At 48.9% G+C, this 115,343-nt stretch carries 102 protein-coding genes, 4 tRNA genes and 2 pseudogenes (1 of these 108 running past the window's edge); 71 read left to right on the top strand and 37 right to left on the bottom strand.

The features are described from left to right. Positions 1-39 precede the first annotated feature (39 nt). The 12 genes from ssuC (at position 40) to ACXX82_RS03075 (ending at position 10,179) form a co-directional block, all read left to right on the top strand. Entirely contained in the window at positions 40-891 is an 852-nt protein-coding gene (gene ssuC / locus ACXX82_RS03130; RefSeq protein WP_458562403.1) for an aliphatic sulfonate ABC transporter permease SsuC, read from the top strand. A gap of 84 nt (positions 892-975) precedes the next feature. Then, a complete protein-coding gene (locus ACXX82_RS03125) occupies positions 976-1,833 on the top strand; it encodes an ATP-binding cassette domain-containing protein (protein ID WP_458562402.1) in 858 nt (285 codons plus the stop codon). A gap of 57 nt (positions 1,834-1,890) precedes the next feature. Continuing rightward, on the top strand, positions 1,891-2,109 hold the full coding sequence (locus tag ACXX82_RS03120) for a TOBE domain-containing protein (protein ID WP_322239940.1): 219 nt from the start codon (positions 1,891-1,893) through the stop codon (positions 2,107-2,109). Positions 2,110-2,611: 502 nt separating this feature from the next. After that, positions 2,612-2,827 carry a TOBE domain-containing protein gene (locus ACXX82_RS03115; RefSeq protein ID WP_108442330.1) on the top strand — a complete coding sequence of 72 codons (216 nt, stop codon included), beginning with the start codon at positions 2,612-2,614 and terminating at the stop codon, positions 2,825-2,827. A gap of 28 nt (positions 2,828-2,855) precedes the next feature. Then, positions 2,856-3,848 (top strand): EAL domain-containing protein, encoded by a 993-nt coding sequence (locus ACXX82_RS03110; protein WP_458562401.1) that lies wholly within the window; start codon positions 2,856-2,858, stop codon positions 3,846-3,848. 19 nt (positions 3,849-3,867) lie between these two features. Continuing rightward, positions 3,868-4,452: an RBBP9/YdeN family alpha/beta hydrolase gene (locus tag ACXX82_RS03105; RefSeq protein WP_458562400.1), complete on the top strand. Its 585-nt coding sequence runs from the start codon at positions 3,868-3,870 to the stop codon at positions 4,450-4,452. Positions 4,453-4,808: 356 nt separating this feature from the next. Continuing rightward, positions 4,809-5,684 (top strand): sulfate ABC transporter permease subunit CysT, encoded by an 876-nt coding sequence (gene cysT, locus ACXX82_RS03100; RefSeq protein ID WP_458562399.1) that lies wholly within the window; start codon positions 4,809-4,811, stop codon positions 5,682-5,684. An 18-nt stretch (positions 5,685-5,702) separates the two neighbouring features. Beyond that, a complete protein-coding gene (gene cysW, locus ACXX82_RS03095) occupies positions 5,703-6,692 on the top strand; it encodes a sulfate ABC transporter permease subunit CysW (protein ID WP_458562398.1) in 990 nt (329 codons plus the stop codon). Positions 6,693-6,731: 39 nt separating this feature from the next. Further along, the gene (locus tag ACXX82_RS03090; RefSeq protein WP_458562397.1) at positions 6,732-7,820 is read left to right on the top strand and encodes a sulfate/molybdate ABC transporter ATP-binding protein; all 1,089 of its coding nucleotides are present in this window, start codon (positions 6,732-6,734) and stop codon (positions 7,818-7,820) included. Next, positions 7,817-8,749, top strand: coding sequence for a CysB family HTH-type transcriptional regulator (locus tag ACXX82_RS03085; RefSeq protein WP_323506415.1), 933 nt, complete (start codon positions 7,817-7,819; stop codon positions 8,747-8,749). The genes ACXX82_RS03090 and ACXX82_RS03085 overlap by 4 nt, the downstream gene beginning before the upstream one ends. A gap of 234 nt (positions 8,750-8,983) precedes the next feature. Then, the gene (locus ACXX82_RS03080) at positions 8,984-9,622 is read left to right on the top strand and encodes a 3'-5' exonuclease (RefSeq protein ID WP_458562396.1); all 639 of its coding nucleotides are present in this window, start codon (positions 8,984-8,986) and stop codon (positions 9,620-9,622) included. Between the two features lie 74 nt (positions 9,623-9,696). Further along, entirely contained in the window at positions 9,697-10,179 is a 483-nt protein-coding gene (locus ACXX82_RS03075; RefSeq protein WP_458562395.1) for a ProQ/FINO family protein, read from the top strand. A 154-nt stretch (positions 10,180-10,333) separates the two neighbouring features. Here ACXX82_RS03075 and ACXX82_RS03070 read toward each other — a convergent pair whose 3' ends face one another. From ACXX82_RS03070 to ACXX82_RS03055, 4 genes are all read right to left on the bottom strand, one after another. Further along, positions 10,334-10,981 (bottom strand): DsbA family oxidoreductase, encoded by a 648-nt coding sequence (locus ACXX82_RS03070; RefSeq protein WP_458562394.1) that lies wholly within the window; start codon positions 10,979-10,981, stop codon positions 10,334-10,336. A gap of 304 nt (positions 10,982-11,285) precedes the next feature. Then, on the bottom strand, positions 11,286-11,615 hold the full coding sequence (locus ACXX82_RS03065) for a type II toxin-antitoxin system RelE/ParE family toxin (RefSeq protein ID WP_458562393.1): 330 nt from the start codon (positions 11,613-11,615) through the stop codon (positions 11,286-11,288). A 6-nt stretch (positions 11,616-11,621) separates the two neighbouring features. Continuing rightward, on the bottom strand, positions 11,622-11,819 hold the full coding sequence (locus tag ACXX82_RS03060; RefSeq protein ID WP_458562392.1) for a hypothetical protein: 198 nt from the start codon (positions 11,817-11,819) through the stop codon (positions 11,622-11,624). A gap of 344 nt (positions 11,820-12,163) precedes the next feature. Next, complete coding sequence (locus ACXX82_RS03055; RefSeq protein WP_458562391.1) at positions 12,164-12,832, bottom strand: DUF1439 domain-containing protein; 669 nt, start codon at positions 12,830-12,832, stop codon at positions 12,164-12,166. A gap of 328 nt (positions 12,833-13,160) precedes the next feature. Between ACXX82_RS03055 and mnmH the strand changes: the two genes are divergently transcribed. The 6 genes from mnmH (at position 13,161) to phnE (ending at position 19,081) form a co-directional block, all read left to right on the top strand. After that, positions 13,161-14,222 (top strand): tRNA 2-selenouridine(34) synthase MnmH, encoded by a 1,062-nt coding sequence (mnmH, locus tag ACXX82_RS03050; protein WP_458562390.1) that lies wholly within the window; start codon positions 13,161-13,163, stop codon positions 14,220-14,222. Positions 14,223-14,390: 168 nt separating this feature from the next. Beyond that, positions 14,391-15,437: a selenide, water dikinase SelD gene (selD, locus tag ACXX82_RS03045; RefSeq protein ID WP_458563953.1), complete on the top strand. Its 1,047-nt coding sequence runs from the start codon at positions 14,391-14,393 to the stop codon at positions 15,435-15,437. Between the two features lie 117 nt (positions 15,438-15,554). After that, complete coding sequence (locus ACXX82_RS03040) at positions 15,555-16,433, top strand: putative selenate ABC transporter substrate-binding protein (protein ID WP_458562389.1); 879 nt, start codon at positions 15,555-15,557, stop codon at positions 16,431-16,433. A 58-nt stretch (positions 16,434-16,491) separates the two neighbouring features. Then, a complete protein-coding gene (locus tag ACXX82_RS03035; RefSeq protein ID WP_458562388.1) occupies positions 16,492-17,376 on the top strand; it encodes a phosphonate ABC transporter ATP-binding protein in 885 nt (294 codons plus the stop codon). Positions 17,377-17,384: 8 nt separating this feature from the next. After that, positions 17,385-18,251: a PhnE/PtxC family ABC transporter permease gene (locus ACXX82_RS03030; RefSeq protein WP_458562387.1), complete on the top strand. Its 867-nt coding sequence runs from the start codon at positions 17,385-17,387 to the stop codon at positions 18,249-18,251. Between the two features lie 8 nt (positions 18,252-18,259). Further along, positions 18,260-19,081, top strand: a complete 822-nt coding sequence (gene phnE / locus ACXX82_RS03025; RefSeq protein WP_458562386.1) for a phosphonate ABC transporter, permease protein PhnE — start codon at positions 18,260-18,262, stop codon at positions 19,079-19,081. Positions 19,082-19,199: 118 nt separating this feature from the next. Here phnE and ACXX82_RS03020 read toward each other — a convergent pair whose 3' ends face one another. The 3 genes from ACXX82_RS03020 to aat form a co-directional block, all read right to left on the bottom strand. Further along, positions 19,200-20,249, bottom strand: coding sequence for a quinone-dependent dihydroorotate dehydrogenase (locus tag ACXX82_RS03020; protein ID WP_458562385.1), 1,050 nt, complete (start codon positions 20,247-20,249; stop codon positions 19,200-19,202). Positions 20,250-20,346: 97 nt separating this feature from the next. Then, on the bottom strand, positions 20,347-21,072 hold the full coding sequence (locus tag ACXX82_RS03015; protein ID WP_322239892.1) for an arginyltransferase: 726 nt from the start codon (positions 21,070-21,072) through the stop codon (positions 20,347-20,349). A gap of 278 nt (positions 21,073-21,350) precedes the next feature. Then, a complete protein-coding gene (gene aat / locus ACXX82_RS03010) occupies positions 21,351-22,073 on the bottom strand; it encodes a leucyl/phenylalanyl-tRNA--protein transferase (RefSeq protein ID WP_322239890.1) in 723 nt (240 codons plus the stop codon). Positions 22,074-22,566: 493 nt separating this feature from the next. On the opposite strand from aat, the gene ACXX82_RS03005 reads away from it, so the two are divergent. Continuing rightward, positions 22,567-24,894: a putative bifunctional diguanylate cyclase/phosphodiesterase gene (locus ACXX82_RS03005; protein WP_323506408.1), complete on the top strand. Its 2,328-nt coding sequence runs from the start codon at positions 22,567-22,569 to the stop codon at positions 24,892-24,894. Positions 24,895-24,991: 97 nt separating this feature from the next. Here ACXX82_RS03005 and ACXX82_RS03000 read toward each other — a convergent pair whose 3' ends face one another. Continuing rightward, positions 24,992-25,564 carry an NUDIX hydrolase gene (locus ACXX82_RS03000; RefSeq protein WP_458562384.1) on the bottom strand — a complete coding sequence of 191 codons (573 nt, stop codon included), beginning with the start codon at positions 25,562-25,564 and terminating at the stop codon, positions 24,992-24,994. 208 nt (positions 25,565-25,772) lie between these two features. Between ACXX82_RS03000 and ACXX82_RS02995 the strand changes: the two genes are divergently transcribed. The 4 genes from ACXX82_RS02995 to ACXX82_RS02980 all read left to right on the top strand — a co-directional run bounded on the left by ACXX82_RS02995 (position 25,773) and on the right by ACXX82_RS02980 (position 27,118). Continuing rightward, positions 25,773-25,849 (top strand) — tRNA-Met (locus ACXX82_RS02995). A 47-nt stretch (positions 25,850-25,896) separates the two neighbouring features. Then, positions 25,897-25,973: transfer RNA gene (locus ACXX82_RS02990), tRNA-Met, on the top strand. Between the two features lie 46 nt (positions 25,974-26,019). Then, a tRNA-Met gene (locus ACXX82_RS02985) sits at positions 26,020-26,096 on the top strand. A gap of 209 nt (positions 26,097-26,305) precedes the next feature. Then, the gene (locus tag ACXX82_RS02980; RefSeq protein ID WP_458562383.1) at positions 26,306-27,118 is read left to right on the top strand and encodes a DUF72 domain-containing protein; all 813 of its coding nucleotides are present in this window, start codon (positions 26,306-26,308) and stop codon (positions 27,116-27,118) included. Positions 27,119-27,235: 117 nt separating this feature from the next. On the opposite strand, the gene ACXX82_RS02975 is transcribed toward ACXX82_RS02980, so the two are convergent. Beyond that, positions 27,236-27,859, bottom strand: coding sequence for a trimeric intracellular cation channel family protein (locus tag ACXX82_RS02975; RefSeq protein WP_458562382.1), 624 nt, complete (start codon positions 27,857-27,859; stop codon positions 27,236-27,238). A gap of 668 nt (positions 27,860-28,527) precedes the next feature. Between ACXX82_RS02975 and ACXX82_RS02970 the strand changes: the two genes are divergently transcribed. Beyond that, on the top strand, positions 28,528-30,423 hold the full coding sequence (locus ACXX82_RS02970) for a M12 family metallo-peptidase (protein WP_458562381.1): 1,896 nt from the start codon (positions 28,528-28,530) through the stop codon (positions 30,421-30,423). Between the two features lie 234 nt (positions 30,424-30,657). Here the strand turns inward: ACXX82_RS02970 and ACXX82_RS02965 are convergent, their stop codons facing one another. Next, positions 30,658-31,107 carry a YXWGXW repeat-containing protein gene (locus ACXX82_RS02965; RefSeq protein ID WP_322239878.1) on the bottom strand — a complete coding sequence of 150 codons (450 nt, stop codon included), beginning with the start codon at positions 31,105-31,107 and terminating at the stop codon, positions 30,658-30,660. A gap of 331 nt (positions 31,108-31,438) precedes the next feature. On the opposite strand from ACXX82_RS02965, the gene ACXX82_RS02960 reads away from it, so the two are divergent. The 3 genes from ACXX82_RS02960 (at position 31,439) to ACXX82_RS02950 (ending at position 33,529) form a co-directional block, all read left to right on the top strand. Beyond that, positions 31,439-31,747 carry a 4a-hydroxytetrahydrobiopterin dehydratase gene (locus ACXX82_RS02960; RefSeq protein ID WP_322239876.1) on the top strand — a complete coding sequence of 103 codons (309 nt, stop codon included), beginning with the start codon at positions 31,439-31,441 and terminating at the stop codon, positions 31,745-31,747. 13 nt (positions 31,748-31,760) lie between these two features. Continuing rightward, positions 31,761-32,540, top strand: coding sequence for an SDR family oxidoreductase (locus ACXX82_RS02955; RefSeq protein ID WP_322239874.1), 780 nt, complete (start codon positions 31,761-31,763; stop codon positions 32,538-32,540). Positions 32,541-32,686: 146 nt separating this feature from the next. Then, on the top strand, positions 32,687-33,529 hold the full coding sequence (locus tag ACXX82_RS02950; protein WP_458562380.1) for a DUF1223 domain-containing protein: 843 nt from the start codon (positions 32,687-32,689) through the stop codon (positions 33,527-33,529). A 140-nt stretch (positions 33,530-33,669) separates the two neighbouring features. Here the strand turns inward: ACXX82_RS02950 and ACXX82_RS02945 are convergent, their stop codons facing one another. Continuing rightward, entirely contained in the window at positions 33,670-34,710 is a 1,041-nt protein-coding gene (locus tag ACXX82_RS02945) for a flavin reductase (protein WP_458562379.1), read from the bottom strand. A gap of 345 nt (positions 34,711-35,055) precedes the next feature. Here ACXX82_RS02945 and ACXX82_RS02940 point away from each other — a divergent pair, with 345 nt between their 5' ends. From ACXX82_RS02940 to ACXX82_RS02925, 4 genes are all read left to right on the top strand, one after another. Then, the gene (locus ACXX82_RS02940) at positions 35,056-35,853 is read left to right on the top strand and encodes a TatD family hydrolase (RefSeq protein ID WP_322239868.1); all 798 of its coding nucleotides are present in this window, start codon (positions 35,056-35,058) and stop codon (positions 35,851-35,853) included. Between the two features lie 6 nt (positions 35,854-35,859). Next, complete coding sequence (locus tag ACXX82_RS02935) at positions 35,860-38,421, top strand: DNA internalization-related competence protein ComEC/Rec2 (protein WP_458562378.1); 2,562 nt, start codon at positions 35,860-35,862, stop codon at positions 38,419-38,421. 163 nt (positions 38,422-38,584) lie between these two features. Next, positions 38,585-39,400 (top strand): alpha/beta fold hydrolase, encoded by an 816-nt coding sequence (locus ACXX82_RS02930; protein ID WP_458562377.1) that lies wholly within the window; start codon positions 38,585-38,587, stop codon positions 39,398-39,400. A 321-nt stretch (positions 39,401-39,721) separates the two neighbouring features. Beyond that, positions 39,722-42,040: a penicillin-binding protein 1A gene (locus tag ACXX82_RS02925; RefSeq protein ID WP_458563952.1), complete on the top strand. Its 2,319-nt coding sequence runs from the start codon at positions 39,722-39,724 to the stop codon at positions 42,038-42,040. Between the two features lie 352 nt (positions 42,041-42,392). Here the strand turns inward: ACXX82_RS02925 and ACXX82_RS02920 are convergent, their stop codons facing one another. Then, positions 42,393-42,560, bottom strand: a complete 168-nt coding sequence (locus ACXX82_RS02920; RefSeq protein ID WP_322239862.1) for a hypothetical protein — start codon at positions 42,558-42,560, stop codon at positions 42,393-42,395. Positions 42,561-43,286: 726 nt separating this feature from the next. On the opposite strand from ACXX82_RS02920, the gene ACXX82_RS02915 reads away from it, so the two are divergent. Then, positions 43,287-45,479 (top strand): TetR/AcrR family transcriptional regulator, encoded by a 2,193-nt coding sequence (locus ACXX82_RS02915; protein ID WP_458562376.1) that lies wholly within the window; start codon positions 43,287-43,289, stop codon positions 45,477-45,479. A gap of 224 nt (positions 45,480-45,703) precedes the next feature. On the opposite strand, the gene ACXX82_RS02910 is transcribed toward ACXX82_RS02915, so the two are convergent. Further along, a complete protein-coding gene (locus tag ACXX82_RS02910) occupies positions 45,704-45,943 on the bottom strand; it encodes a hypothetical protein (RefSeq protein WP_458562375.1) in 240 nt (79 codons plus the stop codon). Positions 45,944-46,362: 419 nt separating this feature from the next. On the opposite strand from ACXX82_RS02910, the gene ACXX82_RS02905 reads away from it, so the two are divergent. From ACXX82_RS02905 to ACXX82_RS02880, 6 genes and pseudogenes are all read left to right on the top strand, one after another. Next, positions 46,363-47,121, top strand: coding sequence for an amidohydrolase family protein (locus ACXX82_RS02905; RefSeq protein WP_458562374.1), 759 nt, complete (start codon positions 46,363-46,365; stop codon positions 47,119-47,121). 5 nt (positions 47,122-47,126) lie between these two features. Continuing rightward, positions 47,127-47,441 (top strand): amidohydrolase family protein, encoded by a 315-nt coding sequence (locus ACXX82_RS02900; RefSeq protein ID WP_323506398.1) that lies wholly within the window; start codon positions 47,127-47,129, stop codon positions 47,439-47,441. Continuing rightward, on the top strand, positions 47,438-48,142 hold the full coding sequence (locus ACXX82_RS02895) for a fumarylacetoacetate hydrolase family protein (protein WP_322239852.1): 705 nt from the start codon (positions 47,438-47,440) through the stop codon (positions 48,140-48,142). The genes ACXX82_RS02900 and ACXX82_RS02895 overlap by 4 nt, the downstream gene beginning before the upstream one ends. A 29-nt stretch (positions 48,143-48,171) precedes the next feature. Beyond that, positions 48,172-48,663 (top strand): annotated as a pseudogene (locus tag ACXX82_RS02890) (thiolase family protein); the annotation flags it as partial. Positions 48,664-48,679: 16 nt separating this feature from the next. After that, on the top strand, positions 48,680-49,210 hold the full coding sequence (locus ACXX82_RS02885) for a carboxymuconolactone decarboxylase family protein (RefSeq protein WP_322239848.1): 531 nt from the start codon (positions 48,680-48,682) through the stop codon (positions 49,208-49,210). A 174-nt stretch (positions 49,211-49,384) separates the two neighbouring features. After that, the gene (locus ACXX82_RS02880) at positions 49,385-49,939 is read left to right on the top strand and encodes a glutathione peroxidase (RefSeq protein ID WP_322239846.1); all 555 of its coding nucleotides are present in this window, start codon (positions 49,385-49,387) and stop codon (positions 49,937-49,939) included. Between the two features lie 206 nt (positions 49,940-50,145). Here ACXX82_RS02880 and ACXX82_RS02875 read toward each other — a convergent pair whose 3' ends face one another. The 9 genes from ACXX82_RS02875 to ACXX82_RS02835 form a co-directional block, all read right to left on the bottom strand. Beyond that, positions 50,146-51,057 (bottom strand): SPFH domain-containing protein, encoded by a 912-nt coding sequence (locus ACXX82_RS02875; protein WP_458562373.1) that lies wholly within the window; start codon positions 51,055-51,057, stop codon positions 50,146-50,148. 11 nt (positions 51,058-51,068) lie between these two features. Then, positions 51,069-51,914, bottom strand: coding sequence for an SPFH domain-containing protein (locus ACXX82_RS02870; protein ID WP_322239842.1), 846 nt, complete (start codon positions 51,912-51,914; stop codon positions 51,069-51,071). Between the two features lie 10 nt (positions 51,915-51,924). Next, positions 51,925-54,003: a SulP family inorganic anion transporter gene (locus ACXX82_RS02865; RefSeq protein WP_458562372.1), complete on the bottom strand. Its 2,079-nt coding sequence runs from the start codon at positions 54,001-54,003 to the stop codon at positions 51,925-51,927. Positions 54,004-54,823: 820 nt separating this feature from the next. Further along, complete coding sequence (locus ACXX82_RS02860; RefSeq protein WP_458562371.1) at positions 54,824-55,039, bottom strand: acyl-CoA dehydrogenase family protein; 216 nt, start codon at positions 55,037-55,039, stop codon at positions 54,824-54,826. 2 nt (positions 55,040-55,041) lie between these two features. Then, positions 55,042-55,428, bottom strand: a complete 387-nt coding sequence (locus ACXX82_RS02855) for an acyl-CoA dehydrogenase family protein (protein ID WP_458563951.1) — start codon at positions 55,426-55,428, stop codon at positions 55,042-55,044. Positions 55,429-55,706: 278 nt separating this feature from the next. Further along, positions 55,707-56,024 carry a hypothetical protein gene (locus ACXX82_RS02850; protein ID WP_323507564.1) on the bottom strand — a complete coding sequence of 106 codons (318 nt, stop codon included), beginning with the start codon at positions 56,022-56,024 and terminating at the stop codon, positions 55,707-55,709. Between the two features lie 258 nt (positions 56,025-56,282). After that, positions 56,283-56,420 (bottom strand): hypothetical protein, encoded by a 138-nt coding sequence (locus tag ACXX82_RS02845; protein WP_458562370.1) that lies wholly within the window; start codon positions 56,418-56,420, stop codon positions 56,283-56,285. 214 nt (positions 56,421-56,634) lie between these two features. Continuing rightward, positions 56,635-57,108, bottom strand: coding sequence for a GNAT family N-acetyltransferase (locus ACXX82_RS02840; protein ID WP_323507566.1), 474 nt, complete (start codon positions 57,106-57,108; stop codon positions 56,635-56,637). A gap of 72 nt (positions 57,109-57,180) precedes the next feature. Next, positions 57,181-58,086, bottom strand: a complete 906-nt coding sequence (locus tag ACXX82_RS02835; RefSeq protein ID WP_322239834.1) for a LysR substrate-binding domain-containing protein — start codon at positions 58,084-58,086, stop codon at positions 57,181-57,183. A 97-nt stretch (positions 58,087-58,183) separates the two neighbouring features. Here ACXX82_RS02835 and ACXX82_RS02830 point away from each other — a divergent pair, with 97 nt between their 5' ends. From ACXX82_RS02830 to ACXX82_RS02820, 3 genes and pseudogenes are all read left to right on the top strand, one after another. Beyond that, positions 58,184-61,807 carry an indolepyruvate ferredoxin oxidoreductase family protein gene (locus ACXX82_RS02830; RefSeq protein WP_458562369.1) on the top strand — a complete coding sequence of 1,208 codons (3,624 nt, stop codon included), beginning with the start codon at positions 58,184-58,186 and terminating at the stop codon, positions 61,805-61,807. Positions 61,808-61,827: 20 nt separating this feature from the next. After that, positions 61,828-63,449, top strand: a pseudogene (locus ACXX82_RS02825) (carboxyl transferase domain-containing protein). 75 nt (positions 63,450-63,524) lie between these two features. Continuing rightward, positions 63,525-65,579: an acetyl-CoA carboxylase biotin carboxylase subunit gene (locus tag ACXX82_RS02820; protein ID WP_323507569.1), complete on the top strand. Its 2,055-nt coding sequence runs from the start codon at positions 63,525-63,527 to the stop codon at positions 65,577-65,579. A 130-nt stretch (positions 65,580-65,709) separates the two neighbouring features. On the opposite strand, the gene ACXX82_RS02815 is transcribed toward ACXX82_RS02820, so the two are convergent. Then, entirely contained in the window at positions 65,710-67,017 is a 1,308-nt protein-coding gene (locus ACXX82_RS02815; RefSeq protein WP_322239826.1) for an MFS transporter, read from the bottom strand. A gap of 8 nt (positions 67,018-67,025) precedes the next feature. Beyond that, positions 67,026-67,412, bottom strand: a complete 387-nt coding sequence (locus tag ACXX82_RS02810) for a MarR family winged helix-turn-helix transcriptional regulator (protein ID WP_323519024.1) — start codon at positions 67,410-67,412, stop codon at positions 67,026-67,028. A 1,342-nt stretch (positions 67,413-68,754) separates the two neighbouring features. On the opposite strand from ACXX82_RS02810, the gene epsL reads away from it, so the two are divergent. The 24 genes from epsL (at position 68,755) to ACXX82_RS02690 (ending at position 98,132) form a co-directional block, all read left to right on the top strand. Then, positions 68,755-70,041: an XrtB/PEP-CTERM-associated polysaccharide biosynthesis outer membrane protein EpsL gene (gene epsL / locus ACXX82_RS02805; protein WP_458562368.1), complete on the top strand. Its 1,287-nt coding sequence runs from the start codon at positions 68,755-68,757 to the stop codon at positions 70,039-70,041. 11 nt (positions 70,042-70,052) lie between these two features. Continuing rightward, positions 70,053-71,435 carry an undecaprenyl-phosphate glucose phosphotransferase gene (locus ACXX82_RS02800; RefSeq protein WP_322239820.1) on the top strand — a complete coding sequence of 461 codons (1,383 nt, stop codon included), beginning with the start codon at positions 70,053-70,055 and terminating at the stop codon, positions 71,433-71,435. A gap of 144 nt (positions 71,436-71,579) precedes the next feature. Then, positions 71,580-72,128, top strand: coding sequence for a hypothetical protein (locus ACXX82_RS02795; RefSeq protein ID WP_323507141.1), 549 nt, complete (start codon positions 71,580-71,582; stop codon positions 72,126-72,128). Between the two features lie 164 nt (positions 72,129-72,292). Beyond that, positions 72,293-73,162 (top strand): EpsD family peptidyl-prolyl cis-trans isomerase, encoded by an 870-nt coding sequence (locus ACXX82_RS02790; protein WP_458562367.1) that lies wholly within the window; start codon positions 72,293-72,295, stop codon positions 73,160-73,162. Positions 73,163-73,298: 136 nt separating this feature from the next. Further along, the gene (gene epsE / locus ACXX82_RS02785; RefSeq protein WP_458563950.1) at positions 73,299-74,108 is read left to right on the top strand and encodes a polysaccharide export protein EpsE; all 810 of its coding nucleotides are present in this window, start codon (positions 73,299-73,301) and stop codon (positions 74,106-74,108) included. A gap of 73 nt (positions 74,109-74,181) precedes the next feature. After that, positions 74,182-75,600, top strand: a complete 1,419-nt coding sequence (gene epsF / locus ACXX82_RS02780; RefSeq protein ID WP_322239814.1) for a chain length determinant protein EpsF — start codon at positions 74,182-74,184, stop codon at positions 75,598-75,600. Positions 75,601-75,605: 5 nt separating this feature from the next. After that, entirely contained in the window at positions 75,606-76,481 is an 876-nt protein-coding gene (locus ACXX82_RS02775) for a cyclic di-GMP-binding domain-containing protein, MshE-related (protein WP_322239812.1), read from the top strand. Positions 76,482-76,752: 271 nt separating this feature from the next. Continuing rightward, complete coding sequence (locus ACXX82_RS02770; protein ID WP_458562366.1) at positions 76,753-77,937, top strand: polysaccharide polymerase; 1,185 nt, start codon at positions 76,753-76,755, stop codon at positions 77,935-77,937. A 12-nt stretch (positions 77,938-77,949) separates the two neighbouring features. Continuing rightward, positions 77,950-79,074 (top strand): glycosyltransferase family 4 protein, encoded by a 1,125-nt coding sequence (locus ACXX82_RS02765; protein ID WP_458562365.1) that lies wholly within the window; start codon positions 77,950-77,952, stop codon positions 79,072-79,074. Positions 79,075-79,139: 65 nt separating this feature from the next. Beyond that, positions 79,140-80,243 (top strand): acyltransferase family protein, encoded by a 1,104-nt coding sequence (locus ACXX82_RS02760; protein WP_458562364.1) that lies wholly within the window; start codon positions 79,140-79,142, stop codon positions 80,241-80,243. Positions 80,244-80,356: 113 nt separating this feature from the next. Further along, positions 80,357-81,319, top strand: a complete 963-nt coding sequence (locus ACXX82_RS02755; RefSeq protein ID WP_458562363.1) for a glycoside hydrolase family 5 protein — start codon at positions 80,357-80,359, stop codon at positions 81,317-81,319. Positions 81,320-81,363: 44 nt separating this feature from the next. Further along, a complete protein-coding gene (locus ACXX82_RS02750) occupies positions 81,364-82,911 on the top strand; it encodes a lipopolysaccharide biosynthesis protein (protein ID WP_458562362.1) in 1,548 nt (515 codons plus the stop codon). Between the two features lie 69 nt (positions 82,912-82,980). Continuing rightward, positions 82,981-83,757: a WecB/TagA/CpsF family glycosyltransferase gene (locus ACXX82_RS02745; RefSeq protein ID WP_322239801.1), complete on the top strand. Its 777-nt coding sequence runs from the start codon at positions 82,981-82,983 to the stop codon at positions 83,755-83,757. An 89-nt stretch (positions 83,758-83,846) separates the two neighbouring features. Beyond that, the gene (locus ACXX82_RS02740) at positions 83,847-85,079 is read left to right on the top strand and encodes a nucleotidyltransferase family protein (RefSeq protein WP_322239799.1); all 1,233 of its coding nucleotides are present in this window, start codon (positions 83,847-83,849) and stop codon (positions 85,077-85,079) included. After that, a complete protein-coding gene (locus ACXX82_RS02735) occupies positions 85,076-86,494 on the top strand; it encodes a mannose-1-phosphate guanylyltransferase/mannose-6-phosphate isomerase (RefSeq protein WP_458562361.1) in 1,419 nt (472 codons plus the stop codon). Before ACXX82_RS02740 ends, ACXX82_RS02735 begins: the two co-directional genes overlap by 4 nt. Positions 86,495-86,576: 82 nt before the next feature. Then, positions 86,577-87,971 carry a phosphomannomutase/phosphoglucomutase gene (locus tag ACXX82_RS02730; protein ID WP_322239795.1) on the top strand — a complete coding sequence of 465 codons (1,395 nt, stop codon included), beginning with the start codon at positions 86,577-86,579 and terminating at the stop codon, positions 87,969-87,971. Between the two features lie 163 nt (positions 87,972-88,134). Next, positions 88,135-89,301, top strand: coding sequence for a GumK N-terminal domain-containing glycosyltransferase (locus ACXX82_RS02725; protein WP_458562360.1), 1,167 nt, complete (start codon positions 88,135-88,137; stop codon positions 89,299-89,301). A gap of 20 nt (positions 89,302-89,321) precedes the next feature. Further along, positions 89,322-90,380: an acyltransferase family protein gene (locus ACXX82_RS02720; protein WP_458562359.1), complete on the top strand. Its 1,059-nt coding sequence runs from the start codon at positions 89,322-89,324 to the stop codon at positions 90,378-90,380. A 380-nt stretch (positions 90,381-90,760) separates the two neighbouring features. Further along, positions 90,761-92,749, top strand: coding sequence for a collagen-like triple helix repeat-containing protein (locus tag ACXX82_RS02715; protein WP_458562358.1), 1,989 nt, complete (start codon positions 90,761-90,763; stop codon positions 92,747-92,749). Between the two features lie 156 nt (positions 92,750-92,905). Beyond that, positions 92,906-93,331 (top strand): response regulator, encoded by a 426-nt coding sequence (locus ACXX82_RS02710; RefSeq protein ID WP_458562357.1) that lies wholly within the window; start codon positions 92,906-92,908, stop codon positions 93,329-93,331. A 22-nt stretch (positions 93,332-93,353) separates the two neighbouring features. Then, positions 93,354-94,646 (top strand): EAL domain-containing response regulator, encoded by a 1,293-nt coding sequence (locus ACXX82_RS02705; RefSeq protein ID WP_458562356.1) that lies wholly within the window; start codon positions 93,354-93,356, stop codon positions 94,644-94,646. Positions 94,647-94,865: 219 nt separating this feature from the next. Next, entirely contained in the window at positions 94,866-96,026 is a 1,161-nt protein-coding gene (locus ACXX82_RS02700) for an MraY family glycosyltransferase (RefSeq protein WP_322239784.1), read from the top strand. Between the two features lie 239 nt (positions 96,027-96,265). Then, positions 96,266-97,588: an Nramp family divalent metal transporter gene (locus tag ACXX82_RS02695; RefSeq protein ID WP_458562355.1), complete on the top strand. Its 1,323-nt coding sequence runs from the start codon at positions 96,266-96,268 to the stop codon at positions 97,586-97,588. Positions 97,589-98,056: 468 nt separating this feature from the next. Then, positions 98,057-98,132: transfer RNA gene (locus ACXX82_RS02690), tRNA-Gly, on the top strand. Positions 98,133-98,319: 187 nt separating this feature from the next. Here the strand turns inward: ACXX82_RS02690 and ACXX82_RS02685 are convergent. From ACXX82_RS02685 to ACXX82_RS02655, 7 genes are all read right to left on the bottom strand, one after another. Then, positions 98,320-99,651 (bottom strand): MSMEG_0569 family flavin-dependent oxidoreductase, encoded by a 1,332-nt coding sequence (locus tag ACXX82_RS02685; RefSeq protein ID WP_458562354.1) that lies wholly within the window; start codon positions 99,649-99,651, stop codon positions 98,320-98,322. A gap of 85 nt (positions 99,652-99,736) precedes the next feature. After that, the gene (locus ACXX82_RS02680) at positions 99,737-100,024 is read right to left on the bottom strand and encodes an MSMEG_0570 family nitrogen starvation response protein (RefSeq protein WP_458562353.1); all 288 of its coding nucleotides are present in this window, start codon (positions 100,022-100,024) and stop codon (positions 99,737-99,739) included. Between the two features lie 82 nt (positions 100,025-100,106). Continuing rightward, positions 100,107-101,159, bottom strand: a complete 1,053-nt coding sequence (locus ACXX82_RS02675) for a sll0787 family AIR synthase-like protein (protein WP_458562352.1) — start codon at positions 101,157-101,159, stop codon at positions 100,107-100,109. Then, the gene (locus ACXX82_RS02670) at positions 101,156-101,716 is read right to left on the bottom strand and encodes an MSMEG_0567/Sll0786 family nitrogen starvation N-acetyltransferase (protein ID WP_458562351.1); all 561 of its coding nucleotides are present in this window, start codon (positions 101,714-101,716) and stop codon (positions 101,156-101,158) included. The genes ACXX82_RS02675 and ACXX82_RS02670 overlap by 4 nt, the downstream gene beginning before the upstream one ends. Beyond that, positions 101,713-102,825, bottom strand: a complete 1,113-nt coding sequence (locus ACXX82_RS02665; protein ID WP_458562350.1) for an MSMEG_0568 family radical SAM protein — start codon at positions 102,823-102,825, stop codon at positions 101,713-101,715. Before ACXX82_RS02665 ends, ACXX82_RS02670 begins: the two co-directional genes overlap by 4 nt. Beyond that, positions 102,785-103,846: a Nit6803 family nitrilase gene (locus ACXX82_RS02660; RefSeq protein WP_458562349.1), complete on the bottom strand. Its 1,062-nt coding sequence runs from the start codon at positions 103,844-103,846 to the stop codon at positions 102,785-102,787. The genes ACXX82_RS02665 and ACXX82_RS02660 overlap by 41 nt, the downstream gene beginning before the upstream one ends. A gap of 37 nt (positions 103,847-103,883) precedes the next feature. Then, entirely contained in the window at positions 103,884-104,366 is a 483-nt protein-coding gene (locus ACXX82_RS02655) for an MSMEG_0572/Sll0783 family nitrogen starvation response protein (RefSeq protein WP_322239767.1), read from the bottom strand. A gap of 470 nt (positions 104,367-104,836) precedes the next feature. On the opposite strand from ACXX82_RS02655, the gene ACXX82_RS02650 reads away from it, so the two are divergent. From ACXX82_RS02650 to ACXX82_RS02625, 6 genes are all read left to right on the top strand, one after another. Then, complete coding sequence (locus ACXX82_RS02650) at positions 104,837-106,231, top strand: aminotransferase-like domain-containing protein (protein ID WP_322239765.1); 1,395 nt, start codon at positions 104,837-104,839, stop codon at positions 106,229-106,231. A gap of 684 nt (positions 106,232-106,915) precedes the next feature. Continuing rightward, positions 106,916-107,050 carry a hypothetical protein gene (locus tag ACXX82_RS02645; RefSeq protein ID WP_458562348.1) on the top strand — a complete coding sequence of 45 codons (135 nt, stop codon included), beginning with the start codon at positions 106,916-106,918 and terminating at the stop codon, positions 107,048-107,050. Positions 107,051-107,206: 156 nt separating this feature from the next. After that, the gene (locus ACXX82_RS02640; RefSeq protein ID WP_458562347.1) at positions 107,207-108,346 is read left to right on the top strand and encodes a porin; all 1,140 of its coding nucleotides are present in this window, start codon (positions 107,207-107,209) and stop codon (positions 108,344-108,346) included. Between the two features lie 217 nt (positions 108,347-108,563). Continuing rightward, the gene (locus tag ACXX82_RS02635) at positions 108,564-109,682 is read left to right on the top strand and encodes a branched-chain amino acid ABC transporter substrate-binding protein (protein ID WP_322239759.1); all 1,119 of its coding nucleotides are present in this window, start codon (positions 108,564-108,566) and stop codon (positions 109,680-109,682) included. A gap of 67 nt (positions 109,683-109,749) precedes the next feature. Then, on the top strand, positions 109,750-110,502 hold the full coding sequence (locus tag ACXX82_RS02630; RefSeq protein WP_322239757.1) for a class I SAM-dependent methyltransferase: 753 nt from the start codon (positions 109,750-109,752) through the stop codon (positions 110,500-110,502). A gap of 33 nt (positions 110,503-110,535) precedes the next feature. Continuing rightward, entirely contained in the window at positions 110,536-111,441 is a 906-nt protein-coding gene (locus tag ACXX82_RS02625; protein WP_322239755.1) for a LysR substrate-binding domain-containing protein, read from the top strand. On the opposite strand, the gene ACXX82_RS02620 is transcribed toward ACXX82_RS02625, so the two are convergent. The 6 genes in view from ACXX82_RS02620 to ACXX82_RS02595 are tightly spaced (at most 9 nt apart) and all read right to left on the bottom strand, a layout consistent with a single transcriptional unit that may run on beyond the window. Then, a complete protein-coding gene (locus ACXX82_RS02620) occupies positions 111,434-111,751 on the bottom strand; it encodes a YciI family protein (RefSeq protein ID WP_322239753.1) in 318 nt (105 codons plus the stop codon). The genes ACXX82_RS02625 and ACXX82_RS02620 overlap by 8 nt on opposite strands. After that, entirely contained in the window at positions 111,748-112,413 is a 666-nt protein-coding gene (locus ACXX82_RS02615; RefSeq protein WP_322239751.1) for a polysaccharide deacetylase family protein, read from the bottom strand. The genes ACXX82_RS02620 and ACXX82_RS02615 overlap by 4 nt, the downstream gene beginning before the upstream one ends. 2 nt (positions 112,414-112,415) lie before the next feature. Then, on the bottom strand, positions 112,416-113,366 hold the full coding sequence (locus ACXX82_RS02610) for a carbon-nitrogen hydrolase family protein (protein ID WP_322239749.1): 951 nt from the start codon (positions 113,364-113,366) through the stop codon (positions 112,416-112,418). 9 nt (positions 113,367-113,375) lie between these two features. Further along, positions 113,376-114,392, bottom strand: coding sequence for an FAD-binding oxidoreductase (locus ACXX82_RS02605; RefSeq protein WP_458562346.1), 1,017 nt, complete (start codon positions 114,390-114,392; stop codon positions 113,376-113,378). Further along, positions 114,389-115,066 carry an RraA family protein gene (locus tag ACXX82_RS02600; protein WP_322239745.1) on the bottom strand — a complete coding sequence of 226 codons (678 nt, stop codon included), beginning with the start codon at positions 115,064-115,066 and terminating at the stop codon, positions 114,389-114,391. The genes ACXX82_RS02605 and ACXX82_RS02600 overlap by 4 nt, the downstream gene beginning before the upstream one ends. A 3-nt stretch (positions 115,067-115,069) precedes the next feature. Next, positions 115,070-115,343, bottom strand: partial view of a pyridoxamine 5'-phosphate oxidase family protein gene (locus tag ACXX82_RS02595; protein WP_322239743.1) — the 3' end only. 275 nt of this gene lie beyond the right edge of the window; only the last 274 of its 549 coding nucleotides appear in the window; its start codon lies off the right edge, out of view — the gene reads right to left on this strand; the stop codon is at positions 115,070-115,072.

The following is a 115,343-nucleotide window of genomic DNA, read 5'->3' as shown; positions in this document are numbered from 1 at the left end:
AAGCAGCACCCCACATCCGTTGGATGGAAGGATATCACTATGAGTACCGTTGTTGGCCCATCAGCCGCACCAAGATTCACCGCTTCTCCCATCAGTCCAAAGCAGAAGAGAGCTGTTCCGAGCGCCCGCTCGACTGCGTGGCGTGCGGGACTTCTACCTTGGTTAGTCCCTTTGCTACTTATCGCCGGCTGGGAATTGGCAGCTCGGGTTGGCTGGCTTTCGAGTCGTATCTTGCCGGAGCCTTTTGCAGTAGGCCGTGCGGCATGGTCGCTGACGTTGTCAGGTGAACTTTGGAAGCACGTATCGGTGAGTGCATGGCGAGCGATTTCTGGCTTTGTCGTGGGTGGTGGTTGTGGGTTGTTGCTGGGTTTGCTAACCGGAACGTTCAACACTGCTGAAACACTGTTGGATACGACGATTCAGATGATTCGTAATATTCCTGCTCTGGCGCTGATTCCATTGGTCATCTTATGGTTTGGGATTGATGAATCGTCGAAATTGTTTTTGGTATCAATTGGCGTATTTTTTCCTATCTATTTGAATACTTTTCATGGTATTCGCTCGGTCGATAAAGGATTGATCGAGATGGCTAAAAGTTATGGCCTATCCGGCTGGCCGTTATATCGGGATGTGATCTTACCGGGGGCATTACCCTCGATTTTGGTCGGCGTACGATTTTCTCTAGGCTTGGTGTGGGTGCTGTTGATTGTCGCAGAAACGATTTCTGCACAAGCGGGAATCGGTTACATGACGATGAATGCACGTGAATTTTTACAGACCGATGTCGTATTGGTAGGGATTCTTTTGTACGCGTTACTAGGCAAATTGGCTGACATGCTGGCACGTGGCTTAGAACGCTATTGGTTGCGGTGGCATCCGGGCTATCAGTGAAATGTCAAACCTGATTTCTGATGCCACTTAACCGCTGCGTTGAAATAATACTGGCAAAACATTCACCAAAAAACGGATATGAATATGCAAATTGACTCTGTTGAAAACGCTCACGTCAAAGCCGTGGTGGACCATTCCATCACGCCACGCCGTGGCATTAGCATCGCCATTCAGTCGGTGTCTAAATCCTACGCGGGACGCGATGTGTTGAAATCACTGGATGTTGAGATCGGTGCTGGCGAATTCGTGGCAATTGTAGGTCGTAGCGGTTGCGGAAAAAGTACGTTATTACGATTGATAGCGGGACTTGAAACCGAGAGTGCTGGCGAGATTCAGTTTGGAGTGGAAGCCGATCTTAAACAAGCGCCCGAAATTCGGATTATGTTCCAGGACTCGCGCCTGCTTCCCTGGAAAAAAGTACTAAACAACGTCGCATTAGGTTTGCCATCCAGATCATCTGCCGTGATAGCGGGTAAAGCATTACGTCAGGTCGGATTAGAAGATCGCGCCAACGAATGGCCGGCAGTATTATCCGGCGGTCAGCGTCAGCGCGTGGCCCTCGCAAGAGCGTTGGTGCATAACCCAGCGCTGTTATTGCTGGATGAACCGTTAGGCGCGCTCGATGCCTTAACCAGAATTGAAATGCAGCAACTGATCGAATCACTATGGCAGACCAGCGGCTTCACTGCAGTATTAGTCACGCATGATGTGCAAGAGGCCATTGCGCTTGCAGACCGCGTGCTCCTAATTGAAGAGGGCGAAATAACACTAGACGAACGCATCGATTTACCCCGCCCAAGGACACGCGGGAATCTGATATTTGCACAACTGGAAGAAAAAATTCTAGCGCGCGTATTAAAACATCCCGCACCAGAAATCGACAAGACACTGGGCGATATTTCCTTCCATCGCACGGTAAGTCAGGTGAGCTGGGCAATTTAGATTAATGCCTATTCTCACGCAGCATTCCATCCGTATTTTTAAAATTCAGGAGAAGTCATGAGTATTCAAGCAATCAATGTCCGCAATCAATTCAGAGGAAAAATTATCAGCATCGTTGAAGACGAGGTCCTCTCGGGCCTAGATATAGAAACCCCCATAGGCATCGTATCGTCCGTCATCACAACCCGCTCAGTAAAAGACCTCGGACTAGTAATCGGGTCAGAAGTCGTAGCACTCATCAAAGCCACGGAAGTATCCATTGGAAAATTATCCTAGTTGTTACTAATCTGTAGAAATATAGACCTATATAGTCCAATGCTAAGAATTTCCAGCCAGAATCAAACGGTAGTTTGTAGTTTGTAGTTTGTAGTTTGTAGTTTGTAGTTTGTAGTTTGTAGTTGCAGTTGCAGTTGCAGTTGCAGTTGCAGTTGCCTTTGTCCTTGACCTACCCCGTCATTGGCGCTGCCAAGTATTTCAGCTGTCAGTCGAGAATTATTGGAAGACATGTTTGAGCGTAGCGAGTTGGTCTTTCAATCCGACTGGCGGCTGAAATGCTTGGGAACCCGTAGGGCAGCGGCTCTGCGGTCGCCTTTTCTTTGGTTACTTTCTTTTGATGGGGGGGGGCCTAGCCAAGCAAAAGAAAGTAACTAGCTGTCGGGCTACCCCCCGACTAGCGTCCACGAAGCAGTAGCCGTACTGGTTAGCAAAGAACGAAGAACGAAGAACGAAGAAACCAATTGCATCACTTAATCAAACGAAATTAATCTAAGGAAACATCATGTCCATCCAAGCCATCAACGTCCGCAATCAATTTAAAGGCCGCATCAAAGCCATCATTGAAGGCACAGTGGTCTCCGAAATCGATGTCGAAACACCCGCTGGCATAGTCACCTCAGTCATCACCACAAGGTCGGTAAAAGATCTCGGACTAGTCATTGGAACCGAAGTAGTCGCACTGGTGAAGGCCACAGAAGTATCCATCGCCAAGATTTAATATTTTAAGATTTCAACCTGGGTAATCCATGTTATTTCCTACTTTGGACAAATACCTGGCTCGCCTGCATGACAATTCGCCCCACACCGGGCGAGCTTCAGTGCAGTCAGGCCAGTCTCCATCAATAAGCGCAAACCGGACACATCGCGTCTGGCTTGATGCTGACGGTCGCGTGCAGGGAAGTTATTTCAACACCGCCCTCACCAGTGTATTTCAGCCGATACGTCAGATAGCAGTTGGCCCGGAGGTTGAAGACACCCTCTCAGACAAGCACGTCAATCGGATTGTCGGCTATGAAGGTTTTGCACACAGCTATTCTCCGAATGACAACGGATTGTACCTATGGAAACTACTCGATCATGCTGCCAGTGACGACGAATCGATCGAACTTGATCGTCTATGCCGAATGCTGCATTCCATCAACTTTTACCGGCAATCTCCAAAAGGCGACCCGAGTGTTCACCTGACGCAAAATACCGCTCTCTATCTCAGTGTGCATGCACGCCTGTTAGCGGCAGTGGATAGTAATCATGGAATGGCGTTTCGTCGAATTTTGAAATTGTTGGGATTGCCGCATGAAAATATTGTTCTGCAATTGCCTAAGATAACATCCACGCAAAGCTGGCTATTAAACTATGTCATAGATAATTATCGCCGTAATCAATTCCGTCTGGCGATCAATGCCGATACCGTAGCGGAGGCGCATAGTCTGCTTGAGCGCGTGCGACCGGACGTCCTTAAGATTGATGGGCGCGGAGTAACGAACGACGATGCGACCCGACGTTTGCTGGATCTTACTCATCAACACGGGATTCATATTATTTTTAAGCGTCTCGAAAAATTACGTGATTTTGAAAGTGTACAAAAACTGGCGCAACAGGCATTTGTTGCAAATGGCGCGCGCATTTCGGCACAAGGGTTCTTCTGGGATCTGCCGCAGGCTTCATTGGATGCATTTTCAACGACTCAGCGCGCGGACAAATTCGCCACAGCATCAACGTTGAATGGTGTCCCCCATTAAAAGGGCTCCCTCCTTAACTATGCCTAACTTATCGTTGAAGCGCTCACTGTCTGATTTTTGGGTGTTGATCGTGCCTGGATTAAATAACAGCGGGCCGCAGCATTGGCAATCCCGCTGGGAACGCCTATACCCTGCATTTGAACGGATCGAACAGAAGTATTGGGATCAACCTGATTTGGCGATTTGGTCGCAACGTCTGCGGGATGTATTGGCGAAAAAAGCGGCGCTGAACAAACCGCTTAAGCCAATATTATTAATTGCGCATAGTTTTGGTTGTCTGACGACGGTTCATAGCGCGCTGGCTGAAGGTCCGCTGGTGAAAGAGCTGATTGCAGGGGCGTTGCTTGTTGCGCCCGCTGATCCAGAAAAATTTGGGGTGAGTGCGGGATTGGGAGCAAGTTTGCCCTTTCCGGCGACCGTAGTCGGGAGTCTGAATGATCCCTGGATGGAGGCCAGCGAAACGGTTAAGTGGGCGAAACTGTGGGGCGCAGAGTATGTCGATGTTGGTGCGCTGGGTCATATTAATGCCGATTCTCATCTAGGAGACTGGCTGGTCGGGCAAGCCTTGCTGGAGCGATTAGTGCAGACCGTACTAGCGAATTAAACAGTATTCGACTTATCGCGATGAGAGAGTCGCAGGAAGGGCGCCACTACGCATTACGTCGTATTGTCGGGCTAACTCACTAGGATTGCGCTAATAGTTGTCATTTTATTTTCATTTGCGCGCTCAACAGCGCTACGCATCGAACACGGCTTGTTATAAGCGCCACAATACCTACGATAAATCCTCCAGGCCGAGAATATTTCTCGCATCTACTCTTTATTCATTAAGCGTAATGACGCCCTCGCTTCGCTTATGCGGAATCAATCTATCTACATGCAAAAAAGTTCGTTCTCTTTATAATAATCAGGTGCGATTATCGACCTTCGTTAGCTGTATTTGTAATAAGGGAATTTTTTATGCTTGGTCAGGCCGCTTTATCGACACCGCATTCGGTGAAGTCTGCAACCCCATTTAGGGTTATGCCGGGATTTCGTTTGTCGCTCGGCTTTACGCTATTTTACTTAGCGTTGATTGTGTTGATTCCGCTATCGGCGGTGTTTCTCAAGACCTTCACCATGACGTGGGCCGATTTTGTCATTGCGGTAACGTCACCCCGCGTGATGGCGTCGTACCGGTTGACGTTTGGTCTGTCGTTGCTGGCCGCGTTGCTGAACGTTGTGTTCGGTGGCATCGTTGCCTGGGTCTTGGTGCGGTATTCATTTCCGGGCAAGAAGCTGATTGATGCGTTGGTCGATTTGCCGTTTGCATTGCCAACTGCGGTTGCCGGCATCGCGCTGACGGCGTTGTATTCCGCTAACGGCTGGTTTGGGCGCTATCTGGAACCGTTAGGAATTAAGGTCGCTTTCACGCCATTAGGGATATTGGTAGCGTTGACCTTTATTGGTTTGCCGTTTGTGGTGCGCACGGTGCAACCGGTACTGGAAGATGCGGAGCGGGAGTTGGAAGAGGCTGCCGCAAGCCTTGGTGCCAATAACTGGCAAACCTTTGTCCGCGTGATTTTTCCTACCGTATTACCGGCGTTGATGACTGGCTTTGCGTTGGCTTTCGCGCGTGCCACGGGCGAATACGGTTCTGTCATTTTTATCGCTGGCAACATGCCGATGGTCTCCGAAATCACGCCCTTATTTATCATCACAAAGTTAGAACAATATGACTATACAGGCGCCACCGCGATTGCGGTAGTGATGTTGACGGCGTCATTTTTGATGCTGCTGACGATTAATATTTTGCAAGCCTGGACCCGCAAGCGTGGTCAATCAGAAAAAGTTTAAGAGAAAGTTTTTGCCGCTATGAGTGCCATTCCATCCAACGACAATCTCACTTTGACTGCATCGCCAACTGCGTCCTTGAGCAAAGGTGCGGTGACGAGCTCGGTTACGTTACACGCCAAAGGTGAGCCGATCCATGTGCCTCACGCTACGCAAGAGCCGTTCTGGGTGCGGACCTTGCTGATCACAGTGGCGTTATTGTTTTTGACGTTTTTTTTAGTCGTTCCGCTAGTGTCCGTGTTTGTTGAGGCCTTCAAAAAAGGATGGGAGGCTTATATTGCCGCCATCATAGAACCGGATGCGGTCAGCGCCATCAAACTGACCTTGTTGACGGCGGCAATTGCCGTTCCACTAAATTTGGTATTTGGCGTCTCCGCATCGTGGGTCATCGCCAAGTTTGATTTTCGCGGTAAGAATATCTTGCTGACGTTGATCGATTTGCCGTTTTCAGTATCGCCAGTGATATCCGGTTTGATTTACGTATTGTTGTTTGGCGCGCAAGGTTGGTTTGGACCATGGTTGCGCGAGCATGACATCAAAATTTTGTTCGCGGTGCCCGGCATCGTCCTGGCGACCGTATTCGTGACTTTCCCCTTCGTAGCACGAGAATTGATTCCGCTGATGCAGGCGCAGGGAAGCGAAGAAGAAGAGGCCGCGCTGGTATTGGGCGCATCGGGCTGGAAGACTTTTTGGTACGTCACTTTACCGAACATCAAATGGGGTCTGTTGTACGGCGTGATTCTCTGTAACGCCCGGGCGATGGGAGAGTTTGGCGCAGTGTCTGTGGTGTCCGGTCATATCCGTGGCGAAACCAACACCATTCCTTTGCAAGTCGAAATTTTGTATAACGAATATAACTTTCAGGCAGCGTTCGCCGTGGCTTCATTGCTAGCATTTCTGGCATTGGTAACGCTGGCGCTCAAGTCGTTTATTGAATGGCGTTTGCGTGATGAAATTGGCGGTGAAAAGTCTACCAGCGTATCGGTCCAACCCGCAATTGCATCGCTGTAAATAAAACGCAAATGCAGACGCGACCATCAGGAGAATGTCATGGGCATTGAAGTAACGAATATCAATAAAAAGTTTGGTCAATTCACCGCACTGAATGACGTCTCTCTCCATTTTCCTACGGGAGAGTTGACTGCCTTGTTGGGACCATCCGGCTGCGGAAAGACCACGCTTCTGCGGATTATTGCCGGGCTTGAAGGACAGGATTCCGGACGCGTTTTATTGGATGGCGAGGATGCTTCGTCGCGCCATGTGCGCGAACGTCAGGTTGGTTTCGTGTTTCAGCATTACGCGTTATTCAAGCATATGACGGTGTTCGAAAATATCGCCTTTGGCCTTCGTGTCAAACCACGGGCGCAGCGGCCTTCCGAAAGTGTGATCCGCGAAAAAGTCACAAAACTACTCGAATTAGTGCAACTGGATTGGTTGGCGGATCGTTTTCCCCCGCAATTGTCAGGCGGTCAGCGTCAACGGATTGCCTTGGCACGCGCTCTGGCGGTTGAGCCGCGGGTGTTGTTGCTGGACGAGCCTTTTGGTGCGCTGGATGCCAAGGTGCGTAAAGAGTTGCGCCGTTGGTTGCGGCGTCTACATGATGAATTGCATGTGACCAGTATTTTTGTGACCCACGATCAGGAAGAGGCGCTGGAAGTGGCCGATCAGATCGTGCTGATGAACAAAGGGCAGGTGGAACAAATCGGTTCACCGCAAGAGGTCTACGAACATCCTGCCTCGCCGTTTGTGTATGGCTTTTTGGGTAACGTCAACCTGTTCCATGGCCGCATCAACCAAGGTGTGCTGGATACCGGTGGAGTGCGTTTCGATGCACCGAATCATGAGGAGGCAGAAGATGTCGCCGGAATCGGCTATGTTCGGCCTCATGATCTTGATATTGACCGCTACACGACGGGGGCAGAAGGCATTGTGGTAAAGCTGAAACGGGCGCACGCGATTGGGCCATTGGCGCAATTAGAGTTGGAACGCGATGACAACGCAGGGCTGATCGAAGCAGTTATTTCCTCAGATCGCTTCAAGCGGCTTGATTTAAAAGAGGGTGAAATATTAGTGGTACGTCCGCGTCGTTTGCACGTCTTTGCGGACCAACCATCTCACAACAACCAGGATGCAAGATGAATTTTCAACAATTAAGATCGATCCGGGAGGCGGCACGTTGCGGCTTCAACTTGACGGAAGTCGCTAACGTTCTGTTCACCTCACAACCTGGCGTCAGTCGCCAGATTCGTGAACTGGAAGAAGAGCTGGGCGTCGATATTTTTGTACGCAATGGTAAGCGATTGATCGGGTTGACCGATCCCGGTAAAGGCATTTTGCAGATCGTCGAAAAGCTCTTGCAAGAAGCTGAGAATCTTCGTCAGGCCAGCAAGGAATACTCGGGTGAAACGACCGGCACTCTGACCATTGCCGCAACTCATACGCAGGCGCGCTACGCATTACCACGCGTGGTGCAAGGCTTTCGTGCGCGTTTTCCTGATGTACGCATTGCGTTGCAACAAAGTTCACCGGAGCACATTGCGGATTGGGTCATTTCAGGCAAAGCTGACGTGGGCATTGCGACGGAAGGTTTGTCACAATTTAAGGAACTGATTTCTTTCCCATGTTACGAGTGGAGTCACGTGGTCGTGGTGCCACAACATCATCCCTTATTATTGGTTGAGCGCCCAATCAGTCTTAGCGATCTGGCGGCATATCCATTGATTACTTACGATGTGGGTTTTACCGGAAGGGGACATATTGACGCGGCGTTCCGTGCCGCTGGAATTAATCCCGACATTGTGTTGACGGCGATGGATTCCGATGTGATCCAGCAATATGTGTCGTTGGAGTTGGGCGTTGGGATTGTGGCTGCCATGGCGTCCGAACATACCCGTCAAAACGGGTTGCAAACTTTGGAAGTGTCACATTTATTTGCATCTAATGTGACGCGGCTAGCGGTCCGACGCGGCGCTTATTTGCGGTCATACACGATGGATTTTATTTTGCAGTTCGCGCCACAATTAAAGCGGGCGGATATTATCGAGGCGCTACAAGCTGAGACGCATTGATTAGGCGAATATATAAATGCTGAGTGGTAAGGTGTGGTTGGGGTTAAGCGGCCACACCAAGATGTGGGTATTCGTTAGTTAAAAAGTAATTTTTTGCTGTATATTTCTATTTTGATAATTTAATTTTATTCATGCGTCTGCTTGTGCGGTCACTATTGCAAGGGCGCTTCGGCGGTGTTCGATAACGTCGGACGTATAATTGAACCAAGTAAACTAAAACTAGAAATTTTACGCATGTCAAATGATGATGCATTAACGATTAACCCGATGACAGAAGACGGTGCAGCGTTGCTTGCTGTACTTCCTGTTCTGCCTGTCTACGAAGGAATTGTTCTTTCGGACGTGCGGGTTATTCAGTCTTCAGCAGACGCGGTGCAAGCACTTGCCGTGATGATGGCGACTGATGTGATCGGATTTGATACTGAGTCCAAACCGACCTTTAATAAGGGCGAGTTGTCAGATGGACCACATTTGATTCAGTTGGCCGCAAACGACGTTGTTTTCTTATTTCCGATAGGCCGCGGCGGTGTGCCTCCCTCTTTTCGGGCAGCGTTGAAAGCCATACTTGAATCGCCTGAAATAATGAAGGTAGGATTTGGGCTGAGAGATGATGTTAAGCGTTTGCAGCAAAAGTTGGGAATAGAGTCGGCTCATACGCTGGATTTATCCCGCGCATTGCGGCAAGATAGCCGCAATGATGTTGGTGCCAAAACTGCGGTGGCGCGATTTTTTGGTCAGCGTTTAAGAAAATCCAAGAAGACGTCTACCAGTAATTGGGCCAATTCACCTCTTACCGAGCGCCAGATTTTGTATGCTGCTGATGATGCACAGGTTGCCCTACGGATATATCGACTGTGGCAAAAAAGCAGCTGAAATCGAATGAAAGTGCTTCTCCGTGATATGCTTCACCGCTTGAAATTATAAATGTCTTTTTGCTTTCAGAAAATATGCCAAGTCCTACTTCAAGTCCAGTTCCTAGTATTTCCCCTGATCCAGTTGTTCCTGCCACGCTTGCTCCGGCCCAAAATGCCCGTATTTTGCTTAAGGAATTGCAAGAAAAATTCGCTGCTTTCCGCGAATATATGCCGTTGGCGATTGGTATCGACAAGCAACTGATTGCACGCTGTCCCGAACTCAATCGCAAGGTAATGCGGATGGCTTTGGGGATGCACGTGAATTCATTGCGTTATCTCAAGGGGATGGAAAAAGCGACGGTCAGATTTGATCTGGACGGCAAACCTTCAGACGACGTAACGGACGTCCATCGGACGCATGCTTCCGAGATTTTGCGGGAACGTTTCAAGAAAAATGCTGATCACCGCAAAGCCCAACGCGTCGCAGAAGAAGCGGCCCGTGTGGCTGAGGCCGAAGCGCTTGCGCGTGCCGAGAAGCTAAACCAGTTGACCGCGAAGTTTTCACGCAAGGGCTGATTGCTCCCGCTGTCTGGTTGATCGAATGCCAGACTGATGGGAAGTGTTGTTCGGCATGCCCATGCGTGAACGGTGCTCATCACGATGTTCGATTTGGCACCGATTCGGACAACGATCTCATGCCATCAACGTGATGGCATGTAAAAAAGTGACGTCAGGCGGCAACAGCGATCTCTCGCAATACGCGTTCGAATTCGTCTGCCGGTTGGCCTCCTTGAATCAAGAAGCGATCATTGATAATGACGGCCGGTACGGAGTGGATGCCATTATCAAGATAGAGTCGTTCTTGCGCCTGTACCTCTGTAGCAAACGTATCTGACGATAGAATCTCTCTGGCTTTATCGCCATCCAATCCCACTGTTTCGGCCAGCGCTATCAAAACCTGATGGTCGCCTGGATTTTTGCCATCGGTAAAATACGCGGTGAATAAAGCGCGCTTAAGCGCCATTTGCTTGCCTTCCAACTCGGCCCAGTGTAGCAAGCGATGCGCATCGAAAGTGTTATAGATGCGGCTCCGTTTATCCATGTTAAAAACAAAGCCGCCTTGTGCGCCGCGCTCGCGGATCATGTTGGCGCTTTGCTCGCGCTGTTCCGGCGTTGAGCCGTACTTTTCGGTGAGATGTTCATTGATATCCTGCCCTTGCGCTGGCATTTTCGGATTCAGTTCGAAAGGCTGGAAATGAATATCGACAGCGATTTCATCACCTATCCTGGTGATCGCTTCCTGTAAAGAATTCAAACCAATCACGCACCAAGGGCATGAAACGTCGGAAACAAAATCTATCTTGATTGGTGTTGTCATTTGATATCTCTTCATTTGGTAAGTAACGTGCTGTACCCGTTTTCTTTGCGGGTGCGTTAATTATGGGTGAATTCGGCCGCGCCCGCTTTTCCCGGTGGGTTTTGTACTCCCTTTTCATTACGTTGCCGGCGTAGCAAAATGGCGTTGGTACGCGGTCTTGCGGGGTGGCACGCGATTAATCAGAATTCATCAACGATGCGACAGAGTCCATTGTTTGCGCTGAAGCGCGTATTAACGTTCCGCAAGTGATGTAGTGGCGAATTTTGCGAACGTCAAAACGCGCCTATGAGCTTCCTTGTTTGGATTAGCTGCCGCGTTTGACTTGTTCGAGCAGCGACGGCGTAACATTCCGACGTTCGTGATCTACGGCGAGGACACGCAAAACATCGCCGTCCTCGATATAGAACAGGCGAAATGGGAATCGATGCAGCGACCAAGTGCGGATTTCGGCTTCGGAAAGCCGATAGGGAAAGCGCAGAGAGACTACGTCGGGATTCTCGGCGAGAAACCGGCAGGCATCCCGGAACTCGTCACGAAAGCGGCCAGCGATGGCAGGCGATGCTTCCTTGACGTAGTAGCGGGTCACGTCCTTGACTTGCAATTTGGCAAAAGGGGTGATTTCGAGGCGAAGCAAGGGCGGTTAGTGTTGAGAGACGATAGCGTCGAGTTCGACAAAAAATGCGTTATCTGTTGGAAGCGCCGGACCGCTCGACATTCCTTCCAGCATCAAGGCCAGCACGCGCCAGTCTTCCTCGTTTCGCGGACCGTAGCTTTCCGGTACGTCAGGAATGGGATCGAGTTCGACCGGATTAATGGTCGTAAGATTGAATGCTTGCATGCATTTAATTATACGGCCAACCTGCAGAAAACCAAATCGCAGTCGGTATGCGTGCATGTGTGGACTGAGCGGTAGCGCGACCCCAATCCCGATTTAGCCTATTTCACATAGATAGCGCTAGCGATACGACGCCAATGCTAAATATTGCTGATACCGAAACGTTGCTGCGATTTGCATTGACGTCAGTTCAGATGCTGGCGCACATTGCGGAGATGCGCATCGACAAGCCAGGTGGCCGCGCTAGCAAGCTAATGGAGTATTGGCTTAAGGACCGGAGTCCGGCAGAATACCGGACTCTACCCGATCGCAAATTATTTGCTAAGGCCGTCGCTTTGCAGGCTGCGTTAGGTTTCTCTAACCTGAACGACGATGCCGTCTGTTTGCATGGTGATAGCGCCAGGTTCAAATGTTTTTTGCCCGATCCGCAATTCGTCCGGTTTGAACGTGTAAATGGGATAATTGTTCAAAACCTGTTCTGCCACGACTGCGCCGATGGCGTTGAGTTGTTGCTCATATTGCGCACCGATACCGCCCACATTCACGTTATCAACGCGTGGTGCATCTAGCCGTATGGCTTTGGTTGGCGAATCATATTTAAGGCGACTACTGAGTGTGATGGTGCCGTTTAACGGTGCAAGCAGCAAAAAATTGCTTGTGACTTTCAAATTTAGTAACGTAATAATGCGGTTCTCTGCCACGTTTATCGTCAAGTGTGGCTTGCTTAGATAAACTTCAAATACTTGTGCGTATTGTAATGTTTTCGGGAATTGTTGCTCAATAGCCCTTTGCAAAATAGGTAAAGGCAAGGTGTATTCATTCGTCCATACGTTATAGGCGGCGTTTGCTTTTTGCGAGACGATCATGCCAATCACTGTTCCGGTTCCGGCGATAGCGGTTGTCACCATCATTTTTATCAAGTTACGTCGCTTTACTTGCATGTGGTTGTCGCTTTCAGGGGGTGGCGCAAGGGGATTGTGGGCGTCGTGGTTTAATGTGGCTAGTGTAATAGACATTCTGCGTGGTCGGGTGTTCCGGGGCGCATCATTTCGTTAACTACATGACCACCATCGGGTGATTTCTCTCAAGCGGGTGCGCTGGGAAACTGTATACTGTTTGCACCAGGCAAGTGAAGCAAAGGAAACGGATAATGTCTCTATTCCGGGAGTCTGCAGGATTGGGCCCTTTACTATGACCCTTTGCTATGGCGCTGATTTATTAGCAGCCTTAACGGCTGATGTAATAGTTGATGTAATAGCTTAATTTTTTGATATTTTTTGTCCAGAACCAGACCATGCCAGATAATCGCCGCCCAAAAACGTTACGTCATAAAAAAATCGCAGCATGAAGTATCCAGCCCTTCTGCCGTTTGCAGACATCCTCCCGCAGTTAAGTGATTTTGATGCCATTATTGATGCACGAAGCCCGTCCGAATTTGCCGAAGACCATATTCCCGGAGCCATAAATTGCCCCGTGCTGGATGACGCGCAAAGGGTGCGCGTTGGTACCATGTACAAGCAGGTTAATACCTTTGAGGCCAAAAAGTTGGGCGCGATGCTGATCGCCAGAAATATCGCCGATCACATCGAGGCTTTGTTCATCGATAAACCGAAGGACTGGAAGCCGCTGATTTATTGCTGGCGTGGCGGTAACAGAAGTGGGGCAATGTCTCACATACTGGCAAAAATCGGTTGGCCTGTGATTCAGTTAGACGGTGGGTACAAAGAATACCGTCGGCACGTGAGTGCGACCTTGGCCGAACATGCTGCGCGCCTATCTTATACCGTGGTGTGTGGGCCAACGGGAAGTGGTAAAAGTCGCTTATTACAAGTCTTGGCCACCCAAGGTGCGCAGGTTCTTGATCTGGAGCAACTTGCCGCGCATCGTGGTTCCGTTCTGGGAAATTTGCCGACAACACCGCAACCATCGCAAAAAGCGTTTGAAAGTAGCATCTGGAATCTGTTGCGCCATTTTGATCCGGCGCTTCCGGTGTTCGTTGAGTCGGAAAGCAAAAAAGTCGGTAATTTGCGCGTTCCGGATGCCTTAATGGCAAAAATCCGCGGATCGCGCTGCATTGCACTCGGGCTAGCGCATGCAGACCGGGTTAAGTTGCTGATGGACGACTATCTGCATTTTGTGACTGATCCCGCGTTATTGAACACGCAGCTTAGTTGCCTGACCGCGCTACATGGCCGCGAGACGATTGGTCGCTGGCAAAAAATGGCGGTGGATGGTCATATGCACGAACTGGTCGAGGAATTATTGGTAAAGCATTATGATCCGGCTTATTTGCAGTCAATCAAACGTAATTTCGGTCAGTTCGGTGAGGCGAATGTGCTTGAGTTGCCGGATATTTCCGATGAAGCATTTTTGAGCGCGGCACAAACGCTGCACCGCCGCGCCTGATTGCCTGGGTTATTACACTAATTTGCGAGCAAAAATTAAGTATCAATAGCTAAAATTAGCGCAAACAACGTATTTTTCAAAAGATAGATAACTTACCGCAGGATTACTATGAACGAGAATATCGTAGATAGCGCTGTTTCAGGCCTTCCAACCGCTGCTTCACTGACAATCAAGCCGACCATCAAACTCACCTCTTTCTCTCACGGTGGCGGCTGTGGTTGCAAGATTGCGCCGGGCGTTCTCGCCGAGATACTGAAAAATTCAACTGGCTTTGCGGTGCCGAAGGAGCTAATGGTCGGGATCGAAACCGCCGATGATGCCGCCGTCTATAAATTAAATGACGAACAAGCGCTGATCGCCACCACCGATTTTTTTATGCCAATAGTCGACGATCCTTACGATTTCGGACGTATCGCCGCCACTAACGCGATTTCAGACGTCTATGCGATGGGCGGCACACCGATCATGGCGTTGGCATTGGTCGGTATGCCGATCGATAAGTTGCCGATTGAAGTGATCGGCAAAATTCTCAAGGGTGGCGAATCAATTTGTGCTGAAGCCGGTATCCCGATTGCTGGCGGTCATACGATTGATTCGGTCGAACCGATTTATGGTCTGGTGGTGCTTGGTCTGGTGCATCCCTCGAAGGTCAAGCGCAATGCGGGTGCCAAAGCGGGCGACAAGATTATTTTAGGCAAACCGATTGGGGTCGGCATTCTGTCGGCAGCGCTGAAAAAAGACGCATTGGATGCGCAGGGCTACGCGGCACTGATAGAGAACACCACCAAGCTTAATAAGCCGGGTAAACTGTTGTCCGAACTGGACGGTGTCCACGCGCTGACTGATGTGACCGGTTTTGGTTTGTTGGGCCACTTGCTGGAATTGGCACGTGCCGCCAAGCTTACCGCAACGCTGAATATGCATCAGATTCCGTTGTTGCCTGACGTGCATCAATTGGCAGAGCAAGGCTATATCACGGGCGCATCGGGACGTAACTGGGATGGTTATGGTCACGAAGTCACGTTAGGAAATGGCATTAGTGCCGTGCAAAAAGCACTATTATCAGATCCGCAAACATCGGGTGGATTGCTGGTTTCTTGTGCGCCGGATGCGGTCGATGCGGTGTTGGAACTGTTTCAGCGTGAAGGGTTTGGCGATGCCGCTGTCGTGGGCGAGATGCAAGCGGGAGTTGCTGGCATTCATGTATTGGCCTGAGAGCGTTTTTCGAATGTTCGGGCTAAGTAAGGTGTACTACAGTTCCAGCGTCAACCAAGCAATTGTCCTGAAAAACGTACTAACCGATTAATCAATCAAATAAACTAAGGCCGCACGATGATCCGACTTTCTTCTTTGCTGAATATGAAATCGCTATTCGCAACCCTGGCAGCAGTAATTTCTCTGAGCGCTACGGGTTTGGTTTATGCGCAACAGGTTTTACGCGTGTCGGCGATTCCGGACGAGGCACCAACCGAATTGCAGCGCAAGTTTAAACCGCTCGGGGCTTATCTTGAGAAAAAACTGAACATGAAAGTTGAGTTCACTCCGGTGACTGACTACGCAGCGTCGGTCGAAGGTTTGATTAATAATAAACTCGATATGGTCTGGTTTGGCGGTTTCACCTTCGTGCAGGCAAATGCCCGCAGTGGCGGCAAAGTGATTCCTATCGTACAGCGTGAAGAGGATCAAAAATTTCAGTCCGTATTTGTGACGACAAATAAGTCGATCACTAAACTGGAGGATTTGAAGGGTAAGAATTTCACCTTCGGTTCGGAGTCGTCCACGTCTGGTCATTTGATGCCGCGCTTCTATTTGCTTGCTGCACATATCAATCCTGATGTTGATATGAAGCGCATTGCCTTTTCTGGCGCTCACGATGCCACTGTTGCTGCGGTCGCTGGCGGAAAAGTCGATGCAGGCGCGTTAAATATTTCAGTATGGGAAAAACTGGTTTCGGAAGGTAAAGTTGACCCAAAAGTGGTCCGTGTGTTTTATACCACGCCGGGATATTACGACTATAACTGGAGTGTGCGCTCAGACATGAATCCGGTAGTACGTCAAAAATTGACCGATGCGTTTTTGGCGTTGAATAAAGATAATCCACAAGACAAAGAAATTCTGGATTTGCAGCGCACCACACGTTTTATACCAACCAAAGCGGAAAATTACACTTCTATCGAATCTGCTGCTCGTAACGCAGGCTTGCTGAAGTAAAAATCCAAGCTGTCACCGTGGGACTGCATTTTAATTTTTCCGGTTTAATTTTTTCAGTATGATACTTTCCTTCACCAATATGTCCGTCCGTCACCCAAGCGCCACTGATGCTGGGTTGGCTTTGCGCGACTTGAGTTTGTCCGTTGATCAGGGTGAGCAAATCGCGCTGATCGGACCGTCCGGAGCGGGTAAGACGACGTTGCTGCACACGTTGGCATGTGCACTGAAACCGGATCAGGGCAGTTTTACATTATTTGGCCATGATCCATGGCGCTTAAGCAGCGCCGCCCGTCACGCCATGCGCACCCGACTTTTTTTGGCACCCCAAACACCACCATTGCCGCCGCGCCAACGCGTGGTAAGTGCGGTATTAGCGGGATTGTTGCCGCAATGGAGTGTGTGGCAAGCGATCCGGTCATTAGTGAAGCCGGTCGACCCAGTTGCTGCGTTCAACGCTCTGGCGCGCGTCAATCTCCAGGATAAATTATATGCCCGTGTTGACCGCTTGTCGGGCGGTGAGCGGCAACGTTGTGGGATCGCGCGGCTGCTGATTAGTCGCGCTGATTTATTTTTGGTCGATGAGCCGCTATCCGCGTTAGATCCTATTCTGTCGTTGCAAACACTGGCGGTACTCCAGCAGGAAGCCACTGCGCGTGGTGCAACGCTGCTATGTAGTCTGCATCAGGTGGCATTGGCGCGTGCGCATTTTCCGCGGATTATCGGTCTGCGAGATGGGCGTATCGTATTCGACGCCGCACGCGATGAGGTTACCGACGCGATGATTGACGCGCTGTATCAGAGCCGGGGACAGAGCCATGGATTCGGCAATGTTATCCAGAGCGCCACGGGAGCCGATCCCGATATGGATTCGGCGCAGCGGGATCATCAGTCGCCACCGGCTGTGCCAGCGCTGATACCGGCCGCCCTCACTCCACGTTGTTGATGCCGGTCATGCGCACACCACCAGCTATCGCGATCCAGCCCAAACGCGATCAACATCTTGATCAATACCGAGATCCCGCCTGGCGGGGTCGGGTCGTGGTCACGATCATTGCTCTTTTGCTGTTGTGGCCAATGTTGCAGCTCAGCGAATTTAAGCCGTGGACCTTGTTTGACACGCAAAGCTTAAGCGCAACGGGGAAATTTCTGGCGAGTTTTGTACCACCCGCGCACTCGTTATCGTTTTTAAAAATGGTTGCGGCCGCGACGTGGGAAACCGTCGCCATGGCAACCGTTGGTATGACTTTGGCGATGGTGGTGGCGATACCGATGACGATTGTGGTCACATCACATTTATCCCTGTCGCGGATAGGTACGGGGCGCATGGGTTTGCTGGCGCAGTCATCCCGACAAATCGTCCGTTGGTTGCTGGTGTTGTTGCGCAGCGTACCTGAACTGGTATGGGCGTTATTGTTGGTGCGGATTGTTGGTCTGGGACCCACCGCTGGCGTGATCGCGATTGCGCTGACGTATTGCGGAATGCTAGGAAAAGTCTACGCAGAAATCCTGGAGTCATCCGATTCGCACGCATCCGATACGTTGCTTAAAAACGGTAGTGGACGGCTGGCCGCACTATTGCATGGTGCGCTACCAGAGTCGGCGGCCGAACTCGTGAGTTATACCGTTTATCGTTGGGAATGCGCGATACGTGGCTCCGTGGTGATGGGTTTTGTCGGTGCTGGCGGTCTCGGCCAGCGAATGGATGAATCGATGAAAATGATGGCCGGTGCGGAATTGTCGACGATGTTGCTGGTGTTTGTGTTGTTGGTCGCAGGCGCTGACGCGGTGAGCAAAATGTTGCGCGGGAGGCTTGAGTGAGAAGGACGATGCACAACTCTGACGCTTCTCCCTTGTCTGTACTCGCTGGGTTACCGAAAGCACCGCGCTGGCGTTTTTCGACGGTGGCGTTGTTGAGCTGTTTGCTGGCGCTGGTGATTGCAAGCTTTCTTTCGCTTTCCTTAACGTGGAGCGCCTTTTTTACACAAGAAGCGGTGCGAACGACGGGTGAGTTTTTGCATGGTTTTGCGCCGCCGGAATTATCTACGCCATTTTTGCTTAAGATTGCGGTAGGTACGGCAGAAACGCTGTCAATGTCGGCACTCGGTACGATTCTGGCGGCGATGGCCGGTGTCGCGCTTGGCTTGGTGGCGAGTGGTCGTTTCGGTGGCACTGCACGCGCCGCAACCCGTACGCTGTTGAACGTTTTGCGGTCAATCCCGGAACTAGTCTGGGCTTCCATTCTTTTGATCTCGGCAGGATTGGGGCCATTCGCCGGAACGCTGGCGCTGGCGGCGCATACTTCAGGCGTCCTTGGTCGCCTGTTTGCCGATGCGTATGAAAATACGTCGTCGCTGCCCGAGGCCACTTTGCGCATCAACGGCGTGCGAGCTATCCCGGCATTTTTATACGCAACGATGCCCCAAACCTTGCCGCAAATGATGTCATACACGCTGTACCGATGGGAAAATAATATCCGGGCGGCGGCTATATTGGGGGTCGTGGGCGCAGGCGGTTTAGGCCAAATGTTGAAATATCATCTGTCGCTGTTTCAGATGCCGCAAGCGGCTAGCGTGATTGTTGCCATGCTAGCGATGGTCGCCGCTGTCGATGGACTCAGTTTTATGCTACGGCGAGCCATGACGCGATAACGCAATTGCGCCATGGTTGCAGCGGTTGAATATGCGGTTCGAGGTCAGGAAGAATTGGTCATTTCGCTTCGCACGTAACTTTATAACTCACTTTGAGACGAGTTGACCAACGCATTTTTCAATTTATCCCGTTTTTCCTAAGTGCGTTTGCGCACTCCCGAACCAAAGACGGACCGCGATAAATCAGTCCACTATATAGCTGTATTAGCGCTGCGCCAGCCGCCATTTTGGTCTGCGCATCGGCACCGCTCAAAATTCCACCCACACCAATAATCGGGATCGCATCACCCAACTCAGCACGCAGTTGGCGCACGACGGTGTTGGATAATTCAAACACTGGCGCACCTGATAGACCACCAGCTTCATTCTCATGAGGAAGTCCTTTGACTGCATCACGCGTGATAGTGGTATTGGTCGCGATGACGCCGTCCATTTTGTGGCGCAACAACGCATCTGCGATGGTTTTAACTTGTTCTGCGTCGATATCCGGGGCAATTTTTAATACGACGGGTACATAACGTTTGTGCTGATCTGCCAGCTTCTGCTGCGCATGCTTGAGTTGTGACAAGAGTGCGTCGAGTTCTGATGCGCCTTGTAATTGACGCAGGTTTTTGGTGTTCGGGGACGAGATATTGACCGTGACATAGGTTGCGTACGGATAGACTTTTTCCAGGCAAAAAAGGTAATCGTCTGCGGCATTTTCAATTGGCGTGGAGGCATTTTTGCCGATGTTTAACCCGAGCACACCAGTACGTTCCTGATAAAACTTCGACGATTGCACGTTTTTGATAAATGCATCGACGCCACCGTTGTTGAAGCCCATGCGATTGATGAGGGCGTTGGCAGCGGGGAGTCGAAACATGCGTGGTCGCGGGTTGCCTGGCTGGGCTTTTGGCGTCACAGTGCCGATTTCAATCGAACCGAATCCCAGCGCAGCCAGGCCGTCAATCGTAGATCCATCTTTATCCAGTCCGGCGGCCAGTCCGATCGGGTTGGGAAAGGTTATTCCCATGACGATGCGCGGATCTCGGGCTGGTTTTGGTAATAGTGCTGTAAGTCCCATTGACTGAGCACGACGTAAACCTGCCATGGTCAGATGATGGGCGGCTTCTGGATCGAGTGAGAATAGGGCGGGGCGGGCAAGGTTGTACAGGAGTTTGGAAGGCACGGTAGGCTGAGCGGTAACGGTTGTATAGAACTGGTTGGTGGGCCGGCAATAAGACAAGGGAATGGTCCCATTTTTTAGTTTACGTCGGCGAATTTCACTATTCTAACGTACCCCATTCATTTTCCCTTAACGCTTCCAGTGGTCGGAAGTTTATTTTGTATGCCATTTTAAGGCTATCTTTGATCCAATAGCCAAGATAGACATACGCCATGTCGAGTTGTTGCGCCTGTTTGATCTGCCATAAAATACTGTAAGTACCAAAGGATGCACCGATCACGTCTGGGTCATAAAACGTGTAGACCGAAGATAGTCCGTCATTAAGCACGTCAATGATGCTGATCATTCGTAACGTGCCGTCTGGTTCGCGAAACTCGACCAAACGGGTATTGACCTTACTTTGCAGCAAAAATTGCGCGTATTGATCCCGACTGTCCTGATCCATACCACCACCTGCGTGACGTGAAATTTGATAACGTAAATAGAGTTCGTAGTGCTCATGTACGTAAGCAAGATTGGTGACTAAGCCGGTCAACTGACGATGTTTCTCCCAAGCTCGGCGCTGACTGCGATTAGGGATGAACGCGTTGACCAGTGTGCGCACAGGCGTGCAGGCATGGCAGCCATCGCAACAAGGTCGATAGGTGAAAATGCCGCTGCGTCGAAAGCCATTTTTGACTAGTTCGGAATAGACATCGGCATTGATCAGGTGCGACGGCGTCGCTACCAGTGAGCGTGCCTGGCGCCCATCCAGATAGCTACAAGCGTACGGTGCCGTTGCGTAAAATTGGAGGGTTGAAAATGGGAGATCTTTTAAGTGCGTCATGTACCTATTCCTGACCGGTTCAATAGTTCGGACTTTCGCAAACCGCTCCGGCAACGTTGAGCTTTCCTAGCCGTCTATGCGGCCCGATACTAACGTACTGTGTTTTTCCGGAGAGGATACAAACCCGTTGTCGGGATCATTTTGCGTATTTCCTATAGCTGTAATTTACACCGTAAGCGCAATGTCGTGTTGGTGGCGCGCTCCTGGCACCAACCCGAAAACTGCAATAGCTTGCCAAATTTACTTACCAGCTAGTAAGTCCATGCTTACTAATCTTGTTATGGGAACAATGGTATCGGTCGCCAGTTGTGAATTTGTGGATGATTTATCGCTTCGGTGAGATGTCGCATAAAGGCGTCGCGAGAAATGGGAACCGCACCTAGCGAAGCAAGATGCGGCGTCTCCTGCTGGCAGTCAATCAGCGTAACGCCGTTTTGACGCAGAAAGTGAACCAGGTAGGCCAGTGCAATTTTGGAGGCATCGGTGACACGCGCGAACATTGATTCACCATAAAACATCCGTCCGATGCTGACACCATAAGCGCCTCCAACCAACTTGCCATCAAGCCAGACTTCCACTGAGTGCGCATAACCGAGGTGGTGAAGTGCCCGATAGCCCTCAATGATCTCATCTGATATCCATGTGCCTTGACCATCTCGCCGTGGCGCGGCGCATGCATGCATGACCTCCTCAAAAGCAAAGTCAAAGCGAATCTGCCAGCGACGATCAGCGCGATTACGGTGGATTTTCTTTAAGGTTTTTTTTAAGCTGGCAGAGTATTTGAAGCGTTCGGTTTCCAGCACCATGCGCGGGTCTGTACTCCACCAAAGGATAGGCTGGCCTTCAGAAAACCATGGAAAGATGCCATGTCGATAGGCGTTAAGCAACCGCTGCGGCGAAAGATTAGCCCCCGCAGCGAGTAGTCCGGGCGCACCATCGTCCGGTCCCAATGCCTCTGACACGTCTGGAAATGGTGTGTCAATTTCTAACCAGGGAATCATCGTCGGTCCCTGACCGTCTTGTGGGCGCTTTTGATTACCATTTTAAGGAAGTGAGCAGCGTTAAATCGCGTTTTTCTCATAGTCAACTATTTTTGAATATCAAAAATTTTCCCTGTGCACTATTACATCAGAATGCTTATTGGGAAATTTTACTGAACTGGTAGTATGTATCTCATTAACTCATCCTCGTCGTTTGATTTTTCTTGATAAAAAAGTAATGACACGTTGAGTTCTGAAGACGCATGCATCCAAGTTTGCCATATTAACCACTTCTGCCCAACCTATAAGGATGAGAATGCATGTTGCCGAGCAGTAAATGGTGCAAGGAACGCGCCTTGCATCATTTTTGTGCGCGATAATATTGATAGTTGAACGCCGCGCCTAATTGACGCTTAATGGTCGAACCTTTTTGTTGGCCCGAAATTTGCTGTAATGGAATATGCTGTAATTAGTCACAATTAACATTATCCAAGAGATTGAGATATTAGCCACTATGCATGAATTCTCCTCTTTGGTATCTTCGGCCCCAGTGTTCGGACGGCCGAATAACGAAAGCGTTACGCCCTCCTTACGAACCCCGCTCTCCGAAGCCATTGTTCCCGATTTTAGTGAGCAAGCAGCGTTCTTTGGGCGCTGGTGGTTCGACGTTAAGACCGATCAGTTGGTATTGTCGGTTAATGCCGCGCGCATGTTGGGAGTCGAGGCGGGATGGTATCCATCTCTAAAAAATTGCTTAATTAGCATGCCTCCGGAAGATTTAAAAGTTTTGGAGGCGACGCTCAAAACGGACAGTCTGGAAGGCGAGTCGGTCGACCGTGAGTTTCGCGTTGTCACTGAGAAGTATGGTATGCACTGGTTCCGCCTGATGTCATTGCCTCAGTCCGCCAGGAAGCACGCGGTCCGTAGTGGCGTTTTGTTAGAAACGACTGCTTCAAAGCATGTCGCGATACGTGAGCGGCTGAGTTTTGAGTGCACCCAATTTTTGTTAAGTACCGATACTTTAGGTGTTGCTGTCACCAAAGTTATTAAAGTGGTATGTGAGAATTTAGGTTGGGAATGGGGTGCTTATTGGGCTTTAGATCGCCCATTGGAGTCTGATCTGGCTGGCTCGCAGCAACTTTTATGTAAGCATTTCTGGCACAACCCCCAATACTCGCTCGAAGCGTTCAACGAAGAAAGCGCCGCATTGAGGATGGCCGCGGGCATTGGCACAGTGGGTTTGGTGTGGCAATCCGGCGAGGCGCGTTGGATTGAAAATCTGGGAAGCGCGCCGGGCTTCTTGCGTCACAATGGCGCTGTCAAATGCGGATTGCGGTCTGGCTACATCTTTCCGGTCGTGTATGTGACGGAGGGCGGTCAGCGGCATAGTCCCGGGGTGCTGGAATTTTATAGCAAACTCTCCCGCCAGCACGAAGCCCAGCTACCGATTCTTTCCGAGACAATAGGTGTATTGATCGCCCAGACTGCACAACGACTTGAGCAGCAGGAAACCATTCGGCAGTTAGCGCAGATTGACGGATTGACGGAGTTGGCAAACCGCACCTATTTTTATCATATGCTCGATAACACTTGTCAGAATTCGACCATTGCGGGAACATCGTTTGGCTTAATCTTTATCGATCTGGATCGTTTTAAGCCAGTTAATGATGCGTTCGGTCACGAAGCCGGTAATGTAGTGTTGCAGGAATTTGCAAGGCGGTTACAGCTACTTGTTCCATCAGGAAGTTATGTCGGGCGGCTTGGAGGGGACGAATTCGCGATTTTGTTGATACCGGATGGTGCCACGCAGCCATTAGACCAGCAATTGAATGCGTTGGCATCGAAGGTATTGCAAGCAGCGTGTATGCCGTTTCTGTTTGACGGCAATGATATGACGGTGTCGGCCAGCGTGGGCATCAGCATCTTCCCGGAAAATGGGATGACCAGTCCGGAACTGTTGCGCAGCGCCGATGCCGCAATGTATCGTATTAAAAAGAATGGCAGAAATGCGCTCAGCTTTTTTTCGAATAGTACTTCCCATACTTTAGCGATTGAACAATCCGACGTAGCGCAACGAATGACCATGGAGGCCGAACTGCATCAGGCGCTGACTGATAATGCATTCTTTCTCGAATACCAGCCCATATTTAATGATAGCGATCAGAAGATGCACGCCGTTGAAGCGCTTATCCGCTGGCGCAGGGCAAACGGCGATATCGTCAGGCCGGACATTTTTATTCCGATTGCTGAACAAAGCAGTCTGATCATCAATATCGGACGCTGGGTGTTGCGTCAGGCGTGCCGAGATCTTGCATATTTGCATCGTTCGGGATTGAGTAACCTGGAAATGCATGTCAATATGGCGGCGCCGGAATTTACGAGTAATGATTTGCCGGATGAGCTGACCGTCATCTTGAAAGAGTTTGGCATCGGGACCCATCATCTTTGCCTTGAGCTGACAGAAGGTATGTTGATGCAGCAACCCGAAAAGGTGATTCCTGTTATGCAGGCACTGCGTGAGCTCGGTGTAGGGATTAGTCTTGATGATTTTGGCGTTGGTTACTCGTCGCTCTCAAGGCTCAAAAGATTGCCGATTTCTTCTATTAAGATCGACCGCTCATTTGTTGATGGTCTACCGCATTTAAGGGAAGATAGAGCGATCGTACGCGCCATGATTGAGCTTGGCCGCCACATGAAATTGGGCGTCATTGCCGAGGGCGTTGAAACGGATGATCAATTGGTTTTTTTGCGTCAATACGGTTGCAATTTAATTCAGGGATTTATATTAAGCCGGCCAATGCCGCTCGATGCGTTGATTGCTTCCTATCTGCCACGTAGATAGACCGAACATTTGTTGGCTTGTCAGGATAAACGAAGTCTAACCCCGACAAGTTTTTAAGGTAGATAGTAGTTTCTTAATCTAGCGCCGGATTAGAAAACTACTTGCTGCGCATCGGCTTATAGATGTCTTCGGTATGGAACCCGAAACTGGCACCATTTTTTTGCACTAGTTTGAGATCGTTAAAGAAAGCCTTCAGCGTGGTAGCAACAGTTGGGAAGGCAATATCTTCCCAAGGAATTTGCGCTTCGGTAAACATCTCCACTTCAAGACTCTCGATGCCAGCCGCGTAATCAAGGTCGAGCAAAGTCGCCCGATAAAATAAATGTACCTGATGAACGTGCGGGACATTGATCATGGAGAAAAGCCCATGCAGGGTGATTTTGGCACCGGCTTCCTCTTCTGTTTCGCGGCGTGCAGCATCCTCAGTGGTTTCGTCGTTCTCCATGAATCCAGCCGGAAGCGTCCAGTAACCGAGTCGCGGTTCTATAGCGCGTTTGCACAACAATATACTTATTTCTCCATCGTGCTCCCATACCGGAATTGAGCCAACCACCATCTTCGGATTCTGATAATGGATCGTGCCGCAATTGCTGCAGACAAAGCGTGAACGCGTGTCGTCAGGTGGGATTTGCAGGGATACAGGATGCGCGCATTCGGAGCAAAATTTCATAGGTAGCGAATTAAAGGTCTGGGCACAATGTTTTGAAAGGCACATCATTCATTATGCGTTGAAAGGAATTGTTACTATAAACAAGGTGTTTCATTTAGCCTGCTTTTTTTACCTGACATGGAAGTGTATCACCGCACCATCTAAATGCGCTTTCTGACTATAACGTTTGCTATATTAATCAAACCAGCTTATACTCTCATTCCTCAGACGCGGGGTGGAGCAGTCTGGCAGCTCGTCGGGCTCATAACCCGAAGGTCGTAGGTTCAAATCCTGCCCCCGCAACCAGATTTAAAATGTCAGAAAATATCCTGGCATTGTTTGAAAAGTACAGACGCGGGGTGGAGCAGTCTGGCAGCTCGTCGGGCTCATAACCCGAAGGTCGTAGGTTCAAATCCTGCCCCCGCAACCAGATGTAAAGTATCAGAGAATATCCTGATATTGTTTGAAAGTACAGACGCGGGGTGGAGCAGTCTGGCAGCTCGTCGGGCTCATAACCCGAAGGTCGTAGGTTCAAATCCTGCCCCCGCAACCAATAGTGGAAACCGCTGATCAGCTTTGTTGCTCAGCGGTTTTTGCTTTTTAAGAACGGTTTTTTAACAACTAGCCCGCGTTACCCTCATTAGTCCGAATTTTCCCTGTTAATCACATCCTTATCAACGTTTTTACCTTCCAGTTCGCCTTTTTCTCCGTTGCGTTAATATGTTGTTATTATAAAAGCATCGTCGTTGCTAAGGAGCGAAGATGAAAAACCGTAAATGCTTCATACGCGTTGGCATAGGTGGCTGGACTTACGCCCCTTGGCGTGACAACTTTTATCCGGCAGGTCTGGCTCATGCCCATGAACTGGAATACGCCAGTCGCCAAGTCACTGCAATCGAAATAAACGGTACTTACTACAGTACGCAAAAGCCCGCTACGTTCGCACGATGGGCGGCAGAAACGCCAGATGGCTTTCTCTTTTCGGTGAAAGCACCGCGTTATAGCACCAATCGGCGGATACTGGCGGATGCGGGTGAGTCTGTTGAGCGCTTTATTCAGAGTGGTATTGCGGAACTTGGAGAAAAATTAGGCCCGATTCTATGGCAATTGCCACCCACCAAACGCTGTGATATTGCCGACATCACTGCTTTTGTTTCACTACTTCCGAATAAAATTGACGGTATAAAACTGCGTCATGTACTGGATGTGCGACATGATAGTTTTATGATCCCTGATTTTTTTAAATTGATGCGGAAATACAAAATGGCGAGCGTTTTCACCGACTCAAGGGATTACCCTTCCTTTGCAGATTTCAGTACCGATTTTGTCTATGCAAGACTGATGTGTAGTCAATCTGAAATAAAGTCAGGTTACTCTCCCGAGTCGCTTGATACGTGGGCGACCCGCTTTAACAAACTTGCTGTAGGGAGTAGTGCGGTTGATCAGGATGTGTTTCCACGCATCACTCCCCAGACGAAGCAAGACGTGGCACGCGATGTGTTTGTATTCTTTATCAACGGTGCCAAAGAACGTGCACCGGCTGGCGCAATCGCCTTGCTTGAGCGATTGGGTTGAGCTGCACTTAAAATGCTGTTTATACTCTGCGACGAAACAATGCGTGAGTTGTTATTTTTTTCTGATAAATTACTGACAGCGCGGACCTTTTGATATCCGCGCCGACGCCATCATGCATCAATCCAGCCCACGTATTCTGTCACCGTTGAAGCGCGGCAATCGCCAGTGAAATCGCATTGCCAATAATCGAAACAAGAAGCCCGTTCCGATCGCGATCAAGGACGCGACATTGGTATCGACTTTTATCCAAAGTAGGCCAACATATAAAGCACCGGTTAGTAGCGATACAGTGGCGTATAGTTCGCGTCGTAACACCCATGGAATTTCGTTACATAATACGTCTCGTAACAACCCGCCAAAAACACCGGTAATCAAGCCAGCCATGATGACGATACCCGGCGTCATACCACTAGCCATCGCAACGTTGCACCCTATCACCGTAAATGCCACCAAGCCCAAGCCATCAACTACTAAAAACACCGTCCGTAAATGATGGAGAACGCGCGCCACCGCCGCAGTGACGATCGCTGCGCTAATGGTGAAGAGTAAATATTCCGGATTGGCGATCCAACTTAATGGGTAGTGGCCCAACAACACATCGCGCATTGTTCCGCCACCTAATGCGGTGACTGTGCCAATCATGCAAATTCCAAAAAGATCCATATCGCGGCGCATACCCATGATCGCGCCTGACATCGCCTCTGCAACAATCGCTATCAGGTAGATGGTATGTAAAAGCAAGTATTATCCTTCACAAAAAAAAGTGTATGAATCGGGTTGGTCTTACCGATTGCAACCTGCTTAATCTCTTTAAAAGCAACCGTAACCGGGGCGGATAGGTTGCTTTAGATATTCATTTACGCATCTAAATGTCAATTTCAGCGCTGCTCCTTCGCCCGCTAGTGAGTATTGGCGATAGATTCTCAGGTTCTTAAAAGAGTATTTATTCCAAGATAACGCAAGAAAAGAGGGATGTCACTTTTTTATGAAGTGATGACGTTATTACTGCGCCAGAGATGTCTTCAAAAAAACATCAATCGCGCTATGTCGACTCATTCTCATAAAGAGGTTTGTGTTTCATTTTTTTGCTTATGGTGAGTCTATATAAGCTAAGAATAGTCTCTATCACGCTCCGGGTTTGTCCCATTACCTTCTTCATTCGCACCCACGATAATGGGTGACGTTATCTTTTATGCCCGTTTTTGCACTTCTCGAAACGTGTCAATTTCAGTTTTTTTCGCCAGGAAATTTGATTCAAGCGTATTCGTAGATGTAAGCCAAGAATCTTCTTATTTTTATAATTTTATTTCATCAGATTAAATCGTTCTACTTCGATTTTTCTATTTATTTCAGACCGTAAAATGACCTCAATAAAAAAAACACTCCGATTGGTAGCCATATCAACAGTTATGTCCCTTATTTACTGCGCATCGGCGTATTCAATTGAGGAGAACCAATTATTTCAACTAGAACAGACCGATATCGACTCTCCAATAAATACGGCTGCTGCGGCGGCTAGTAGCGGCTTGGCAGAAATATTGGCAGCGCCAGCGACCGCATCAGTGCGCCTGGCGACGGCTACACCTTTACTGGTGAATGATCAGCAAGACGAAATCGCTTTGCCAATAGATGATGGTCATGTATTACATTTTAAAAAATTTACAGCAGAAACTGATGTCGATGGCGTCAGTATATGGCGCGGTCAAATCTCATCTGATGAGACTGACGAAGAACATGCATCAGATGCTGCCAACCAGGCCATCCTCGTGCGCAATGGCGAAAACATCACTGGCTCCTTCCACCATGAAGGCCAGCTTTATCAAATTTGGCCTCTCAAAAATGGACGGCACGCGATTGTGAAAGTCGATGTCAGTAAGCTCGATCAAGCAGACGACGCGGTCGAACATCAAGCCGAGCACGCCGAACATGGAAGTGCCGATAATACGCAGCAAGACCAACAAGAGCGCCAATTCCAGCAAATACTCGCTGAAGCTGGCGACGGCATGCATACGCAGTTTGTTGACGGTAGCGATAGTATAAAGTTAAAAAGTGCGCATAGCACGATTCGCGTCATGGTTGTGACGACGAATCAATCCCGCGCAAAAGCGAAGGACCTGCAAGCGGTGATTAAACTCGCATTTGCCGAGGCAAACCAAGGCGCAAAAAATAGCGGTGTCGCGATTACTTTTGAATATGCCGGAACCTTTGATGCCAGTTACGACGAAAAGGGAAAGTACACCAATATGCTATCTCAGCTTAAAAATACGAACGATCCGGTATTAGGTGCACCGGTCCATGGTTTTAGAGAAAGTCATCGCGCAGATGTGGTGGTCATGCTGGCGACATCAAATACGTCGGCAGGGACGGGGTATGTCAATGCATCAAAAGCGACTGCTTTTTCAGTTGTTGATTATAGTTATGCGACAGGTTATTACAGTTTCGCGCATGAGATCGGACATAACCTGGGCCTCAGTCACGACCTCGATCAGTTCGGTGGTGTGCCGACCAGAACACCTGAGTATCAACATGGTTATAAGCACACCGCCGGCACTGGCGGGGGCAGATGGCGCACTATCATGGCTTATAACTGCTCACCTTCGTGTGCCCGATTAAATTACTTTTCCAATCCAGACATTTTGTACAAAGGTGCTGAGATGGGCACTCAACGGTATGAAAACAACGCTCGACGTTTGGATGAAAGACGCGAAGTAGTTGCTAATTTTTATCCGCCGCTGGTCGATATCACGCCACCGGTGAATCCTCCGCAAGCCGTGGTTGGAAGAAATATTAATGCTGTAAGCACCACCAGTACAGGTTTTGCTTACAAACTCGAAGGTAGCAAGAGTCTTTACGCCACACACTATAAATGGGAAAAATTAAGCGGACCGTTTAGCCTGCGTTATGCTGATAGAGCAGATGCTGACGCGATTGTTGGCAAAGACCAAATCGGCGAGGGCACCTACGCGCTGACAGTTACCAATCAACACGGCGAACAAAGTCGTGCCACTATTAACGTTAGCGTAGTAGAACAAAAGGCTAGTATTACTGGAGACTCGTCAATTATCGAAGGGCAAGTGGCTAACTTGAAAGCGAGTGCAAATTTTGCGGGAGCCTCCGGCGCGGCACCTACATACCGCTGGAAAATTCTTAACGAAGCTGGCCGTGACATTTTGCAAGGAGCCGAACAACAACTGAGCCTGTCAACCTTGCCAGTGGGTAGTTATGATGCAACAGTGGAAGTAGCAAGCACGCATGGTGGACGCAAAGCGACAGCACAACATCGCGTTGATGTGACAAAACAGTGAGGACACTACGCTAGTAATATTGATGAACGATTTGAGGTAAGTGGAAGGGGCGTTCGGTCATGCCGCACGTGGCTGATTCTTCCGATCCAGACCAGAACCAAGCACAAAAAATAGTGGTAATTATCAGGTTCGTGATGTTCGTTTAAAAAATCCTTTGTCGCATTTGCGAGAAAGGATTTTTCATTGCTTCATGGTGCACCTCATTGCTATGCCGACTATTTTTTAGTCTGCTTGTTAGCGATTGCCGCCGCGGTGATCGTCTCGGCCGCCGTGATTGCCGTTGTCATGTCGCCCACCGTTCGGGCGTCCGTTACCCCGATGATTGTTGTAATTTGGGCGTCCATTGCCGCGATAATCGGGACGACCGCCATGTCCTCGTTCCCAGCCGCCACGATTCAATTGCCAACCGCCGCGACCTTGCTCCCAGCGCGGTCGTTGATATTGATAACCAGGACGTGCCCGGTTCCAATAGCCTTGTCGCCACACGTGACGACCTCCAGCCCAGTTCCAATAACCTGGCGCCCAGATATAGCCTGCACGCGGTGGTGGAAGGCGTTCGTAGCGTGGTGGCGGCGGTTGTGAGCCGATGATGATATTCACCCCGACCTGCGCGTTTGCCTGTGCTGAAATAAACGCGGTACAGCTTATTGCGGCGAACATTGCCGCGCAGAGGAAGCGTTTCATAAGTGCCCTAAAAGTTGAATATAGGCAAACTATACCCGTAAAAATATTTGCCACAAGCAACGATTCAACTCGTTACAAAGTCACGTCTTAGCGTACGTTTAGACACAACCTATAATAGGTAATTGTTTATTGACCAATAATAAAGAGTAATGACGTTCAATGATGTCGATGTACGCAATCGAAGATTGGCGCGGGTTAGCAAAGTTTTCGTCCTATAACGCATAGTTCTTGGATGACATGCAACCGTGGAGTAACGAGGTAGTAGGCGTGACAGATGACGCGGTATCGCTTCTGACGATAGAATTACTGTTTTACACATGGATATTATTCGATGACACGACCATCACATATCGGCGCAGTTACGGCCCTGCAGAGTCTTCCCGAATGGTCTGCAGTGAAAGACCGGGATGCCATTCAAAGGACTTTTCTGTTTGCCGACTTTAATGCTGCGTTTGGATTTATGACGCAAGTCGCTTTGCTGGCAGAGAAAATGGATCACCACCCTGAGTGGTCGAATGTTTATAATCGTGTAGTTGTTCTACTGGCAACCCACGATGCGAATGGCGTCACTGAACTGGATTTGCGAATGGCGCAATTCATGGATCACGCCGCCGCGAATACGCATAAAAAACCTATTTAGAACGATCATCGATATGACGCAACCCGTAGTACTGATAACCGGCGCCGCCAAACGCGTCGGTCGTGTGATTGCTGAGCGCTTTGCGCAGGCCGGCTATGCAGTGGTAGTCCATTATGGTAATTCGCAGGCTGAGGCGCAGGAGACGGTCGCGTTGATTGAGGCAGCGGGACATAAAGCCGTCGCTCATCGCGCCGATCTATCTAATCCGGTCGAATTGTCGGCCATGATATTAGCCACTTATGCCACGTTTGAGCGACTTGATGTCTTGGTCAATTGTGCTGCTATATTTTTTCCTGACACATTGGCTGATTTTGCACTTGAGGATCTGGAGCGATCCTGGCAAATTAATTGCCGTGCGCCACTATTACTCACGCAAACTTTTTTCCAGCAGGCCCAGCAACGTGGTCAGCAAGGCGTGGTGGTGAATGTCGTTGATCAAAAGGTCCGCGCAAATTTCCACCCTGAGGATTTTAGTTATACCGTGGCGAAAGCTGCGCTAGGAAATATGACCGCTATGTTAGCCATATCTGGTGGTGCGGTACTGCGAGTAAATGCCCTCTATCCTGGATTGATGACGCCTAGCGGAGATCAGACCCAAGCTGATTTTGAATACTCCTCTGAGCGCTCAACACCGCTGGGGTATGTGGCGCCGCTGTCTGATATTGCGGAGGCGATTTTATTGCTGACGCGTCCGTCCTTCAATGGTGCAGAGTTTGTTGTCGATGCAGGACAAAACCTGGTGCGGGTGGATCGGGATGTCGTAAATCTCTATCGGGCTCCGTCTGTTTCATAATCCTTAAATGTGTGTATTGGTATTGTGACCGGGGATTGTCGTTTTAATATTATTATATTGATAATATTAAAGATGTTTAGGAGGTGTCTGTAAGGAAGTAACCAACTCAGCGACCAAAGGACATCATCATCTTTTTGGAGTTGCGCGTGTTTGCCTCTACTATCTCTAACGTCATCTCAATCATGCATAAATATGCGCTGTTAGCCGTACTGTCCGGTGGCTTGATATCCACCGCGCAAGCAGTTGAGTTGACCGCAAAAAGTCCCGCTCACCGTGTGGCGCTGGTTGAACTTTACACAAGCGAAGGCTGTAACAGTTGCCCGCCCGCTGATGCATGGCTGGCTAAAATCGGTTCAAAAGTCAGCGCCGATATGGTGATTCCATTGGCATTGCACGTCGACTATTGGGATAGTTTGGGTTGGAAAGATCGATTCGGTGATCATGCATTTACACTGCGCCAGCAAGCATTAGCCGACTATGCCAACACCAAAGTCGTGTACACGCCGGAGGTCTTTGCAGGCGGGCGTGAGCTCAGAAAGTGGAGTACGGCGAGTGCCGCCGAGAGCGCACTTCAGCATATTAACGCGCAAGCATCGCCTGTCGATATTATGATCAAGGTGACCTCAAACGAGGCGCGGGGGCCACGGTCGTATGATTTGACTGCCATAGCCCGCGACATTATTAGTCCCAGCACCACAACAGATCCTAAGCAAACGCAAAATGCCTTTGTTGCTGTATATCAGAATAAGTTAGTGTCAAAAGTCGCTGCTGGCGAAAATGGCGGCGTCACTCTTCATCACGAGTTTGTTGTAAGACGTTGGTTGGGGCCGTTTGCATTGAAAGCGGGCATGGTAAAGATTCAGCAGAACATCTCCCTCGATAGCATCGGAGGGGATGTTCCGGTTGATCAGTTTGGAATAGTGACATTTGTTCAGGATGCGACGACTGGAGAGGTCTTGCAAGTGGCAAGACTTGCACTGGATCATTGACGGAGTGCGGCTCGCAGGGTTTAGCCAGATTTGTTAGACGGTTAAAAAAGATAAGTTCAGCAGAAATAGTTTGTAGAACTTATCTGCGGGATCCATCATAAGAGGATCGCCGCGATGGTTGCTGACGACTGAAATGGCGATTATTCGTCAAATTCGACGGGATCATCAGGAATGTTAATGAAGCGACGTAGCAATGTGCGTAAAGCGATAGCATCAACAGCACCCATTTTCCCCATCATATCGGCCTCAATTTCCGATCCCGCTGCGGCAATTTTTTGCGTTAGGTCACGGCCCAGCGCGGTGAGGTAGAAAAGACCGCTGCCATTTTTCTCGCCTTGATCAGCCACAGCCTGCAATAGCCCGCGCGCGGTCATGTCATCGAGCACGATAATTAACGGCGAATGACCGGCGTAAGCGAATAGACGGTTGAACTCTTCAATACTCAGCCCTTCGCGTGCAGCTAACGTATTGAGTACAAAAAATTCGGTATCATTCAAACCTTGTTGCGCACCATATTCACGTAGTTTTCCGTATAACTGGAAGTAAGCGCTACCGAGTAAATGGCTCATCGCGCTGGTATTGAAAATACGTGCACCTGTCGTTGCTTTGATCAATGCTTCCGCTTCATCGGCCAGTTCCTTGCGCGTCGCGATGGCATAACTGCCACGCTGATAAACAAGCGGTGGAATATCGGAATGATCGAAGTGCATCACTTCGCCAACCATAATGATGTGATCACCGCCATCATAGCGATAGGCCGTTTTGCATTGCATGCGTGTGGTGCAGGCCGGCAGAAGCGGCACGCCGCCTAGCCCTTTTTCGGTTTCAAGTCCGGCGAATTTAGCCACGCCGCGCTTGGCAAAGCGGTTTGCCAGAGCGTCCTGATCGTGCGACAAGATATGTACGGCCCAGTATTCAGCCGTTTCGAATATCGGCGCGCTACTTGATGATTTTGCCAGACTCCATAAAACCAGGGGTGGATCGAGCGAAACCGAATTAAAGCTATTTGCGGTGATGCCAACGCGCTTTTCGATGCCGTCGCCCAGATCACTGTCGTTGCACGCGGTAATGATGGTCACACCGGTGGTGAACGTGCCTAATGCATTGCGATATTCGCGCTGGTCAAATATTTTTGCAAGTGTTTGGTTATCCGCAAGCGGAGTAGTTTCTTGTATATCCATCTGATTTAATTCAATTTTCTTCGATCAGCATGTTATCAGGCTATTGCGGGGTACTGACGCACTGAATGGTTTGATATGGTTGATAGGGCTAATGGCATGTTGGAAGACGGATGAATATTTTTACGCCATATAAAAATGCGAAAGAATCAGCGTTCGGGTAAAGCGTAAAAAACGCGAAACACGTGCATTCTCTAAAATTAGTAATATGCGTAATTTCCCTAATTTTCCTAATACTCAGGTGTTAGATCTGTTGACAGATATTACCGCATGCTACGATATTAATCTGCCAATCCCGCTAGATAGCTGGCAAACCTCCATCAAAAATTGCTCTATAGGACACATCCCATGTGGATCGATACCCACTGTCATCTTGACGCCGCCGAATTTGGTGGCGAGCAGACAACCTTTGCCGAGGCGGCATTACAGCATCAAGTCTCGTGGATCGTCATTCCTGCGGTTGAACGGGCAAACTTTGCCACCGTAGCGGCCATTGCGGCTGAGCAATCAAATTGCACCTACGCGCTTGGCATTCATCCTATTTTTGTTCCTCAGGCCGAAGAATCCGATTTATTAGCGCTACGGGCAGCGATCAAACTGGCGATGGATGATCCTTTATTTGTCGCGATTGGTGAAATAGGGCTCGATTTCTTCGTTCCGGGTTTGGGCGAAGGCGTGCTGCGCGCAAAGCAGGAACATTTTTACGTCGAACAATTAAAACTTGCCCGTGAATTCGACTTGCCGGTTTTGTTGCACGTACGGCGCTCTCAGGATACGTTGTTAAAATACTTGCGTAGGATCAAAGTAAGAGGCGGTATCGCGCATGCCTTCAACGGTAGCTTTCAACAAGCTGAAGCCTTTATCGAACTACATTTTAAGCTAGGGTTTGGCGGGGCGATGACGTTTACACGCGCCTTGCAGATTCGACGGTTGGCGGCCGAGTTGCCGCTGACCGCACTGGTGCTCGAAACCGATGCGCCGGACATGTCGCCAGCGTGGTTGCATCCACAGAAGAATGCACCGGCGCAAATTCCTTTGATTGCGGAAGTTTTAGCAAAGTTACGCGGGATGACAACAGAGCAATTGGCCAAGGCAACCACCGCGAACGCGCTCGCGGCGCTGCCACGACTTGCGCTGCTGAAGTAGTCGCCGGTGCGGAGTTTCATTCTTGGTTTCTTAATCGGTGTGGTTTTTTTACAGACTCAAGCAGCATTGCCGTCCGCTTTTCTCATCGGTATTGTGTGCTTGTTGGCGGCTCTTGCTGGCTTAGTCGCAGGGATACTTCGGCATAGACTGATAAAAATAACGGGGCTGATTGTTTGCGGTGCGTTACTTGGCTTTTGCTGGGCGGCGCTGTTTGCGCACTATTATCTGCGACAGGAGTTGCCGGTCGAGTGGGAAGGGCGGGACGTCACATTGATCGGTACCATTGCGAGTTTGCCGACCCATTTTGAACAAGGTGTGCGGTTTAACTTTGCGGTCGAAAAAGTTTTACCGCAAAAGGGCGTAACACCAACGATACCATCCCAATTGGCGCTGTCTTGGTATCGCCCATTCAATCATCAACCAAAGCAACAAGCCAATGACGGCGTTCAGATTGGCGACATTGGTCAGATTGAACCCGGCGCACGCTGGCGGCTGACAGTTCGCTTAAAACGACCACATGGCAATGCCAATCCCCACGGATTTGATTACGAAGTTTGGTTGCTCGAACAAAATTTGCGTGCAACAGGCTATGTTCGCGCTGACAAGGCATCCTCTTTAAGCGCAGATGAAACTGTTGATTCGTCAGTAGATGTGTCACTAAACAACCGTCAATTAGACCGCTTTGTCTTCTCTTTCGGTCATTGTGTAGAAGCGGTGCGCGGTTGGGTTCGCCAACGTATTTTGGCGGCTTTGCCAGAAAAGAAATATGTCGGTGTTTTAGTCGCATTGGTCATCGGTGATCAGCGTGCCGTAGATCAAAACGACTGGCTAATTTTTAATCGTACTGGCGTGGGGCATCTGATTTCCATATCGGGTCTTCATATCACGATGATTGCGGGCCTTTTTGCCGCAATCATGTCGGCGTTATGGCGACGGTCTTTTTTTATCGGCAACACTTTACCGTTGCGTCTACCCGCCCAGAAAGCGGCAGTATTAGCCGGTGCGGCTGCGGCCTTGTTGTACGTATTATTGGCAGGCTTTGGCTTGCCTGCTCAGCGAACCTTGTATATGTTATTGATGGTCGCATTGGCCATCTGGACCGGACGGATTGCCAGTGTTTCTCATATTTTGTGTATCGCCCTAATGGTGGTATTGCTACGCGATCCATGGGCGGTACTTTCTCCAGGATTCTGGCTATCTTTTGGCGCGGTGGGTACGATTTTGTATGCTAGCGTTGGCCGCACCAAGCAGTTAATTGATGCGTCCGCTTTGGTTCCCAATACTCCCGCCAGAGTGTGGCTCGATCCTATAAAAAACGGCGCTTATACCCAATATGTCGTGACAATCGGATTAGTGCCAATGACGATCCTTTTGTTTGGACAAATATCCCTGATAAGTCCGCTCGCGAACGCCATTGCCATTCCGTTGATTGGCCTGTTAGTGACGCCGATGGCATTGATGGGCAGTATGTTGCCTGCACCCTTATCGGGATGGGTATTAACGCTGGCGCATATTCTGGTGGATTGGCTGGCAACAGTATTGACATGGCTCAGCAGTTTTCCGCTGGCTGTCTGGCAAGCGCCGTTGCCGCCAGCGTGGACTTTTGCTATCGCGATGGCTGCCACGCTGTGGTTATTGGCGCCACGCGGCTGGCCGTTACGCTGGTTAGCCCTGATTGGCTGGTTACCGTTATTGTTACACTCCGCAACGCGGCCCGCGGAGGGTGAGATGACGGTTACTGCGTTTGATGTCGGGCAAGGTATGGCCCTGCTGATTGAAACTTCCGGGCATCGCTTGCTTTATGACACGGGGCCTTATTACTCGCCTGAGTCCGATGCCGGTAGCAGGATTATCGTGCCGTATCTAAAGGCCAGAGGGATCACCGCGATTGATACGATGGTGATTTCACACTCGGATAGCGATCATTCCGGCGGTGCAATGTCCGTGATAAAGGCGATTGAGGTTGATCGTGTGTACTCATCTTTATCCCCTGATCATCGGATTGTTGCTGTCTCACCGGGCCACACTCGGTGTCAGGACGGACAGTCATGGAATTGGGATGGCGTGCAGTTTGATATGCTATTTCCTGCAAAGCATAATTATGAAAATAACGAACGTAAGGATCGAAAATCGGGCAAGGCGAATACCATGAGTTGCACGCTCAAAATTACCAACGGTGACTTGTCGATCCTGCTTCCCGGCGATATAGAGAAGGCGCAGGAGCGACAATTGATACAGGATAAAGGAGCGATTGCCACCGATAGCGTCATGACGCCGAATGCGCCCGGTCGTTTAAAATCGACAGTGCTGCTCGTACCGCATCATGGTAGTGGAACCTCTTCAACCAGCGCATTTTTGCAAGAGGTTAATCCGTCTGTGGCAATTTTTCAGATGGGTTATCGCAATCGATTTCGACATCCTCAGGCGCAAGTGTTGGAACGTTATCAACAATTAGGTATTCGCAATGTACGCAATGATCAATCTGGTGCAATACTTTTACATTTTGGCAGCACGCTTGATGTGACGGAGTATCGCCAGCAACATAAACGTTATTGGTATGGTCGCTGAGACGATCATTGAGCGCCGGCTCTAAAATTTGGTTTGTGACAAACAACGCTTATGGTTTTTAATAGAGTCTATTAAATCCTGCGTGTGCGTGGATAAGGACTTTTCACTGCCCGCAATGACTCTATTAAATACCGTTACAAGCACACTTACGAATATTTCATCCATGGTTTCCCAAATCCCGTCGCCCCGTCCCATTGTGCATTTTGCGCATGGAAATAGCTTTCCTTCCGGAACGTATCGCCGTTTTCTTGATCTGTTAAGTCAGAATTACGATGTCCATGCCCTGGAAATGCATGCCCATAATCCAGATTATCCGGTAACAGATGGTTGGCCCGCGCTAGTGCAAGAGTTTGTCAATGAATTGCTTGTGCGCTATCAACAGCCAGTGATTTTGGTCGGTCATTCGCTGGGCGGAATTTTATCCTTAATGGTCGCAAGACAGCGCCCTGATCTGGTACGTTGCGTGGTGCTGTTAGACGCGCCCGTAACCGTAGGATGGCGAGCCGGTGTATTTAGATTGGCGAAAGCGCTGGGGCTTGACCGACGTTGGTCTCCAGCACGGTTTTCGCAGCGCCGTCGTATTCAATGGCCCGATGCCGAGGCGGTTTATCAGCACTTCTCCACTAAACCGGTGTTCGCCAGTTGGCCCGAAGAAGTGTTGCGCGATTACGTTGAGCACGGCACCGTAGAGCAGTCTGGAAGTGTAGCGTTGCGTTTTAAGCGTGAAATTGAAACAGCAGTTTATTTGACCTTACCCCATCACTTGGGTCAGGTTGTGAGGCCACCTTATCCGGTCCCGGTTGGTTTTATCGGCGGGATTGATTCAGTTGAGTGTCGTCAAGCAGGTATGGCAGCGACCAGACGATTGGTTGGCAGCCACATAAAACTACTTCCCGGTGGTCATTTGTTCCCGTTGCAGACGCCGCAAGCGGCAGCCAGCGCTACCGACGAGATGATTCGATCACTTCTTATTGTCTGATCTATCGAATCTGTATCGACTTATTGTTGAATTGTTGTTGAATTAGCACCGTATTCTATTGGTTTTTTATCCAATTTCCCTCTACTTCCTAAACCAGATTTTTACTTTTTTTAATAAAGTTACTTCTTCTTACAGACGATTCTGGGTAGTTCGCGCTGCATGTTGTAGGATATGGGGCTAATTCCATCCAATATCGTTATGCTATTTACATTAAAATCTCGACAAAACAATTTGAAACCTCCTGCCGACAAATCCAAACTAGCGGAATTGACATCGACGAGGGCACACCTCCATCAGCCAAAAAAACAAAACGGCACGTTATTGCATGGATTGTTATTCACAATCGGCGGCGTGGTGCTTGCCGGTGCAGTCATTGGTGGTTTGCTGATAGCTTACGCACTGGTGGTGATGCAGCCGCAATTGCCGGATCTAGGCGCTATCACCGATTATCGACCCAAGGTGCCGCTACGCATTTACACCGCTGATCATGTTTTGATTGGCGAGTTTGGCGAAGAGCGCCGCAGCCTGGTGAAGTTGCAGGATATTCCGGCTAACATGAAAAATGCCGTGCTTGCCATTGAAGATGCGCGATTCTATCAACATGGCGGAATCGATCTGATCGGTATTCTGCGGGCAATTGGCACTGATATTATGCACGGCGGGGCTTCGCAAGGTGCTAGTACGATTACGATGCAAGTTGCACGTAACGTATTTTTATCTAGCGAAAAAACCTATACGCGTAAAATTTATGAAATTTTGCTGGCTTACAAAATTGAAAATGCCTTAACAAAAGACCAGATTCTTGAAGTCTATATGAACCAGATTTTTCTGGGACAGCGATCATTTGGGTTTGCCGCAGCGGCTCGGGCTTATTTTGGTAAAGAGTTAAAAGATGTCACGCTGGCACAGGCAGCGATGCTCGCCGGACTTCCAAAAGCGCCGTCAGCTTATAACCCGGTAGTTAACCCCAAGCGCGCGCGTATTCGCCAGGAATACATCTTAAAGCGCATGCTACAGCTCGAATTCATCACTCAGCCGGAATATGATCAGGCTTTCGCCGAAGATATCAAAGTCAAGACGACCGGAAATACTTACAGCGTACATGCCGAATATGCGACTGAAATGGTCCGTCAGATGTTGTATACCCAGTATAAAGATGAGATTTATACCCGCGGTCTAAGCGTCACTACGACTCTCAACTCAGTTGATCAACAGGCTGGTTACGATGCGGTGCGCAAAGGGGTAATGGATTACGATCGTCGGCATGGATATCGAGGCCCGGAAGGATTGATTGTATTACCGTCAAATGGCGATGAGCGCGATGACGCCGTCGGTGATGCGCTTGATAACAAGCCCGATAACGATGATATTGTGCCGGGCGTGGTACTGAGCGCAGACAGTAAGCAAGTGCAAGTTATGCTGCGTAACGATACCGTGGTCACCGTAAGTGGTGAGGGTTTGCGTTTTGCCGCTGCAGCCTTGAGTCCAAAAGCTGCCAAAAATAACCGCATTCAACCTGGTTCAGTGATTCGCGTCATGCAATCACCAAAAGGATGGCAAATCACTCAACTACCATCAGTCGAGGCGACGTTGGTGGCGCTGACGCCGCAAACCGGCGCGATCAAGACATTGATTGGCGGCTTTGATTTCAATCAAAATAAATTCAATCACGTGACGCAAGCATGGCGTCAGCCGGGATCGACTTTTAAACCGTTCATATACTCCGCCGCTCTTGAAAAGGGTTTCGGTCCGGCGTCGATCATTAACGATTCGCCGGTTTCTTTTCCGGGCGGTCCCGGGCAACCTAATTGGGAGCCGAAAGATGACGATACGCCGGATGGACCAATGCCAATGCGGACCGGTTTACAGCGCTCCAAGAATCTGGTGACTGTGCGCCTGATGGATGCTATCGGTGCTAAATATGCGCAAGATTTTGTGACCACACATTTCGGCTTTGACCGGGACAAAATTCCTCCGTATCTGCCGACAGCTCTGGGTGCTGGTCAGACTACGCCGCTGCAACTGGCCGGAGCTTACGCGGTGCTGGCAAATGGCGGGTATCGCGTCAATCCGTATTTGATCTCTGAAGTCGTGGATGCACATGGCGTAGCATTGTCGCGCGCACAGCCTGAAATAGCAGGTCAGAACGCAACGCGAGTACTGGATGCACGCAATAGCTATCTCATGACCAGTTTGTTGCAGAGCGTGGCGCAGCGTGGCACGGGTGCGGGTACTAACGTGTTGGGTCGTACTGACATTGCCGGTAAAACAGGGACAACGAATGACGCTTTCGATGGCTGGTTTGCCGGTTATCAAAACTCATTGGTCGCCGTCGCATGGATGGGCTTTGATCAGCCGAAGACTCTTGGTAGCCGCGAGTTTGGGGCACAATTGGCATTACCGATTTGGGTCAGTTATATGGGGCGTGCATTGCGTGGCGTTCCACAGGTACAGATGCCAATGCCCGAGGGTATCACTACCATTAACAATGAATTATTCTTCGATAACTTCACTCCAGGGAACGGCTTCATTGCTTCATTGGGAGTTGGCGGAGGATCGGGAACAAATGAAGATGGCACTCCCGCGACAGCAGAAGACGACGAGAAGCGCAGCATCATGAAGCTATTTGATGGGCATTAAAACGTGTAATGTTTAATTCATCAGTCAGTCGATAGTCTTAATTGATATCACGATACTTTTGGCCCCTTAAAATAATTTCGGCGAGCCCCAGCAATCATGCTGTGGCTCGCCGAATGCATATAAAGCTGGTTTGAAGCAATCGATAGCCGAAGCCTTAGAAGGGTTGAGCGCGACGTTATACGTGCCATTTGGTATTTGCGCTTTGCCAGCACAAACCACTGATGACAAGACAAAAATAAAACGAAAAAAAACCGCGTGATTTCGCGGTTTCCTGAACAAACTTTCTTACTGAATATCTGTAAATAAGATCACTAGGCCGAATTACCAACTATGCTGGTGATCGGGTGAAGACTTATATATGTGGAATGAAACCGCCCGCATTTTCGTAAGGCTTAATCCACAGTAGAAAAATTTTCTGCAACAGACTTTGTTTGACAGCGACATCATTAGCAGGATGTGCTGCCGTATCAGCGACTTGATTGAAGTCGTTAGCGGATAGTGAGATGTTTTGCGCTGTCATGGTAGTTTCCGAAGAAAGTGTTGATGGCATGCAGTATGGGGGCACGTCCCAAGCATTTCCAATTTCTAGTTCTCATACGAGATATACGAAATCTACATAACATCTCAATGTAGTCATGCATAGCGTTTTTTAAATAAAGCCATTCACCGCGACATAGGCAGTGACTTCAGGCCTCATTTTATTCTTGTATGAAGAGGCCATTGCGATTTGGTCTCAAAGGCAGACGTTGCACCTGGCCTGCCAATCGATGCCAGATGAAAGCGATTTTCGCTAAGCGTGCCGTTCAGCCAACACCTTGTTGGGGGTTGTGCACTGGGTGGTGATTTACTGCATGTAAGCCGCCATCATGATTTGTTCAGCAATTCGGCGTCAGCGTTATTTCCTCTCGTTTCAATGTTGGCCTGGAATTTTCTCGATTGATGTCGCCGTAACTTGTTAATCGTTGATTCCCCAAAAAAAATTCCAAAAAACCACATCCATTTACAGAACCGTCTTATTTCATCGTTTTTCAGTTTCTCTCTGAAAGTGTACAAATTAAATAAATATGTAAATATTATAAGCATAAATAGAACAAAATTTTTAGATATGCCTAAATATTAAGGTTAGAATATAAATCGGAATACAGAATTATTTACACCCTCGAATAATCGGTTTGACTATGGCAATTTTTATTTATCAATGTGTTTTAATACACTTTTCTATTAAAGAAACAGAACGGAGTCGGCAATGAAAAGTAACGAGCGTGTATCGCGTGTATCGCGTATATCGCTTATTTCGGCCACAGAGCAAACCGTGAAGCTGAATGCTGGCCTTGATGGTAAGCAGAAATTGACGTCGGTGGGAGCCAAAAAAATGGCGGTGGAAAGTAAAAAAATGAACAAAAAAATTGGTGCAAAAACCATCCCAAAAGTCAGTGAAAAAAATACTAGTAAAAAAAGTGATCTTAAAAATACGTTAGCTGAAATACCGCCCCGTGAACCCGGACGTAACAAGCGCTCTGGAGAAACAATCGACCAAATTTTGGCCGCTGCCGAGCAAGTGATTCTTGAGTCGGGTGTAGACCGTGTTGCTATCCAAAACGTCTGCGAAGTCGCGGGCATTTCACGCGGCACGTTTTATCGCTATTTTTCATCGCAAGATGAGCTACTTGATGCTTTCTCCAAGCATAAGCGGGCCAGATTTCATCTTGCGCTGCATGCCGCGACGGCACCTTACCTCACGCCCGAAGATCGTTTCAATGCGCTGATATCCTATCTGGATAATTACCTCAAACATAGCAAAGCGCGGCGGCTGCTGGAAGTGGCACCCGAGTTCGCATTCGGCTTCTTCAAACGTATTTTCCATGACTCTGTAGATCGCTTTCAGGAAGTACTGGATATCGTATTTGATGCGTGGGATGCCAAGCTAGGAATTCGTATTGACCGTGAATTGGTTTGCGAAATGCTGATTCGTTATGTATTGAGCGAACTTCTGGTTCCGAGAAAAGGCGATCGGCGTCAATTGTTGTCATGGATTACCCAGTTGATCGGCGCAATTTCTCGCGGTGGTGATTTTTTGCTTCAACCGCTGGCATCGTGCCATCTAAGTAAATTTGATCCTGACGCCGCGCAGACCGAATTGCGCCATGAGCGTCGAGGTGGAAGTGAAACTGGAGGAGACTCACGCGGTGATGCCACCAATGAACCTGGACGTAATCGTCGCTCAGAAAAAACCATTGATCAAATTCTGGTCGCTACTGAGCAGGTCATTCTTGAATCTGGCGTTGACCGCGTTTCTATTCTGACTGTATGCGAAGTTGCTGGTATCTCTCGCGGCACTTTCTACCGGTATTTTTCGTCTCAGGATGAACTCTTAGAAGCCTATACTCAGCATAAGCGTGGCGTATTCCATCAGGCATTGATTAGCGTGACCGAGCCTTATGATGACCCGGATGAGCGCTTCATCGCATTGGTGGCCCATCTCGATAATTTTTTAAAAGGGACCAAGGCACGCCGCCTATTGCAGGTTGCTCCAAAATACGCGTTCGGATTTTTTCAGCATGCTTTCCTTGATTCCCTTGACCGTTTTCAGGATGCCTTAAAGATCGTGTTTGACGCGTGGGATGCACGCCTTGGGGTAAAGTTGGACCGTGAGTTAATCTGCGAAATGATTATCCGGTATGTTCTGAGCGAATTATTAGTGTTGGGAGAGGGTGATCGGCGTCAGCTACCGCAGCGTATTGGTAGGCTTATCAGTAGTATCGGAGAGCGACAAGTACACATTGGAAATATACCAATGGTGGTAAAACCGGCCGAGAAAAGTAAAAAAAGCGTGGCATTAATCGTCCCGCCGCCGCGTGAGCCCGGTCGCAATCGCCGCTCAGATACGACTATTCAACAGATTATTGCAGCCGCTGAGGAGGTCATTCTGGTCTCGGGCGTCGAGCGCGTGTCGATTCTGGCGGTATGTGAAGTTGCGGGTATTTCACGTGGGACTTTTTATCGCTATTTTTCTTCACAGGATGCTTTGCTTGATGCATTTAGCGAACATCAGCGCGCGCAATTTCATCAACGGTTAGTTGAAGTGGCGACGTTGCATGCCGATCCTGATGATCGGTTTAATGCGGTGATTGGTTATATTGATCATTTTTTACGGCAGGATAAGGTGCGGCGGTTGTTGGCGGTAGCACCGGAATATGCTTTTGCTTTTTTTCAACGCATGTTTGATGACGCTGTTGAGCGTTACAAATCGGTTTTGGAAATTGTGTTTGATGATTGGGACAAGCGGTTGGCAACCCAGATAGATCGCGATCTGGCTTGTGAATTGCTGGTTCGGTACGTGCTTAGTGAGTTATTGGTGCCGACTGATGTTGGTAAGTCGCTTTTGCCATTGCGGTTAGGGACGATGATTCGGGGGATTGTGGTGGGGAAGGGGCTTTGATGGGAGGTCTGGCTTTGACGGATATAAGTTTGCTATTTTTGTGGGGTCATAGATAGCGCGGCCTCACTCACTTCATCGGTTTTCGTTAATTAAAACCGAGGAACCGAGGATTCTTCATCGAACCAATGTCGCCTGAGCTTCCAGTCTATTCAACGAAAAAGAAAAGATAACCGACTGTCGGATGACACCACAAAATCACCACAAAACACAAACGGCATTGAATATCAGCTATCCTTGCCGCGGAGATTAAGCACATCTTTCACCCATGGTATTGTCCCACCAGCCACAGCCAACGCTTCAGCTTCAGTCGCATACGTCGTCTTAGCGTAATCAGCAACCAACGTCCATCTTCCCTGATCTTCCGGATATTTACGAAACACCTTAAAAGTAAAAGTGCCATTGTCGTCCAACGCCACGTCGACGCAATGGACACCGGTCTCATCTTCAATACTATGAATGACCATTTATTCACCAATATGCGTGGTTATTGTTTCGAACACCTGCATCACGGCCAAAAAACGCTGTCCCGGATACAACCGAGCACACATTATGGACCGATTGCCAGCAACGTAAGATGAAAACTATTTACTCAAAATGCCATGCCTAAAGATGATCTCCTTAACCGGCCCGTAACGATTTCTTGCCGCCAAGAATTATCAATAAAAACGAAATTTAAAAATATGTTCAAATTAATTATTAATCATATTTTTATGTTATAACGACTTATTCTATACTGCAACTAATTCTGCAAAAGGCTAAATATAGAACATAAAATAAATATGTGTTCAATCAGACGGATGGTATAACGCCACAACATCGCACTGAACCTCTCCGCTTTTTTGCTTCGATGCACTGTTCATCAACTAGCAGCGGTTCACGAGACATGCTTATCGATCTCCACGCGCACGCACCGCATCCAGGTTATTACGACCAACATCCGCACTGGGGACCATTTTTCGAGCAGCATGAAGATGATGACATCAAACTACGCGTCGGCGACTGGATTTTTGGCCTCGGTTCACCAGAACGTAAGGCAGCTGTACGATCAGGCACCGGACCAAAGTTGGCCGATTATCTGGCACGCCGGGCCGATCCAACAACGCGTCTGGCAGGTATGGACGCTGCGGGTCAGAATTTGCAGGTTGTGTCAGTTCCATCGCATTGCTACATGTACTGGACCGAAGCCGAATTCGCAGTGTCGTTCGCACGTAAGGTGAACGACGTTCTGGCCGAATATTGCTCGCACGCTCCTGATCGTCTGATGTTCTCGGCGCACGTTCCGTTGAATGCGCCAGAGGCGGCAGCAATCGAATTACGTCGTGCTTGTACCGAACTGGGTGTTAAAGGTCTGGTCGCCGGTGGCGCCAACTTTGGTGGCCTGGAATTCCATTCGCCGGAACTGGATATCGTCTGGTCGACATTGTGCGACCTGGATTTGCCGATGTTTATTCAAGGCTATAACCAGTCAGTCACGTGGGGCAAGAAAGCCAACGAAGACCACTACGAAACCACCGCTATCGTCGGTATGCAGTATGACGAGACGCGTTGTTTCTGGAATCTGATTTGCGGCGGTGTGCTGAATCGTTTCCCTAACCTCAAAATTACATTACACACGGTGGCGGTTACGTTCCTTACCAACTAGGTCGTTTGGCAAAAACCAACCAAAATCTGGATGTTAAGTACAACAAAAAACCGTTGCTATCGCACATGAAGAATTTTTACTTTGACGTCGAATTGCACGAAGTGCCGATGCGTCAGGCGAAGGTCGATATCATCGGCCCTGACCGTATTCTCTACGGCAGCAATTTTGGCGGTGGCGACGTGGTGCGCCATGATCTGACAGATGGTTTGAGATTGTCACCTATGGAACTGGACAAAATCCGCTGGAAAAATGCGTGTGAGTTATTGCATCTGGATCCAGCTAAAATTGGCAGTGTCACGCCATTGGTAAAAGCAGCATGAAGGTCGCCCGCTGCACGGATAGTGGCGCGCCGTTTTGGGCGTTAGTCGATACGGGCACGGGCACTGTCACGCCCATCTCTGGCGAGTTCAGCGAGTGGGCGCCGCGTATTACGCGAGGGGAAGGTCAGTCGGCGCTGCGCTTTACTGGCGCTGTGCTGGCGTTGTCATCGGTGCTTCTGTTGCCACCGATTGAGCGCGTTAATCGGGTCGGGGTCGCAGGTGCAAATTACGCTAAGCATTTGGTTGAATTTGGCCTGAAAGCGCCCGCTCAACCCTTCGCATTTTTGAAATCGTATGGCGCTTTGATTGGCGCGCAAGATCAGATTCGGTTCCCTCCTTTAACTGATCAGCTCGATCATGAAGTCGAGTTGGTGGTGGTGATTGGGTCGGATACGATCGATCACGACGATTCGCTTTCGAGCGTATTGGGTTATACGGTCGGCAACGATGTCAGCGCACGGGATTTGCAGCATAGCGGGCCTCCCGGTATCGGTATGGATTTGTCCGCCGCTAAAAGTCAGGATGCCACCACCGGCGTCGATCCGTGGATCGTTACGCGGGATGAATTTCCCGCCGGTTCACCAGCAGGTGTTGGGATGGGAACGGGGCGTTTCCTCAATCCGGGGGATGTTGTAGAAGCAGCAGTTGAGGGCATTGGTGTGCTGACGAACATTGTTAGCGAGAAGTCTCCGCGCAGGTAACCTCCAGGACCACCATCATTAACGACTCTAAGACCAGCTTCCGTCCAGAAGGCGGCCGTATTACAGCGGGTAATGCATCGCAAATTTCGGATGGCGCAGCAGCATTGCTTATCATGTCAGCCGATAAAGCGAAGAGTCTTGGCCTCAAGGCCCGGGCCCGTATTCGTGCCGTTACAACGGTCGGCTCAGATCCGACATTGATGCTGACCGGTCCGATTGCCGCAACCCGCAAGGTATTGGAAAAAGCGGGTTTAACATTGGACGATATCGACCTGTTTGAGGTGAATGAGGCCTTTGCTCCGGTGCCGTTAATATGGATGCGTGAACTTGGTGTGTCACATGATCGTCTCAATGTGAATGGTGGGGTGATTGCATTGGGGCATCCACTCGGTGCGAGCGGAGCAAGGATTATGGCTAGTACGTTGCATGAACTTGAGCGCCGCAATGCACGGTTTGGCTTGCAAACCATTCGCTGCGCTGGTGGAAACGGTACGGCGACGATCATCGAACGAGTGGCGTAAAGCGAGAGAGAAAAAGATGTCGCGGATTGCACCGGTATCGTTGGATGATTTGCCACAACCGCTGCGCGAAGCCAGGGAGCGCGGCAAAGCAAGTCGAATGCTGATTTCCACGATCCCGGTGCAAGTATGGGGCCACCGACCAGACGCTGCGCTGGCATGGCTTAGTACGCTTGATCAGCTACATAATCATCCACTGCTCGACAGCCGCCTGCGGAAACTGTTTCGGTTGCGGATCGCCTCTATCACAACCTGCACGGCCTGTCAGTTAGCGCGCAAAACTGACAACGTATCTGAGGATGACATCGCTTGTTTGACGAGTGACAGTGATCGCTTTAACGCATCGGAGTGCGCTGCGTTACGTTATGCCGAATTATTTTCTGGAGATTATATGGCGATCAATGACGCAGTTTTTACAGAACTCGCGTTATGGTTTTCAGTTCCAGAAATCGTCGATCTGAATATGTTTTGTGCGCTCATGCTGGCTGGTGGGCGCATGACTTATGTGCAATGTGCCTATGAGACAACGACCATCGAAGGCGAGTCATAATTCCACTCGCAGTTTAAGTCTCTCCATTTATCCAGCACCTTATCGGCGACTATTCCGTAGGGCTCTGAGCAAGACGCTCTTTGGTATTCTGCGCTAAAATCAGCAGAGACACGTACGACATCCTCAACCTGAGTAAAGCATTACTCTACAATCGCCAAAAAGGATTCCCACAAGATGGACAATACGCAATCGTTGACGCAGATCCCCCTCTCACGTCCAGATGGCAGTTCTGCCTCTTTGTCAGACTATCAGGGACAGGTTGTCCTGGTGGTGAATGTAGCTTCCAAATGCGGATTGACGCCTCAGTATGCTGAGTTGGAAAAAATGTACCGCGACAAGCACGAAGCGGGTCTGTCTATTCTTGGCTTCCCTGCAGGAAATTTCCGCGAGCAGGAGTTGGCAACCGATAAAGAAATCGCAGAGTTTTGTTCACTCAACTATGGTGTCAGTTTCCCTATTTTCTCCAAGATATCTGTACTCGGTGAGGATCAGCACCCGCTTTATGCTGCACTAACTGAGGCATTCCCAGAGACTGAAGGCGCTGATGATTTTCTTGAGATGATGAAAAAACACAACCTGGATCTGGCACCAGCGCCACAGGTTTTATGGAATTTTGAAAAGTTTTTGATTAACCGACAAGGTCAGGTAGTTGGCCGTTTTGCACCGCATATTGGCGTTGAAGATGCCCGAATCACTTCGGCTATTGCGGTAGAACTGGCAAAAGCTTAAGTTATTGCTCTTGTTGACGGCAACTTGTCATGTAGGTGCTAGAAAATCTGTTCGTATTGGACGCCCTAAGCACCGCATCGAAGTATTTGTCTTACTTTGAAGTCTCTATACGGCATTTCAGGTTTATCGGTAGTCCGCCTCTTATTTTTAACCTGAGAGGCGGACAGAGGTTTTACTCCGCGCAGGTCCGACAGGTATGGCAGTGCTTAGCGAGAGTAATTAGAGACCTGCGCCATGTGGTTCGCAGCGTTGTCCTCTACGGGAATCATCATTGCATCAAGCGGGCCAATTTCACTGCCCTCAAAACCGACAAAAGAAACGACCCGGCCTGAAGGCAAAAGGGAAAGTTGGTACAGCTCCTGAAATCTTTCCAGCAGGCCTGGATGGTCTGCCATCTTACTGTAAGCGCGGGCCACGCCGATAGGGTGCATTGATTTAGCGCGCGCCTGAAGTTCTGCGACGCGAACCTCCGTTTGTGCGTCCAATACTTGAATTTTGATGCGGCCTTCTTCTTCCAGATGCGACTTTTTCATTTCTATCTGTGCCGCTACCAGACTAGACAGCTGGCGAGAAATATCTGGCAATACCCGAACATCCTGAATAAATAGAGACTCAATAGAAACACCCCATTTAAGCGCTTCAGTGCGAACTCCCTCGAATACGGATTCAGCGATACTCTCACGGTCAGATAGCAGATTTTCTAAACGTACACGTCCGGTCTGGGTCATCAGCACATCAGGTACTAATTGATTCAGCGCCGTACGCCAGGACTCTATAGCGAACATGCTCTTACGGGCATTCGACACTTTATAATCCATCCAGATATCGATACGGAGCGTGGTACCGACTGCATCATTTACTTGTATATCTCTGAAACACTGGTGTTCCAGTTGGCGCGATATGCGAATAATCCTATGCCCGGGTATCCACAGATAGGGCCGAAAGTGAATGCCGGACGTATAAATATCTTCACGGCAACGACCATGGCTAAGAAGTAAAACGACCTCCTCAGGTTGCACCACTACTGCAGCGTACCGAATCAGATAAAACGTGAGCAAGAGTATGAATGCGGCTATCACGAATGATGAAAAAAATAGAAAGTAGCTGAAAGATTCCATAAATAATCCTTCTAGGTTTTAAAGTAAAGGGTTTTTGATTGGGCTGTAACTTCGTGCCGCCGACGTTGGAGGTAGGCATCAAGCGTGCCTTGTTTCTGAAGCTCTCTCATCGCATCGCCAAGAATCGAGATTTCTGATTCGACTGCCTCGGCCTTCAATGCGGCAATACTCACTGCGTGCTCAGCGGCTGCTAGTCGTTGCGAACATTCGGCGCGGAACCGACTGAGTAAAGTAATATTTTCAGTTTCCGTTTTTTGTACGGAGTTAAGAGCCTGCGCTAAATCGGCAGGGGGAAGTATCTCGGTAATTTCCACAGCACTAAACTGAATACCGTATTTCTCTTCCAGCCCGCGTGCTAAAAAGCTTTGCTTTAACCCCGCGTGTAACAATCCGTGATTACGCCGAATCTCCGCGTACGAACCTTCGGGAGCATCGACAGGACCAAACTTGGCAACCTCTGCACTCAGTAGACTGCGAAAGAGTTCCCTTAGGTGCGATGCAGGGCGTTTCATACCAAACAAATAGGTAGGGAAACGCTCTTTTTGAAATTGAAAGCGAATTTGCGGAGTCAGGCGCAATTGGGTCCCATCACGCGCTAAGAACTCAACTTCCCGCATCTCCTCTCGAAGAGAAATCGTGCGCTCCATGATTGAAAATTCATGTAGCTTTTCCCAAGGAAGCTTTATATGCAATCCGGGCTCTGCGATGAAGGGCTCTCCAAGTTTATCGGCACGTAATTTCCCCAAATTAGTGATGACGGCCGAATGCCCTTCTTCTACCTGATAAAACGAGCGGAATCCCAAAATGACCAGTAATAAACTGAAGACAGCCGCTGTACCTAGAAAAATTTCAATCATTAAATTTCTTTCAGAATAGGAGATTTTTTACACGTGTGGCTGGAAAGTAAACTTCTTCTCCCAGATAGGCCGAAGCAAGTCCGCGATTGACATCGACAACATCCGCGTTGAAGTGGTGGTGATGCGCTTCGGAAGCAGGCAATGCTTGTGCCTTTTCATTTGTATCAACCAGCGTGCCGGGCGGTACGTAACGTCCATCAGGAATTTCTACTCCGACCACAATCGCGCCGATTCCGATGGAACAATTGGAACCAACGATCGCGTTATGCACCACGGCCTTGAACCCGACGAAGGTATCATCTCCAATGAAACTGGGGCCATGAACGAGTGCCTGATGCGCCAGGGAGACGCGTTCGCCCACGTAGATTGCCCATTTTTTTTCACCGACCTGAACCCATTGGCTTTTGAGGGCATGGAGTACAACGCCGTCTTGTATATTAGTATCAGCACCAACGAAAAAAGGTGTTCCTTCATCTGCCCGGAGCGCAGCTTCGGCAGCCACGTGCACCCGCGGACCTAAAACAACGTGTCCGATGATCGATGCATTAGGGTGGACAAATGCGGTTGGATGCACCACAGGTTCTCGATCCAGATGCGATTGCCAATCTTCATCTTGCGGCGTAAATACGGCAGTTGGCACGCTCTTGAATGGACTCGTGCGCCTAGCTGGCAAGTGGGCGCGAATTCCCTGAGCTAAGTGAGTATCCCAGTTCTGCTCTACTACTTGTCGTCTTCGCTTGGCTCTTCCGTTAATCCATGCGTCTAAGCCAGCAACCGCACATGCCAAAATCATGCAAACACTAAGATGACCAGAAAGTACCCCACCCATGGCAAGTAGGTAAACAATCACCTGCAGTTTATGTTGCTGAACCAGATGTTTTAAAGTAGCAATATCGATAAGTTTATAGCCGATAACACAAAGAAGTCCAGCCAGCGCAGGGACAGGAATTGCGCCTATCCATGTCGCCATAAAAAGCGGCGCAATGAGGAGAAGTACGGCGTGAAAGAGCGAGGACATGCGACTATTCCCACCTGCTTGCACATTGACGCTTGAGCGCACGATGACGCCGGAAACCGGCAAGCCACCAAACATCCCCGCGCCAATGTTGGCGATACCTTGCCCAAACACTTCAAGATTCGCTCCATAAGGTTTAGTTTGCGGACGTATTTTTTCGATGGCCTGGGTAGAAAGCAGGCTCTCCGCAGATGCCAGTATGGCTAAAGGAATACAGGCTACAAATAAATTTGTCCATGCAACCAATGAAAGCTCAGGAAATGAGAAACCTGGCAGAGTTGAGGGCACAGTGCCGATTACTGGTACATCCCAATGGAGGTAACTTGAGAGTGCAGTTGCTATAGTTAGGCCAACAATAGCGGCAGGAAATTTTTTAAAACGTACTAGGCCCAGCATGAAAATCATGACAAACAGCCCGGTGAGTACAGCAATCCAGTTGACGGTGTTTAACCACACAGGCACGTGCAGGTTAAGCGCCAGCTCGCTGACCGGAGAATCGATATCAAGCAGCTTTGGGATTTGCTGATCAAGCAGTTTTAGTCCCACGCCAGTCGTAAAACCGGCTAATAAAGATTCGGGAAGAAAGCGTGCGATACCACCGGCTCTTATTGCATAGAACAAAAGTTGAATCACGCCAACAGCGATGGCGCCCGCTGCTGCACCTATCGGGCCAAATTGCGCCACCAGGCCGAACACCAACACATTCAATGCTGCTGCTGGCCCTGTGACTTGTAAGGTAGCACCACCAAAGAGAGCGGAAAGTGCACCGCCCACCGCGCCTGCGATCAGCCCCGCACTGGCAGGCAAGCCGGACGCCATCGCCAAGGCGACATTAAGTGGTAAGGCAACGGCAGCCACGGTAAGACCGGCTAAAAAATTAGACCCCAGTCTTCCAATGAGAAGCGTCTCTTTCCAGTTATCGAACAAAAGCAGGACATCGGCATAATATTGTTCAACTAGCCGTTGTCCGCCTGATCGTGCTGTCGACGAACGATCATGAAAGTGATGATGTAGCTTCTCGTACTTATTCAATGCAACTATTTGTTCTTCATCTCGACGCAAAAACTTACTCATTTATTGTTCTTTCGAAAAATCTATATCGATTGAAGACATAAGATATTAGAAGCACAGGCATAAGGCAGCACCACATCTGCTACGAATGGTGCGTCGCATGCCGCGCAGATGCAGGCATAGGAACGCATCGTCGGTAATATTGCGGCACCCACCGATGACTTGCGCTCCCTTTTAACTAAATGTGACTAGGGAGTTTATTTATTCTGATGTATCGCGTGCTGGATTGGACATGTGCTTACGCCGTTATGACGCTTTTGCAGGAATTGGTAGCTCAAATAAGCCGGGAGAGTAATGCGTGGGTGACGAAAATCTGTGAAGAACGTGTTGCCAGATTTCCCAAATAGAGACATCAAATAACAGCTTCAGATGTCTGACGAAAAAGATTGTTTCTATGTGTACGCTATTGACGTTGCGACGAACTGAATATACGTATCTTGCGGGAAACTGAATATACGTATAAACCACATACGTTAAACAAAAAAAGTCATATTTAATGTTTTAAGAAAAGAAATGAAATTTTTTTGAAGAAAATAAATGCTTTAAAAGCATGATTAGTTCAGCAGATTTTAAGTTCAAAAAATGTTAAGTTCAGCTGATTTTATTCAGGCATCCGTTCATCTGAAGCTGCCATCAACGGAGGTCACCCCATCATATTTCTTTGAAAGGATGCTGTGAAATTTTCATTTTTAAAGGTAGTTAAAATGACATATTTATTGCAGGCGGAAAAATGAATCGTATGGACCGGCCTAGCAGTTCGGCATTAAATAGTGATGAACATAGATATCTAAAAACGATATCTGCTATTTTTTTCGGGGCATGATTACAAGCTCCGACTAATAAGTTCTTTCATGATTTCGGATGTGCCGCCATAAATCCTGGCAACGCGCGCATCAACCCATGCGCGACTGATTTTATATTCGCTCATGTAACCGTAACCACCGTGCAACTGCAGTAATTCGTCGAGTAATTTCCCTTGCATTTCTGAGCCGTTAAGCTTGACCATCGCAGCGACTTCGGCCGTCAACTCGGCACACATGACTAGCCAGAGATGACATATTCGTCGCCATCGCGCCGTGCGCTGGTCCGGATCGAACGCAGGTCACTGCCAGCGCCGGGTTCCGTCATTGCAATGACGGCAATCATTTCGCCGCTCACCATTTTAGGGAGCCACTTGTCTTTCTGTGCTGCGCTGCCGTAGGCGCCAATGTAATTGGCGACGATTTCCGAGTGAGTGGTAAAGCCGACCGCTGTGGCATTTGCACGAGCGAGTTCTTCTATTAATACCGCCGAGTAACCATAGTCGCCGCCAGCGCCGCCATACTTTTCAGCGACAGTTACGCATAACAAACCAGCACTGCCAGCCTTGAGCCACAAAGCACGAGGCACGATTCCATCGGCTTCCCATTGGGCGTGGTATGGGACGATTTCTTTGTCAATAAAACGACGTACCTGGTCGCGAAAGGATTCATGTGCTGGCGAGGAAATCTCGTACCTTTACCCAAAGGGCCTCAGCTTCTGCAGGAATCCGGCTGTATTGGAACCGTGTAATTGGCATGTAAATACCGTTCGAAGGAGTCGAAAAGTCGGCGGAGAAGCGTCGTAATATAACCGCTGGCATCCGCTGAAAAAAACCTGCGCGATGAAATCATTGTGCAGGTTAGGGGAAACGTAAATCGGTCAAACTAAGCAGCCCGATAATCTTATCAGACTACCGACAGAGCGCAGGTTAGGCTAATTGAGATCAACTCAGCGCTTTGATTGGCTGCATCTGCCTCAGCAAACATCTTATTGATGTCACCGGAGGTCACTGGCTTGGTTGGATCGCGCTCTGGAGCCGCGCCGCCCATGCCTAATGCTGGCTCAATACTGACGTGTGTGGCTTGTGCGGGTAATGCGCTCGCGGTACAGTTTTCACGACCCAATATAGCGAAACGATCGTACGAAAACTCACGCAAAGCGTTCAGATGCGTGATTTTGTTGATGATCTCGTCAGACAAATGGCTTGACTGTGTGTGGAACACATTCGATGACGCCGGCCATGTGCAATCCGAATGTGGATAATCGCATTCCCACATCGCTATATCAACGTTGATCGAATCCAGGTTCTTCAGGCCAAACTGATCTTCGATGAAGCAAGTAATGAAATGCTTGTTGAAAATATCGACGACATAATCAAGATAATCTTCATAGGCGTTTTGATATAAAGTTTGTAGATGGAGTTAGTACAAACTGAATTAAATCCACTATCAAGGCTGTTGCTGTTGTAGACGAAGCCACCTTTAAAGTTGCTCTTGATCTTGCAGGCGCAGCCATCTTTGACGTTGCGGTTGTTCTTGAAGTTGCCGTTGACGTTGACCTACCTCTTCATTGATGCTGCCAAGTATTTCAGCTGTCAGTCGGGAATTGTTGGAACACATGTTTGAGCGTAGCGAGTTGGTCTTTCAACCCGACTGGCGGCTGAAATGCTTGGGAACCCCAAGGGCAGCGTTAGTTGCGGTCGCCTTCTTTTTGGTTACTTTTTCTTGGCGGGGGCGCCGAGCCGAAGCAAGAAAAAGTGACTGGCTGTCGGGCCACACCCGACCAGCACCCACGGAGGGCCAACCGTTTCAGTTACCAACGAATCGAACCCACCTAATAAGCAGCTTGAGCGATCCGTTTATGCATCGTAATCTCAATCGCCTCAAAACCAGTACCTTCATACAATGCCCGAGCGCCCACATTGTGACCGAACACATTCAGCTCAAGGTGTGACATTCCCAAACGGATCGCTTCAGCTTCCACCAGTTTAAGCACCTCCGCACCATAACCAAGTCGCCGATAGTCCAGATATACTTCAAAATCGTAAATGAAAAGCGTTGATTCTTCTATTTCATACCAAAGCACACCAATCGGGTCGGGTTCTATTTCAGTCCAAATTCCGTTTATATGGTGACCTTCAGTGGCATTGCCGTTTGGCAGAAGATGCAGAATAGATTTCTCTGCCTGATGGCGTGCAACCGGTTCTGCGCATCCTCGAGATTGCATCAGATCGGCCGTGTACTGTTCTACGGAGCGATCTATATAGGCCGCGAACAGGTAATCAGGTAACGGTTGAAGTCTTAGCATGAAATTCCTAAATTGCGCACTGGCTGACAAATAGCCGATCAATTGCCTAACTACCGTGGCAGCGATGCGTGTTCATATACCAAATGATTGAATAAGAAATTGCTGAAACGCTTGCGCCGCTTCCGAAAACGTTGGCTGGCGCTTCCATAGCATTCCGGCATCCATATGCGGCACCATATCGAATACCGGACGCGCCTCTATGCGTTTTCCCTCAAGCGACCATGGTCGGAACACCATATCGGACAGCACGGTGACCCCAAAACCGTGACCAACCAATCCACGCAATGCCTCGATTGATCCGGTCCGCATGACAATATTTGGATGCAGCCGATTTTTTTTCCAATAATCAAGGGCCGAATGTTCGCCCTCGTCAGTGGTCAATAACAGATACGGAAATTCGGCGATATCCTTCAGCGACGGAGAACGAATTTGCGCCAATGGATGATTGGGCGCAACCCATAACTGTCTTCTGGACCGTACCAAAACCGCATGCTCAAACCGGGATTGCTGCTGAACATTAGACAAAATGACAATGCCGATATCGACCTCTCCGGCAAGCACCGCATCTTCTACATCGCGCCGGTTCATATCTTGTAAGTGGATTTCTACATCGGGATAGCTGGCCCGAAATCGTGCCATTTGCTCTGGTAAAAAATAGCCAAGTAAAGTGTAAGAAGCGGCGATTCTGACCGTTCCCGATAAGGTTTTTTCCTTAAAACGCGGGCTTTCTACCGCATCCCGTACCGACTCCAGTATATGTTTGGCATGCCGCAAAAAATCTTGCCCTTCAGATGTGAGGGCTACACCTTGTGGCAGGCGATCAAACAAGCGCACTCCCAACTCTTCTTCGATAGCAATAACACCATTACTGATGGTGGATTGCGAGACGTTTTCCTCAATGGCAGCCAACGAAATTTGTTGCGCGTGCGCTACCGCGACAAAATATCGCAGCTGTCTGAGCGTAAGATTAGATGCCATGCGTTTTTCCGATACCGACTATGCATATTTGTCGTTGTACCAAAGATTACCGTATAAATATACTGTTCTCCTAATTAAAATTTAAGAGGCAAATCGCGTGAACTCTCCCTTGTCACCTCCGATGCTAGACGCTTTAACAGCGGTTTCCCTCGACGATAAATATACGGTCGACAGAGGTCGGGTCTATATAAGTGGAACGCAAGCGCTGGTCAGGTTGCCAATGTTGCAAAAGCAGCGTGATCAATTGCACGGTTTGGACACCGCTGGTTATATTTCCGGCTATCGTGGGTCCCCACTGGGTGCGCTTGATCTGGCTTTATGGAAAGCAAAAAAACACCTGGCAGTCAATAATATTGTGTTCCAGGCGGGGGTCAATGAGGAACTCGCCGCAACCGCAGTATGGGGAACACAGCAAACCAATTTGTGGCCAACTGGCAAGCACGACGGAGTGTTTGGTATGTGGTACGGAAAAGGGCCAGGCGTAGATCGATCTGGCGATGTCTTTAAGCACGCCAATTCGGCGGGTACGTCGCCACATGGCGGAGTGTTATTGCTGGCTGGTGACGATCACGCTGCTAAATCCTCTTCAGTGGCGCATCAATCGGAGCACGCACTAATTGCCGCTGGTATTCCCGTTTTGTATCCATCCAGTGTGCAGGAGTATATCGATTACGGTCTACATGGTTGGGCCATGAGTCGCTATTCGGGATTGTGGGTTGGTATGAAATGTGTGACCGATGTGGTCGAGTCGACAGCCTCGGTTGAAATGGATCCGGAACGGGTCAAGATTGTGTTGCCAGACGATTTTGCGATGCCTGAAGGCGGCGTCAGTATTCGCTGGCCGGACCCACCGCTAGCGCAAGAAGCCAGATTATTTGACTATAAATGGTATGCCGCTCTTGCGTATGTCCGTGCAAATAAACTCAATCGCGTCGTGATCGAGTCACCGGTTGCGCGCTTTGGGATCATGACTGCCGGTAAGGCTTATCTGGATGTGCGTCAGGCGCTGGTTGAACTCGGACTGGATGATGAGACCTGTAGCAAGATCGGTATTCGTCTACTAAAGGTCGGTTGCATCTGGCCGCTTGATGCGCAAGATGCCAGAGCTTTTTCGACCGGACTGGAAGAAATTTTGGTGGTGGAGGAGAAACGTCAAATCCTTGAATACGCATTGAAAGAAGAGTTGTATAACTGGCGTGATGACGTGCGGCCCAAGGTGTACGGAAAATTCGATGAGCGCGACAATGAAGGTGGTGAATGGTCGGTGCCACGTGGTGACTGGCTATTGCCAGCCCGTTATGAGTTATCACCGGCTCTGATTGCCAAAGCCATCGCAACGCGACTGGCAAAAGCTGATCTTCCGGATGATATTCGTGCCCGTATTCAAGCGCGTATGGCGATCATTGAAGCCAAAGAAAATGACGCCAAGAAAACGCTCGCCGTGACCGAGCGGCCACCGTGGTTTTGTTCCGGTTGTCCGCATAACACTTCTACCAGAGTCCCGGAAGGATCGCGGGCCGTGGCCGGCATTGGTTGCCACTATATGTCCATGTGGATGGATCGTAGTACCGAGACCTTTAGCCAAATGGGCGGCGAGGGCGTATCCTGGTTAGGGCAGATGCACTTTACGCACGACAAACATATTTTCGTTAATCTCGGTGATGGTACCTATTTCCATTCGGGTCTGTTGGCGATCCGCGCTGCAATTGCAGCTAGCGCAAATGTGACCTACAAAATTCTGTATAACGATGCCGTGGCAATGACCGGTGGTCAGCCAGTGGATGGCATATTGACGGTGCCCCAGATTGCCCATCAGATGCACGCAGAAGGTGCGCAAAAGATTATTATCGTCACCGATGAGCCAGAGAAATACACTGTTAAAATTCGGTTACCAGAAGGCGTTACCGTCCATCACCGCGATCAAATGGATGATCTGCAACGTCAGTTGCGTGATACGCAGGGAACTTCGGTATTAATATATGACCAGACTTGCGCAACTGAAAAACGCCGCCGCCGCAAGCGTGGCACTTATCCTGATCCAGCGCGTCGGGTGTTCATCAACGACGCGGTGTGCGAAGGTTGTGGCGATTGCTCGGTCAAGTCAAACTGTCTTTCAGTAGAGCCGCTGGTCACGCCACTGGGTACCAAGCGCAAGATTAATCAATCTTCGTGCAATAAGGATTTCTCGTGTGTGAATGGATTCTGTCCTAGCTTCGTGACGGCAGAAGGCGCGCAGATGCGCAAGCCAGCGAGCAAATCCAAAGGACAAAAAGCTGGTGGTGAAACGCCTGATTTTACATTGCTGCCGCGTCCCGAGATCCTGCCGTTAGCGTCAGGCTATGGTATTTTGGTAACCGGTGTGGGCGGCACTGGCGTGGTCACTATTGGCGGCCTCATTGGCATGGCGGCGCACCTTGAAAATAAAGGCGTTACGGTATTAGATATGGCCGGCTTGGCGCAAAAAGGTGGGGCTGTTGTCAGTCACATTCAAATTGCGCCGACACCGGATGAAATTTACGCCACCCGTGTTGCCATGGGCGAGGCAAGTCTGATTATCGGCTGTGATGCAATTGTTTCGGCATCAGCGGATGTTCTGTCGAAAACCCGCCGCGATATCACACGTGCGGTCATCAACAGTGCGAAAACGCCGACTGCAGAATTTCTCACCAATCGGAACTGGGCTTTCCCTACGACTGAAACTGAAAATGCATTACGTCAGAGTATCGGGGATGCGTGTGAATTTTTGGATGCCAACCAGCGCGCGTTGATGCACCTTGGTGATGCGATTTACGCTAACCCATTGCTGCTTGGCTTCGCCTGGCAAAAAGGCTGGATTCCGTTAGCCTATGAAAGTCTGATTCGCGCCATTGAATTAAACGGTGTTGCCGTGGAAAAAAATAAGCTGGCGTTCGATTGGGGGCGATATCTGGCGCAACATGGATCAGAAAAGCACGACGATCTGGCGTCTTCGGCAACCGAAAGCGCTATTGTGATGCATTTGCCAGAATCGCTCGACAAGGTCATCACACATCGTGAAAGCTTGCTGCGTGCCTATCAAAATCAGGCTTATGCCGACCGCTATCGTGATGTTGTTGAACGTATTCGGTTCAAGGAAAAAGAAATCAACGAAGGGTCGCGCAGCGCACTCGCTATCGTGGTTGCACGGAATCTGGCAAAGCTAATGGCTTACAAAGACGAGTACGAAGTTGCTCGCTTGTATTCAGAGCCAGCATTTCTTGAAAAAATACGAAGTCAATTTGAGGGTGAACCGGGCAAAGATTACCAACTTAAATTTCATCTTGCGCCGCCGCTACTGTCTAAGCGCAATAGTCAGGAACAATTGATCAAGCAGGATTTTGGATCATGGATGCTGCCAGCATTTCGTGTGCTTGCTAAGTGCAAAGGCTTGCGTGGAACACGCTTTGATATCTTTGGTTACTCTGAAGAGCGCAAAACAGAGCGTTTCCTGATCGAGGACTATATTCAGATGATTAATGAGTTTAGCGTTTCATTGACCGTTGACAACATCGCGTTTGCGATCAAACTAGCGAATATCCCCGATGAAATTCGTGGCTTTGGACATGTCAAGGAACGCGCCATAGAGGCAGCGGATAAAAAACGTGGGCTCCTGCTTGAGAAATATAGAAGCGAGGTCCTCTCTCCTAAAGACGCAGAGTGGTCTACAGCGCTTTCGTTCTCAGATTCTCGCTTAATTAAATAACGGCTATCGACACCAATCTCATGACAACTTTAGAATCAACACTATCCACGCGCTCCGATGATTTCAAGGCGAACACCGTTGCGATGCAACTGATTGTTGATGACTTGAAAGCCAAGGTTGCCCTTATCGCCGATGGCGGCGGTGCAGCGGCCAGCGCCAAGCATATCGCCCGCGGCAAATTATTGCCGCGTGAGCGTGTCCAGATGTTACTCGACCCGGGTACGCCGTTCCTCGAATTATCGCAACTTGCGGCTTTCGATATGTACAAAGATCAGCACGGCGTGGCAGCTGCACCGTCCGCCGGAATCATTACCGGTATTGGTCGCGTGGTCGGGCAGGAGTGTGTGATCGTTTGCAATGATGCCACGGTCAAGGGTGGTACTTACTATCCGCTGACCGTTAAAAAACATTTGCGCGCACAAGAGATCGCCGAGCAAAATAACTTGCCGTGTATATATCTGGTCGATAGTGGGGGTGCCAATTTGCCGAACCAGGATGACGTGTTTCCCGACCGGGATCATTTCGGGCGGATTTTTTATAATCAGGCGCATTTGTCCGCTAAAGGTATTCCGCAAATCGCAGTCGTCATGGGATCTTGCACCGCTGGCGGTGCGTATGTTCCCGCCATGAGCGATGAGTCGATCATCGTCAAAAATCAGGGAACCATCTTTTTGGCTGGACCACCGTTGGTTAAGGCGGCGACCGGCGAAGTCGTCAGCGCTGAAGACTTGGGCGGCGGCGATGTGCACACGCGGTTATCAGGTGTCGCTGATCATCTGGCGCAAAATGATTTACATGCGTTATCTCTGGCGCGCACGATCGTGTCGAATCTGAATCGTCAAAAGAAATGTGACATGGCGATGCGCGAATCAGTAGAGCCAAAGTTTGCAGCACAAGAATTGTACGGGATCATCCCGACAGATGCGCGCAAACCGTTCGATGTACGCGAAGTCATTGCACGCATCGTTGATGGCAGCGATTTGACGAATTCAAGGCGCGCTATGGCACGACGCTGGTATGCGGGTTCGCCCACATTCACGGCATACCCGTCGGCATTATTGCCAACAACGGTATTCTGTTTTCAGAGTCGGCGCTGAAGGGAACACATTTTATAGAGCTATGCTGTCAGCGCAAAATTCCGTTAGTGTTCTTGCAGAATATTAATGGCTTTATGGTGGGCAGAAAGTACGAGAATGAGGGTATTGCACGTAACGGCGCCAAGATGGTAATGGCAGTGGCGACCGCCGCGGTGCCAAAATTTACCGTGATTATTGGCGGTAGTTTTGGTGCTGGCAATTACGGTATGTGCGGTCGTGCATTTTCACCGCGCTTCTTATGGATGTGGCCAAACGCGCGTATATCGGTAATGGGTGGCGATCAGGCCGCTGGCGTACTTGCGACGGTCAAGCGCGATGGTATCGAAGGAAAAGGTGGTGCATGGAGTGCCGAGGAGGAGGCAAGTTTCAAGCAACCGATTAAGGAGCAATACGAGCACCAGGGCCATCCGTATTACGCCAGTGCGCGATTATGGGACGACGGTGTAATTGATCCTGCAGATACGCGGACGGTGCTTGGATTGGGATTAAGTGCGGCTTTGAATGCGCCGATTCCCGATACCAAATTTGGTGTTTTCAGAATGTAAAGATGTGCGTAATCACATCATGTGCGCCCAACACCGGTCTGTCTGTTTTCCCTAAAAGTTTTTCGAAAGTACGTCATGTTTACAAAAATTCTGATCGCTAATCGGGGAGAAATTGCCTGTCGGGTTGCTGCCACTGCCCGCCGAATGGGTATCAAAACGGTCGCCGTTTACTCCGAAGCAGATGCCGATGCCAAGCACGTTGCCATGTGCGATGAAGCGGTGTTGATCGGACCATCTGCGGCCAAGGACAGTTATTTAAAAGCCGATGTCATTCTGGCGGTTGCCAAGGCTACTGGTGCGCAAGCGATCCATCCCGGATACGGCTTCTTGTCTGAAAATGCCGGATTTGCTCGCGCATGCGAGGACGCTGGCGTAGTCTTCATCGGTCCACCAGCATCTGCAATTGATGCAATGGGTTCGAAGTCTGCCGCCAAGACACTCATGGAAAAAGCCGACGTACCGCTGGTACCCGGTTACCACGGCGAGAATCAGGAGCCAGAATTTTTGCAGGTTCAGGCAGACAATATGGGTTATCCGGTATTGTTAAAAGCCAGCGCTGGTGGCGGTGGCAAAGGGATGCGGATAGTCGAAAAGAGCGAGTATTTTAAGGAGGCGCTCATCTCCTGCAAGCGTGAAGCAATCAGCAGTTTTGGCGATGATAAAGTATTGGTGGAAAAATACCTGGCACGTCCGCGTCATATTGAAATCCAAGTGTTTGCCGATCAGCATGGTGATTGCGTCTACCTATTCGAACGCGATTGCTCAGTGCAACGCCGTCATCAAAAGGTATTGGAAGAAGCACCTGCGCCGGGAATGACCACCACGCGCCGAAGGGCGATGGGCGACGCCGCAGTGACAGCCGCCAAGGCGGTTGGCTATGTCGGGGCCGGGACGGTAGAATTTATCGCTAATCAGGATGGTTCGTTCTATTTTATGGAAATGAATACCCGGCTTCAGGTTGAGCATCCGGTAACTGAAATGATTACCGGAACCGATTTGGTAGAGTGGCAATTGCGGGTTGCTTTTGGTGAAGCACTGCCAATGAAGCAAGAGCAGTTGCAGATCAATGGCCATTCAATAGAAGCGCGGATTTATGCAGAAAATCCAGAAAAAGGTTTTTTACCTTCGATTGGAACGTTACGTCATTTGCGCACTCCCCAAGCGCTCGCATTCAGGCGGAATGAATTGGCACTCACTGCTTCCGATGGCGCCACCCAAGCGGTTCGTATTGACTCAGGTGTGCGTGAGGGTGATGCCATTTCGCCATTTTATGATCCCATGATTGCCAAGCTGATAGTCTGGGGCGCTGATCGCGGGGAGGCTCTATCACGCATGGGACAGGCTTTATCTGACTATCAGATTGTTGGTGTAGCGACGAATATCGCTTTTTTAAAGCGGTTAATCGCTAGCAATGCGTTCTCAAGCGCCGACCTTGACACCGGCCTGATCGAACGGAATCAGGAGACGTTATTTCCGCCTACCAAATCGGTATCTTTCGCTTTGTTGGCATTGGCCACCGCTGTTCTGCTTGATGCGGAAAAAGAAACCACAACTAATCGTAGTGATCCATGGTCGACGGCTTCGGGGTGGCGCTTAAATAGCATCATGTCACGCTCAGTCGCCTATGTTGATGAATCCGACCATGCTGACCGTCCTGGCGATGGACGTATTTATGCCTTGACCGTCGCGTACCACCAAAGCGATTGGACAATCAGTCTTGAGCAGACTGCATCGGCGATGCGCATTATCGCGCGCGCAGGGACTGATCTGACTATCAAACTGGATGGCCAGACGGTGGGCGGTACGGTGGTGCGGGAAGGTGAGCGATTTCACGTGTTCGCATCGGGTACGCATGCCGTGCTGACCTATGCGGACCCGATGGCCCATTCGGGAGAGGCCGAAGCAGAAGCCGGCCGCCTGACTGCGCCAATGCCAGGTAAGATTGTTGCGATTCACGTCAAGAAGGGTGATGTTGTTGCCAAGGGCGCGCCATTGTTAGTGATGGAGGCGATGAAGATGGAGCACACTATTTCAGCCCCGAGCGCCGGTGTAGTCGAAGAATTGCACTATGAAGTCGGTGACCAGGTGACGGAAGGAAATCAGTTACTGACTTTGGTCAGCCTCGCCTGAAAAGCGCCGTTCGTGTTTTATAAAATGTAAAAGGGGTTCTCAGTATTGAGAGCCCCTTTTGTTTTGTCGTAGTATCTCAGACTTCAACGCTTCAGCACCGCCCACCAGATGAGGGCGACGATTAGCGCAATCAGCTACTCATTGCGGGCTTTGGAGTGATCAAACCGCCATCCACCCGATGACCCTTGATCTTCAGTACCAATATCCCTGCAATAAGGCATGCCGCCCCCATCATCATCGATGATGCATTGTATGTCCCCAAACTATTGCGTAAGGTACCCGCCAGCATGGTGGCACTCGCTGCACCCAATTGATGTCCAGCGACGATCCAGCCAAACACAATCGGTGCGGCAAGTCGGCCGAAGACATCATTTGCCAACTTTACAGTGGGTGGTACGGTTGCAATCCAGTCCAGGCCATAAAATATGGCGAAGATAGGCAAGCCATAATAGCTAAGGCCAAATGCATGTGGTAAGAAAATCAGCGCAACGCCACGTAAACTGTAATACCAAAACAAGAGCACGCGTGGATTGTATCTGTCGGATAACCAGCCGGACATGGTTGTTCCTACCAGATCTAGAAGTCCCATCATTGCAAGGATGCTGGCACCACCAACTGCAGAAATGCCATAGTCGCCGCACATCGCAATGAAGTGCGAGCCGATATACCCATTAGTGCTCATCCCGCAAATAAAGAAGCTAAAAAATAGTAGCCAGAAATCGCGTACTTTCACGACTTTGCGTAAAGCATCGAAAGCGATCGACAACGGATTTTTTAACGTAGCGCCGGCTTCCGGGTGAATCTCTTCGAGTTGACCGTAACGCTTCAAACCGATATCTTGTGGACGCTCTGGTAAAAATATGGCGACCAGAGGAATCGCTAATGCCGCCACGCTGGCGACTAGTATCGCAACCGAACGCCAGCCAAAATGCTCAACCATGTACGCCATTAGTGGCAAAAATACCATTTGCCCGGTGGCCGAACTAGCTGTTAATAATCCCATCGCCAAACCGCGTCTGGTTTCGAACCAGCGACTAACGATCGTGGCTGCGAGCGTGTTGGCGGCAACGCCACTGCCTGCACCGACCAAAATACCCCAGGCCAGAACCATGTGCCAAGGCATCGTCATAAAGGTGCTGAGCGCTGTGCCGACGGCGAGTAATACCAATGCACCTAATACGATGGGACGAATGCCGTAACGTTGCATGGCGGCGGCAGAAAATGGACCGATTAAACCGTATAGCGCAATATTGACCGATATGACAAATGAAATTGTCGTGACGGTCCAGCCAAATTCATGTTCTAGCGGCAGGATCATTACCGACGGCGTTGCCCGAATGCCGGCTGCGGAGAGCAATACTAAAAATGTGATGCCGACGACGATCCACACGTAATTAAAGCGTGTGCGCGCCATGATGGTTTGTATAGTGTTATGCATAAATAATATTAAACATGGAGAAATTTATTGTTGGCAGCATCGACGAGCGCCATCAAACTTTGATGGTTTGTTTTTCCTAATATGTGGTTAATTTCTTCCTGTGCTTTATGCCAGTTTGGCATGGCGTCTTCCCATTTACGCTTTCCTTCGTCACTCAGGCTAAGTCCGAATGAGCGTTTATCAGTCAACATTTCCAACGGTAAATCGACTGTTTGGACCCAGCCCGCGCTAATCAATGGTTTGAGAGCCCGGCTCATCGTGCTGCGATCCATACCCATATTTGTAGCTAAAGGTATGGCACCAATCGGACCAAACTGGCCGATGCGGGATAGCAGCGAATATTGACCAATGGTGAGTTCGTCAGTAGCTAGATGCTGGTCGTAAATACTAGTCATCTTACGTGTCAGTTGTCGTAACTTTGAGCAAGTGCATTCAATTTGCATATCTACCTCTTTCTATGTATGCATCTACATCGATGTATATGCACAATATAGAGGATCAATGTTGTATGTCAAGTTGATTAATCAGTTATTTGCCAATTCGAGGAAGATATTTTTATATTTTAAAAAATACAACAGATCATCAGATTTATTTTGGAAAAAGTGTTTTTAATGCTTCCAAAATTAAATCTAAAGTTTCTGAGGGTTGAACTAAAAACAATGAGAAATTAAACATGTATATCCGATCAACTATCGCCCATATTTAACATTTACAAAATTTAGTAAAACCATCAATTATCCCTTCATGACTAATTTTTTTGAGCTATTTTGGTGCATTGCATCAAAATCATTCTCAGAAAAATCTGTCTCTTAATACCTCGTAATACAACTATTCGTAGTGTACCAAAAATAGTTGTATATATTCTGCTAATTTGTAATGTTGATGCTTTAAAGTCATAGCTATATGACTACGGATCGGCTACCAGCTTACCTCTGAGAGATGATGGAATTTTTTACGAAACGAGTTAATAAGTTATTTTTTTGCTGAGGTGAGGCTTATTTTTTTATGTGGGACGAGTCTCAAAAGAAAATGTAACAAATCGATCCAGAACTGAACTTACAGAATTATCTCGGGTCATTATGCTGTGCCACAACATTGTTATGGATATAGGAAAAGTTAACAAATTTATTTCTCTCGTTTAAATATAAGTGAGTACGAGAACGGTTTATCGACGGTATTTTTGTCTTCGATACTGCGCCAGATGCCAAATGTAAATATTACTTTTCAAAAGATTAATGATGCAAAAAATTAGCTCACTGCTGTTCCTAATCTCTCGCGATTTTAAGTATTTCGCTGCCCATGCCGCGCGTTCGGTTGATGCGCAATTAATATGTGTACAGTCCTTGCTGCGCTTCGAGCGCAGGTTGTTACGGCGTCTAATGAAGACGCTACATGCATGCCATTCACATCCTTTACACCCTTCACATCCTTCTTTTAGTTCCTTCTTTCGGTTCCTTTCCTCCACTGTCCGTCACTCGCTCATCACGATTAGTCGGCCCTTATTCAGCTAAATTTTAATTAAGTTTTTATAAGTTTCGATGCGCGACGTTACTAAAAAAATAGTAACAAAGAACACATTATTTCGATTCGTGTAGAAAATTTTTAGTTTTGAAATAATTATTTTTCAACAATAATTTTTTTTTGCATCTTTTGCATATGTAAATAGCTAACAAAAATGTTTGTGGGCGTTGGATTGCTGACTTCGGAATGTCATTTGACGGTCAAGAAAGATAGTAAATGAATAAATTAAAACGCCGCGTCGGTCTCAGGCGGTTTCGCTGGAAAGCCATTTTGCTGATACCCATGTGTTCATGCGTAGCGGCTCTAGCCGATACGAGTGACTTGGTACCGACAGATACTATTCCGCTTGCCGATATCATGACGCCGGCCGCTGATTCCATTACTCCTTATGTTGGTTATGGCATAAGTTACGATGACAATTTGCTGCGATTGCAGAACTCGGGCGTTGCGCAGGGTATGGGTGCAGGGAACAATTTATCCGATGTAACACGTCGCGCGCAGTTTGGTCTGGCCCTAGACAAAAGTATTAGTCAACAACATCTGACTGCAAATTTAAATGTGACGAATGTCGAATACGAACGATTCGATCAGCTAAATCATCTGGATAAAAATGTATCCGCCAATTGGAACTGGCATGCTGGCGATCACGTTGAGGGTAACGCGGGCGTTACCTATTCACAAGGTCTGACGCCTTTCATTGACTTCCATTTGCTGGAAGCTAATATACGGACGCAAGAGACTGCGTATGTGAATGGATCGTGGTTATTCCATCCTAGTTGGCGCGTGCATGCAGGCCTCCAACATAGCAAATTATGGTATGACCTGGCATCGCAACAAACGGGTAATAACGCACAGAATCAAACCGAATTTGGAATCGATTATCTTGCCGCCAGCGGCAGCACTATCGGACTCCAATTGCGTCACACACGCGCAGATTTTCCGAATCCCGAACAGAGTGGCGGCGTATCAGTTTTCAATGGTTATAACCAGGATGAAATCAAGGCAAAAATAGATTGGTTGTTAACGGCTAAAACGCGTCTTCACTTCTTTGGTGGATGGGTGAGCAGAAAGCAAGATGCGTTTTCTGTACGTGATTTTAAAGGTTTCAATTCCCGCCTTTCTGCAGACTGGTTACCGACCGAAAGACTGGCTTTTACTATCGCTGCCTGGAGGGAGATTGGCGCAGTGGATGATCTATCGACGGTCTACTCCTTAAATCACGGCGCTAGTGTGGCAACCAGTTGGCAGTACTCGGAAAAAATCCGCGTGGTTGGGCAATTCAAATATCAGAAGAGAGATTTTAGCCAATCTTCGGCATCCGGCACTATCGGTTCTACTGATATGAATGACGTCCTCCGTAACACGGCATTGACGGTGGTGTATAACCCAACCCCAAAATGGGAGTGGCAACTATCAGGCAGTCGCAGTACACAAGTGCTCGCTGACTCTTCTGGCGGATACGTAAGCAACGGCGTCATGCTCAACACGCGTTATGCATTTTAAGGTAGGACAAAATGACCGAGAATGATATCCCCCTCGTTTCGTTCTTCAAGCGTTTGCTTGATCCCGCCATCATTCTTGGCTTGTTGTATCTGATCATCACCGTGCAGGATGAAATGTTCACCGGCGACTATTTGGCGCTGATGATTATTGCTTTCTTTATTTCATCTTTTATCTATGAACAGATTGATCTGTATCGTACTCTGCATATTGGTAACAAACTCGCATTTGCCACCGATATTTTCCTGGGTTGGTCAATTGTCGTAGCTGCATTGACGTTGATTGGCCAGGGTACCGGACTGCGCTATGAGTTCTCGGATCATGTCGTCTGGACCTGGTTCGGGCTTGCGCCATTTGCGCTTCTATTGAGCCGCTTGACCGCTTATCGACTGGCATTCAATGTGGGGAAGGACCGTGAAGTACGGACTGCAATTGTTGTTGGGTCGAACGATCCCGGCATAGATATTCTTCGTCGCCTGACGTCACGTAGCAATGCGGGTATTGACGTACGAGGATTTTTTGATGATCACGATGAAGCAACTCGGTCACCTGAATTATCAAGTCCGTACCTTGGTTTGATTGCTGACGTAGGTCCTTATGTACGTGAGCAAAAAATCAAGACAATTTTTATTTGTCTGCCGATGTCAGCACATCCCAGTTTGGCCGCCTTAATGGAGGAATTACGGGATACGACTGCATCGGTTTATTTTGTACCCGACATTTATACCTTCGATCTGATTCAGGCGCGATTGGATCACGTGGGCGGTATTCCGGTTATCGGTATTTGTGAGACACCTTTCACCGGATTACGTAGCGTTCTGAAGCGGGGGAGCGATATCGTTTTGGCGCTACTGATTCAGATTATGTTGTTGCCTATTATGTTACCCATTGCAATTGGAGTGAAATTATCTTCACCTGGTCCAATTATTTTTTCGCAGCGCCGCTATGGATTAAATGGCGAAGAAATTGTCGTCTACAAGTTTCGCTCGATGGGTGTTTGCGAAGATGGTGCAGTGGTCGATCAGGCCACCAAAAACGATGTGAGGGTAACGCGTTTTGGCGGTTTTTTACGTCGCACCTCGCTGGACGAATTACCGCAGTTTATCAATGTGTTGCAAGGTCGCATGAGTATCGTCGGACCGCGCCCCCACGCTGTTGCGCACAATGAAATGTATCGCAAGCTGATCAAGGGTTACATGTTGCGGCACAAAGTGAAACCTGGAATTACCGGATGGGCACAGGTCAACGGTTTTCGTGGCGAGACCGATACGCTGGACAAAATGCGCTCACGGATTGAATTTGATTTGGAATATCTACGCAACTGGTCGCTAGGATTGGATCTGTTGATCATTGTTCGTACCGTCAAAGAAGTGTTGAAAAAAGATAATGCTTACTAAACCGTGGTGTGAAAATTTCACAACGAAAAACGGCGGAGGAGATATCAAAGCTGATGTTGATATCAGCATTTGACGGTGGGGTTTTGACCGGGTTATTTGAGGCGCAAATGATGCGCGATGCTCTATGAATATTTAAAGGAAAATATGATGAAAATAGCCATATTGTTGTTGAGTTTTTTATTTGCAGGTCAAGCAAATATTGCTGCCGCCGCAACGCCGATTTTTCAGCTCGCTCCGCATGGCGCAAGCACGCTGCGATCAAGCCATGATGTTGATAACTATAGCGGCGCTAACGCACAGAATGTCGAGCGCGTTAGTTTCGAAATGCCGAAGTCTGAGTATCCCGCGCAATTTGGATCCTTCAGTTCGCCCGTCGCGCCCCGTGTGATCTTTTCTGCATTAGAGGGTTCGCACGACGCCTGGGCGAATACCGATGCCATCACCCGAAATTTTTCAGGCATTGGCGATGGAAGTAGCGTATCAAAAAAAATGGTGTCAAGTGTCGCAGTTGTCGATGATTCGCTGTATTACTTTCTCAAAAATTTTAAGCGACAACCGCCTCAAAAGCCTGAAATTTGGACCATCTTTTTGGTAGGGCTTGGTTTGTTGCTGTACCAGATTCGCCGTCGTCCCATGCGCTCATCGATTGGCTTTTTTCCTATATCAAAAATGATGGGGAGACTAAGTGCCTGATCGATTATTTTCTAGTCCTGATTAAGGCTGCGTTGATGAGAAAAATAAGAAAAGTGTGTTGTCGTTTGTTTATTCGTGGGAGTCGGATCTTGAATTGCTCAAAACAGTTTAATGCAACCCGCAACATTAGTTCAGCTCACCGCATAAATGGTGTAGGGATACTGATGTTGCTGCTACCTCTTGCTGCTATGGGCTTATCAGGCTGTAGTGACAGGGATAAGAATACCAGCAAGATATTGGTAAGAGTCAATGGTGGCGAGATTACGGCCCATCAGTTAGACGCGGAATTAGCAAGCGCTGGTACGGCACAGGACGGGGGCGGTACAGCGGCGGCGGTCGGACCAACCGCACGTAAGCAGGCATTGGAAGCGTTGATTGATAGGAAAATCTTGTTGGGAGAAGCCGAGCGTAACAAAGTTGATCGCGATCCAAAAGTCGTGCAGACCATTGAGCGCTATAAAACGCAGACAATTGTCCAGGCTTATCTGGAATCCGAAGCAGGAACAACCGTCAGGCCATCTAAAGAAGATATCGATAATTATTTTCGGAGTCATCCAGAGTTATTCGCACATCGCAAGGTGTTAGATATCAGTCAGTTAAGCATCGCTTCGCAAGATTTTAGTCAATCGCTTAAAGCTGTCATGGACGCAGGAACATCACTTAGTCAGGTGGAGGCGTGGTTGACTGCGCACAAAATTGCGTATGTCAAAAATGCTGTTTCCTACACCAATGCCGATCTTCCTGCTGAAGTTTTTAGCAAGCTTCAGAACTTGGGGGGAAATCATTTATTTGTTCTGAAGGACGGAGAACGAGATTTACTCTGTGCACTTACCGATTTGGTCGATAGTCCGATTCCGGCCTCACAGGCTGCTTCCCAGATCGAGCGATTTTTATTGAATAAAAAAATGCAAGAGGTCGCTGCGACAGAAATCGCACGTTTACGTCCTTTGGCCAAACTCGACTATGTGGACAAAAATGATAGCGAGAATATCGAAGAGAAATCGCATCCGGTCACGGCGTTGAATAAAAAATAGATTCGTTATCAACATGAGACATATACCGCTGAGTGACTTGATGACATTGACCATGTATGTAGTGAAATAGTGGAAAGATTTAGACGACCAGAAGATGGTAGTCAATACGACAGTAGAAAAGAAATAACTTATGAGGATGAAGGCAATGATAAAAAAATTCTACGCAGCCTTGCTGATGATGTTGCTGGTGGTATCGGCACTTTCAGCAATTTCTGCACAAGCAGCCGATATGCAGCTTGGCCCCGGCGATGGCTTGAAAATAGCAGTATTTGGCAATCCTGACCTGAACCTGGAGACCAAAGTCAGTGAGTCCGGTAGTGTGACATTTCCGCTTATCGGCAATGTCACTATCGGTGGCTTATCGACTGCGGATGCCGAAAAAAAGATCGCAGGTTTGTTAATTAGCGGTGGTTTTTTGCTCAAGGCGCAGGTCAATATCATGGTGACTGAGTTACAGAGCCAACAGGTTTCGATGCTTGGGCAGGTTTTGCGCCCCGGCCGGTATCCAATTAATGGAACACGCACCGTGACCGATATGCTGGCTGTTGCAGGTGGCGTCGGTCCTGACGGCGGCGATACCGCCACCATCATTCGTACCCGTGATGGAAAAACCAGTAAGCGAGTTGTCAATCTGGTCGATATGATCCACTCAGCTGACATGACGAGGGATCTTGATCTGATGAATGGAGACATGGTGTATGTGGATCGCGCTCCCAAGTTTTACATCTATGGTGAAGTCCAGCATCCCGGTGGCTATCGCCTTGAGCGAAACATGAGCGTGACGCAAGCGCTATCAATTGGCGGTGGCCTCACACCACGCGGGACCGAGCGCGGCTTGCGTATTAAACGCCGCGACGCTGATGGAAAAACGGTAATGATCGGCGTGCAAAATGATGATGAGCTTAAACCGGATGATGTCGTGTACGTCAAAGAAAGTTTATTTTGATAGCTATGAGCCGTGTCAACGGTTTGTCGCTTGCGATCTTATTGTTGAATAGCCCTGTTCGAGAGGTGCTCTCATGACTTTTTATCAGCTTTTAACTATCCTGCGTGCGCGCTATAAAATCGTGCTCTATACGTTGATCCTGATCGTAGCGGCAACGACTTTAGTCAGTCTGTTTTTGCCAAAAACGTATAAGGCGTCAAGCACCATGTTGCTCAACTATAAAGGGACCGATCCAGTATCTGGAGAGGTTTTGCCAGCGCAATTGGTGGCGGGATATATGGCGACACAGATGGATATTGTGATCAGCAGAAGTGTTGCTTTGAAAGCAGTCGACAATCTTGGTCTGGCTAACGATCCAGTCTTTAAGCAGCGTTTCGCCGATAGCACAAAGGGAGAAGAAACAATCCGTGACTGGCTGGCTGATATGTTGTTGAAAATGGTGGATGTATCACCCGCGCGCGAGAGCAGCGTGGTTGAAATTAATGCCAAAGGCAAGGATCCACGATTCGCTGCAGCAATTGCAAACGGTTTTGCAAATGCCTATCAGCAAGTTAATCTGGAGATTAAGGTCGCCCCGATGCGACAAGCGGCAACGTATTTTACCGGTCAGATAAAAAGCTTGCGCGTTGATCTGGAGGCTGCACAGAGCAAGTTGTCGGCCTATCAGCAGGAGCATGGATTGGTCAGTACTGACAATCATCTCGATGTTGAAACGGCACGCTTAAATGACTTGTCTAGTCAACTGGTCGCTGCGCAAGGACAAGCAATTGAGGCATCGTCGCGTGCTAATCAGGCAATGGGTAGCGGTGGCAGGGATTCGCCAGATGTGATCGCGAATTCGCTGATTCAAACGCTGAAATCTTCGTTGGCGCTGGCAGAAGGGAAATTTGCACAATTGTCAAAAAATCTGGCACCGAACCATCCACAATATCAGGCCGCAAAAGCTGAGGTTGATAGACTGCGTGCTGAACTAAATAGCAATATTAGTGCCACCAATAATGGCTCTGCAAACAACGGGCGCATATTACGGCAGCGTGAAGCAGAAGTACGCGCAGCATTAGCGACTCAAACAGCCAAGGTATTGCAACTTAACCGCGCCCGCGATGGCCTATCTGTTCTCGTCAAAGATGTCGACAACGCACAGCGTGCTTACGACGCAGTCAATTTGCGTCTGACAAAATCGGAATTGGAAGGTAATTCCAACCAGTCGGATGTATCGCTACTGAATGCAGCAACGACGCCAGTGCGTCCAGCTAGTCCCAATATTCCGCTCAACATCGTGCTGTCGGTCATGATGGGCTTGATGCTTGGATTTGCATTAGCGATATTGCAAGAGTTAGCACATCGGCGCGTGAGATCGGATAGCGATGCAGCGAAAGCATTGAGCGCACCAGTGCTTGGCACAATAAATTGGGGTAGTGCGGGACCCAAAAAAGTTGCGTCGGCCAATCGATTAGTTTCCAGCCGTGCAAAGCCAGAGATTAAAGGTTAATCAATATGGACAACTCCGTCAGCTCTATTCTTAGTCCTGCTGCAACGGTCCGAAGAGATGCAAATTTAGGCCGCATATTGCTTGAGCAAGGCAAGATTACGCTGGAGCAGTTGGCAAGCATCCGAAATCTGCAAAAGGAAGAAGGTATTCCTTTTGGTGAGGCCGCGATGCGGCTTGGAGTGATCAGCGAGACCGACATTCAAATGGCGTTGTCACGTCAATTTGATTATCCCTATTTGTTGGCGGAGCAAGGAACTTATCCCCCCACTTTGAAGGCGGCCTATCAACCGTTTAGCGCAGAAGTTGAGGCCTTGCGCAGTATCCGTAGTCAGTTGATGCGGCGTTGGTTTGGGGAGGGTAACAAGACACTGGCGCTTGTCAGCGTCAATCAGGGCGATGGAACCAGTTTGCTGGTAGCCAATCTGGCAGTCGTCTTCGCGCAACTGGGCAAACAGACATTGATCGTCGATGCCAATTTGCGTACGCCAAGTCAACACAGTCTATTTAATTTGCCCTCTGGAGATGGATTGGCGGATGTGTTGTCAGGCAATGCCGGTTTACATCTGCTCTCTCCTATGGAAGCGTTCATTGACCTTTCTTTACTTCCCGCAGGTTCAATGATGCCGAATGTTGATGAGTTGATGAGTGGTACGGCATTAGGTTTGGTGAATGAAGCTCTGTGCGACCGTTTCGATATCATTTTGTATGACACACCAGCATTTGCAACCGCCGCTGATGCACTGAATATTGCTGCGCACGCGGGCGGCGCATTGGTAGTGGTGCGAAAGAATTACACAGGTATTACAGAACTCACCGCCTTTAGTGAGCAACTCCGCCACAGCGGTACCGAAATTGTAGGTTCAGTGATCGTCACTTTTTGACGCACGAGCCATTGTATTTCTTTGGTTGTGTTATCGATTATTAGCAATAACGGATATGAAAAGAATGTCGCAAAACAAAGTAGATACAAAAATCATGTTCTACGTTGCTGCATTGCTTCCCGCTTTAGCGGTACTTACATGTATTTAGTATTCTTTGCATCACTATAGGTTAATCAGTCGTATGCAATATTTATCAAGCATCAGGAATTTTATTTTTCCTCGTCAGGTCAGTGTGGCAATTCCGGATAAGAGTCTGGTATTTTGGATCTTGATGGTAGCACTAGTATATCAAGCAGCCCTGTGCGCGATCCATACCAACGTGCATCCGATTTCTATGTCGGGTGTCGGATTGGCTGAAGGCTTTATCTACCTCTCCTGCCTTATCGTATTGGTCAAAAGCATCCGGCTTGAATTCGTTGCCGTTGCCACGCTGGTTGGCGCGTACTTGTTTCTGATGGCCATTTTTCGCAATCAACTGGACCCGAAAGGATTCAGGGATGTGATGATTCCTATCCTGTTTTACGGACTTGGACGTCAGATCGGTGACCTCAACTATGCTGATCGTTTATTGAAGATGATGGTCGTGGTGGTGCTATTTTTTGGATTTTTCGAATTGCTATTCCTGGATTTGTTTTCTCGCATTTTTAATATCTTTTCTTACTATGTCAGCCAAGGCAGTTTGGCCGCGGGCTCCAACTGGGCTAAGGGTAGTGTACTGGGATTGAACGGGATGCGGCCTGAAGGCATCGGGCGCACGATTTTCCCGGCGCTACTTGGAAATCACCGGGTATCGTCCATCTTTTTGGAGCCTGTATCGCTTGGCAATTTTGCGGTGATCGTCGGTGCCTGGGGCTTATGCAAGCGACGTGAAGAAATCAAGGAAATGCTGTTCTTTCTCTTCTCTGCCGTCACGATGATTGCATTGAGCGACTCGCGCTACGGAATGATTACGGTAGCAGCGCTGGTATTGATGCGCTGCGTCCCATTCTGCAAAAAAAATGTCTGGATGATTGTCTTGCCAGTGCTTAGCGTCGGGATGCTGTTGAGCATCGCCATATTCTTTGACGGTCGCTATAGCGACAGCGTGATCGGACGGCTTTATGTCAGTGGAAAAATGTTGCTGAATATGAATCTTGGCATGATTTTTGGCGTAGATGGATTCGATATCAGTTTCGGCGACATGGGTTATCCCTCTTTATTGACCCGCCTTGGTTTGGTCCTATGCCTCTTTTTGTGGCTCTCCTTTTGGATGCTCAAAATGGAAGATGAAAGAGGTGATCGCTTTCGGGCCTATATCACCCTGTATATGTCCCTGATCCTGTGCGTCAGTGGCACTTCGTTATTTGCATTAAAGACTGCTGGCATTCTTTGGTTTCTGGTCGGCTGTCTAGTCGGCCGTGAAAAGGGAGCGCTGTCAACGCTCCTCGAAATCGCTTCTAAACCCTCCCGCACATAAAAGGAATCTCACATGCCTATTAAAGTCGTGCACATTGTGCGTCAGTATTCTCCTTCCATCGGTGGCATGGAAGACGTTGTGCAAAATATCGCCCGACAACAGCGCGAACACCACGACCAGATTCCGAGGATTATTACGCTCAACCGATTGTTCAGAAACTCTAGCGAATTTTTGGCTCCTGAAGCGGTTGTCCACGGTGTGGGCGTGGTGCGTCTGCCTTTTCACGGAACTACCCGATATCCGCTATGTCCCCAAGTACTGAAGCATGTCGCCGATGCTGATGTCATTCATGTCCACGGTGTTGATTTCTTTTTTGACTATATGGCGTTGACAAAGCCTTTACATCGTCGACCGCTTGTGGCCTCAACGCACGGTGGATTTTTTCACACAAAATTTGCATCGACACTTAAAAAAGTCTATTTCAATACAGTAACGCGCGCCTCCTCAATGGTGTACGACAAAATTATTGCCACTAGCGATAATGATGGTGACATTTTTAAAAAAATTGTGAAATCGCCTAAATTGGCAGTGATCGAAAACGGTGTCAATGTTGAAAAATACAGGAACCAGGCAGCACCGACGCCAACGCAGACGCTGATCTATTTCGGGCGCTGGTCTATTAATAAAGGGTTGCTCGAAACGCTTGCGTTATTTGAACAGTTAGAGACGCAACATCCGGGCTGGAAACTCATTATTGCAGGACGGGAATACGATCACACTGCAGACGAGTTACGTACCTGGTTGCGTGAGCATCGACTGGCCGATGTAGTCCAAATAGTACCTAATCCAACGGATGATGAGTTGGCTGCACTCATTGGGCAATCTAGTTACTTTGTTTGTTTGTCGCGGCATGAAGGTTTCGGTATTGCACCGATTGAAGCAATGAGCGCTGGGTTGACACCAGTTCTCAGCGACATTCCCCCATTTCGCAATTTGGTCGAACAATCTCAAAGTGGCATGTTACTTTCGGCAGAAAATACCAAAGATAACATTGAACAGCTTCTGCATTTGCACAAAGAAAACCAACGTAACTATATAGCGGGACGGACGCATATGCAGCAATTTGCGGATCGTTATAACTGGCGACATATCGCCAATAAATATGTGGATGTTTATAAAAATCTGATGACAAGTTAAGGCGCACCAGTCTATTAAATTTAATTTAAAAAATATTTATAAAATAGCTAACTGTCTGATGAAAAATGATAAAAACGAGAATTGATGCGATTACCGGTTTACGCGGATTAGCGGCGTTGATGGTGGTCTACGCCCATGCAGTGAGTTGGTTTTCTCTTCCACTGAAAATAAATTTTTCAGGCGAAATCGGCGTGATGATTTTCTTTTCATTAAGTGGTTTTTTGATGGCGTATCTATATATCGGAAAGAATTTTTCAGCGCTGGATGTGACGAATTATGCGATATCCAGATTCTCTAGGATAGCGCCCGCTTATCTTGTGATTCTTTTTCTTTCCTACATCATCTACACACATATTGATCCGAATTTTATCTACGAGATATCAAGCAAAAATATTCTGCGCCATCTCTTGTTCTCCGGCAACGTATCCGTTTTTTGGAGTATCACACCGGAAGTTGAATTCTATTTCTTGTTCGTCATTATCTGGGCCGCTGCAAGCCGTTACACAACACGATTTGATATCGTCGGCATTCTATTTTTAGTGATCGGAAGCGTGCTAATTTTGTCTTATCGGGATGTTTTTCCAGGGACTTTTATTGGTGGAAAACTACACTATTTTTTGTTTGGTGTCATAGCTGGTGTGATCCGATCAAGTATTAAAACAACGCAAGATAAAAAATCAATCACTGCATTGCACGCAGTGTTGATCGGATTGATGATCGTGATGGAAAGTGGAGTCCTACCGCTCCCATTTTTAAGCAATAAAGAATTTTATAGCAGTATTTTGACAGCCGTGGTTGGCGCGGTTCTAGTATTTAGCTTTACGTTTCCCTCCGCAATCGCAAAATTATTATTCGAAAATAAGTTTATTGTTTTCTGCGGCGAATGTAGTTTTTCAATTTACTTACTGCATATGCCGGTCATTTATCTATTCCAGAGATTACTTCCGGAGAAGAGCAACGATCTGGTGTCGATCTCGCTTCAAATTATTTTTCTGGTCATATTTTCCGTCATTGTCTTGATTGTCTCCTGGCTTAATTTTCATTTAGTTGAAAAGCCTGGAGCGCAGTTGATTAAAACGATGGGAAATAGCTTTAAGAAAAAAATACTTCCGTTATTTCCAATGACATCTAATGCCCAGCCTCTTTTCTGTGAAAGTGATGAACGATGAAGAAAATCTTCTTAAGGGCGATGCTTAAAAATGCAAGTCGCTCCTATGCATTTGCATTTTCCCGCATAGCGCGAGGCGCTTTTTCCATTGGCATGTTTATAGGATGCTTTCTTATGACGCATTTGGCAGTTGCTAATTGTCTGGATAACAAACGGCTGGTTGGCGTCAATTTGAGTGGTGCAGAGTTTGCTGCTCAGAAGCTGCCGGGTACGGTTTTTAAAGATTATGTTTATCCTGATATCGCCGATATGCGTTATTTTCAGTCGCTGGGAATGAATACCTTTCGGCTGCCGTTTCTATGGGAGCGAGTGCAACCTAAATTGTTTGGTGCACTTGATTCCGCTGAGTTAAACAGGATTGTATCCACGGTGGCCGATGCCCGTTCCATCGGCGCTTGTGTGATTCTGGATGTGCATAATTATGGTGAATATCGCAGCAAGCCTATTGGCTCTGTTGATGTCCCGCGTGAAGCATTTGTCGACCTATGGACGCGTCTTCAGCCCTCTTTCAAAGACCCTGCCAATGTTGCGTTTGGTTTGATGAACGAACCCAGTAAATTGCCGACCGCTGAGTGGGCAGCAACCGCGCAGGAAACCGTTCTAGCCTTGCGAAAAAAAGGTGCAAAGAATCTGATTTTAGTTCCTGGAGGAGGCTGGAGTGGCGCGCATTCCTGGTTTTCTAAGGATGCAGGCACCTCAAACGCCGACGCGTTTAGGTCATTTCACGATCCTGCCAATAACTACATGCTCGAAACGCATCAATACGCAGATGCTGATTCTTCTGGCACCAACAACTCCTGTGTTGATACCGCTCGCATGAAGACGGTCATGGCCAACATCACGCAATGGGCAATTTCGACCAAGCAACGTCTGTTTCTGGGTGAATTTGGTGTGGCACCAAACGAAGCGTGCCTGAAAGCCTTATCAGCATTGGTTGACGGCACCAAAAACACTTCTGCATGGGGTGGTTGGACATACTGGTCTACCGGTAGATGGTTAGGTAGCTATCCGTTCAGCATCCAACCCGATGAGAACGGAGAAAAGCCGCAAGTGGAGATATTGAAGCGGGCCATGTAGCGACTGGTAGAGGTTAGAGAGTTTTTACTATTGAGTAGAAGCTTATGAAGCAGAAGCCGAAACGGGGAAAAAATGAAAGTAGAACTGGATATAAAGTTATGGAAATGGGCGCAATAAAGCAAAAAAAAGCGGGTGGCGTCGCGTCAGGATCGATCTGGTCGATTGTGGATAACCTCGCCCAGCAGATATTGTCATTCGTCATCTTTGCGGTGCTGGCGCGCTTTTTGGCACCGGATGCATTTGGTTTGTTGACGGTCGCCCATCTTTTTATTCTATTTACCCGTCTTGTCGTATTCGATGCGATAGCGATGCCGATCGTGCGCACCAAAGAACCAAATGACCGTCTGTATTCGTGGGTCTTTACTTGCTGCACATTGGCAGGATTAATCCTTGCAGGACTAATGTTTTTCTCGGCCGGAGTGGTGTCCTCGTTATTTCGTGCTCCAGATTTAAAAACTGTTTTGCAGGGGATGAGTGCTTCTGTACTTTTCTACGGTCTGGTGCGCGCTTATGAGGCAAGGTTGGTGCGCAATATGATGTTCCGTCAACTGGCTATTCGTTCCATCCTATCGGTATCGATTGGCGGTGTGGTCGGCATCACGCTGGCAACCAAGGGCTGGGGCGGCATGTCGCTGGTGGTGCAACAAGTGACCGCATCCGGTCTTGGCCTGGCGCTGGTGGTGGCCCAAAGTCGCTGGTTGCCAAGGTTGGTATTCGACCGTGCATTGATGCGTAGATATTGGGATGATGTTCGTCAGGTAGGAATGTCGGGTGTGCTCAGCTTTGCCAACACCAACGGCGACTCTTTATTAGTCAGTATATTTCTTGGGCCGTATGCAACTGGTCTTTATAACTTGGCTAAGCGGGTGACGTCAGCCGTGTATCTGGTGATTGCCAGTTCGATGCACAAAGTGGCGCTGCCGGTGTTTTCGAATGCAGGGACGGATCTGGCAGCATTGAGAAAGGGCTATTTAAAAATACTCGGTATTACGTTCTTTTGCGTTGCGCCGCTGTTGTGTTTTCAAGCCGTGTTAGCGAAACCTCTGATAACGGCTGTGTTTGGGGCGAAGTGGTTACCTGCAGCGCCAACTATTGGCGCCCTTGCAATTTTGTATCTCCTGTCATCCATCACCCAGTTAAATGACTACCTGTTTTTTGCAATGGGGAAAAATCGTATACCGGTAATGGTTGGCATCGCCCAATTAATGTTGGCAACCGCATTGTCTGCAGCCTTCTATCACTTTGGACTGATTGGTATGAGTCTGTCATTTTGCGGTGCTTTTTTGCTGGTATTCCCTATTTCACAAACCTTGCTCAATCGCGCACTTGGTCTGGACGTTCGCATGATGTGGTTTGCGCTGGCACCGCCTTTGGTGGGCAGCATCATATTGTTTTTGGGATTGGGTGCTTATCTTCTAATGATGCCTCCACACTTTACCGACGTGACGCTGGTTGCGGGAGGCGTAATGATTGTCTGCTTGCTGTATCCATTTATCGTAGCTATTACTGGTTGGAAAATTCGCGCAGTGAATAGTTCATGGCACGAGATGTTGCTTGCTGCTTTGCGATTCCGTCGTTTTTTTGTGCGCTAAATGGCGTCTTAAGAACATACGGAAATGGATTGTACTTTTATGGTGTTGAGGTTTTTTCAGGAGTGGGTCATGAGCGAAGAAAAATTTATTCCGATCGCGGGTTACCCGGTCATTAAAACCACTTCACCAGTGTTGGCCAGGTATTTGCGCCAAATAGTGCAGGGCAAAAAGAAAGTGTCACTATTTTTTGCAAATACCAATTTCATCGTTCAATGTCGCTATCTTTTGGGAACGATGAAGAGCGATTCGGTAGCGATTGTTAATGATGGTATTGGAATGGATATCGCTGCGTTTCTATTTCGTCGTGACAAATTCAAAGAAAATTTAAACGGTACAGATTTCATACCGTATTTCTTTTCTTGCGCGAAAAGACCGCTACGGGTGTTCATGTTGGGAGGAAAGCCTGAAGTCCTCGCCAAAGCAGCGGAACATGTCCGCATGAACCTTGGACAAACGGTCGTTGGTACTTGCGACGGTTATACCGGGATTGAACATGATCATGCCGCGTTGATTAAGGCGATCAATTTGGTTGAGGCAGAAGTGGTATTAGTGGCTCTCGGCAATCCGATTCAGGAGGAATGGATACTGTTGAGTCGCCAGACATTGCATGCAAATGTCGTGATCGGCGTTGGTGCATTATTCGATTTTTGGAGTGGGGATAAAGCGCGAGCGCCTAGTTTGATCCAACGCACACGTCTCGAATGGTTATATCGATTGTGTCTTGAACCACGTCGACTATTACGCCGCTACACCATTGACATCATGCGATTTCTGCTTTTGTGTCGCAAGCATCGGGGCGATAGTTCCAACAGACATACAAACCATGCAACAAACCTGAAAGCCTGAAGTGGAATGTACTGAATTTGCTGGGCGAGGGATAGATAGCAACCTGATCATATTGACGATATTCCAAATTAAATTTTAAGAGGTGAAACATGAAAGCAATGATTTTAGCGGCAGGCAAGGGCACGCGCGTTCGTCCCCTGACCTATGATCTTCCCAAACCGATGATACCGATTTTGGGCAAGCCCGTAATGGCTTATCTGGTCGAGTATCTTGCTAGTTACGGCGTGCGTGACATCATGGTGAATGTTAGCTATTTACATCACAAAATCGAAGAGTATTTTGGGGACGGTAGTCAATTCGGGGTTCAGATTGGCTATTCGTTTGAAGGCTATATCAATGATAGTGGCGAGGTCATTCCCGAACCGTTAGGTTCAGCGGGGGGTATCAAGAAAATTCAGGAGTTTGCGAATTTTTTTGATGATACGACTATTGTGATCTGCGGCGATGCGTTAATTGATCTGGATCTGACGTCCGCACTGTTTGAGCATAAGAAAAAAGGTGCAATGGTAAGCGTTGTCACCAAGGAGGTGCCTTGGGATAAAGTGGATAGCTATGGCGTGGTGGTGACGGATCTTGATGGACGCATAAAATCATTTCAGGAGAAGCCGAAAGAGGCAGACGCACTCTCTAATTTCGCTAGTACCGGCATCTATATCTTTGAGCCGGAGGCCATTGATCTGATACCTGTTGGCACAATGTTCGACATCGGCTCCGATCTGTTCCCGCTGATGGCCGAAAAAGGCCTGCCATTTTACGCGCAGCAAAGGTACTTCAATTGGATTGATATTGGTACTGTGACCGATTACTGGAGTGTGTTGCAAAGCGTGTTGTTGGGTGAAGTAGCGCAGCTGGAAGTGCCAGGGACGCAAATCGCCGATGGGGTATGGGTCGGCCTTAATACCAGCATAGATTGGAACGGTACCACCATTCAAGGGCCAGTTTATATTGGTGCCGGTTGTCTGATTGAGGCCGGTTGCACCATCATTGGACCAACCTGGATCGGACACGGCAGCCATGTATGTTCTGGCTCTGAAGTGGTGCGTAGTGTGTTGTTTGAATACACGCGAATACTGCCCGACGCTTATCTGGAAGAAATGGTTGTGGTCAAGGAATATAGCGTGAACCGTGCTGGTGAGATGCTTCATTTACCGGAATCGGGCAAGCATGAATGGGGTGATGCTCGCGATAAGCCGCCAGAATCTCCAGCTGAATCTGAATCTAAAATTGATTCTAAGTTAGATTCCAAGTCGGACTATCAGTTGGATTCTGGGTCAAAAGCAAGAGTAGGGACCACGGCTGCCATGACGCAGGATGGTCTATGAGAATTTATCCCGTTATCCTTGCCGGAGGTTCTGGAACGCGCTTATGGCCGCTCTCGCGTGAGGCGCTGCCAAAGCAACTGCTGCCGCTCTGCTCGAATTTTTCGATGTTGCAAGAGACATTATTACGGTTGTCGGAGTGGTCCGAGTTGATGCCGCCGTTAATTACTTGCGGTAATGAGCATCGTTTTCTAGTGGCTGAACAATTGCGGGCCATTGGCGTAGCGCCATTAGGTATTTTGCTGGAACCTGAAGGCAAAAATACCGCGCCATCGGTCGCCGTAGCGGCACATTTTTTATTGAAAGAAGATACGGAAGCGCTGATGCTGGTGCTGCCAGCAGACCATGTGATTGCTGATGTCGAGGCTTTTCATGTGGCGTTGCAGCGTGCGGCGCAAGCGGCGCGCAGTGGCGCGCTTGCGACTTTTGGTATCGTCCCATCCGGCCCCGAGACGGGGTATGGATATATCCGGCGCGGTGAAGCTCTGGAAGGAACGGATGGTTGTTACACAGTCGACAAATTTGTGGAAAAGCCTGACCGTGCCACGGCCGAAATTTTTGTTGCGGATAAAGCTTATAGCTGGAATAGCGGCATGTTTCTATTCTTGGCATCGCGTTATCTTGAAGAGCTCCACGCCTTCCGTCCCGCTATAGCAGAAAGTTGCGATAAGGCGTTCAGCGGCGCTTATCGTGATCTCGATTTTTGCCGTTTGGATGAGACCTCCTTTGCCGTTTGTCCAGCAGAGTCGATTGATTACGCCGTCATGGAGCACACTACGCATGCCGTCGTTGTGCCATCCGAAATCGGTTGGAACGACGTTGGATCATGGTCTGCTTTATGGGAAATACTGGATGCTGATATAGATGGGAATGTCCTGCGAGGCGACGTTTATACCGATGGCGTAAAAAACTCCATGATCAGAGCGGAAAGTCGTTTTGTGGCGGTCGTCGGGGTCGAGGATTTGATCGTCGTAGAAACCAAAGATGCGGTGTTGGTAGTGCACAAAGATCAGGTCCAAAATGTCAAAAAAATCGTCAATGATCTTAAGGAGAATCAACGGACCGAACATTTGAATCATACAAGTGTGTTCCGACCTTGGGGAAGTTATGAGGGAATCGATATAGGTGATCGCTTCCAGGTTAAGCGTATCACCGTTAATCCAGGAGGAAAATTGTCGCTCCAAATGCATCATCATCGCGCCGAACATTGGGTGGTGGTGAGTGGTACAGCACGCATTACCTGCGGAGAAGATGAAAAATTTCTCACCGAAAATGAGTCCACTTACATACCGATAGGCGTTAAGCACAGGTTAGAAAATCCAGGAAAAATGCCATTGCATTTGATCGAAATACAGTCAGGCGGTTACTTGGGAGAGGACGATATTGTTCGTTTCGAGGATATATATAAACGTAGTTAAGGCAAAGAGATGTTGTCTCTAATGCGCTTCCGTTGGGGCTTATGTGCCTCTAACCAATTAAGTTAAATTGACTAAAAAAATTATGCTCCCACTCCAAAATTCGATATTCAAAGCCTACGACATCCGCGGTGTTATTGGCAAAACGCTTGACGCTGGCATCGCGCGTCATATCGGTCAGGCTTTTGGCCTAGCGGCCATCGCTAAGGGGCAAAAGACAGTTGTGATCGGTCGTGATGGCCGTTTATCTGGCGCCGAAATGACCGCGGCCCTGGCGTCAGGGTTACAGGATGTTGGCGTCGACGTGATTGATCTCGGTGTCGTCGTCACGCCCATGGTGTATTTTGCGACCCATGTGCTGGACACACAATCCGGCGTCATGGTGACTGGCAGCCACAATCCTCCCGATTACAACGGCTTCAAAATGGTTTTGGCGGGCGAGGCGATTTATGGCGAAACCATTCAGGCACTGTATCAGTCGATTGCGACGGATGCGGTTAGCCGCACGGTCGAGCAGACGCAGAATGTGGGGCATTACAGCACGCACGATATCAAGGACACCTATCTGCAACGCATCCTCAGCGACGTGACGTTGGCAAAGCCGATGAAGATCGTTGTCGATTGCGGCAATGGCGTGGCGGGTGCGTTTGCTGGTGAACTGTATCGCGCCCTCGGCTGCGAAGTACAAGAATTGTTTTGTGAGGTGGACGGAACATTTCCGAACCATCATCCCGATCCGGCGCATCCGGAGAATTTGCAGGATGTCATTCGGGCGCTGCAAACCTCTGACGCAGAAATTGGCCTGGCGTTCGACGGCGATGGCGATCGTCTGGGCGTTGTCACCAAAGATGGTCAGATCATTTATCCGGATCGGCAGTTGATGCTGTTTGCCGCTGATGTGCTGACCCGTCATCCGGGTCAGGAAATTTTGTACGACGTTAAATGTACGCGCCATCTGGCGCCATGGATTACGCAGCACGGTGGCAAGCCGCTGATGTGGAAAACCGGCCATTCACTGGTGAAAGCGAAGATGCGCGAGACCGGTGCGCCGTTGGGCGGTGAGATGAGTGGACATGTGTTCTTCAAAGACCGTTGGTATGGTTTTGACGACGGCTTGTATGCCGGTGTCCGCTTGCTGGAATTGTTGAGTCGGGAGAGTGATCCTTCAGCGGTGCTGAACGCACTACCGCAATCGACTAGCACGCCGGAATTACAATTGACCTTGGCCGAGGGCGAGAACTTTACGCTGATTGCCGCTTTACAGCAGCAAGCGGAGTTTCCCGGTGCGGATGACATTATCAAGATTGATGGCTTACGCGTGGAATATCCGGATGGCTTTGGATTGGTGCGGGCATCGAATACCACACCGGTGGCAGTCATGCGTTTTGAGGCCGAATCGGAAGATGCACTAGCGCGCATACAAGCAGAATTTAAGCGGGTGATTCTGATGGAAAAACCGGATGCTGTTATGAACTTTTAAATAATACCCTTATTACAAAGTTTAATGCCGAACTTAATCCGCAATCAGACGCCTAACTGATGAAGTATTTCTGTGAATAGATGGCAGATCAACATGGCACCAAGATGTTGAGCAATGCCTTTAAGTATCACCACCAAGCAACGACGAAAAATTGTATTTTTCTATGCCCGGTCAGATTAGAACGCCAAGCAAGAATTTACTTCTAGAAAGATACACAATGCGATCTCTAATGATTACTGCCCACGACTATCGGTCCCGAAGAAGGGTGAACGTACATTTTATTGCAGCTGAATTAAAAAAATATGGTCCTACCAGTTTTTTTTCTTGCCAATACAGTCTACTATCGCAGTTAAAATCCGACCCCAGAAAATCGCTAAATAGTCTCGCAAATAAAGTAGGTTTGCGCGATGGCATCCACTGTTTTCTATGGAAGACATTTATCCATCCATTCAATACGCGTAAAAATATTTTCTCTCCTATAGAAAAATTTTTATTTAAACGATACGTCAACAATCCCAATCCTGTCTTGGTCGAATGGATAGAGCAAGCGGATGTTGTAATCTTTGAAAGTGGAATCGCTCCAATTTTTTTCGATCTTGTAAAGCGCCTGAATCCGCAGGCAAAAACCATTTATCTTGCTTCTGATGACCTTGCTACGATTAATGTTGCATCGTATGTTAAGGAAATTTTTACGGAAGTCGCGCCAAAAATGGACGCGATTTGCCTCACTTCTCGATTCATGGCTGATGAGATGCCGAGTCTGGATAATTGTTATGTAGTACCACACGGCTTTGATTTTTCGGTCGAAGAACATGCTGATCCATCTCCTTATGGACCCGGTCTGACTGCGGTATCGGTGGGATCAATGTTGTTCGATCCAGATTTTTTTGTAGTGGCATCAAGACTTTTTCCTGAAGTGACTTTTCATATTATTGGTTGCGGTATGGCGGCGCATCCTGACTTTGGAAAAAACGTTGTTGTGCATGATGAGATGCCACATCTCCTTACGCTGCCATATATCAAACATGCAACCGTAGGAATAGCACCTTATCGATCAGAAAACGTTCCACGCTATCTTTCCGATACCTCAATGAAGCTGATGCAGTATGACTTTTTTGGTCTACCTGCCGTGTGCCCTGATGGCATCGTAGGGGATTTCGTCTCGCGCTTTGGATATCAGCCCGGCGATGCAGATTCTATTTTCCGCGCGCTACGCAGCGCGCTGGGTACACCACGTTTGCCCCCTCATAAAGAGCATTTAAGCTGGTCTGCAGTAGTGGAAAGGCTATTGGCGCCAGATAAGTTTTCCGACACGAGACTGGTTTCGTGAGTGATCTAGCGGGAAATATTGTGACTGCTAGCGCAACACGTAATGTGCCAGCACAGAATCATTATGGTTTTATCGACAATGCTAAAGCTATTGGTATTGCCCTTATTGTTCTCGGACATAGTAGAGGTCTTCCGGATTATTTGTCGCATTTAATCTTTAGTTTTCATGTCCCGTTATTCTTTTTTATTTCCGGATTTCTGATTAAGCCGACTAAATTAGAGGCGACTATTGTCAGTAATTCAAAAAAAAGTTTACAAAATATAGGGATACCTTATGTGCTCTTTTTTTTGGTTGCTTTTATTTACTGGCTGGTGACACGTAATGTCGGCATCAAGGCACTGCTTTATGCAGGGAATACTTGGTACGGGCCGGTGGTAGGATTTTTTAGCGGACTTGAGTCTGATCTTTACGTCGATCCTCCGCTTTGGTTTTTTCCGTGCTTTTTGCTGACGGTCATCGCCTATCACGCCTCGCGCAAATTATTGACAACGATGACTTCCACTTGTCTGTTTGTGGTTCTGGCGTTTGCCATCTCAATGCTGTGGAAGTTTGTACCTTATAGATTTCCTTTGGGATTGGATAGCATGTGGATAGGGCTTGCGTTTTATGCCATCGGACAATGCGTCCGAGATAAGGATTATTTCACTCATATTAAGCGAGTGTATTTTATTTTTACTTTTATTGCCGCATTTGGATTACTTGCTTTTGTAGTGTCTAAAACTGGCTCGGTCGACCTGGCTAACATGCATTTTGGTGTGTGGCCTTCACTCTATTTTCCAATCGCATTGCTAGGGATTATCGCCACCTTTTCTGTTTCCAGGCTATTACCGTCGTCGATAGTCAGTAAATGGCTTTCAGAAAATACGTTAACGATTTTTCCATTGCACTTCATTTTTTTTAGTTTTATTCGTGGTATGGCGATTTCTTTGCATTTGATTCCGAAAAATTATAACTATGGTATTGGATGGAGTGTGGTGAGTAGCGCTCTAGCGATCCTGCTTTGTATTCCAGCAGTATATATATTGCGCCGTTTGCCGTTACCGACAGATAGTTTTGGCCGTAGCCGGGTGGGTAAATAGGGTGCGCTTTTAACCATATAAAGGTCTCTGGCATTAATTTTTCAGTGTAATTCCTTTAGAAAAGCGTGGTTTATAAAGTAGAACAAATCCACTTTTTTGTATTTGAAAAGGCAACGAATTTTCACGCCAGGGAATACTGATGTTCCTTGATGTAACGTAACGTGTTACGTCCAAAAATAGATATTTTCCCGATTAAAATTGCGCCCTTAAAAATTTGCTAAAGAATCGTTAGTGATTGATTTTAAAAGCATTTATTTAAAATTTGTACAAATTTCTACTTATTAAAACAAGCTAAATTTTCTGATATTTTCCTCTGGTATGTTATTTGCATTAAGGACCCCAAAGCAGGCGTTTCTGCATTACCAACCCGGGGAAATATCATGAAAACATCACAGAAAAGAAGCCTAATCGCAGTATCACTATTGTTTGCTGGTTTGTTATCGGGATGTGCTGGCAACGGTACGATAGGCAAAATCGGTGGAGCGAGTAGTGGTGGCACAGCGGGTGGCACGGCAGGTGGTACTGGCGATGCTTCAACTGGCGGCACGGGAGCTGGGGGGGGTACAGGTGCAGCTGGTACAAATGGTAGCAATGGCACGGATGGTGCAACCGGCGGCACAGGCGCAACTGGCGGCACAGGCGCAACTGGTGGTACAGGCGCAACTGGCGGCACAGGCGCAACTGGCGGCACAGGCGCAACTGGTGGTACAGGCGCAACTGGCGGCACAGGCGCAACTGGTGGCACTGGTGGCACTGGTGGCACTGGTGGCACTGGTGGTGGAACTAACAATTTAGTTAAGTCGAATCTTCTTTCTAATACAGGCTCAGTCGTATCAAGTATCGGCACTGCAGTAGGTAGCCTAGGTACGACGTTGACTAGTCAGTTGCCATTAACTTCTGGCATAAGTAGTGGCTTGAATGGTGTTGTCAGCAATGGTAGCGGCGTCCTGACAACGCTAGGTGCTGGCGTGACAAACGGCCTTGGTCAGATCGGTACTGCAACAGATCCAGTGGGTATCACCGTCGGTAGTGTTGGTGGTGTGGTCGGTAAGGTTGGCGACACAGTCCAAAGCGCCGGACAACTGGTGATTGGATTAGGTAGCGATCAGCTTTCAGTTCTGGCCCCGGTCACCACACCGGTTGGTGGACTGGTGGTCGCTGTTGGTGGTGTTGTAAAACAAATCGCTGTGCCATTAACGACTACATTGACGACAGGCCCGGTCCAGCAGGTTACGCTGGCATTAAGCACAGCGATTGTGCCTCTTACCAGCACGGTTAATACAGTAACGCAAGCAGTTGGCAATACTACTGGTCTTAACCAGCCGGTTAACGGCTTGCTCATCGCGGTTGGCAGCGCCGTCGTTGCTGGTGGCACGCAACTGAGCGGCATTAATACGCCACTATCCGCAGGTTTGGGCGGTGTCGTGACGACTGTGGGTAGCACTGTGATTGCTCTCGCTAACAACAGTTTGACCAATAGCTTGCAACCGTTATTGGGTAACCAGGTCAATGGTTTGTTCGCCGGTCTTGGCGGCTTAGCGGGCGGTGGTACCAATCCATTGTCGCCAGCGACAATTCTTCTTAGCTCTCTGACAGGCGGCTTAGGCGGCGCTACAGGGACCAATCCTTTAGGGTCGTTGACTAGTTTGATTACAGGTGTAACTGGCACTGTAGGCGGCTTGCCAGGGGCTCCTGGCGCGGGATCGCTGTCGTCGCTAACAGTGTTGGTAGGGAGCTTGACTGGTACGTTAAGCGGCGTTGCTAGTCCTGGCGCCGGTTCTCTGGCACCAGTCACCGGACTGATCAGTGGCTTGACTGGTACGTTAAGCGGCGTTGCTACTCCTGGCGCTGGTTCTCTGGCACCAGTTACCGGACTGATCAGTGGCTTGACTGGTACGTTAAGCGGCGTTGCTACTCCGGGTGCCGGTTCTCTGGCACCAGTCACCGGTCTGATCAGTGGCTTGACTGGTACGTTAAGCGGCGTTGCTACTCCGGGTGCCGGTTCTCTGGCACCAGTCACCGGTCTGATCAGTGGCTTGACTGGTACGTTAAGCGGCGTTGCTACTCCGGGTGCTGGTTCTCTGGCACCAGTCACTGGGTTAGTTGGCACGTTGACTAGCACATTGACTAGCGTCACTGGCTCAGCAGGAGCTGGTTCGTTGTCTCCTGTGACAACAGTGGTGAGTAGTCTGACCAGTGTGTTGAGTGGCGTCGCTACTCCTGGTGCCGGTTCGCTGGCGCCGGTTACTGGACTAGTCAGCGGTTTGACTAGCACATTGAGTGGTGTGACTGGTACTTCTGGCGCGGGCGCGTTGACACCTGTGTCAGGTCTACTGACCGGATTGCTAGCTGGCCTGCCTGCAAAATAAACAATGTGGTCATCGCAAAAAAGCCTTGGCTTATCACGAGGTTTTTTTGCGACTAAGAGTCAAACGGAACGTCAATAAATTATACAAAAAAGTCTCCGGAACTATAGCGCGTTGCTAAGGGCTCGCCCTAAACGACAAAAATACCTATCGCTAAAAATGATGAAAATACAGCCTGGAATTCTCGTTGTCGAAGATAACAAAATCCTTCAAAAACTGATTGTTCATCAGTTAAAGAGGATTGGTTTCGACGCCGTAAAAGTTCTATCGAACGGTGCGGAAGCAATATCTTGGCTATCTAGTAATAGCTGCAAGATTATCTTTACAGATTGCCAGATGCCGGTCATGGATGGATACGAAATGACTGAAAAAATCAGGCAGCACGAGAAAATTACCGGAGCGCATTTGACTATTATTGCGGTTACTGCAAATAGTACGGAGGGAGGCAGGGAGCGTTGTCTTAGGGCTGGAATGGATTGTTATATTGCGAAACCTGCTTCTACGGCCTCTCTCAAAGAGGTTCTGCAATGCTGGTTGGAACCTGATATTGAGTTGACTTCCGATATCAGCCCAGTGTTGATCTGAACGGCTAACCTAGATTGGTCTTATGAAAATTCCCTATTCTATTTTTTCTAACCAAAAGATACTGGTTCTTGAAAAAGATCAAAGTCAGCGTGCCACTCTAGTGATGTATTTGAAAGTTCTAGGAGTCGGTTTTGTGGCCGAAGCAGCTGATGCGCAACAGGCATTAGCGCTGCTTGATGGTTATGCCGAGGAGTTTGATTTCACGATCTGCGATTTACGGATGGGCGGCATGGATGGAATAGAATTTCTCCGTGAAGCGCCCCGTGCAAAAATAGGTCGAGTCATTCTTTCATCAGCGTTGGAAGATGATCTACTGTGTTCTGCAGAAGAAATAATATTAAGTTACGGCATACGACTTTCTGGTCGGATCATTAAGCCAGTTAAATTCTCAAATTTCAAAAATCTCATATCGCCGACCTTGCATCCACAAAAAGCTGAATATGTTTTCCGCAAGAGAGTGCCGTTTCAGTGCTGGTCTAAAGAAGATCTGAGTACCGCTTTAAAACGAGGGCAATTCGTGCCCTATTTTCAACCAAAATTAGACTTTGCTACGCGCACGCCGGTCGGTGTTGAGGTTCTTGCTCGATGGATGCATCCAGATCAAGGTGTGATTCCTCCGTCGCAATTTATTCCTTTGATGGAATCTGCGGGTCTGATTGACCAATTGACTGAAGATCTGCTGTGCAACGTGCTTGAGTCCACTAAAAAGTGGTATTCGATTAGGCCGGAAATCAGTATTTCTATCAATGCATCACCGTTAACCTTGGAAAATACTGCGATACCGAACAGATGGTTGGCCATTGTGAAGGAACATCAGATAAATCCTGAGCGTATTACTATCGAGGTCACCGAGACAGCGCTTCCCAAGGACTACAAAGGATTGCTGGAAAGCGTTACCAGATTGCAAATGCACGGTTTCGGATTGTCGCTCGATGATTTCGGGACAGGTTACTCCTCATTGCAGCAATTAAGCCAGATGCCGTTTAACGAAATTAAAATCGATCAATCGTTTATCGCGTCTGCGCGAAAAAATAAGCGCTCGATTCTAATCCTCAATTCAATCGTTAATATGGCGAAAAATCTTGATCTTCGAACAGTTGCAGAAGGCATCGAATCTGAGAGTGACGCGACTTTTTTTCAAGAACTTGGCTTTGATGTAGGGCAGGGTTATCACTTCGCAAAACCAATGTCTGGGGATGACTTGGTCCGCTGGCTATCGAGCGAACAATCGGTTGCACAAAAAATACCTCAATTGTTCTCGTTACCGAAAATGGCACAATTCACTCAAACCCATAAAGCGATGAGATGGGTGTGATACGCATATTTGGCCCCGACTTTTAATCACGGCTCGCGTTAGTAAGGTTGATGAGATTGCTGACGCTGGCTAGTTCGGAGAAGTAAGTAAAAAGTGCAGTGGTGAGATGAATGCGGCGCTAAAAATCGGAACTGAAGCGCTGATATTAGTTACCCCGAACCGGTCTTTTTTAAGATTAAACCTGAGATCAATTAAGTTAACTCCAAAATGGCTGGCGCAATGAACATATTGAATATGGCTTCTTTCGGTGTTGCTGCTGCGATTCTCAGCTTTGCGACCAGTTTGTTGATTGTACTTTCACAAAATTGGCACGGTAAGCATTCTTTAGATCACGATCTTTCTGCGATACAAAAAGTCCATACAATAGCAGTCCCGCGCATTGGCGGGATCGCTGTGATGACTGGCCTCATTTTTTCAGCCATTTTTTTTGCAATCATTAGTCCGTCTCTTGTTAAGCCAATCAACATACAAGACGTGTTTTCACTCCTGCTTGCCAGTTGCCCTATTTTTCTGGTTGGTACGTTGGAAGATCTGACAAAAAGAGTATCGGTCAAGGCGCGCCTGGTAGCCAGTATGGTTTCTGCATTTCTAGCAAGCTGGTTATCTGGTGCCATCATTGATGGTCTGGACATATGGGGCTTCGACGCTTTATTAACAATCGTTCCATTTGCTATTCTTGTGACCGCTTTCGTGGTCGCTGGCGGGACCAACGCTATCAATATAATTGACGGTTTTAATGGCATCGCGGCAACCGTAGTTATTATTATGTTGGCCGCACTTGGGTATCTCGCATGGCGGTGTGGAGACGTGTTGGTGACCCAGTTGGCGTTGTTGATTGCGGGAGCTGCCTTCGGCTTTTTGGTCGTTAATTACCCGACAGGACGATTATTTCTCGGAGATGGCGGGGCTTATCTTTTGGGTTTTTTGGTTTCCGAGGTCATGATATTGCTACTTATACGCAATCCTTCGATCAACGCATGGCAGGTATTGGCAATCTGTGCGTACCCTATTATTGAAGTGCTATATAGTATCTATCGTAGGAAGATCGTCCGAAAAATGAGTCCCGGACATGCAGATCGCCTGCATCTTCATGCCCTGATTTATCGTCGTGTCGTGTGTCAAATGCTGCGTCATAACCCTGCCAGGCCATGGCTACGTAATGCGGCGGTGGTGTGCTTTGTCGGCACTTGGGTGGCGGTCATGTCATTCATTGCAGTTGTCGCTGGTGATACGATAGTGAGTGCTTTAGTTATCGTCGCGCTGCAAGTTGGCTCGTACCTTGCGATCTATGCGCGCCTGGTGCGAGGGCATTGGCGCTGGTATACGGTTAGGGTAGTTTCTGGCAGCTTGTTGATCGTCCCGGATATCAAAATACCCTAGCAGATCGTTTGTTCACGGTGTTTGGGTGTTTTTGTTATGGATTGGTTTTCAAGCAAAAACGATGGTAAAACTCGTTAGTTGTAAAGGAATATCTACCCATGCTGGGACGTTTGCAAGAGCGGGTAGGGTGTTTGGCATAAAGTCGTTACACTAGTGATGCATTATTTGATAGGCTTCAAACCATCGCAGAGCACCAGCCTTGCGATTGAATCAAATTCATCCTCGTGTACTGAAAAACTATGTTTGGTTTACCTACTACGGCCACTGCGCCATTCTGCCCGTCTGAAGTCGTCGGTACGGTAGCAGTTTCTCCCACTGCACCGCTATGGCGAAAAATAGTCCGCTTTACTGGTCCAGGTTTGTTGGTCTCAATCGGTTACATGGACCCCGGAAATTGGGCGACCGATATTCAGGCGGGATCACAATTCGGCTATAGCTTGCTTTTTGTGGTGATTTTGTCGAGCCTTGCTGCGATCGTGTTGCAGTGTCTGAGTATGCGACTCGGTATTGCCACCCAAAAAGATCTAGCAGTGCATTGCCGCGAACAATACAGTCCACGTGCGGGCAAAACTCTGTGGTTTTTTGCTGAGGTTTCGATCATCGCGTGTGATGTTGCCGAGGTATTGGGAAGCGCACTGGCGTTCAAGTTACTGTTTGGCGTATCGCTGGTGACTGGGGTATTGCTGACGGCATTTGATACGATTATCGTGCTCGGTCTTAAAGGAAAAGGCTTTCGGCAGATTGAGGCAATCATTCTTGGTTTGATTCTCACCATCAGTGTTTGTCTGTTTGCCGAACTGTTATTTGTCAAGCCAGACTGGAGCGCCGTCGCCGCTGGCGCGATCCCGTCGTTAAAAGCGCTGGCCGGCCAAGAACCGCTTTATTTGGCTATTGGCATTCTTGGTGCGACGATCATGCCGCATAATCTCTATTTGCACTCTTCGATTGTCCAGACTCGCGTGGTTGAGAGTAATGATCGCAGCCGGCAGCAGGCGATCCGGTTTTTACGTCTGGATACGATATTTTCCCTGATGGTCGCGCTAGTGATCAATGTCGCTATTCTGGTTTTGGCTGGCGCTGCCTTTCACACCAGCGGTAGTCACGTTGCTGTGGAAATCGACGAAGCGTTCCACTTACTAGACCCGATTGCGGGCACCGCCGTGGCAGGTATTTTATTTGGCGTGGCCTTGCTGGCCTCAGGCCAAAGCTCGACATTTACCGGAACAATCGCAGGCCAGGTCATTATGGATGGTTTTCTAAAAATAAAAATACCCTGCTGGCAGCGCCGCTTGATTACACGCAGCCTGGCTTTGGTGCCGGCATTGATTGGTGTAATCTTGTGGGGCGAACATTCTGTGGGACGTTTGTTGGTGATGAGTCAGGTCGTATTGAGCCTTCAATTACCTTTTGCCATGTATCCGTTGATTAAGCTTACTAGTCGCCGCGACTTAATGGGAGTCTTTGCCAATTCGCTGACAACCTCGGCGCTGTCATGGATGTTGTTCGTTGTTATTTCTGCAGCGAATATCTGGTTGGTTTTACAGGCATTTGGGATGCAATAGCCCATTGGTCTATGGAGATACCGCTTGTGCGATGGTGTCTTTCCCTAAAGAAATTGCGGCAATAAAAATCGTCGAAAGATTTGCGCGCGCAGCTTCCGGTAACGCGAGAGTCGCCTCAGTGTCGAAAATTTACATAAGATTTCTTTGCGCTGTTGATTTTTTGGATGATTCAGTGTGATAATTAAATTATCGAAATGTGATGAGGGATTTGTCACCACATTGTTGAATGTTGTGTTTTAACGCTATATTTACCATTGTGAAGACATTTTTTATCAAGTTTGAATTAGGTGTTGTGCGTTTGTTGAAGGGCTGCTATACTTCGGTCCTTCGTTAGTTAGCTTTAAATGTGTTTTGCGATTTTAAGTAAAGCATAGCCGATACAAGAGTAGATTCACCTTTCGCCGAGGTCACTCTCCAGATAGGTTTGGATTTCGGGAATCTCCTCCTGTATCGGTTAGCAAAGAAAACGCGGGAGTAGCTCAGTTGGTAGAGCGATACCTTGCCAAGGTATAGGTCGAGAGTTCGAGCCTCTTCTCCCGCTCCAAAATAAGAAAGGAAGCCCAAAAGGCTTCCTTTTTTTATTGTTGGTTTGGTGCAGTTAATTCCCCGGTCAGCCAGCCAGAGCTGCGCTTTTGTCCTTCGGTTTAGTTCTTATTTTTTATCTTTACTTGAATCTGTCTCGTCCTAATATTTAAGTTGATGGTCAGTGAGCGCAAATTTGATGCGTAATTTTAACAATTAAGCGCTGATTTATTTTGCACTTCTAGTTGTGTTGATTGCACAGATATCTTCATGGTAGGCAGGTTTTTATCGCGATGTCGGACAATGTGTTCCAGCAAATATCCGGCATCTCGTGCAATGCCCGAAAATCGTCCCGATCCCCATGTGTATTGCCAAGGCAAGCCAAGAAAATACAGCCCCGCAATGTCTGTCACGCCGCGCGTGTGGCCCGGATAGCCGCGTGCATCAAAGATGGTTTCTTCGATCCAGCTAAAATCGGTACGGAAGCCGATGCACCAGATGACCGCGGCAATGTTATTGCTGCCCATATTAAGACGTTGCGGCGCATCCGCTGGTGGCTCCCAGAGCGGCACGTAGCGTGCTTCCTTTGGTGCATCAATGGCATTGTCGGCGATAAATTTATCGATATTGTTTTTGATGTTTTCGGAGACCGCATCGGCACTGTCGAGGTTATTTTTTAATTCGCTGCCGAACGTTGCGATACCATCGGCGAACGTCTCGAAGCGACCATATAATTGCATTCCTTCCAGCGCAAATTTGCGCAAATCAATATCGCGTCCACCGTCACGTCCAGTGACGTAGTGATTGGTTTTTTCGCGCACGCCCGTGCCAAGCGGATGGCGCTCAACGGGAAGGTCGTAATACTTCATGTGGTCAAGCCATTCCACCACATCCTTGCCACGATAGGTGCGTGCAACGCGCGGTGCATCACCGACGCATAAGTGCACGCGGCGGCCGGTGAGATGGAGATCCTCAGCTATCTGGCAACCGGATTGTCCTGTACCAACGACCAAAATATCGCCAGGTGGAAGTGACTCAGGATTGACGTAATCAGACGAATGTAATTGCACGATGTGATCGGGTAATTTTTCTGCCACGCCTGGGATTATTGGTATGTGATAACCACCGATGGCAACCACAACCTGATCAGCTGTCAGGTTGCCTTTGGTTGTTTCGATTTCAAACACGTTTGCAGCATTGCGAAGCAGCCTTGTAACTCCGACGCCCTCGGCGGCAGGTGGTTCGAATGAGGCGACGTATCGGTCAATGTAGTCGACGATATCATCTTTTTTCATGAATCCGTACGGATCGTTTCCAGTATAAGGAAATCCCGGTAGTGTGCATTGCCAATTGGGTGTCACCAGACAAAATGTGTCCCAGCGTTCGCTTCTCCAGGCGTGGCCGATACGGTTCTTTTCAAGAATAAGGTGGTCAATGCATTGCTGCTTCAGGTTGTAGCTCATCGACAATCCGGCTTGGCCACCGCCGATAATCAATACCGAATAATGATTGTCTTGCAATAATTGAGGTGAAGTATTCATATTTATTCTCCAAATGCTGATTGGATAAATGACGGATAAGGGATCAAGCGAATGGTCAATCGCAAAAAGAATGAACAGTCAACCGTCACGGGCGAAACGCTTCGACAATGACCAATGCGTTTTCCTGATCTTCAAACCGGCTGGCAGTGCGTTCTATTTGACCAAGTTGATCCATCGCGGATGAGCACATGTAGCCAAATTTTTGCTGCACACGCTCGCTCGCCATGGTTAATGCGGCGCGACTACGTTCTACAAAATCGGGGATTGGATAACTTTTTCCGACTTCCAGATAATCTTTGATGACCCGCGATGGAGAGTAGCAATCGCTGGTTGAATTGTCCGGCCAGCGGACGCTAAAGTGGACTACGGGCATGGTTCTCTCCATATAACAATAAAGGGCGGACGTCGTATCGGATTGTCGAAAATAAAAGGTTTTTAAAATCGTGGCTTTTCACTTAGTGGCTTTTAACTCCGGCGGATATTGCCGACATTGGCCCGCAGCCAATCAACGGCTCTGCGTTGAAGTCCCATAGCGTTTCCGTTTCACCGCCGCGTTGCAACCGCACGACGCCGGAGGCATCGGTGCGACCGATCGCAGCGCAGGCAATGTCTCGCGCTGTGAAGCGCTGCAATACTTGTTCCAGATGTACATCGGCTACGCTGAGCAAAAAACCATAACTGGGGAAGGCGGTTAACCAGCGTTCCAGCGCGACGTTCTGAGGCTTAGGAATAGCATCAAGATTAATGGTCGCACCAATTGCTGAACATTCCAGCAGCATTAATGCAGTGCCGACTACGCCTGCCATGCTAATGTCCTTGCCTGCTTCAGACCAGCCGTCTTCTGCAATCATCGGCAATAGCGCAAGATCATCACGCAGGCGCTGTGCTGGTGAACCGCTGCTGGCATCCCAATAATCATACGGCTCATGGAAGTGCCCACGCAAGTCTATGGCGGCCACCAAGTGCTGACCTGGACGTGCATCGAAGCTGGTCAGAAGCCGCTTGGCTCGGCCAATGATAGCGACCGATAATTGCTCTCTATCATTGCGGCGGTTACTATGACCGCCAACGATTGGCACGTTATAAATGGTTGAGGCCGCTGCCAGTCCTTCCAGTATCGGTTGCGCAGCATCGCCGGTGCGACTCCACAATGCATCGACGATGGCAACTGGACGACCGCCCATGGCATAAATATCACTGACATTGACCATCACGCCACAATATCCGGCAAACCACGGTTCTTGTGCGACAAATTCATTGATAAAGCCTTCAATCGCAAATAACAGATAACCGTTACCGTCGGGTTCAGGGATTGCCGCACAGTCATCTCCGACCGGCACAGCGGCGGTGCGATCATAGGTGGTTCCCAGTGTGCGGATAACGGCATCAATATCTCGCTTATGCGCGATGCCGCGTGAGTCGCGCAACATCGTCGTTAGTGCGCTTAATGTGATTAATGCACCTGATTCTTGTAATGCTGCGTTCAACTTTGGACCGGCGATGTTCATATCACACCAGGGATCAGCACAAAGCCGATATCGCCATCGTGCATCGGTGGATAAAAGTTAAGGTCGGCTTGCATCAAATGATGTGGACGACCATGGACATCAATCTCGTCTATCGAGGCCCAGTGCAGTCTTTCAAACAACGGCACGTTCTGGTTTTGTACCTGCGCCAAAAAAGTTTTGCATCCATGTGCATGCGCGGTACGCACTGCCAGGTTAATTAAGCCAGTACCAACTGACCCGATTCGCCGCGCATGACGCGCCACAGCCAGACGTGACCCATACCAGATGCCAGATTGCGACTCGACAATACGGACGGTCCCGACGAGCTCATCGGGCATGTCCGGAATACAGAGAATCGCCGCAATAGGGTATGCGCGTTGATCGATTTCATCTGTATCGTCACCTTCAAAGATGCCTTGCTCATCGCAAAAAACAGCACACCTCAAGCGTTTTGCTGCCTCACGTTCGTATCGTGTCGTCGCAAGTTTGATGCGTACCGTAGCATTTGCAAAAGCGTTATCGGCATTGACAACTAATGGCGTGCAGACGGCGCTCATGATGGCTTCTTCTCAAAAGTTGATAATGATGAACAGGCACCGCAACGCCCGCAACCCGCTTTGATATCGGTTGAGCGCAAGCCACGCGATTCCAGCATGGCTGCCAGCGGTGTCAGTAGTTCGCGCATGAATTGGGGTGATGGTGCGGGATGATCTTCCAGCGGCGTCCCTACAATTGGCACAAAAGGCACAACGAACGGATAGACACCGATGGCGATCAGTTTTTCACATATACTCAAAATCGCTTTGGTGGTATCACCAAGTCCAGCGAGTATGTAAGTACTAACCTGACCATATCCAAATACTTCTATAGCGCTTTCAAACGCGTCGAAATAGCGCGCAATCGAAACGCTTGCCTTGCCTGGCATGATACGAGCGCGCACCTCAGGCGTTACTGCTTCGAGATGCATGCCAAGTGAGTCGATTCCGGCATCATGCATGCGCTTGAACCAGAGATCGTCGTCCGGCGGTTCGCATTGCCCTTGAATCGGCAGGTTGACCGCGCTCTTGACGGCAAATGCACTTTCGCACAAAATCTGCGCGCCACGATCGGTGGCATTTGGCGTGCCGGTTGTCATCACCATATGCTTGACGTTATCCAACAGAACAGCAGCACGCGCGACTTCCGCTAATTGTTCGGGCGTCTTGCGCAAAATAGTTCTGCCCGCAGCAAGTGATTGTCCTATCGCGCAGAACTGACAGGATTTACGCCGACTCTCGTAGCGGATGCAGCTTTGTAGCACGGTAGTTGCCAGTACGTCAGAGCCATGTAATGTCGCGATTTTGGAGTAAGGAATACCGTCCATTGTCTGCATTTTGTAAAAACGTGGCTGACGCGGGAACGAGATAACGCCAACGGAAATCCCATCCCGCAGCAACGCACTGGTGCCATCGGGACCGAGTGGCGCAGCCACAAATGGCGACGACCACGCGCTTGCCGTATGCACCGGAATCATCACCGTATGCCCATCCACCACAACCGCCTTATGATCGGATGGGCCGGCCCCGCCGCGCCGACTGGCAGCACCAGCATTGGGGTCATTGAGTCGCAAGCCCAGCGATTGCAGTTCAGTAATTAGTTGTTGATGTGGTGTGGAGACTGTTTGCATGATGTGTGCTCGCAAGAGTTGGGCTGTCGGCGGAGTTGAAGGTTGGTTGTTCGTTTTCGGTGTTATCTGTATCCTCACTAAAAAGTGGTGAAACAGGGGCATGTCGACGGTCATCAACGACCAGTTTTAATAATTCTGGCCGCGCATAGTGACCGACGGAATCCATCATGCGCTTACGTTTGGTGATGAGCGCCATATCGAGATCGGCGATCACCATGCCTTCTCCGCTGCGCAGTGGCTGTGCCAACAGCACACCTTCCGGCGATACGATGGCAGTGCAGCAACCACCACGCAGCGCCTTTTGGACGGCAGGATCGGGTGTGATCGCGATGATCTGGGCATCGGTCAACCAACCGGTGGCGTTCACCACAAAGCAACCAGCCTCAAGCGCATGATGGCGTATCGTTACTTCCATTTGATCGGCGAATATCTGTCCAACCATAGAGCCGGGAAACTGGGCACAATGGATTTCTTCATGCTGCGCCATCAAAGCATAGCGTGCTAGTGGATTGTAGTGTTCCCAACATGCCAGCGCACCCAAACGACCGACGGCGGTTTCCACGACTTTGAGTCCACTGGCGTCGCCTTGACCCCAGATCATGCGCTCGTGATAAGTCGGCGTAATTTTTCTACGTTTTAACACCAGTTCACCATTGGCATCGAACACTAGTTGCGTGTTGTATAGCGTACCGTGATCGCGTTCGTTCACACCCAGCACAACGACTACGCCGTGACTACGAGCAACAGCCGAGACGGCAGCGGTTACCGGACCCGGCACAACGACTGCACGTTCGTATAAAAGCAGGTGTTCAGCACCTGCTGCAAAGGGCGGCCGGACGAAAGAAAAGTAAGGATAGTAAGGCACGAAGGTCTCTGGAAAAACTACGAGCTCCGCACCTTTTGCAGCCGCACTTTCAATCGCTGTACAAACCTTGTCCAACGTGCCGCCAGCACTTTCAAGGTCTGGTGCAATCTGAATCGCTGCCGCGCGTACCGTCTTTTTTTGCGATGATCTTGTCATTGTATTGTCCGTTTTCATGATCCGCCCTTTGCAAGGTTTATAGCGTCCAGGTATCAAGAATGAACGCGTTTGCACGCGTGTGGATCAACTTCAAATCCAGTACGTCAAGTGGATTGATTGCGCGAATACCGGGAATCAACGAAGGCTCACCGTGGCCGTATAAAGCTTGAAGCGCAAAGCGGCAGGCATAGACTTTGCCGCCTGCTTCCATGAAAGAAGTGATCCGGTTATTAAAATTCAGATGACCCGGAAATGCCTCATCGCCAAGCGTTGGAAAGCCGCGTTGCAAACCTAATGTGACGCCGGGACCGTATAACAAGATAGAGGTTTCATAACCTTTGCGTTGCAGGCGCGTGGCTTGCAATAAATTGACAAACCCAATCGACCCTTCAAAGGCAACAGTATGAAAAGTAACCAGTGCTTTTTCACCCGGTAAAGCTTTGATATCTTCAAATACTTTCTCTTCGTAATCGACAAAGAAATCGCCTTTAACGTGGGCTGGATGTTTGACCGTTGGCATGTTGATAGCTCCTGATGAATGGGTTGAAATGCGGCGACATTTGCTGATTGCTGTCGGTCAGACGCACTGTCGTGACGGCCTCATTGAATGCATATGGCGTGCCATGCAATCGGTCTATATGCCCATATTGAATGGAAAAAAATGCATGCAATCGATTTTTAAAATGGCAAAGCCGCATTGCTATTGCGTTTCCCACGGGCCTGGATTTGGGCGAATTTCCGGGTTTGATGAAAATCCATTCAATCGTCCCATTCAATTCACATTATGACGTTGCACCATAGCGGAAACGCATGCTTTAACTTCGTGCAAGAAGTGCCTAAAAAATGCGCAGGGATGGTGCAGAACAGGCATATTTTTGGACAATTCGAGTCGAATTACAGAGTGATTGTATGGAATGAAAAATGCATACATTGTATTAAAGATTTTTTTTAGCCTGAAGAGTGACGCAGGATTGAATGGGAGTAATGAAGATGGTAAAGCTTCAAAATGGATGGTTGCCAAAATTGAAAAAGGGAAGCGGCCCTCTCTATCTGACGATTGCCAATGCCATCGCCGACGATATTGCTGTGGGTCAATTAGCCGCAGAGCAACGGTTGCCGCCACAACGTAAGCTGGCTGAGTTGCTGGGCATCGATTTCACTACCGTGGCGCGTGCTTACACAGAAGCACACCGGCGCGGTTTGGTGGATTCTGTGGTTGGGCGCGGTACGTTTGTGTGCGGTCTTCGCCGCCCCAAAATTCCCCGTGTATTTGAAGGGCGACCTAACGTCGACATGTCAATGAACATGCCGCCGGAACCCGTCTCGGAGGAATTATTAACGCTCATGGAAAGCGGCTTTGCCAGCGTGAGTGGTAAGTTAAGAGATTTGCTGCGGTATCAAGATTTTGGCGGATCGCCCGAAGACCGTGAGGCTGGTGCGTTATGGTTGCGCCGACGCGGATTGGTGGTTGATCATGATCGCTTGTTGGTTGTACCTGGTGCGCAAGCTGCGTTGGTCGCCGTGCTAACCACGCTAGCACCATCAGGATCGGTCATTTGTTGTGAAGAGCTGACTTATCCCGGACTAAGAGCATTAGCAGGTCAACTTGGCATCCGTTTGATAGGCTTGCCGATGGATCGTGAGGGAATCGACGCGGTTGCATTTGCGGCTGCATGCGCACAATACGCGCCGAAAGCCTTGTATTGCAATCCGACTTTGCTCAATCCGACTACGATAGTGATGTCACACACGCGGCGACAGGCGTTGGTGGAAGTGGCCCGTCATTATGAGGTACCGATTATCGAGGACGACGCCTACGGTTTTTTGCCGCGCGTGACGCCACCAGCAATCGCCAGCATCGGTCCGGATGTGACGTTTTATATTGCGGGTTTGGCAAAATGTGTTGGCGCAGGTTTAAGAATTGCTTATCTGGTAGCTCCCGACGCACAATATGCATCCCGGCTGGCATCTGCGGTGCGGGCAACGACGGTGATGGCATCGCCCATTACGTCGGCGTTGGCAACCCGCTGGATTCGCGACGGCACGGCTGATTTGGCGTTGAATGCGATCCGCAAGGAATCGATGGCGCGCCAAAAGCTAGCGGCGCGATTATTACCGGCGGGAAGTTACCTCTCGCATCCGGAGGCTTTCCATTTGTGGATTAGTCTACCTGCGCCATGGGATCGAAAAGCATTTGCAGCGCATTTGCAATCGTCCGGTGTTGGTGTGGTGGCGAGCGATGCTTTTTCGGTATCGATGCAACCGCCGGAAGCGGTGCGGGTCTGCATCGGCGGCGTCGCCAACCGTGAAGAAATTCAGCATGCATTGGAGTTGATTGCGGAGACATTGCGGACGGCACCGCACGTTGCCCCGGCGGTTGTATGATGAACTCTGATTTATATTTGAGTTAGATTTAATAGGGCGTGTTGCTATTGGCATGTTGATTTTAAAATGACTTAATAGGTGTATTTTTTTATCCGAACAGGTCCCGGCGAGTGGCGAGTTCGGCTACGTGTGTTTGCCGTCGTACCGAAAACGTACCTATTTTCGATAGGTTCGAACGAAAAACAATCATTGTCTTGGTGGTTGCAGTGAATATGATTTGCGGAATGCTGTTTAGCCAGGCGTCGAGTATCGTGCTGCTGATCTGCACGTGTATTCAAATCGTTCGCATTAATTGCGCTCACTAATCGTTCCCCCCCTGAGCGTTCTCACTAGCTGAAGTACAGCTTAGTAACTCGCCAAACCTCTTACACCGGTATCTGCTTCTTGTTGCAGTTGGTCAGATGACCTGTGCTGCCGCATATACATGTTGCTGCTACTGCAGCCTTACATGCGTTCGGGTAGCCGTGGCGAATCGCTGCGCCGCTCAAGAGCGAAGCATGTGAAAGAGAGCTTACTTTAATGTTGGATTGAATTAATTTGAATCACGGACGAATTTTTTGATTTGCTTCGGATATTTCGTGTTGCTAATCTTAAGTCACTATTTATTTCGCTGAAACTAAGTTTTTTTCGGTGGCGAGATATCCGTTACCAGCTTCGTAAGCTTGAACTTGACTTCGGTTGACTATGTTGTTGCTCCCACTATGCGACGTTGGCACGCCACGTTGGTTACTAGGTCAGCGTTTGTTGGGATTTCGCGAAGATGATGCTGCCACCCGGACTGACAAGCAGCAATTGGACTTGCATCGCTCCCGACTGTAGCGCTTTTCAGGTATTCGCAAGTGCTCTATCACGGCTTTAAATTGAGTGCCAACCGACAACATGGAAGGGGATATACAACCAAAGAAAATTACTGACAACTCTTTACTTTCGCAATACCCGCAGATGACTAAAAAAATTATATATAGGGATTATTAAATGAAAAAATCATGCATCGCACTTGCAGTGCTAGCCGCAGGCACAGCGCAAGCACAAAGCTCGGTCACAATCTACGGCATCGTTGATACTGGCGTCGCCTATACAAACAAAGCTAATACGACCGCAGTACCGGGTGGCAAGACGGGTAGTCAATTAAGCATGGTCTCCGGGATCGTCCAGGGGTCACGTCTAGGCTTCAAAGGCGTTGAAGATTTGGGGAGCGGTCTGAAGGCGGTGTTCCAACTGGAAACTGGCTTCGCCAATGACACCGGTGCATTGCAAAGCGACAAAGGGACATCTACTTTATTCCGTCGTAAATCCGTAGTTGGCTTGAGTGGCAACTTTGGGACTGTTCTGCTTGGTCGTCAAACTGACCTTCTGGACGATGTCAGTGTGTGGACCTCTATTGTCGATTTTGGTACTTTTGTTGCTGCACCGGGACATGTTCTGGACCGCCTGGAAGGTACTCGCACCAACAACTCGATCCGTTACAACACGCCAAGCCTGGCTGGTTTTACTGCTAGCGCGATCTATGGTTTAGGGGAAGTCGCCGGTCAGACATCGACAGGTCAATCGTTTGGTCTGGGTGGTCAATATCTAAGAGGCCCCATCACTTTATTCGCTGCTTACTACCAATCTAAACTAGGCACGCCCACGGCTGGAGCTAGCGACGTTTCCTTAGTTAATTCTGCTCCCGTATTCATCGGTCATCCCGGTTATACAGCGCTGAAGACATTTACGCTAGGGGCTAGCTATCAAGCCGGTCCGGCACGTCTGTATGGTAACTGGTCGCGTGCGAAGCAACCACTGGCAAGTGCGGCGACCAATAACATCATCGGTGGCTTGAGCAACGACAAGGCTGATATTTTCGAAGCTGGCGTAAATTACGCTGTTACCGGTCCCTTACATCTACTTGCTAGTGTGCAACATACTAAACTCGATTTCATTGGCGCTAAAAACGGGACATTGAATCAGTTCAATCTGGGTGCCGACTATTTTCTTTCGAAACGTACTGACTTGTACGCATTCGTGTCGGACCTACGCGCGACAAATACAACCAACCCGGGGGTTTTGGGTTCTACAGTTGGTGCATCGGGTAACCAGGCAGCAGTTGCTTTGGGTGTCCGCCATAAGTTCTAAAATACTTGAGATGATTTTCAGGTTGCCTGGGACCGCATATTAACCAATAGAGGAAGTCCTATGATAGTTAGCCTTTCATAGGCGGCATAGGACTTTCCCTATTTTTGCTTCTGTCAATAACCCAGTGTAGATATTCAAATTGGCACATCGGCAAAATTTCTAAAATACGCTGTTTGGAGTGTCACGGGGCATTCCATTGCACAATACTGGATCTGTCATGGAAAATGGAAAAACTGGATTTAAATTAATTTTTATATTGGCATTGCTAATTTGTTGTAATCCGACTTTTGCAGCCAACGATACGGCAGATACTACTCTATACGTCGTCGCGCCTTTTTCCGGCAGTCTGTCCAACTTTGGCACGCAGATTCGTGCAGGTGTAACGGCAGCAATAAATCATGCTAATGCAAGTCAAAAAAATAGGGGGCACTTAACGGCCGAATTCATTGATGACGGTTGTGCGGCTGATCGAGCTGAAACGATTGCAAAGCAGCTAGTTGAAAAAAAAGCGGAAGCTGTACTTGGACATGTTTGTTCGATTGCCTCAATGCCTGCGTCCGTGATATATGCCGAGGCAAATATTGCGATGGTTTCAGCGGCGTCATCCAATTCGGCATTAACGGAACGTGGCTTGCATAATGTGTTTCGCGTAGCCGGTCGAGATGATGAGCAGGCCAAACTGGCTGCAGGATTTATCGCTGAAAAATTCGCAGGAAAGAAAATTGCGATCGTTCAAGAAGGCGACCTTACCGGAAAAGGGCACGGCGGAAGGGTTCTCGATGCACTTGCGAAAAAAGGAATCAAGCCTGAGCGAATATTTACTCTTGATGGTACTGAGCAGATTTCGACGATTGCCGCAGATCTGGTCAAAAGTGAGATTGATGTCATTTTTTACGGTGGACACCAGGCGGCGGAGTTGGGCGAGCTTCTAAAACAAACACGTGCCGCTCAATTTAAAGGACAATTTATTTCCAACGATGGCGCGGGAAATCACAGTGTATGGGACGCTTCGAGCGGTGCGGCAGAAGGGCTGCTCTTCACCTTCGATCACGACTATCGCGACGAGCCTAGCGCGCGTGAGGCATTGGTGTCTTTACAGGCTATTGGAGCGGAACCTGATGGATTCACCCTGAATGCTTATGCAAGTACCCAAATTCTGATTCAAGCGCTGGAGAAAAATCGAGGGAGGATGGGAAATAATATCGTCGATTATTTGCATTCGCACTCTTTCGATACGGCGCTGGGCACTGTGAAATTCGACAGCAAGGGCGACCTTACTGAGCCGCATGAGTCGCTATTCATTTGGCGCAATGGAAAGGCTGAGCAGTTGCGCTAACGCGAGGCTGATAGATTGTGATTTTTAATGTATAGTTTTATCATAGATCCGGTAACGAAAGTCCAGCATGAATTCTTGCCTTTCTGCTACGCAATCACTTGATGTTCGGTTTGTCCGAGATTATGGTCTGCGCGTTGTTGAATTACTGAACGTCGAACAGGGAGAGGAGGTCCTCGACTTGGGGTGTGGTGACGGCTTGCTTTCTGCACTGTTGATGGAAAGTGGTGCGCGCGTCACCGGTGTGGATATCGATCCTGATGCTGTGAAACGCGCCAGAGAACGTGGCGTGAACGCGTTTGTACTTGACGCTCAAAACCTGAGCTTTCCAGCGCGATTCAATGCCGTTTTTTCCCATGCATCCATTCATTGGATGCCGGAAGTGGACAAGGTATTTGCGGGTGTCTGGCGTGCTCTAAAACCCGGCGGACGTTTTGTGGTGGAAACCGGAGCGCATCGTAATGTGGCTGCGATCCACACCGCTATGATCGCTACGCTGCTCCATTTCGGCGTCAAAGAGGAGGAAGTGCCGCGTTTCTATTACCCAGCCTCCGACGAGTGTTGTGATTTGCTGGAGGTCAGTGGTTTTTCTGTTATTTCCATCCAGACATTTCCTCGTCCGACACCTTTACCAAAAGGAATTGAGGCTTGGTTCGAGATGTTTGGTGAACCATTCTTTTCTAAGGTACCGCCGGAGCTTCGGATGGAGGCGATGGGCTATGCCAAGAAATTGCTTGAACCTGTGTTGAAAACGGGACATGGTGATTGGATTGCTGATTACGTACATCTCCGGTTTAAAGCTGTCAAAGCTACTAACCGATAGCCGATTCCATTTTCATTTTTGCCGAAACTTCAAATGAGCCGCCTTCCGTCCCTTCGCGCAATGCGTGCTTTTCAAGTAACGGGAAAGCATCTTAACCTCGCCGATGCTGCCGAAGAGCTATGTATCACAGCGTCGGGTGTCAGTCATCAGATTCGGCTCTTGGAGGATGATCTTGGTACCAAGTTATTTAATCGGACTGGTCGCGGCCTGGAGTTGACCGAGCGCGGTGCGGAACTTTTGTTAGTATTGTCGGATATTTTCGATAATCTTCATAACGCTATTTCAGAATTCCGAGAGAACAAGAAGGGAGGGGCGGTACATATCGCTATGCCTGTTAATTTCGCCTCACGCTGGTTTATTCCTAATCTGGCTAAATTCGAGGAGATGCATCCTCACGTCAACATACGGTTGTCTTCGCAGGACGGCAGCATGACGCGCCCTGGCAGAAATGATCTCGATTGTGCCATTCGCTTCGGCCAGACTGATTGGCCGGGTTACTCGAAAATTCCACTGTTTTCCGAGAAACTTGTCATTGTTTGCAGTCCAAGACTTTTGCGCCTCACTAAAAGTATTTCGGGAAGCTTGCAAGAATTTCGATTTTTGCAGGTAGAAACTCAGCCGGGGGAGTGGGAGGCATGGGCTCGTGGAACCGGAATGGATCTTCCTTTGCATGCACGGAAATTGATATTTGAAAGCAGGGAGTTGGCGATCCAGGGCTCCATTGAAGGACTCGGCATCACACTCGCCGGGTTTTCTGAAATTGCGGAAGATATACGCGTAGGGCGACTTGTCCAGGTCATGGAAGACAGACACGTGGTGAATGGAACTTATTACTTTCTTGTGTCAGACGAGCGCGCAGCCTTGCCGGGGCTGCGCAGCTTGACTGAGTGGGTTCGTAGTGAATTCTCCGAACGTTCCAGCCACTTGCTAGCTAGTTAACACCGGCAAATGGCTTCCTGATCCGGGCTTCAAAAGCAGAAATGCTTACCTCCTTGAATAGCCCTGCCAGATGAAACGGGTCATTGTATGCGAAAAATTCAGCGTCAGAAATAACATCAAATTCGACCAGGTACATACTGCCGATTTCTGTTGCAGCAGGTGCGTCTTCATGATTGCCATTCTCTAAAAGTGCCCCGGCCAAAAGAATCGACGCGGCATATCGCGAAAGGTACTCTAGATGCGGCTGCCTAAGCCTGTTCCTCTCGGTGCCGCTTCCGTGCCTGTCTATCCGATAGATGCAAAAGATCATGCTTGTCTCGTTTCTTTCTTTGCGACATATCCTTCGATATTTTGCAAAATTTTCCCGTCTGCGATTGGCACAATATGATCAGGAAAGGCCTGCTTGATCTGGAAGCCCTTTTCCTTGAGCTTGACAATCAATGCATCGAGTTGCGCACCGATTGTTTTCTCACTGTCTCTTAGCGCTAAACAGGTCCACTCTTTTCCTTCGCAATGGTCAACGCACATGTCTACCCATGAGTCGACGTTTTTCCATTCGCGAGGTGTGAAATCCCACAGAACGCACTTGTATTTTTTTTCCAGTAAGTGGTCTACCGCGACAGTGTTCAACAAGCGCGTATCGAGAACGCCACCGAAGCCATACGGCCGGTACATGATCTCGGGATTCGCAAGTGCGCCAAGCGCCTCGAAGCCCAGATCGATTTCAGGTATGGCATCCTCGAAATTTTCCATCCATCCCATCGGCGTTTTGTGCATGTGAGAATGGCTACCGTACCAGTGACCTTCCCGCACTGCGCGTTCTGCCGCATCTCTTGCTTCCGGGTCTTCAAGTTTCGAGCATATGGCAAAGAAACTGCTTTTGATATTGTGCTTTTTTAGTACATCAAGCACAACATGTGTGGTTTCTGCGTCCGGACCGTCATCAAAAGACAGCGTTACATATTTTTCCATTTTTATACTCCAGAATTAAAAGATGATTGGTACGTGGTTTCGATGTTGAGTTGCTTGCTGAGGTTAACCTGTAATTTCAATACGTCTGGCCGGGAGTAATGACCGCAGCCATCGACTATATGTTTCCACTCTGCAATGAGTTTGAAGTCAAGTTGCGCCGTCAAAAGTTCTTCATTGTCAGCTTGTGCACGCGCCAGATATTTTCCGCCAGGAGCAACGATGGACGACGCACCACCGCCAATTTTCAGCTTTTGTGAGGCTTCAGTGCCCAGATAGTCGGCAATGTCTTCGGTAAAAATAGAGGTGGTACTAATGACAAACGACGCCGACTCGATCGCATACATGCGTACCGCTGCGTCAATCAGGTCGTCAGTCCAAGGCATCCCGCCCGGCCAATTTGCGATATGAATATCTTCTCCCTGTGCCTGGATTGCGTATCGGAAAAGAGGGTTTGTATGCTCATAGCAGATCAGGGCACCAACTTTCCCTACGCTGGTATTCCACGTCTGCAAATCGGATCCATCGCCTTTTCCCCATGTAATCCGTTCATGATGCGTAGGCACGAGCTTGCGGCGGCAGCCAAGGATTGATCCGTCAGCATCAATGGAAAGCTGGCTGTTGTAGATTGTGCCGCCGTCTAACTCGTTGATGCCAATGACTGAGACACAGCCGGCTTCGCGTGCCGCTGTCTGCAGACGCTTGACAATAGGAGAATCGAGCCGTAATGCTTGCTCGTATAACTTACCGGAAAAACGAATCCGGGCGCTGTAGGGATCGTGGATCAATGTCCAATAGGGATAACCAGGCAGAACCGTTTCCGGAAACACGACCAGCTCGGCGCCGAGCTTGCCGGCTTCTGCGATTTTTTCGATGATCTTGTCTGCGGTGGCTTCCAAATTCATGTAGACCGGTGCAATTTGCGCAGCGCAAACAATGGGATTCTGGGATTTCATTCAATGCTCCTAAGTAGGGAGAAATTCTTCGGTATAAAAGCGCTGGAGAGGAACGTCCCACTCTTGTGCGCGATCACGTATCGCACCCACCATCGCGGGAGGGCCGCAAAGGTAGGTGGCGCCTGTTGTGCCGAGCGATTGGAAGAGGGCGGGACTCAATGCGTCTAATACACTACCCTTGACACAGTTGGGTCCTTGTATGCCATCCACCACCGCCAGGGTCACAGTTAGATCAGCGATCTTGGCGTGCAACGCGTTCAATTCATCTGTGTAGAACAAATCTTCCAATCGCGAGACGCCGAATACGAGATGTTTCGGGCCTGTCGGCTGTTGCAGTCTTTCCTGATCGGATAACATCGATAGGATGGGTGCCAGACCTGTTCCGCCGGCGATATAGAGAGACGGGGCGATGGTATGCCGCCGGTAGAAAACACCGAATGGGCCTTCGACGTTCCAGACATCGCCTACAACCGGAGATTCATTTAGGTAGCCAGACATTGCGCCGTTCGCTAGTTCGCGTATAAGAAATCCAACCTCATTTTTTCCAGGCAAGGTGTATGGAGAGTACGCACGCATGAAGTCTTGTCCCTGCGGGCTGACCTTGACATATTGCCCAGGAAGAAATTCGAACATCCGCAATTTTTCGACTTTGCAGCGGACATCCCAAACAGTGGCACTCACTTTAGTCTTGGAGATGACCTTGAGCATTCGCTTTTTCTGGGGAAGAAGCGAGGCCCTGGTGTATGGCAGTTCGATGTCCAGAGAGGCAGACACCGGCTGCGCCTGGCAAACAAGAACGGCATCTGGCTCATCGCCCGACACGGCCAGCAAGCTGCGCTCCAAGGCATAGTCGACTGCACCCGATCGCAAATGGCCTTTGCATGTCCCACAACTGCCGTTGAGACAATCGTGCGCCAATCCAATGCCGCCTGCTTTGGCAGCATTGAAGATATTGCTTTCGGTGTCGCAATGGACGAGGGCCTGTTCGCCGTCGGCAAAATGCAGTGTCACCTGGCTTGTGCTCATTGGCCATCTCCTTCGGCTTCGGCTTCGACAATTTTCCAATGTCGGTCAGTCGCCCCGCGCAAGCTGCCAGACACGTCAATATCGCGCTCCATGTCGGCAATGCGTTGTTCGTACCGATGCGCGATGACCGCAATTTCATGGACCAGCTTGGTCGGTATAACAACCACACCAAGATGGTCGCCGACAATAATGTCGCCTTGACTGATTGTGACGCCGCCGCAGGTTGAGGAAGGGCACAGCGCCATTGTTTTGATCCTGCCAAAACCGCTGGCGGGCGAGCGACCAGCGCCGGCAACACCGACCGCATCGGGAGCCGATACCGCTGGCGTGCGGACCGCACAGTCCGTGAGCAACCCGCCTAGCCGGCGTTTGCTCGCTATTGCTATTTCGGTTGTAGTGAATGCCGCGGTGATGGGATCAGGATCACCTGCAAGGACGATAACGGATCCTTCCTCGCATTCATCGAGCGTCTGCATGCAAACTTTATGAAATGCTTTCTCTGCGGTTGCGGCGACCATGATGGTAATGGCAGGTCCAAAGATCCGCTGGCCATAAAGCAAACTGATCGATGGCGAAATCGTTTGCTGGCGACGGGTGATCGTGTCCAGCGCGTCCGAAATCGCTGCAGTCGAGCGTTCACGCAATGCGTTCAGATCATTGTTGTCGTATAGCATCTTTTATTCCTCCACTTTCAAACCGGTTGGCAGCTGATCGATACTTTCCATATTGTTGTCATACCAATATTCCATCATGCCTTCTTCTCCTTTAGCCTCGGACCATTGTTGCAACGTTGGTCGCACCCGTTTCAGATCGTATTCCGGAACACCAAAGCCGCATGCCGTTAGAACCGATTCAACGTCGGCAAAAAATATCTGCCGGGTGCCCGGCATCTCCGGAAACATTGCCAGCAGCTCGTCCCATTCTGGATCACCACGAAATATCAGGCGCGCC

The sequence above is a fragment of the Glaciimonas sp. GNP009 genome (assembly GCF_054343755.1).
The sequence above is the reverse complement of the archived record's forward strand: the minus strand, read 5'-3'. Positions and strand labels throughout refer to the sequence as shown.

Coding starts and splice junctions, on each gene's coding strand:
- ssuC (WP_458562403.1), top strand. CDS start 40: ATGAGTACCGTTGTTGGCCCATCAGCCGCACCAAGATTCACCGCTTCT.
- ACXX82_RS03125 (WP_458562402.1), top strand. CDS start 976: ATGCAAATTGACTCTGTTGAAAACGCTCACGTCAAAGCCGTGGTGGAC.
- ACXX82_RS03120 (WP_322239940.1), top strand. CDS start 1,891: ATGAGTATTCAAGCAATCAATGTCCGCAATCAATTCAGAGGAAAAATT.
- ACXX82_RS03115 (WP_108442330.1), top strand. CDS start 2,612: ATGTCCATCCAAGCCATCAACGTCCGCAATCAATTTAAAGGCCGCATC.
- ACXX82_RS03110 (WP_458562401.1), top strand. CDS start 2,856: ATGTTATTTCCTACTTTGGACAAATACCTGGCTCGCCTGCATGACAAT.
- ACXX82_RS03105 (WP_458562400.1), top strand. CDS start 3,868: ATGCCTAACTTATCGTTGAAGCGCTCACTGTCTGATTTTTGGGTGTTG.
- cysT (WP_458562399.1), top strand. CDS start 4,809: ATGCTTGGTCAGGCCGCTTTATCGACACCGCATTCGGTGAAGTCTGCA.
- cysW (WP_458562398.1), top strand. CDS start 5,703: ATGAGTGCCATTCCATCCAACGACAATCTCACTTTGACTGCATCGCCA.
- ACXX82_RS03090 (WP_458562397.1), top strand. CDS start 6,732: ATGGGCATTGAAGTAACGAATATCAATAAAAAGTTTGGTCAATTCACC.
- ACXX82_RS03085 (WP_323506415.1), top strand. CDS start 7,817: ATGAATTTTCAACAATTAAGATCGATCCGGGAGGCGGCACGTTGCGGC.
- ACXX82_RS03080 (WP_458562396.1), top strand. CDS start 8,984: ATGTCAAATGATGATGCATTAACGATTAACCCGATGACAGAAGACGGT.
- ACXX82_RS03075 (WP_458562395.1), top strand. CDS start 9,697: ATGCCAAGTCCTACTTCAAGTCCAGTTCCTAGTATTTCCCCTGATCCA.
- ACXX82_RS03070 (WP_458562394.1), bottom strand. CDS start 10,981: ATGACAACACCAATCAAGATAGATTTTGTTTCCGACGTTTCATGCCCT.
- ACXX82_RS03060 (WP_458562392.1), bottom strand. CDS start 11,819: ATGCAAGCATTCAATCTTACGACCATTAATCCGGTCGAACTCGATCCC.
- ACXX82_RS03055 (WP_458562391.1), bottom strand. CDS start 12,832: ATGTCTATTACACTAGCCACATTAAACCACGACGCCCACAATCCCCTT.
- mnmH (WP_458562390.1), top strand. CDS start 13,161: ATGAAGTATCCAGCCCTTCTGCCGTTTGCAGACATCCTCCCGCAGTTA.
- ACXX82_RS03040 (WP_458562389.1), top strand. CDS start 15,555: ATGATCCGACTTTCTTCTTTGCTGAATATGAAATCGCTATTCGCAACC.
- ACXX82_RS03035 (WP_458562388.1), top strand. CDS start 16,492: ATGATACTTTCCTTCACCAATATGTCCGTCCGTCACCCAAGCGCCACT.
- ACXX82_RS03030 (WP_458562387.1), top strand. CDS start 17,385: ATGCGCACACCACCAGCTATCGCGATCCAGCCCAAACGCGATCAACAT.
- phnE (WP_458562386.1), top strand. CDS start 18,260: ATGCACAACTCTGACGCTTCTCCCTTGTCTGTACTCGCTGGGTTACCG.
- ACXX82_RS03015 (WP_322239892.1), bottom strand. CDS start 21,072: ATGACGCACTTAAAAGATCTCCCATTTTCAACCCTCCAATTTTACGCA.
- aat (WP_322239890.1), bottom strand. CDS start 22,073: ATGATTCCCTGGTTAGAAATTGACACACCATTTCCAGACGTGTCAGAG.
- ACXX82_RS03005 (WP_323506408.1), top strand. CDS start 22,567: ATGCATGAATTCTCCTCTTTGGTATCTTCGGCCCCAGTGTTCGGACGG.
- ACXX82_RS03000 (WP_458562384.1), bottom strand. CDS start 25,564: ATGAAATTTTGCTCCGAATGCGCGCATCCTGTATCCCTGCAAATCCCA.
- ACXX82_RS02980 (WP_458562383.1), top strand. CDS start 26,306: ATGAAAAACCGTAAATGCTTCATACGCGTTGGCATAGGTGGCTGGACT.
- ACXX82_RS02970 (WP_458562381.1), top strand. CDS start 28,528: ATGTCCCTTATTTACTGCGCATCGGCGTATTCAATTGAGGAGAACCAA.
- ACXX82_RS02965 (WP_322239878.1), bottom strand. CDS start 31,107: ATGAAACGCTTCCTCTGCGCGGCAATGTTCGCCGCAATAAGCTGTACC.
- ACXX82_RS02960 (WP_322239876.1), top strand. CDS start 31,439: ATGACACGACCATCACATATCGGCGCAGTTACGGCCCTGCAGAGTCTT.
- ACXX82_RS02955 (WP_322239874.1), top strand. CDS start 31,761: ATGACGCAACCCGTAGTACTGATAACCGGCGCCGCCAAACGCGTCGGT.
- ACXX82_RS02945 (WP_458562379.1), bottom strand. CDS start 34,710: ATGGATATACAAGAAACTACTCCGCTTGCGGATAACCAAACACTTGCA.
- ACXX82_RS02940 (WP_322239868.1), top strand. CDS start 35,056: ATGTGGATCGATACCCACTGTCATCTTGACGCCGCCGAATTTGGTGGC.
- ACXX82_RS02930 (WP_458562377.1), top strand. CDS start 38,585: ATGGTTTCCCAAATCCCGTCGCCCCGTCCCATTGTGCATTTTGCGCAT.
- ACXX82_RS02920 (WP_322239862.1), bottom strand. CDS start 42,560: ATGACAGCGCAAAACATCTCACTATCCGCTAACGACTTCAATCAAGTC.
- ACXX82_RS02915 (WP_458562376.1), top strand. CDS start 43,287: ATGAAAAGTAACGAGCGTGTATCGCGTGTATCGCGTATATCGCTTATT.
- ACXX82_RS02910 (WP_458562375.1), bottom strand. CDS start 45,943: ATGGTCATTCATAGTATTGAAGATGAGACCGGTGTCCATTGCGTCGAC.
- ACXX82_RS02905 (WP_458562374.1), top strand. CDS start 46,363: ATGCTTATCGATCTCCACGCGCACGCACCGCATCCAGGTTATTACGAC.
- ACXX82_RS02895 (WP_322239852.1), top strand. CDS start 47,438: ATGAAGGTCGCCCGCTGCACGGATAGTGGCGCGCCGTTTTGGGCGTTA.
- ACXX82_RS02885 (WP_322239848.1), top strand. CDS start 48,680: ATGTCGCGGATTGCACCGGTATCGTTGGATGATTTGCCACAACCGCTG.
- ACXX82_RS02880 (WP_322239846.1), top strand. CDS start 49,385: ATGGACAATACGCAATCGTTGACGCAGATCCCCCTCTCACGTCCAGAT.
- ACXX82_RS02875 (WP_458562373.1), bottom strand. CDS start 51,057: ATGGAATCTTTCAGCTACTTTCTATTTTTTTCATCATTCGTGATAGCC.
- ACXX82_RS02870 (WP_322239842.1), bottom strand. CDS start 51,914: ATGATTGAAATTTTTCTAGGTACAGCGGCTGTCTTCAGTTTATTACTG.
- ACXX82_RS02865 (WP_458562372.1), bottom strand. CDS start 54,003: ATGAGTAAGTTTTTGCGTCGAGATGAAGAACAAATAGTTGCATTGAAT.
- ACXX82_RS02860 (WP_458562371.1), bottom strand. CDS start 55,039: ATGTGTGCCGAGTTGACGGCCGAAGTCGCTGCGATGGTCAAGCTTAAC.
- ACXX82_RS02845 (WP_458562370.1), bottom strand. CDS start 56,420: ATGTGTTCCAACAATTCCCGACTGACAGCTGAAATACTTGGCAGCATC.
- ACXX82_RS02840 (WP_323507566.1), bottom strand. CDS start 57,108: ATGCTAAGACTTCAACCGTTACCTGATTACCTGTTCGCGGCCTATATA.
- ACXX82_RS02835 (WP_322239834.1), bottom strand. CDS start 58,086: ATGGCATCTAATCTTACGCTCAGACAGCTGCGATATTTTGTCGCGGTA.
- ACXX82_RS02820 (WP_323507569.1), top strand. CDS start 63,525: ATGTTTACAAAAATTCTGATCGCTAATCGGGGAGAAATTGCCTGTCGG.
- ACXX82_RS02815 (WP_322239826.1), bottom strand. CDS start 67,017: ATGCATAACACTATACAAACCATCATGGCGCGCACACGCTTTAATTAC.
- ACXX82_RS02810 (WP_323519024.1), bottom strand. CDS start 67,412: ATGACTAGTATTTACGACCAGCATCTAGCTACTGACGAACTCACCATT.
- epsL (WP_458562368.1), top strand. CDS start 68,755: ATGAATAAATTAAAACGCCGCGTCGGTCTCAGGCGGTTTCGCTGGAAA.
- ACXX82_RS02800 (WP_322239820.1), top strand. CDS start 70,053: ATGACCGAGAATGATATCCCCCTCGTTTCGTTCTTCAAGCGTTTGCTT.
- ACXX82_RS02795 (WP_323507141.1), top strand. CDS start 71,580: ATGATGAAAATAGCCATATTGTTGTTGAGTTTTTTATTTGCAGGTCAA.
- ACXX82_RS02790 (WP_458562367.1), top strand. CDS start 72,293: ATGTTGCTGCTACCTCTTGCTGCTATGGGCTTATCAGGCTGTAGTGAC.
- epsE (WP_458563950.1), top strand. CDS start 73,299: ATGAAGGCAATGATAAAAAAATTCTACGCAGCCTTGCTGATGATGTTG.
- epsF (WP_322239814.1), top strand. CDS start 74,182: ATGACTTTTTATCAGCTTTTAACTATCCTGCGTGCGCGCTATAAAATC.
- ACXX82_RS02775 (WP_322239812.1), top strand. CDS start 75,606: ATGGACAACTCCGTCAGCTCTATTCTTAGTCCTGCTGCAACGGTCCGA.
- ACXX82_RS02770 (WP_458562366.1), top strand. CDS start 76,753: ATGGTAGCACTAGTATATCAAGCAGCCCTGTGCGCGATCCATACCAAC.
- ACXX82_RS02765 (WP_458562365.1), top strand. CDS start 77,950: ATGCCTATTAAAGTCGTGCACATTGTGCGTCAGTATTCTCCTTCCATC.
- ACXX82_RS02760 (WP_458562364.1), top strand. CDS start 79,140: ATGATAAAAACGAGAATTGATGCGATTACCGGTTTACGCGGATTAGCG.
- ACXX82_RS02755 (WP_458562363.1), top strand. CDS start 80,357: ATGACGCATTTGGCAGTTGCTAATTGTCTGGATAACAAACGGCTGGTT.
- ACXX82_RS02750 (WP_458562362.1), top strand. CDS start 81,364: ATGAAGCAGAAGCCGAAACGGGGAAAAAATGAAAGTAGAACTGGATAT.
- ACXX82_RS02745 (WP_322239801.1), top strand. CDS start 82,981: ATGAGCGAAGAAAAATTTATTCCGATCGCGGGTTACCCGGTCATTAAA.
- ACXX82_RS02740 (WP_322239799.1), top strand. CDS start 83,847: ATGAAAGCAATGATTTTAGCGGCAGGCAAGGGCACGCGCGTTCGTCCC.
- ACXX82_RS02735 (WP_458562361.1), top strand. CDS start 85,076: ATGAGAATTTATCCCGTTATCCTTGCCGGAGGTTCTGGAACGCGCTTA.
- ACXX82_RS02730 (WP_322239795.1), top strand. CDS start 86,577: ATGCTCCCACTCCAAAATTCGATATTCAAAGCCTACGACATCCGCGGT.
- ACXX82_RS02725 (WP_458562360.1), top strand. CDS start 88,135: ATGCCCGGTCAGATTAGAACGCCAAGCAAGAATTTACTTCTAGAAAGA.
- ACXX82_RS02715 (WP_458562358.1), top strand. CDS start 90,761: ATGAAAACATCACAGAAAAGAAGCCTAATCGCAGTATCACTATTGTTT.
- ACXX82_RS02710 (WP_458562357.1), top strand. CDS start 92,906: ATGATGAAAATACAGCCTGGAATTCTCGTTGTCGAAGATAACAAAATC.
- ACXX82_RS02705 (WP_458562356.1), top strand. CDS start 93,354: ATGAAAATTCCCTATTCTATTTTTTCTAACCAAAAGATACTGGTTCTT.
- ACXX82_RS02700 (WP_322239784.1), top strand. CDS start 94,866: ATGAACATATTGAATATGGCTTCTTTCGGTGTTGCTGCTGCGATTCTC.
- ACXX82_RS02695 (WP_458562355.1), top strand. CDS start 96,266: ATGTTTGGTTTACCTACTACGGCCACTGCGCCATTCTGCCCGTCTGAA.
- ACXX82_RS02685 (WP_458562354.1), bottom strand. CDS start 99,651: ATGAATACTTCACCTCAATTATTGCAAGACAATCATTATTCGGTATTG.
- ACXX82_RS02680 (WP_458562353.1), bottom strand. CDS start 100,024: ATGCCCGTAGTCCACTTTAGCGTCCGCTGGCCGGACAATTCAACCAGC.
- ACXX82_RS02675 (WP_458562352.1), bottom strand. CDS start 101,159: ATGAACATCGCCGGTCCAAAGTTGAACGCAGCATTACAAGAATCAGGT.
- ACXX82_RS02670 (WP_458562351.1), bottom strand. CDS start 101,716: ATGAGCGCCGTCTGCACGCCATTAGTTGTCAATGCCGATAACGCTTTT.
- ACXX82_RS02665 (WP_458562350.1), bottom strand. CDS start 102,825: ATGCAAACAGTCTCCACACCACATCAACAACTAATTACTGAACTGCAA.
- ACXX82_RS02660 (WP_458562349.1), bottom strand. CDS start 103,846: ATGACAAGATCATCGCAAAAAAAGACGGTACGCGCGGCAGCGATTCAG.
- ACXX82_RS02655 (WP_322239767.1), bottom strand. CDS start 104,366: ATGCCAACGGTCAAACATCCAGCCCACGTTAAAGGCGATTTCTTTGTC.
- ACXX82_RS02650 (WP_322239765.1), top strand. CDS start 104,837: ATGGTAAAGCTTCAAAATGGATGGTTGCCAAAATTGAAAAAGGGAAGC.
- ACXX82_RS02645 (WP_458562348.1), top strand. CDS start 106,916: ATGTTGTTGCTCCCACTATGCGACGTTGGCACGCCACGTTGGTTACTA.
- ACXX82_RS02640 (WP_458562347.1), top strand. CDS start 107,207: ATGAAAAAATCATGCATCGCACTTGCAGTGCTAGCCGCAGGCACAGCG.
- ACXX82_RS02635 (WP_322239759.1), top strand. CDS start 108,564: ATGGAAAATGGAAAAACTGGATTTAAATTAATTTTTATATTGGCATTG.
- ACXX82_RS02630 (WP_322239757.1), top strand. CDS start 109,750: ATGAATTCTTGCCTTTCTGCTACGCAATCACTTGATGTTCGGTTTGTC.
- ACXX82_RS02625 (WP_322239755.1), top strand. CDS start 110,536: ATGAGCCGCCTTCCGTCCCTTCGCGCAATGCGTGCTTTTCAAGTAACG.
- ACXX82_RS02620 (WP_322239753.1), bottom strand. CDS start 111,751: ATGATCTTTTGCATCTATCGGATAGACAGGCACGGAAGCGGCACCGAG.
- ACXX82_RS02615 (WP_322239751.1), bottom strand. CDS start 112,413: ATGGAAAAATATGTAACGCTGTCTTTTGATGACGGTCCGGACGCAGAA.
- ACXX82_RS02610 (WP_322239749.1), bottom strand. CDS start 113,366: ATGAAATCCCAGAATCCCATTGTTTGCGCTGCGCAAATTGCACCGGTC.
- ACXX82_RS02605 (WP_458562346.1), bottom strand. CDS start 114,392: ATGAGCACAAGCCAGGTGACACTGCATTTTGCCGACGGCGAACAGGCC.
- ACXX82_RS02600 (WP_322239745.1), bottom strand. CDS start 115,066: ATGCTATACGACAACAATGATCTGAACGCATTGCGTGAACGCTCGACT.